The sequence below is a fragment of the Nitrospira sp. Kam-Ns4a genome, assembly GCF_965152595.1.
Map to the genome: position 1 here is coordinate 3,093,156 of NZ_OZ224218.1, position 112,784 is coordinate 3,205,939.

Annotated in this window: 115 protein-coding genes, 4 tRNA genes and 3 pseudogenes (2 of these 122 cut by a window edge); 18 read left to right on the forward strand and 104 right to left on the reverse strand. The window is 66.5% G+C overall.

All coding sequences use genetic code 11. The features are described from left to right. Positions 1–1,540, forward strand: partial view of a chaperonin GroEL gene (groL, locus tag ACWHYQ_RS15395; protein ID WP_447973002.1) — the 3' portion only. It extends 92 nt beyond the left edge of the window; only the last 1,540 of its 1,632 coding nucleotides appear in the window; the start codon falls outside the window, past its left edge; the stop codon is at positions 1,538–1,540. A gap of 98 nt (positions 1,541–1,638) precedes the next feature. Here the strand turns inward: groL and ACWHYQ_RS15400 are convergent, their stop codons facing one another. After that, positions 1,639–3,357 (reverse strand): [protein-PII] uridylyltransferase family protein, encoded by a 1,719-nt coding sequence (locus tag ACWHYQ_RS15400; RefSeq protein WP_447973003.1) that lies wholly within the window; start codon positions 3,355–3,357, stop codon positions 1,639–1,641. Positions 3,358–3,437: 80 nt separating this feature from the next. On the opposite strand from ACWHYQ_RS15400, the gene ACWHYQ_RS15405 reads away from it, so the two are divergent. Beyond that, positions 3,438–5,684 (forward strand): [protein-PII] uridylyltransferase family protein, encoded by a 2,247-nt coding sequence (locus ACWHYQ_RS15405; RefSeq protein WP_447973004.1) that lies wholly within the window; start codon positions 3,438–3,440, stop codon positions 5,682–5,684. On the opposite strand, the gene ACWHYQ_RS15410 is transcribed toward ACWHYQ_RS15405, so the two are convergent. The 91 genes and pseudogenes from ACWHYQ_RS15410 to ACWHYQ_RS15860 form a co-directional block, all read right to left on the reverse strand. Further along, positions 5,679–5,987: a LuxR family transcriptional regulator gene (locus ACWHYQ_RS15410; RefSeq protein ID WP_447973005.1), complete on the reverse strand. Its 309-nt coding sequence runs from the start codon at positions 5,985–5,987 to the stop codon at positions 5,679–5,681. The two genes, ACWHYQ_RS15405 and ACWHYQ_RS15410, sit on opposite strands and share 6 nt — an antisense overlap. 393 nt (positions 5,988–6,380) lie before the next feature. Continuing rightward, positions 6,381–7,811 carry a multiheme c-type cytochrome gene (locus ACWHYQ_RS15415; RefSeq protein WP_447973006.1) on the reverse strand — a complete coding sequence of 477 codons (1,431 nt, stop codon included), beginning with the start codon at positions 7,809–7,811 and terminating at the stop codon, positions 6,381–6,383. 15 nt (positions 7,812–7,826) lie between these two features. Then, complete coding sequence (locus tag ACWHYQ_RS15420; protein WP_447973007.1) at positions 7,827–8,834, reverse strand: cytochrome b; 1,008 nt, start codon at positions 8,832–8,834, stop codon at positions 7,827–7,829. A 76-nt stretch (positions 8,835–8,910) separates the two neighbouring features. Beyond that, entirely contained in the window at positions 8,911–9,360 is a 450-nt protein-coding gene (locus ACWHYQ_RS15425) for a QcrA and Rieske domain-containing protein (RefSeq protein WP_447973008.1), read from the reverse strand. A gap of 54 nt (positions 9,361–9,414) precedes the next feature. Further along, positions 9,415–10,575 (reverse strand): ammonium transporter, encoded by a 1,161-nt coding sequence (locus ACWHYQ_RS15430; RefSeq protein WP_447973009.1) that lies wholly within the window; start codon positions 10,573–10,575, stop codon positions 9,415–9,417. A gap of 23 nt (positions 10,576–10,598) precedes the next feature. Beyond that, a complete protein-coding gene (locus ACWHYQ_RS15435; RefSeq protein ID WP_447973010.1) occupies positions 10,599–10,856 on the reverse strand; it encodes a hypothetical protein in 258 nt (85 codons plus the stop codon). 252 nt (positions 10,857–11,108) lie between these two features. After that, on the reverse strand, positions 11,109–11,549 hold the full coding sequence (gene cynS, locus ACWHYQ_RS15440; protein WP_447973011.1) for a cyanase: 441 nt from the start codon (positions 11,547–11,549) through the stop codon (positions 11,109–11,111). Positions 11,550–11,628: 79 nt separating this feature from the next. Then, positions 11,629–12,477, reverse strand: coding sequence for an ABC transporter ATP-binding protein (locus ACWHYQ_RS15445; protein WP_447973012.1), 849 nt, complete (start codon positions 12,475–12,477; stop codon positions 11,629–11,631). Between the two features lie 3 nt (positions 12,478–12,480). Then, positions 12,481–13,386, reverse strand: a complete 906-nt coding sequence (locus ACWHYQ_RS15450; RefSeq protein WP_447973013.1) for an ABC transporter permease — start codon at positions 13,384–13,386, stop codon at positions 12,481–12,483. Between the two features lie 21 nt (positions 13,387–13,407). Continuing rightward, positions 13,408–14,406 (reverse strand): annotated as a pseudogene (locus ACWHYQ_RS15455) (CmpA/NrtA family ABC transporter substrate-binding protein); the annotation flags it as partial. A 5-nt stretch (positions 14,407–14,411) separates the two neighbouring features. Then, entirely contained in the window at positions 14,412–15,407 is a 996-nt protein-coding gene (locus ACWHYQ_RS15460; RefSeq protein WP_447973014.1) for an ISL3 family transposase, read from the reverse strand. Positions 15,408–15,690: 283 nt separating this feature from the next. Continuing rightward, positions 15,691–16,050: an ABC transporter substrate-binding protein gene (locus ACWHYQ_RS15465; protein ID WP_447973015.1), complete on the reverse strand. Its 360-nt coding sequence runs from the start codon at positions 16,048–16,050 to the stop codon at positions 15,691–15,693. A 110-nt stretch (positions 16,051–16,160) separates the two neighbouring features. Then, the gene (locus ACWHYQ_RS15470; RefSeq protein WP_447973016.1) at positions 16,161–17,381 is read right to left on the reverse strand and encodes a sigma-54 interaction domain-containing protein; all 1,221 of its coding nucleotides are present in this window, start codon (positions 17,379–17,381) and stop codon (positions 16,161–16,163) included. Between the two features lie 335 nt (positions 17,382–17,716). Beyond that, positions 17,717–19,126 carry a type I glutamate--ammonia ligase gene (gene glnA, locus ACWHYQ_RS15475; protein ID WP_447973017.1) on the reverse strand — a complete coding sequence of 470 codons (1,410 nt, stop codon included), beginning with the start codon at positions 19,124–19,126 and terminating at the stop codon, positions 17,717–17,719. A 129-nt stretch (positions 19,127–19,255) separates the two neighbouring features. Next, positions 19,256–20,686 (reverse strand): IS1182 family transposase, encoded by a 1,431-nt coding sequence (locus ACWHYQ_RS15480; RefSeq protein ID WP_447973018.1) that lies wholly within the window; start codon positions 20,684–20,686, stop codon positions 19,256–19,258. A 98-nt stretch (positions 20,687–20,784) separates the two neighbouring features. Continuing rightward, complete coding sequence (gene glnD, locus ACWHYQ_RS15485; protein WP_447973019.1) at positions 20,785–23,508, reverse strand: [protein-PII] uridylyltransferase; 2,724 nt, start codon at positions 23,506–23,508, stop codon at positions 20,785–20,787. Next, positions 23,505–23,843: a P-II family nitrogen regulator gene (locus ACWHYQ_RS15490; protein WP_447973020.1), complete on the reverse strand. Its 339-nt coding sequence runs from the start codon at positions 23,841–23,843 to the stop codon at positions 23,505–23,507. The genes glnD and ACWHYQ_RS15490 overlap by 4 nt, the downstream gene beginning before the upstream one ends. A gap of 96 nt (positions 23,844–23,939) precedes the next feature. Next, positions 23,940–25,259, reverse strand: coding sequence for an ammonium transporter (locus ACWHYQ_RS15495; RefSeq protein ID WP_447975574.1), 1,320 nt, complete (start codon positions 25,257–25,259; stop codon positions 23,940–23,942). A gap of 83 nt (positions 25,260–25,342) precedes the next feature. After that, positions 25,343–27,121 carry an NAD+ synthase gene (locus ACWHYQ_RS15500; RefSeq protein WP_447973021.1) on the reverse strand — a complete coding sequence of 593 codons (1,779 nt, stop codon included), beginning with the start codon at positions 27,119–27,121 and terminating at the stop codon, positions 25,343–25,345. A 282-nt stretch (positions 27,122–27,403) separates the two neighbouring features. Beyond that, positions 27,404–28,669 (reverse strand): GAF domain-containing protein, encoded by a 1,266-nt coding sequence (locus ACWHYQ_RS15505; protein WP_447973022.1) that lies wholly within the window; start codon positions 28,667–28,669, stop codon positions 27,404–27,406. A 29-nt stretch (positions 28,670–28,698) separates the two neighbouring features. Further along, positions 28,699–29,850, reverse strand: a complete 1,152-nt coding sequence (gene aroB, locus ACWHYQ_RS15510; protein ID WP_447973023.1) for a 3-dehydroquinate synthase — start codon at positions 29,848–29,850, stop codon at positions 28,699–28,701. Between the two features lie 153 nt (positions 29,851–30,003). Further along, a complete protein-coding gene (aroC, locus tag ACWHYQ_RS15515) occupies positions 30,004–31,161 on the reverse strand; it encodes a chorismate synthase (protein ID WP_447973024.1) in 1,158 nt (385 codons plus the stop codon). An 11-nt stretch (positions 31,162–31,172) separates the two neighbouring features. After that, positions 31,173–33,491 (reverse strand): type IV pilus secretin PilQ, encoded by a 2,319-nt coding sequence (locus ACWHYQ_RS15520; RefSeq protein WP_447973025.1) that lies wholly within the window; start codon positions 33,489–33,491, stop codon positions 31,173–31,175. Next, positions 33,488–34,105: a pilus assembly protein PilP gene (locus tag ACWHYQ_RS15525; protein ID WP_447973026.1), complete on the reverse strand. Its 618-nt coding sequence runs from the start codon at positions 34,103–34,105 to the stop codon at positions 33,488–33,490. The genes ACWHYQ_RS15520 and ACWHYQ_RS15525 overlap by 4 nt, the downstream gene beginning before the upstream one ends. Before the next feature lie 47 nt (positions 34,106–34,152). Further along, a complete protein-coding gene (locus ACWHYQ_RS15530) occupies positions 34,153–34,764 on the reverse strand; it encodes a type 4a pilus biogenesis protein PilO (protein ID WP_447973027.1) in 612 nt (203 codons plus the stop codon). Positions 34,765–34,768: 4 nt separating this feature from the next. Beyond that, positions 34,769–35,320, reverse strand: a complete 552-nt coding sequence (locus tag ACWHYQ_RS15535) for a PilN domain-containing protein (RefSeq protein WP_447973028.1) — start codon at positions 35,318–35,320, stop codon at positions 34,769–34,771. Beyond that, entirely contained in the window at positions 35,317–36,426 is a 1,110-nt protein-coding gene (gene pilM, locus ACWHYQ_RS15540) for a type IV pilus assembly protein PilM (protein ID WP_447973029.1), read from the reverse strand. The genes ACWHYQ_RS15535 and pilM overlap by 4 nt, the downstream gene beginning before the upstream one ends. A gap of 13 nt (positions 36,427–36,439) precedes the next feature. Then, complete coding sequence (locus ACWHYQ_RS15545) at positions 36,440–36,640, reverse strand: MerR family DNA-binding transcriptional regulator (RefSeq protein ID WP_447973030.1); 201 nt, start codon at positions 36,638–36,640, stop codon at positions 36,440–36,442. A 177-nt stretch (positions 36,641–36,817) separates the two neighbouring features. Next, entirely contained in the window at positions 36,818–37,684 is an 867-nt protein-coding gene (rapZ, locus tag ACWHYQ_RS15550; protein WP_447975575.1) for an RNase adapter RapZ, read from the reverse strand. Positions 37,685–37,695: 11 nt separating this feature from the next. Beyond that, positions 37,696–38,217 (reverse strand): ribosome hibernation-promoting factor, HPF/YfiA family, encoded by a 522-nt coding sequence (hpf, locus tag ACWHYQ_RS15555; RefSeq protein ID WP_447973031.1) that lies wholly within the window; start codon positions 38,215–38,217, stop codon positions 37,696–37,698. 44 nt (positions 38,218–38,261) lie between these two features. Further along, positions 38,262–39,764 carry an RNA polymerase factor sigma-54 gene (gene rpoN, locus ACWHYQ_RS15560; protein WP_447973032.1) on the reverse strand — a complete coding sequence of 501 codons (1,503 nt, stop codon included), beginning with the start codon at positions 39,762–39,764 and terminating at the stop codon, positions 38,262–38,264. 30 nt (positions 39,765–39,794) lie between these two features. Next, positions 39,795–40,586, reverse strand: coding sequence for an LPS export ABC transporter ATP-binding protein (lptB, locus tag ACWHYQ_RS15565; protein WP_447975576.1), 792 nt, complete (start codon positions 40,584–40,586; stop codon positions 39,795–39,797). Beyond that, the gene (locus ACWHYQ_RS15570) at positions 40,583–41,182 is read right to left on the reverse strand and encodes an LptA/OstA family protein (protein WP_447973033.1); all 600 of its coding nucleotides are present in this window, start codon (positions 41,180–41,182) and stop codon (positions 40,583–40,585) included. Before ACWHYQ_RS15570 ends, lptB begins: the two co-directional genes overlap by 4 nt. After that, positions 41,157–41,723: an LPS export ABC transporter periplasmic protein LptC gene (lptC, locus tag ACWHYQ_RS15575; RefSeq protein ID WP_447973034.1), complete on the reverse strand. Its 567-nt coding sequence runs from the start codon at positions 41,721–41,723 to the stop codon at positions 41,157–41,159. Before lptC ends, ACWHYQ_RS15570 begins: the two co-directional genes overlap by 26 nt. A 212-nt stretch (positions 41,724–41,935) precedes the next feature. Beyond that, positions 41,936–42,379 (reverse strand): 50S ribosomal protein L17, encoded by a 444-nt coding sequence (gene rplQ, locus ACWHYQ_RS15580; protein ID WP_447973035.1) that lies wholly within the window; start codon positions 42,377–42,379, stop codon positions 41,936–41,938. Positions 42,380–42,392: 13 nt separating this feature from the next. Beyond that, the gene (locus ACWHYQ_RS15585; RefSeq protein ID WP_447973036.1) at positions 42,393–43,394 is read right to left on the reverse strand and encodes a DNA-directed RNA polymerase subunit alpha; all 1,002 of its coding nucleotides are present in this window, start codon (positions 43,392–43,394) and stop codon (positions 42,393–42,395) included. 52 nt (positions 43,395–43,446) lie between these two features. After that, the gene (gene rpsD / locus ACWHYQ_RS15590; protein WP_447973037.1) at positions 43,447–44,073 is read right to left on the reverse strand and encodes a 30S ribosomal protein S4; all 627 of its coding nucleotides are present in this window, start codon (positions 44,071–44,073) and stop codon (positions 43,447–43,449) included. 92 nt (positions 44,074–44,165) lie between these two features. Then, positions 44,166–44,549 carry a 30S ribosomal protein S11 gene (rpsK, locus tag ACWHYQ_RS15595; RefSeq protein ID WP_447973038.1) on the reverse strand — a complete coding sequence of 128 codons (384 nt, stop codon included), beginning with the start codon at positions 44,547–44,549 and terminating at the stop codon, positions 44,166–44,168. Between the two features lie 50 nt (positions 44,550–44,599). Then, positions 44,600–44,992 carry a 30S ribosomal protein S13 gene (gene rpsM / locus ACWHYQ_RS15600; RefSeq protein WP_447973039.1) on the reverse strand — a complete coding sequence of 131 codons (393 nt, stop codon included), beginning with the start codon at positions 44,990–44,992 and terminating at the stop codon, positions 44,600–44,602. Positions 44,993–45,138: 146 nt separating this feature from the next. Further along, positions 45,139–45,252, reverse strand: coding sequence for a 50S ribosomal protein L36 (gene rpmJ / locus ACWHYQ_RS15605; protein ID WP_447973040.1), 114 nt, complete (start codon positions 45,250–45,252; stop codon positions 45,139–45,141). Positions 45,253–45,336: 84 nt separating this feature from the next. Further along, complete coding sequence (infA, locus tag ACWHYQ_RS15610) at positions 45,337–45,555, reverse strand: translation initiation factor IF-1 (RefSeq protein ID WP_447973041.1); 219 nt, start codon at positions 45,553–45,555, stop codon at positions 45,337–45,339. A gap of 36 nt (positions 45,556–45,591) precedes the next feature. After that, complete coding sequence (gene map, locus ACWHYQ_RS15615; protein WP_447973042.1) at positions 45,592–46,341, reverse strand: type I methionyl aminopeptidase; 750 nt, start codon at positions 46,339–46,341, stop codon at positions 45,592–45,594. Beyond that, positions 46,338–46,994: an adenylate kinase gene (locus tag ACWHYQ_RS15620; RefSeq protein WP_447973043.1), complete on the reverse strand. Its 657-nt coding sequence runs from the start codon at positions 46,992–46,994 to the stop codon at positions 46,338–46,340. The genes map and ACWHYQ_RS15620 overlap by 4 nt, the downstream gene beginning before the upstream one ends. 9 nt (positions 46,995–47,003) lie before the next feature. After that, the gene (gene secY / locus ACWHYQ_RS15625) at positions 47,004–48,317 is read right to left on the reverse strand and encodes a preprotein translocase subunit SecY (RefSeq protein ID WP_447973044.1); all 1,314 of its coding nucleotides are present in this window, start codon (positions 48,315–48,317) and stop codon (positions 47,004–47,006) included. Beyond that, the gene (gene rplO / locus ACWHYQ_RS15630) at positions 48,310–48,759 is read right to left on the reverse strand and encodes a 50S ribosomal protein L15 (RefSeq protein WP_447973045.1); all 450 of its coding nucleotides are present in this window, start codon (positions 48,757–48,759) and stop codon (positions 48,310–48,312) included. Before rplO ends, secY begins: the two co-directional genes overlap by 8 nt. Beyond that, positions 48,756–48,923: a 50S ribosomal protein L30 gene (gene rpmD / locus ACWHYQ_RS15635; RefSeq protein WP_447973046.1), complete on the reverse strand. Its 168-nt coding sequence runs from the start codon at positions 48,921–48,923 to the stop codon at positions 48,756–48,758. The genes rplO and rpmD overlap by 4 nt, the downstream gene beginning before the upstream one ends. Positions 48,924–48,960: 37 nt before the next feature. Continuing rightward, positions 48,961–49,455, reverse strand: coding sequence for a 30S ribosomal protein S5 (rpsE, locus tag ACWHYQ_RS15640; protein ID WP_447973047.1), 495 nt, complete (start codon positions 49,453–49,455; stop codon positions 48,961–48,963). 56 nt (positions 49,456–49,511) lie between these two features. Continuing rightward, a complete protein-coding gene (gene rplR / locus ACWHYQ_RS15645; protein WP_447973048.1) occupies positions 49,512–49,877 on the reverse strand; it encodes a 50S ribosomal protein L18 in 366 nt (121 codons plus the stop codon). An 8-nt stretch (positions 49,878–49,885) separates the two neighbouring features. Continuing rightward, the gene (rplF, locus tag ACWHYQ_RS15650; protein WP_447973049.1) at positions 49,886–50,422 is read right to left on the reverse strand and encodes a 50S ribosomal protein L6; all 537 of its coding nucleotides are present in this window, start codon (positions 50,420–50,422) and stop codon (positions 49,886–49,888) included. A gap of 103 nt (positions 50,423–50,525) precedes the next feature. Then, complete coding sequence (gene rpsH, locus ACWHYQ_RS15655) at positions 50,526–50,921, reverse strand: 30S ribosomal protein S8 (RefSeq protein ID WP_447973050.1); 396 nt, start codon at positions 50,919–50,921, stop codon at positions 50,526–50,528. A gap of 101 nt (positions 50,922–51,022) precedes the next feature. Beyond that, entirely contained in the window at positions 51,023–51,208 is a 186-nt protein-coding gene (locus ACWHYQ_RS15660; RefSeq protein WP_447973051.1) for a type Z 30S ribosomal protein S14, read from the reverse strand. 85 nt (positions 51,209–51,293) lie between these two features. Beyond that, the gene (gene rplE / locus ACWHYQ_RS15665; protein ID WP_447975577.1) at positions 51,294–51,836 is read right to left on the reverse strand and encodes a 50S ribosomal protein L5; all 543 of its coding nucleotides are present in this window, start codon (positions 51,834–51,836) and stop codon (positions 51,294–51,296) included. A 126-nt stretch (positions 51,837–51,962) separates the two neighbouring features. Continuing rightward, positions 51,963–52,301 carry a 50S ribosomal protein L24 gene (rplX, locus tag ACWHYQ_RS15670; protein ID WP_447973052.1) on the reverse strand — a complete coding sequence of 113 codons (339 nt, stop codon included), beginning with the start codon at positions 52,299–52,301 and terminating at the stop codon, positions 51,963–51,965. 98 nt (positions 52,302–52,399) lie between these two features. Further along, positions 52,400–52,768, reverse strand: coding sequence for a 50S ribosomal protein L14 (rplN, locus tag ACWHYQ_RS15675; protein ID WP_447973053.1), 369 nt, complete (start codon positions 52,766–52,768; stop codon positions 52,400–52,402). 53 nt (positions 52,769–52,821) lie between these two features. Further along, positions 52,822–53,091, reverse strand: a complete 270-nt coding sequence (rpsQ, locus tag ACWHYQ_RS15680) for a 30S ribosomal protein S17 (protein ID WP_447973054.1) — start codon at positions 53,089–53,091, stop codon at positions 52,822–52,824. Between the two features lie 18 nt (positions 53,092–53,109). Further along, positions 53,110–53,319 (reverse strand): 50S ribosomal protein L29, encoded by a 210-nt coding sequence (rpmC, locus tag ACWHYQ_RS15685; RefSeq protein WP_447973055.1) that lies wholly within the window; start codon positions 53,317–53,319, stop codon positions 53,110–53,112. A 21-nt stretch (positions 53,320–53,340) separates the two neighbouring features. Further along, complete coding sequence (gene rplP / locus ACWHYQ_RS15690; protein WP_447973056.1) at positions 53,341–53,754, reverse strand: 50S ribosomal protein L16; 414 nt, start codon at positions 53,752–53,754, stop codon at positions 53,341–53,343. A gap of 40 nt (positions 53,755–53,794) precedes the next feature. Beyond that, positions 53,795–54,460: a 30S ribosomal protein S3 gene (gene rpsC, locus ACWHYQ_RS15695; protein WP_447973057.1), complete on the reverse strand. Its 666-nt coding sequence runs from the start codon at positions 54,458–54,460 to the stop codon at positions 53,795–53,797. Between the two features lie 44 nt (positions 54,461–54,504). Continuing rightward, complete coding sequence (gene rplV, locus ACWHYQ_RS15700) at positions 54,505–54,858, reverse strand: 50S ribosomal protein L22 (RefSeq protein ID WP_447973058.1); 354 nt, start codon at positions 54,856–54,858, stop codon at positions 54,505–54,507. Between the two features lie 80 nt (positions 54,859–54,938). Beyond that, positions 54,939–55,226, reverse strand: coding sequence for a 30S ribosomal protein S19 (gene rpsS / locus ACWHYQ_RS15705; RefSeq protein ID WP_447973059.1), 288 nt, complete (start codon positions 55,224–55,226; stop codon positions 54,939–54,941). 31 nt (positions 55,227–55,257) lie between these two features. Next, positions 55,258–56,094, reverse strand: a complete 837-nt coding sequence (rplB, locus tag ACWHYQ_RS15710) for a 50S ribosomal protein L2 (RefSeq protein ID WP_447973060.1) — start codon at positions 56,092–56,094, stop codon at positions 55,258–55,260. Between the two features lie 14 nt (positions 56,095–56,108). Next, positions 56,109–56,402 carry a 50S ribosomal protein L23 gene (locus ACWHYQ_RS15715; RefSeq protein WP_447973061.1) on the reverse strand — a complete coding sequence of 98 codons (294 nt, stop codon included), beginning with the start codon at positions 56,400–56,402 and terminating at the stop codon, positions 56,109–56,111. After that, entirely contained in the window at positions 56,399–57,022 is a 624-nt protein-coding gene (rplD, locus tag ACWHYQ_RS15720; RefSeq protein WP_447973062.1) for a 50S ribosomal protein L4, read from the reverse strand. Before rplD ends, ACWHYQ_RS15715 begins: the two co-directional genes overlap by 4 nt. Positions 57,023–57,025: 3 nt before the next feature. Beyond that, complete coding sequence (gene rplC, locus ACWHYQ_RS15725; RefSeq protein ID WP_447973063.1) at positions 57,026–57,649, reverse strand: 50S ribosomal protein L3; 624 nt, start codon at positions 57,647–57,649, stop codon at positions 57,026–57,028. Between the two features lie 109 nt (positions 57,650–57,758). Beyond that, entirely contained in the window at positions 57,759–58,070 is a 312-nt protein-coding gene (gene rpsJ, locus ACWHYQ_RS15730) for a 30S ribosomal protein S10 (RefSeq protein WP_447975578.1), read from the reverse strand. 100 nt (positions 58,071–58,170) lie between these two features. Then, positions 58,171–58,287, reverse strand: a complete 117-nt coding sequence (locus ACWHYQ_RS15735; protein WP_447973064.1) for an EF-Tu C-terminal domain-related protein — start codon at positions 58,285–58,287, stop codon at positions 58,171–58,173. Further along, positions 58,284–58,481: an EF-Tu C-terminal domain-related protein gene (locus ACWHYQ_RS15740; protein WP_447973065.1), complete on the reverse strand. Its 198-nt coding sequence runs from the start codon at positions 58,479–58,481 to the stop codon at positions 58,284–58,286. The genes ACWHYQ_RS15735 and ACWHYQ_RS15740 overlap by 4 nt, the downstream gene beginning before the upstream one ends. Next, positions 58,415–58,615 (reverse strand): hypothetical protein, encoded by a 201-nt coding sequence (locus tag ACWHYQ_RS15745; protein ID WP_447975579.1) that lies wholly within the window; start codon positions 58,613–58,615, stop codon positions 58,415–58,417. The genes ACWHYQ_RS15740 and ACWHYQ_RS15745 overlap by 67 nt, the downstream gene beginning before the upstream one ends. A 47-nt stretch (positions 58,616–58,662) precedes the next feature. Continuing rightward, entirely contained in the window at positions 58,663–59,367 is a 705-nt protein-coding gene (locus ACWHYQ_RS15750) for a GTP-binding protein (protein WP_447973066.1), read from the reverse strand. Positions 59,368–59,379: 12 nt separating this feature from the next. Continuing rightward, entirely contained in the window at positions 59,380–61,464 is a 2,085-nt protein-coding gene (gene fusA, locus ACWHYQ_RS15755) for an elongation factor G (protein ID WP_447973067.1), read from the reverse strand. Between the two features lie 114 nt (positions 61,465–61,578). Further along, entirely contained in the window at positions 61,579–62,049 is a 471-nt protein-coding gene (rpsG, locus tag ACWHYQ_RS15760) for a 30S ribosomal protein S7 (protein WP_447973068.1), read from the reverse strand. Positions 62,050–62,109: 60 nt separating this feature from the next. Next, entirely contained in the window at positions 62,110–62,481 is a 372-nt protein-coding gene (gene rpsL, locus ACWHYQ_RS15765; RefSeq protein ID WP_447973069.1) for a 30S ribosomal protein S12, read from the reverse strand. A gap of 106 nt (positions 62,482–62,587) precedes the next feature. Beyond that, positions 62,588–66,772 (reverse strand): DNA-directed RNA polymerase subunit beta', encoded by a 4,185-nt coding sequence (gene rpoC, locus ACWHYQ_RS15770; RefSeq protein ID WP_447973070.1) that lies wholly within the window; start codon positions 66,770–66,772, stop codon positions 62,588–62,590. A 141-nt stretch (positions 66,773–66,913) separates the two neighbouring features. Next, entirely contained in the window at positions 66,914–70,879 is a 3,966-nt protein-coding gene (gene rpoB / locus ACWHYQ_RS15775) for a DNA-directed RNA polymerase subunit beta (protein ID WP_447973071.1), read from the reverse strand. 89 nt (positions 70,880–70,968) lie between these two features. Then, complete coding sequence (rplL, locus tag ACWHYQ_RS15780; protein WP_447975580.1) at positions 70,969–71,349, reverse strand: 50S ribosomal protein L7/L12; 381 nt, start codon at positions 71,347–71,349, stop codon at positions 70,969–70,971. Between the two features lie 45 nt (positions 71,350–71,394). Further along, a pseudogene (gene rplJ / locus ACWHYQ_RS15785) lies at positions 71,395–71,928 on the reverse strand (50S ribosomal protein L10); the annotation flags it as partial. Between the two features lie 59 nt (positions 71,929–71,987). After that, complete coding sequence (gene rplA / locus ACWHYQ_RS15790; protein WP_447973072.1) at positions 71,988–72,689, reverse strand: 50S ribosomal protein L1; 702 nt, start codon at positions 72,687–72,689, stop codon at positions 71,988–71,990. Positions 72,690–72,727: 38 nt separating this feature from the next. Beyond that, positions 72,728–73,153, reverse strand: a complete 426-nt coding sequence (gene rplK / locus ACWHYQ_RS15795; protein ID WP_447973073.1) for a 50S ribosomal protein L11 — start codon at positions 73,151–73,153, stop codon at positions 72,728–72,730. A 106-nt stretch (positions 73,154–73,259) separates the two neighbouring features. After that, the gene (gene nusG / locus ACWHYQ_RS15800; protein WP_447975581.1) at positions 73,260–73,796 is read right to left on the reverse strand and encodes a transcription termination/antitermination protein NusG; all 537 of its coding nucleotides are present in this window, start codon (positions 73,794–73,796) and stop codon (positions 73,260–73,262) included. 96 nt (positions 73,797–73,892) lie between these two features. Next, on the reverse strand, positions 73,893–74,087 hold the full coding sequence (gene secE / locus ACWHYQ_RS15805) for a preprotein translocase subunit SecE (protein ID WP_447973074.1): 195 nt from the start codon (positions 74,085–74,087) through the stop codon (positions 73,893–73,895). A gap of 104 nt (positions 74,088–74,191) precedes the next feature. Then, a tRNA-Trp gene (locus ACWHYQ_RS15810) sits at positions 74,192–74,268 on the reverse strand. Between the two features lie 98 nt (positions 74,269–74,366). Beyond that, a complete protein-coding gene (gene rpmG / locus ACWHYQ_RS15815; protein ID WP_447973075.1) occupies positions 74,367–74,516 on the reverse strand; it encodes a 50S ribosomal protein L33 in 150 nt (49 codons plus the stop codon). Positions 74,517–74,617: 101 nt separating this feature from the next. Further along, on the reverse strand, positions 74,618–74,734 hold the full coding sequence (locus ACWHYQ_RS15820; RefSeq protein ID WP_447973064.1) for an EF-Tu C-terminal domain-related protein: 117 nt from the start codon (positions 74,732–74,734) through the stop codon (positions 74,618–74,620). Next, the gene (locus tag ACWHYQ_RS15825; protein WP_447973076.1) at positions 74,731–75,117 is read right to left on the reverse strand and encodes an EF-Tu/IF-2/RF-3 family GTPase; all 387 of its coding nucleotides are present in this window, start codon (positions 75,115–75,117) and stop codon (positions 74,731–74,733) included. Before ACWHYQ_RS15825 ends, ACWHYQ_RS15820 begins: the two co-directional genes overlap by 4 nt. Next, the gene (locus tag ACWHYQ_RS15830; RefSeq protein WP_447973077.1) at positions 75,111–75,287 is read right to left on the reverse strand and encodes a hypothetical protein; all 177 of its coding nucleotides are present in this window, start codon (positions 75,285–75,287) and stop codon (positions 75,111–75,113) included. Before ACWHYQ_RS15830 ends, ACWHYQ_RS15825 begins: the two co-directional genes overlap by 7 nt. Positions 75,288–75,390: 103 nt before the next feature. Further along, positions 75,391–75,810 carry a GTP-binding protein gene (locus ACWHYQ_RS15835; RefSeq protein WP_447973078.1) on the reverse strand — a complete coding sequence of 140 codons (420 nt, stop codon included), beginning with the start codon at positions 75,808–75,810 and terminating at the stop codon, positions 75,391–75,393. 63 nt (positions 75,811–75,873) lie between these two features. Beyond that, a tRNA-Thr gene (locus tag ACWHYQ_RS15840) sits at positions 75,874–75,949 on the reverse strand. 238 nt (positions 75,950–76,187) lie between these two features. Beyond that, positions 76,188–76,262 (reverse strand) — tRNA-Gly (locus tag ACWHYQ_RS15845). 200 nt (positions 76,263–76,462) lie between these two features. Then, a tRNA-Tyr gene (locus ACWHYQ_RS15850) sits at positions 76,463–76,547 on the reverse strand. Positions 76,548–76,820: 273 nt separating this feature from the next. Then, positions 76,821–77,765 (reverse strand): hypothetical protein, encoded by a 945-nt coding sequence (locus ACWHYQ_RS15855; protein ID WP_447973079.1) that lies wholly within the window; start codon positions 77,763–77,765, stop codon positions 76,821–76,823. Next, positions 77,752–79,758, reverse strand: a complete 2,007-nt coding sequence (locus ACWHYQ_RS15860) for an ATP-dependent helicase (RefSeq protein WP_447973080.1) — start codon at positions 79,756–79,758, stop codon at positions 77,752–77,754. The genes ACWHYQ_RS15855 and ACWHYQ_RS15860 overlap by 14 nt, the downstream gene beginning before the upstream one ends. Positions 79,759–80,268: 510 nt before the next feature. On the opposite strand from ACWHYQ_RS15860, the gene ACWHYQ_RS15865 reads away from it, so the two are divergent. The 5 genes from ACWHYQ_RS15865 (at position 80,269) to ACWHYQ_RS15885 (ending at position 86,849) form a co-directional block, all read left to right on the forward strand. Then, positions 80,269–81,108, forward strand: a complete 840-nt coding sequence (locus ACWHYQ_RS15865; RefSeq protein ID WP_447973081.1) for a hypothetical protein — start codon at positions 80,269–80,271, stop codon at positions 81,106–81,108. 98 nt (positions 81,109–81,206) lie between these two features. Then, positions 81,207–83,363, forward strand: coding sequence for an alpha-glucan family phosphorylase (gene glgP, locus ACWHYQ_RS15870; RefSeq protein ID WP_447973082.1), 2,157 nt, complete (start codon positions 81,207–81,209; stop codon positions 83,361–83,363). A gap of 9 nt (positions 83,364–83,372) precedes the next feature. Further along, the gene (locus ACWHYQ_RS15875) at positions 83,373–84,995 is read left to right on the forward strand and encodes an ABC1 kinase family protein (protein WP_447973083.1); all 1,623 of its coding nucleotides are present in this window, start codon (positions 83,373–83,375) and stop codon (positions 84,993–84,995) included. Beyond that, the gene (locus tag ACWHYQ_RS15880; RefSeq protein ID WP_447973084.1) at positions 84,992–86,377 is read left to right on the forward strand and encodes a HEAT repeat domain-containing protein; all 1,386 of its coding nucleotides are present in this window, start codon (positions 84,992–84,994) and stop codon (positions 86,375–86,377) included. Before ACWHYQ_RS15875 ends, ACWHYQ_RS15880 begins: the two co-directional genes overlap by 4 nt. 34 nt (positions 86,378–86,411) lie before the next feature. Beyond that, on the forward strand, positions 86,412–86,849 hold the full coding sequence (locus ACWHYQ_RS15885; RefSeq protein WP_447973085.1) for a hypothetical protein: 438 nt from the start codon (positions 86,412–86,414) through the stop codon (positions 86,847–86,849). Positions 86,850–86,853: 4 nt separating this feature from the next. On the opposite strand, the gene ACWHYQ_RS15890 is transcribed toward ACWHYQ_RS15885, so the two are convergent. Beyond that, positions 86,854–87,687 (reverse strand): HEAT repeat domain-containing protein, encoded by an 834-nt coding sequence (locus tag ACWHYQ_RS15890; RefSeq protein ID WP_447973086.1) that lies wholly within the window; start codon positions 87,685–87,687, stop codon positions 86,854–86,856. A gap of 48 nt (positions 87,688–87,735) precedes the next feature. Next, positions 87,736–87,948: a hypothetical protein gene (locus ACWHYQ_RS15895; RefSeq protein ID WP_447973087.1), complete on the reverse strand. Its 213-nt coding sequence runs from the start codon at positions 87,946–87,948 to the stop codon at positions 87,736–87,738. A 204-nt stretch (positions 87,949–88,152) separates the two neighbouring features. Here ACWHYQ_RS15895 and ACWHYQ_RS15900 point away from each other — a divergent pair, with 204 nt between their 5' ends. Both ACWHYQ_RS15900 and ACWHYQ_RS15905 read left to right on the forward strand, forming a co-directional pair. Then, positions 88,153–88,278, forward strand: coding sequence for a hypothetical protein (locus ACWHYQ_RS15900; protein ID WP_447973088.1), 126 nt, complete (start codon positions 88,153–88,155; stop codon positions 88,276–88,278). A 12-nt stretch (positions 88,279–88,290) separates the two neighbouring features. Continuing rightward, entirely contained in the window at positions 88,291–89,535 is a 1,245-nt protein-coding gene (locus ACWHYQ_RS15905; protein ID WP_447973089.1) for an integrase, read from the forward strand. A 62-nt stretch (positions 89,536–89,597) separates the two neighbouring features. Here ACWHYQ_RS15905 and ACWHYQ_RS15910 read toward each other — a convergent pair whose 3' ends face one another. The 3 genes and pseudogenes from ACWHYQ_RS15910 to ACWHYQ_RS15920 form a co-directional block, all read right to left on the reverse strand. Further along, entirely contained in the window at positions 89,598–90,593 is a 996-nt protein-coding gene (locus tag ACWHYQ_RS15910; RefSeq protein WP_447973014.1) for an ISL3 family transposase, read from the reverse strand. 660 nt (positions 90,594–91,253) lie between these two features. Beyond that, a pseudogene (locus tag ACWHYQ_RS15915) lies at positions 91,254–91,538 on the reverse strand (septal ring lytic transglycosylase RlpA family protein); the annotation flags it as partial. A 428-nt stretch (positions 91,539–91,966) separates the two neighbouring features. After that, positions 91,967–92,590, reverse strand: a complete 624-nt coding sequence (locus tag ACWHYQ_RS15920) for an OmpA family protein (RefSeq protein WP_447973090.1) — start codon at positions 92,588–92,590, stop codon at positions 91,967–91,969. Positions 92,591–92,941: 351 nt separating this feature from the next. Between ACWHYQ_RS15920 and ACWHYQ_RS15925 the strand changes: the two genes are divergently transcribed. After that, complete coding sequence (locus tag ACWHYQ_RS15925; protein ID WP_447973091.1) at positions 92,942–93,250, forward strand: hypothetical protein; 309 nt, start codon at positions 92,942–92,944, stop codon at positions 93,248–93,250. A 41-nt stretch (positions 93,251–93,291) separates the two neighbouring features. Here ACWHYQ_RS15925 and ACWHYQ_RS15930 read toward each other — a convergent pair whose 3' ends face one another. Next, a complete protein-coding gene (locus ACWHYQ_RS15930) occupies positions 93,292–93,678 on the reverse strand; it encodes a hypothetical protein (protein ID WP_447973092.1) in 387 nt (128 codons plus the stop codon). Positions 93,679–93,920: 242 nt separating this feature from the next. Then, the gene (gene glgX, locus ACWHYQ_RS15935) at positions 93,921–96,053 is read right to left on the reverse strand and encodes a glycogen debranching protein GlgX (protein WP_447973093.1); all 2,133 of its coding nucleotides are present in this window, start codon (positions 96,051–96,053) and stop codon (positions 93,921–93,923) included. Positions 96,054–96,170: 117 nt separating this feature from the next. Between glgX and treZ the strand changes: the two genes are divergently transcribed. Continuing rightward, entirely contained in the window at positions 96,171–98,069 is a 1,899-nt protein-coding gene (gene treZ / locus ACWHYQ_RS15940; protein WP_447973094.1) for a malto-oligosyltrehalose trehalohydrolase, read from the forward strand. A gap of 61 nt (positions 98,070–98,130) precedes the next feature. After that, positions 98,131–99,936, forward strand: a complete 1,806-nt coding sequence (locus ACWHYQ_RS15945) for a glycoside hydrolase family 15 protein (protein ID WP_447973095.1) — start codon at positions 98,131–98,133, stop codon at positions 99,934–99,936. A 64-nt stretch (positions 99,937–100,000) separates the two neighbouring features. Here ACWHYQ_RS15945 and ACWHYQ_RS15950 read toward each other — a convergent pair whose 3' ends face one another. The 3 genes from ACWHYQ_RS15950 to ACWHYQ_RS15960 are packed head-to-tail and all read right to left on the reverse strand — an operon-like array spanning position 100,001 to position 101,803. Further along, positions 100,001–100,609, reverse strand: a complete 609-nt coding sequence (locus ACWHYQ_RS15950) for a hypothetical protein (RefSeq protein WP_447973096.1) — start codon at positions 100,607–100,609, stop codon at positions 100,001–100,003. A 34-nt stretch (positions 100,610–100,643) separates the two neighbouring features. Further along, positions 100,644–101,456, reverse strand: coding sequence for an OmpA family protein (locus ACWHYQ_RS15955; protein ID WP_447973097.1), 813 nt, complete (start codon positions 101,454–101,456; stop codon positions 100,644–100,646). Then, positions 101,453–101,803 carry a hypothetical protein gene (locus ACWHYQ_RS15960; protein ID WP_447973098.1) on the reverse strand — a complete coding sequence of 117 codons (351 nt, stop codon included), beginning with the start codon at positions 101,801–101,803 and terminating at the stop codon, positions 101,453–101,455. Before ACWHYQ_RS15960 ends, ACWHYQ_RS15955 begins: the two co-directional genes overlap by 4 nt. Positions 101,804–102,090: 287 nt before the next feature. On the opposite strand from ACWHYQ_RS15960, the gene ACWHYQ_RS15965 reads away from it, so the two are divergent. The 5 genes from ACWHYQ_RS15965 (at position 102,091) to ACWHYQ_RS15985 (ending at position 107,261) form a co-directional block, all read left to right on the forward strand. Then, positions 102,091–103,083 carry an ABC transporter ATP-binding protein gene (locus tag ACWHYQ_RS15965; RefSeq protein ID WP_447973099.1) on the forward strand — a complete coding sequence of 331 codons (993 nt, stop codon included), beginning with the start codon at positions 102,091–102,093 and terminating at the stop codon, positions 103,081–103,083. Beyond that, complete coding sequence (locus ACWHYQ_RS15970; protein ID WP_447973100.1) at positions 103,080–103,850, forward strand: ABC transporter permease; 771 nt, start codon at positions 103,080–103,082, stop codon at positions 103,848–103,850. The genes ACWHYQ_RS15965 and ACWHYQ_RS15970 overlap by 4 nt, the downstream gene beginning before the upstream one ends. Next, entirely contained in the window at positions 103,847–105,370 is a 1,524-nt protein-coding gene (locus ACWHYQ_RS15975; protein ID WP_447973101.1) for a GldG family protein, read from the forward strand. Before ACWHYQ_RS15970 ends, ACWHYQ_RS15975 begins: the two co-directional genes overlap by 4 nt. Before the next feature lie 2 nt (positions 105,371–105,372). Then, positions 105,373–106,758: a DUF4340 domain-containing protein gene (locus ACWHYQ_RS15980; protein ID WP_447973102.1), complete on the forward strand. Its 1,386-nt coding sequence runs from the start codon at positions 105,373–105,375 to the stop codon at positions 106,756–106,758. A 77-nt stretch (positions 106,759–106,835) separates the two neighbouring features. Continuing rightward, positions 106,836–107,261 carry a hypothetical protein gene (locus ACWHYQ_RS15985; RefSeq protein ID WP_447973103.1) on the forward strand — a complete coding sequence of 142 codons (426 nt, stop codon included), beginning with the start codon at positions 106,836–106,838 and terminating at the stop codon, positions 107,259–107,261. A gap of 77 nt (positions 107,262–107,338) precedes the next feature. On the opposite strand, the gene ACWHYQ_RS15990 is transcribed toward ACWHYQ_RS15985, so the two are convergent. After that, positions 107,339–109,486, reverse strand: a complete 2,148-nt coding sequence (locus tag ACWHYQ_RS15990) for a DUF4384 domain-containing protein (RefSeq protein ID WP_447973104.1) — start codon at positions 109,484–109,486, stop codon at positions 107,339–107,341. Between the two features lie 367 nt (positions 109,487–109,853). On the opposite strand from ACWHYQ_RS15990, the gene ACWHYQ_RS15995 reads away from it, so the two are divergent. Beyond that, positions 109,854–110,492, forward strand: coding sequence for a response regulator transcription factor (locus ACWHYQ_RS15995; RefSeq protein WP_447973105.1), 639 nt, complete (start codon positions 109,854–109,856; stop codon positions 110,490–110,492). 20 nt (positions 110,493–110,512) lie between these two features. On the opposite strand, the gene ACWHYQ_RS16000 is transcribed toward ACWHYQ_RS15995, so the two are convergent. Continuing rightward, positions 110,513–112,784, reverse strand: partial view of a caspase family protein gene (locus tag ACWHYQ_RS16000; RefSeq protein WP_447973106.1) — the 3' portion only. The gene runs 674 nt beyond the window's last position; only the last 2,272 of its 2,946 coding nucleotides appear in the window; its start codon lies beyond the right edge, outside the window; its stop codon occupies positions 110,513–110,515.

The window sequence follows — 112,784 nt, forward strand, 5'->3', positions numbered from 1 at the left end:
CCCCAAGGGTCGCAACGCCATCCTCGACAAGAAATTCGGCGCGCCGACGATCACGAAGGACGGAGTCACCGTCGCCAAGGAAATCGAGCTCAAGAACCCCTACGAGAACATGGGCGCCCAGCTCGTGCGCGAGGTCGCGAGCAAGACCAGCGACACGGCCGGCGACGGGACCACGACGGCCACGGTGTTGGCGCAGGCCATCTTCCGGGAAGGGGCCAAGAACATCACGGCCGGGGGCAACCCGATGGAGATCAAGCGCGGGATCGACCGCGCGGTGGACGTGGTCGTCCAGGAGCTGAAGAAGCTCAGCAAGCCCTGCCAGACCAAGAAGGAGATCTCCCAGATCGGCACGATCTCCGCGAACAACGACACGACGATCGGCGAGCTGATCGCCGAGGCCATGGAGAAGGTCGGAAAGGACGGGGTGATCACGGTCGAGGAGGCCAAGTCCATGTCCACCTCGCTCGACGTGGTGGAAGGCATGCAGTTCGACCGCGGCTACATCTCCCCCTATTTCGTCACCAACGCCGAGCGCATGGAAGCCTCTCTCGAAGAGCCGTTCTTGCTCATCCACGAGAAGAAGATCAGCGGCATGAAGGACCTCCTGCCCCTGCTGGAGCAGGTAGCCAAGATGGGCCGGCCTCTCGTCATCATCGCCGAGGACGTGGAGGGCGAGGCGCTGGCCACGCTGGTTGTGAACAAGCTCCGCGGGACGCTCAACGTCGCGGCGGTGAAGGCGCCGGGCTTCGGCGACCGCCGGAAAGCCATGCTGGAGGATATCGCGATCCTCACTGGCGGCCAGGTGATCTCTGAGGAGCTCGGCCTCAAGCTCGAGAACGTCAAGCTCACGGATCTGGGCCGCGCCAAGCGCGTCACGATTGACAAGGACAACACCACGATCGTCGAGGGTTACGGCGATCCGAAGAAGATCGAGGGGCGGGTCAAGCAGATCAAGGCCCAGATCGAGGAGACCACGTCCGACTACGATCGGGAGAAGCTCCAGGAGCGGCTGGCCAAGATCGTCGGCGGCGTGGCGGTCATCAACGTGGGCGCCGCGACCGAGACCGAGATGAAGGAGAAGAAGGCGCGGGTCGAGGACGCCCTGCACGCCACGAAGGCGGCGGTCGAGGAGGGCATCGTGCCTGGCGGCGGCGTGGCGCTGTTGCGCTGCGTCGGGGCCTTGGACTCGCTGAAGCTGCCGCCCGAGCAGCAGGTGGGTGTCAACATCGTCAAGCGCGCGCTCGAGGAGCCGATCCGCCAGATCGCCGAGAACGCCGGCGTGGAAGGGTCGGTCGTGGTGGACAAGGTGCGCCAGAGTTCGAAGACCTCCTTCGGGTTCGACGCGGCGACGGAACAGTATGTGGACTTGCTGGAAGCGGGCATCATTGACCCGACCAAGGTCACTCGGTGCGCGCTCCAGAACGCGGCCAGCGTCGCCGGCCTCATGCTCACGACGGAGGTGATGATCACCGAGCTGCCGGAGGAGAAGAAGGAGCCGGCCATGCCGGGCGGCCACAGCCATATGCACGACATGTACTAAGCCGGAGCAGCGCTAACCAGCGTAGAGCCAATAGCTCGGAGCGGGAAGCAGGGCCGGGTGGCGCCAGCCATCCGGCCCTGCTTGCTTGATCAAGCGGGTCATCGCCGGCGGAGCTTCGCGGCTTTGGCGAGCGCGGCCTTCAGCAGCGGGCACCGGCCTGGGGTATAGAACAGGCTGCGGAACGCCCGGTGAACCCATGCGGTGTGCCGGCGGTAATCCGCCATCAAGCGGGCCGCCGCCCGCTGCCGGTTTCGGGCCGGATATCCCAGACGCACGGCGCAGGCGGCCAGTTCCCCGGCCGACTCGGGGAGCGCGTGCGTCTGCAGGTCGTGCACCATCTGCAGCTTGTGCTCGACGTCCCGGAGAAACAGGTAGGCCCGCTCCAGGCGCGCGTGGGCGGCGGGCGACAGCAGCCCGAGCCGGGCGAAGCGGGCCAGCGCCCGGAGCGTGTTGCGGCTCCGGATGCCGGGCAGCTCGCCGCCGCAGAGCACCTGGACGGTCTGCACGAGGAACTCGATCTCGCGGATCCCACCGGTTCCCAGCTTGACGTTCCGGCCGTCCTGGCCCCGGCTGAGCATCTTGCCGTGGATCATCTCCTTGATGGTCCTGACCTGCTCCAGGACCTCCTGTCTGGCCGAGGCGCCGGGCCTGCCCGCGCCTCTCCCGAAGACGAAGGCGCGCCCCTGCTGGAGGAACGCGCGCCCGACGACAGGATCGCCCGCGATGGGCCAGGCCTTGAGCAGGGCCAGCCGCTCCCAAACTTGGCCACGCGTGCGGTAGTACTGCTCGTAGGAGGCCAACGGGCGTGCCAGCCGCCCGACCGATCCTTCCGCCCGGAGCCGCAGGTCCACGCGGAAGACATAGCCCTCCTGCGTCACCTCGCCGAGCGCCCGCGTCAGCTCGCGGCCGAGGTATTCGAAGTATTCCTCGTTGGAGATGGCTGAGGACGCCTTCGAGGCTGGATAGGTCCGGCCGTCATCCGAGGCGTACACGTAGATCAGGTCCACGTCCGAGCTGTAGTTCAGCTCGCCCCCCCCTAGCTTGCCCATGGCGATGACCGCAAAGCCGGTCTGGATCAGCCGGCCGGACCGGTCGCGATGCATCGGCATACCGTAGCGCCGGCGCAGCTCCGCGTCCACGCACCGGTAGGCGGCTTCAATGAGCACCTGGGCGAGGTCCGAGAGGGCTGCGGTGGTCTCTCTGACCCCGGCGAGGCGCAATAGGTCGCGGACGGCGATGCGGAGCATCTCGCGTCGCTTGTAGCGCCGCAGCGCCTCCAGCTTGAGATCCAGCGCCCGGACGTTGGCGAGCTGCGCCTCCAGCGCCCGCGCCATCTCTGCGCGCGAGGGCCGCCTCGTCAGCACCGGCTCCTCGGTGAGCCAATAGATCAGGTAGGGGTCGCGGATCAGCGTCTGTGCCAGGGCCGGGCTGTTGCCCAGGATCGTGCACAGCAGATGCAGCAGGCGCGGGGTTTCGCGGAGATAGTCGAAGAGCTGGCTGCGATTGACGCCGGCCTGCAGCAATCGCTCCCAGTAATCGAGCGCCTGGTCTGGATCGGCGGTGCCCGCGACCGCCCCGAGGAGATCCGCGAGAATGCGGGCGAGGCGCTCCCGCGAGTGGGGCTCCCCTGCCATCGCCTGAAGGTTGGCGTCGGCCCGCTTCAGGTCAGAGAACCCGTAGGGCTCGAGCAGCCGGGCGGCCGCCTCCGGGGTCAGGCCTGGCGCAAGCAGCAACTGAGCCGGATCAGAAGCCTGATCGCGGCGAGGCCTGGCGCGACCGGGCGCGGTTCCGTGGCGGCCTTCAATCCGCTGCGGCATGGCACGGCATTATACTGGCCACGCCCCGATACAGACAATGCGGGCCCGTTCCGCTATACTCCGACCGACCGGTGCCTCTCATGACCGTCCAGAGCCAGATCGAAATTCTCCGTCCCCTCTGCCGCGAGATTCCCGACGACCTGCTCCAGGACTTCGTCTCGCGGATGGACGACGACTATTTCGCCCAGTTCGCACCGGAGGAAATCGCCCGCCATCTCACCCTCGTCGCCCGGCTGGAGGTGGACCGGCCCTGCCAGGTGGACATCACGGAGAGACCCGACGGGCTGTTTGACGTGGTCGTGGTGGCGTTCGATTACTTTTCCGAGTTCGCGACGATCTGCGGGGTCCTTTCGGCGCACAGGCTCGACATCCGGGAAGGCAGCATCCACACGTTGGCCGAGGCGGCCCCGCCGCCGCGCGGACCGACGGCCCGGCCCGTCCGGCCCGCGGGCCGCGCGAGGCTCACGCGCAAGAAAATCGTGGACGTCTTCCGAGTCCAGCCCCTGCCGGGCAGCCCCTTCGGCCCGGCCGAGCGCCGGAACCTCGCCGAGGAGCTCGCGGCGATCATTCACCTGCTGGATGAGCAGCGCTTCCGGGAGGCCCGAAGCCGGGTGAACCGTCGGCTCGTCGAGACACTGGGGCAGGCCCGCGCGGCGTTTACCGGGTTGCTGCATCCGGTTCATCTGCGTTTCGACAACGACCTCTCGCCGACCGACACGGTGGTGGACATTCGCTCCACGGACACCCCGATGTTTCTCTACGCGTTCGCCAACGCGCTGGCCATGCGTGGCATCTACATCCGCAAGGCCCGGTTCGAGAACGCGGGCACCGAAGTTCGCGACCGCTTTTACGTGCGGGGCCGACACGGCCGGAAGCTCGACGACCCGGCCGAGCAGCAGGTGCTCCGGGTGACCGCCGCGCTCATCAAGCAGTTCACCCACTCTCTGACCTGGGCGCCCGACCCGGCCCAAGCACTCGAATCCTTCGACGGGCTCCTCGACCAGATCCTCGAGGGACGCGGCCGTGCGCCGGGCCGCGCGCTGCGGTTCCTCACGGACCCGAAGAGCCAGCCGCTGCTCGCCCGGCTGCTCGGCACGAGCGAGTTTCTCTGGGAGGACTTCCTCCGGCGGCAGCACGAGAACCTTCTGCCGGTCCTGGAGAACTACCAACGTCTGCCCCTCATTCGCCCGCGGGCCGTGCTCGGCCGCGAGCTGCGGCGGCGGCTGGCGGTCGCCCGGGGCGAGGCGCAACGCCGGCAGGTCTTGAACCAGTACAAGGACCGGGAGCTGTTCCGGATTGACATGAAGCACCTGCTGGATCCCGCCACGACGCTCCCGGACTTCTCGCGGGCGCTGACGGAGCTTGCCGAAGCCGTCGTGGCCCAGGCCTGCCAGGATTGCGGGGCGCGACTCGCGCGCACGCACGGGACGCCGCGGCTGGCCGATCGGCGCCCTTGCGGCTTCGCCCTGTTCGGCCTTGGCAAGTTCGGTGGGCGGGAGCTGGGGTACGCCTCCGATATCGAGGTGCTGTTCGTCTACGAGGGACCGGGCCGCACCGCGGGGCGCCGCGCCCTGGACAACGGCGAATATTTCGAGCGCCTGGCCCAGGAGTTCCTGCAATGGATCGAGGCCAGACAGGAGGGCATCTTCCACGTGGATGTCCGCCTCCGCCCGCACGGGGGAAAGGGCCTGCTGGCAAACCGGGTGGACGAGCTGCAGTCCTACTACAGCCCGTCCGGGCTCTGCGCCCCGTTTGAGCGTCAGGCGCTGATCAAGCTGCGGTTCGTGGCCGGCGACCGCGCCCTGGGCCAGCAGGTGGAGGCCTTGCGCGACGCCTTCGTCTACAGCGGCGAGCCCTGGGACCTGCCCGCCGCCCTGGCCCTCCGCCGCCAGCAGATCAAGGAGCTGGTCGAGCCCGGGCACGTCAACGTCAAGTACAGCCCCGGCGGGCTGATTGATATCGAGTACCTGGTCCAGTATCTCCAGATCATGCACGGACACCGGCTCCCAGCCGTCCGGACCCCCAACACCCTCGACGCGCTCCGCGCGCTGACCGAGACCGGCGTGCTGGCCCCAGACGAGACCGCCGCGCTGGGCGAGGCCTATCTGTTTCTGCGTGGGCTGATTGACGCCCTCCGCATCGTCCGCGGCAACGCCAAGGATCTCGTCCTCCCCGCCCCCGAGTCCGACGCGTTTATTTTCCTCGCGCGCCGCCTCGGCTATGCGGCGAGCCGCTGGGAAGAGGGCGCCGCCCGCCTCGCTGCCGACATCGCCCGCCACATGGAGCGCACGCAGGCGCTCTTCGCCGCGCGTTTCGGCGCGCTATGACGGCGCGTGCGATCCGGTTTCCCTCGCCTGCCGACGAAGCGGGTAGCTAGCGCAGAGGATATTGCCGACATGGAACCGGACCGTCCGTTCGCTGATGCCAAGAATCCGGCCGATCTCCCAGTTCGTCTTGCCCTCCTTCATCCATTCCAGCACTTCCCGCTCACGCTTCGTGAGGACCGGAGCCTGGCGCACCGACGGCGCTGAAGGCTGAGGAGGGCCGGCAAGCACAGCCCCTTCCGGGCCGTCCCCGCTGCTGCCGCTCCCCGCCGGCAGCCTCCGAGACAAGTCCGCGTGTCCAGCCATGGCGCCCTGCTGTGGTTACCTCCAGGCCCGACCGGACATCGGGCCAGCCCAGCGATGGTCTAGCCGCTTGTCGCGTCCTCCCCGCCCGTCACTCGTCGCCGCGAAGCCGCGCACGGTGCCTTTACTTTGGCAGCCAGGTACGTAGGAGCACAATCCCCCCTTTTTGGCTAAACGAGAGGCTGGTCTTGTGGCGCGTCGAGACCCGACCGCCCTGCGGCTGCAAACCGGCCGTGATGGACGCGGCGCGGTCTCGGGCAGGACCATGCCCGACAAGGCTGTCGCTCAAACGATGACAGGATGTGGGCTAGGCCTGGGGGCCTCTGCAGGCGGTTGCCCAGGCCTGTTTGGGGGGAGGCTGGAGACTGGGGAAGTCCTCGCGCGCCTGCCTCGGCGCTACGACGGGCCGCCGCGTTTCCCCTGCATCTCCTTTTCGTAGAACTCGATCATCTGGGCGATTTCCTCCTTGCTCATGCCATGCTTCACCCACTCGTGGCCTTCCTTGGAGAGCAGCTCGTCCGCCACCTCCGGCGAAAGCTCCCGCACCAGCGGCAGGAACTTGGTGTAGAAGCTCTTGGCCACTTCGTAGAAGCCCTGCCAGTGGACAAAGTCGGCCGCCACCTTGGAGAGCCCGTGCCGCGCACGCCGTCCCTCGTGGTGCCAGAGCTCATAGAACACCCACTCGATCTTTTCGTCGTACGGGGTCGGCGTGATCTTCTTCATCGCGAGCAGTTTGTCCATCGCCGCCTTAGCCGGCTTGCCAAACTTTTCGTTGTAGAGCGTGATCCCCTGGTCCATCTGCGTGAAGAATCGTTCCACGATCTGGTCGCTGTGGCAGGCCGAGCAGACCTGCCGCATGGCTTTCCGGCGAGTCTCGTAGTTCTCCAGCCGCGTCGAGATGACCGGGCGCAGCGTCCACGTGATCCGGTCCCCCACGTCGTGGGTTACCTCCTGGGTATCGGTGGCGCTCATGTGGCAGGTGGCGCAGGTCGGATACAGGTAGTCCCGGCCGGGGTGCCACTTCTCCGCCGGCTGGGCGAGCTTCATCTTCTCCCGGTTCGCGCTGAACATGACCCCATGCTTGCTTTCATAATAGGCTTCGATCTGCGGATGGTCCGGCCCCATGTGGCAGCGCCCGCAGTTCTCCGGCTGGCGTGCCTGGGCGATGGAGAAGCTGTGCCGCGCGTGACAGGCAGCGCAGGTGCCCTTCGAGCCGTCAGGATTCACCCGCCCGATCCCGGAGTTGGGCCAGGTGGCCGGATGGAGCTTGCCGTTCTCCATCACCTTGATCACGCTCCCATGGCAACCAGCGCAGCCGGTCGTGACGATCTCCGGTCCTTCGACGACGTTGCCCAGGAAGTTGTCGAGCGAGCCCGTAAACTGCGCGCCCTTGGCATGGTGGGACCGGAGAAACTCCTTGGCCTCCCGGTCATGACATTGCATACAGTCCTTCGGCGTGACGAGCGTGGAGACCAGCCACCCGTAGTGCTCGTACGCGTCCGGATCGCCCTTCTCGGCCCGGTGGCACTCGATGCAGCCGATGCCCTTCGGGGCATGGCGGCTGTATTTCCAGTCGTTGATGCCGCCGACCGACACGTCCTTGGCCATGTGGCAGTCAATGCATTTCTTGTTGTCGGCCGAGATGATCGGCCGCAAGCCCCCCTCGCGCCGCTCTTCGACCTGAATGTAGCCGACCCCCGTGAGCGCGAGGAACAACACCAGACAGAGCCCGCCGATCACGTAGCGGGTGAAGTTGAGCTTGCTCTGCGTGTCGGCGAAAGGCTCGGCCGGCTCACCGTCCACCGGGTCATGCTCGTGCGGGTCCATCGCGTCCTCCAGTTGTCACATCCGCTGGTCGAGGATGATCAGCGCCGCGACGGTGAGTACGGCCACCGTCGCGACCAGGGTATTGATCACCGTCATGGGCCAGCCCCGCTCCGAAAGGAACCGGTCCACGAAGGGATAGGCGAGAAACAACCCGGCCATGCCCACGAGGCTCCACAAGGCCCCTGGAGCGGGCAAGAGCGTAATCCACATGTACGGCGCCGAGAAATACCAAGGCGGCGACACGTCGGAGGCCACCTCCTGGGTGTTCGCAGGCGGCCCCAGCGTCGGCGGGAAGATCATCACCAGATCCACGATCAGGACCAGCAGCCCGACGGCGATCGCCCCCATCAGGAGCGTGTGCTCGGGGTAGAAGGAATGATACCGGCGGCTCCCCTGCACCTCCGCGAACCCTAGAAGCCGGACCGCGAGCACGTGGCCGAGCACCAAGCCCCCCAACAGAGCCGGCAGGAGCTTGGTGTGGAGATCGTAGAGCCGCAGGAGCGTCCCGCCCGACACCTCCTCGCCCCCGCGCAACAGGTGCATCAGCGGCGTGCCCACCACGGGGAGCGTGCCGATCATGCTAGTCACCACCGTCATCCCCCAATAGGACACGTTGTCATAGACCAGCGAATACCCCGTGAAACCCATCGCCAACGTGAGGAACAGCACCACCGAGCCGGTGAGCCACTTCAGCTCGCCCGGGGTCCGGTAGGCGCGCGTGACGAACACCCGGATCACATGAAACAGGAGAAACAGGATCATGAGGTCCACGGACAGCTTGTGCACGCCGCGGATGAACCAGCCGAGGTACACTTCGTCCGTGATCTGAGCCACGCTGTCGTAGGCCTTGTCCGGCGCGGGCACGTAGTAGAACGTCAACATCAATCCGGTCACGACCAGAAGGCCGAACAGCGTGAGCGGGATCGCCCCGAGCGTATAGGGCCACCAGTCGAGGTGCTCGGGCAGGTCCTTTTGAATGTAGTCCACCCAGGTCTTCGAAGCCGGCGTGCCGTCGGCGGTCACCCTGCCACTTGATGCCACCGGTGTGTCTGTCGCGGCCGAGGCCATCCTGCGGTCTCCCAAAGCGGCTGCCTTTCGGTTACGCGCTCTGCACGTTCACATAGAGCTGCTCGCCGCGCTTGACGACCTCGAAGCGGTCCAGCGGCCGCGGCGGCGGCCCAGCGATGTTCTTGCCGGTCTTGTCAAACACTCCCCGATGGCAGGGACAGACGAACTGCTCCCGCTCTCGGTTCCAGGACACCAGGCATCCCAGATCGGTGCAGCGTCTCGAAAAGGCGACCACGCCCTCGTTCGTCCTCAGCACCACGACCTTCTGGCCGCCGAGATCCATCGGCACCGCCTCGTTCATCGGGACCTGGGACTCGGTGCCGATGAGCACGGCCGTGTATCGCCGGGCCTTCGGGGCGGGGACGATGAACTGAAGGAAGCGGAGAGCGAGCGTGCCCAACCCGAACAGCAGCCCGAACGCCATCACGGCCTGGCTGAGAAACCGTCGGCGTCCGATGTCGTCATGGATGATCGCCATCATTACCCCCAGGCTGCTCAAACAGCTCCCTCAACCCGTCACGCGCACCGGTCACGTTTACGTGTACCCCTTCTCGCCATGCTGCGCGAGGTCCAGCCCCATCAGCTCGGCTTCGTCGTCCACGCGCGGCGGGACCACGGTCCGGCAGAGCAGGAAGAGCAGCCCCGTCATGAGCCCAGCGTAGGCCCAGACCGCCAACGTCGCAACGAGCTGCGCGAAGAACTGATAGGGATAGCCGAAGAACAGCCCGTCATTGCCGTCGGGATTCACCGCGGCCGAGGCGAACAGCCCGGTCGCGATCATGCCCCAGGTGCCTCCCACCCCGTGCACGCCGAAGACGTCCAGAGCATCGTCATAGCCGAGGATGGGCTTGAGGAAGTTCACCGCCATGTAGCCCAGGCCGCCCGCGCCGACCCCGATCACGAGGGCCGAGAAATGCCCCACGTAGCCGGCGGCTGGCGCGATCGCGACCAGCCCCGCCACCGCCCCGCTCACCGTTCCCAGCGCCGTGGGCTTGTCCCGCTGCAGCCACTCGGCCACCGTCCAGGTCAGCGCGGACCCGGCCGCCGCTGCCTGGATAGCCACAAAGGCGCCGGTCGCGGTCGTCACGGCCACCGCTTCCGGCAGCGTGCCCGTCCCGCTCGAGAAGCCGTACCAGCCGACCCACATGAGGCAGGCACCGCAGAGGGACAACGGGAGATTGTTCGGCATCATCTCCGTCCGCCCGTAGCCGCGGCGGGGGCCGGTGAGAAACGCCGCAACCAAGGCGGTCACGCCGGCTGTGATATGGACGACGGCGCCGCCCGCGAAATCCAGGCTGCCCAGGCCGGCCAGCCACCCGCCTCCCCAGAGCCACTGGGCCACGGGCCCGTAGACTAGGGCCAGCCAGGTGCCACCGAAGAGGAGAAAGAACGAGAATCGAATCCGCTCGACCACGGCGCCGGACACCAGCGCGAGTGCCAGCGCGCCGGCCAGCGCCTTGTAGATGCCAGGCAGCGACAGCCACGCGCCTGACGCGGATCCGCCGCCCGCCCGCCCTAGACCGAAGGAGACGACCGCCGCCCATATCGGCCACATAACGGACGCGAGGACCAGGGCCGCCAGCGGAAGCCCCATCGCGTGGATCACGTTCTTCTTCCGCACCATCCCGCCGTAGAACAGCGCCACGCCCGGAATCGTGAGCAGCGTCAGCGTCGCGCCGCTCAACAGCCACACCATGTGGCCCTCTGTGGGTCCCTCCGTCACAGGTTGGCCGACACCCGATAGTGCCGATCGCCGGCAGGGTGGAGTGACACGCGTCCTGTCCGGCTCATCCGGTCAACGGCTAGGAACAGCGGACTCCACGTCACGTCCTGCAGCGCCGCCAGCAGTTGCTCGATCGTCTGCGGTCCGGATCTCCTCAGGTGCCGCAACACGGCCTCCTCGACAGCCCGCGCACCAGCGTCCTGCCCCGCCATCCCCGCGCCACGATTAGGCTCGCCCACCCATTCCATCTCCATACCTCCGCACGCTCCTGCACGCTCGCAAAGAGTCCCCAGAAGATCGGAGCAAGCCTCATGCCATCCACAATCGTCCAGTTTTTGAGGAAACGCGCGGAGCACGTGCCTCGCCCGACCCTCGGCGCCGACAAAATTGTCGGCCGGCCGACAATTTTGTCGGCGTCAACGCGGGGCTCCACTCGTTTGTTGGGGGACAAACAGAGGGCTCGCGGGCCGGCTGGTCAGACCAGCCGGCCCGCGTCTCGACGAGGATCAGAACGTCTTGTACTCGAGCCATTTGCCGTTCAGCGTGATCTTGCAACGCGCTTCGCCCTGGCTCCCCGTGACCTTCTCCATCTCGATCGTGAAATCAATCGCGCTCATGATGCCGTCGCCGAACAGCTCGTTGGCCATCTCGCGGAGCGCATCGCCGTACACTCCGATGACCTCCAGTAGGCGGTACTTGAACGGATCCGTCGTGTTGGGAAAATCCGTGCGGACCGGAAAGCGCGTGAGCGCGCTCGTCGTCTGCTTGTCGAGGCCCAGGAGCTCGCCGACCTTCGCAGCTTCCGCCTCCGTCAAACGGTGGTTCCCGTTGAGCGCCGCCGCCACGAACGTCGGGGCTTTGCCGACCGCCTTGGCGATCTGGGCGATCGTGACCCCCTTCTCCAACCGCTTGGCCTTAATGACATCCCGAACGTCCTTTGCGTCCATTGCCCCCTCCCTCTGTGAGTGTCGTGCGTGCCCCGGCCGATGCGCTCGGTCCTGTCCTCGTGACGCGCCGGCCCGGATGTCAAAACCGGACCACAAGGGGGGCGCCGGCGTCGGCCGTCTCCCCCGCTGCATCCTGTCCATCGGCGCCGGCCTTGGCGTGCCGGACCAGAAAATGAATAATGTGGTTGCGGATCTTGTAGTAATGGGGATGCTCGATGATCGTATCGCGCGAGCGGGGCCTGGGGATGGTCACGTCCACGATCTCGGCGATCCGGGCAGCCGGCCCGTTGGTCATGAGCATGATCCGGTCGGAGAGGAGGATGGCCTCATCGACATCATGGGTCACCATAAAGACCGTATTGCGGGCCGTATTCCACATCTGGATGAGTTCCTCCTGAATCACGCCCCTGGTCAACGCGTCAATCTGCGCGAAGGGCTCGTCTAGCAGCAGGACCTTCGGCTCGATCGAGAACGCGCGGGCCTGCCCGACCCGCTGCTTCATGCCCCCGGACAGGGCCGATGGCCGCTTGTCCTCCGCGCCCTTCAGCCCGACCAACTCGATATATTTTCGGACATGGGCAGCAACCTTCTCGCGGTCCCAGTCTGGATAGGCCGCTTGGACCGCCAGCCGGATGTTCTGAAAGACCGTCATCCAGGGCATCAGCGAGAAGGTCTGGAACACGACCATGCGGTCCAACCCCGGGCCAGACACTTCCTTCCCTCCCAGGATGATGGCGCCTTCCGTCATGGTTTCGAGCCCGGCAATGATATTCAGGAGCGTGGTCTTGCCGCACCCCGAGTGCCCGACCGTCGTGACAAATTCGCCCTTCTCTATTTTCAGGGTCACATCCTTGAAGACGCAGAATCGCCCCGCCCCCGACGGATTCGGGAAGTACTTGGTCACATGATCGATCTCGAGGAATGCCATCGTCTACTCCTGATAGGTAACCAGGCCGGCCAGTTTGTTGAATCCGGTGTCCAGAAGCACCCCTACCACCCCGACGACCAGAATCGCGAAAATGACACCGGAGATGTCCAGGTTGTTCCACTCGATCCAACTCAGATACCCGACGCCCAGTTCGCCGAGCAGCATCTCGGCCGGGACGACTGCCACCAAGGCACTCCCGAACGAGATACGCAGTCCGGCCACGATCGCGGGAGCCGCCCCGGGCAGAATGACCCTGTAGAGGCGCTGGAACCAGGACAACTGGAGGATCGCGGCCACATGAAGATAATCCTTGCGCAAGGAGGTCACCCCGAAGGCGGTCGTCGCCAGCGTGGGCCAGAGCGAGGCCATGAACACCACCAGGATCGCCGTCCACTTCGGGTCCTTGACTGTGTAGAGGAGCAGCGGCATCCACGCGAGCGGCGAGATTGGTTTGAGGATCTGAATATAGGGATTGACCGCCCGGAACAACACCTTGTTCAACCCCAGCACCACCCCCAGCAGGATGGCCACGACCGAGGCGGCCAGGAACCCGGCTCCAAACCGCGAGACCGTATAGACCACCAGATACGCGATCCCGTGGTCGTTGGTCCCCTTCTTCACGAAGGCCTCGCCGAGCTCCTCCCAGGCCTTCGCCGCCACCTTCAGGGGCCCCGGGAACCCCTTGACCTTTTCCTTTTCCGGATTCCAAGCGTAGCCCCCGTCGGGCATCCGCACGATGTCCCCGTTGAACTCCATGGTCTGGAGTTGCGTCTCGCTGAGGCCACGAGGATCGAAGGCCTTGGGCAGCGTCCAGAGATGCCAGACTACTAGGAACACCACGAGCAGCGTGCCCGAAATGATCCACGTATCGTTCCGGCTTCGTATCTGATCCAGAAGCGCGAGCGCCATGCTGCCTCCTGCTTCACTAGGTCACGCCATGCTGTGAATCTTGAAACTCTTGGCGTAGGCCTCCGCCTGCTCCGGATCGAAGACCTTCCCCATCAGCGTATGCTTCATCATGGTGCCTTTGTGGGTCGGGTAGCCGAGTTCCTTCGCGACCCGGTCGCATTCCGCAGCCAGATACACCTGCTCGGCCACGGTCTTGTAGTTGATGTTACCCTTGATGTGCCCCCAGCGCTTCATTTGGGTGAGGATCCAGATCGCCATCGAATGCCAGGGATAGGGGTCGAAATCAATGCGGTCGGGGACTTTCTTGATGTTCCCCAGCCCGTCGGCGTAGGTCCCGGTGAGCACCTGCTCGAGCACCGTCACCGGCTGGTTCAGGTAGTTGGCTGGAGCGATCGCGGCCGCGATCTCCTTACGGTGCGCCGGATTCGAGGCGTAGTGCGTCGCATCCACGATAGCCCGGAAGAGCGCGCCGAACGTGTTAGGGTACTGCGTCGCGAACTCCTTCGAGATCGTGAAGGCGCAGCAGGGATGCCGGTCCCAGATCTCCTTCGACAGCAGGTAGATGAAGCCGACGTTCTCGTACACGGCCCGCTGATTGAAGGGATCCGGCGCCAGATAGCCATTCACGTTCCCGGCCTTCAGGTTCGCCACCATCTCCGGCGGCGGCACCACGCGGATCTGGACGTCCTTGTCGGGATGCACGCCCCCCTCCGCCAGGAAATAACGGAGCAGGTAGTTGTGCATCGAGAAGTCGAACGGCACGCAGAACCGGAATCCTTTCATGTCGGCCGCGCTCTTGACGTCCTTGTGCTTGATGTGCAGGGTGATGGCCTGCCCGTTGATGTTTTCCACCGCCGGCATGTAGAACGGGACCGGCAGCGATCCGGCGCCCAGCGTGATGGCCAGCGGCATTGGCGTCAGCATGTGCGCCGCATCCACCTCCTTGTTGATGGCCCAGTCGCGAATCATCGCCCAGCCGGCCGCCCGCTTCACCGTGGCGTTCAGCCCGTACTTTTTATGGCTCTTCAGGCTTTCGTGTGGGTTGGATAGAGATCCAATCCTCCACAATGGAAGTAGATCGCGGTCTTGAAGTGCTCGACGTTGCGGAAGCCGCGGGCGGTCTTCTTGACCCACTGGATCGTGGCATTGACCGCTTCCAGCCCCGCGTTGGTGAGCCGATGCCTCAGATACGTCAACACATTCGGAAGATGGCGCCGGATCAGGTGGGCGACGGCGGCCATTGGGCGCAGCCGACTGTGCGTGGCGCGCCAGAACCAGCGGGCAAAGAAGTTCTGCGCGGCACCGGGGGAGGCATCGTCCCAGAACGGGCGGAAGCGCTCCTTGAGGGTCCAGGCCCGGGCCACCGTCCGCTCACTGCGCTGCAGCGTCCGGAAGGTGGCCTGCTGCTCGGCGGTCATGTCCTTGGGGCGCATGAGCCAGAGGTACTTGGTGCCGGTCAGGCGCGCATCCCCGTCCTGCTTGAGCGTCCGATGCTCGACCCGGCGCACGCGGTCCACGGCGTCATGGAGGTGCTTGGCGATATGGAACTTGTCGAAGACGCTCGTCGTCTCGGCCTCGGGGAGATGGGCGTGGGTGGACTGGACGTAGGGCTCCCACCTGTCCATCGCGATGGCCTCAATCCCCGCGCGCTGCTCGGGCGTCAGCGTCGCCCAGAAGCCATCGAGGCTCTCTTGCTTCCGGTCCTCCGCCAGATCGAGCACGCGGCTGCGGTCCAGATCGGCCACCACCGTCAGGTCGCGATGCCCCTTCGCGATGGCCTTCTCCTCGACACCGAGGTGCGCGACGACGTCCCGGGTGCGACGGCTGAGCCCCCGCGCGACGGCCCGCTCCTTGATCCCCCAGGCCTCATCCCAGGTGATGCGCAGCAGCCCGGCCGCACCTGTGACCGAGCACTCGCGGAGCAGGTCGATGGCCAGGCGTTCGAACCAGGCGGTGAATTGGCTCCCCGGCTCGGCCCAGGGCACCGCGATCTGCTTGACCCCATGGGTCGGACCGCTCACGCGGGGCAGGTCCGCCTGGATCCATGTGGTGAACTGGCAAGGACTCCAGATGCCGCCACCGCCGGCGCTTGCGATCAGAGCCTGGGACCGGCGCCTGGCACTCAGGACAGGGATACGGCCCCGGTCCGGCCTCCACGGTGACGGTCACCTGCTGTCCCTTCACGTCCAGTTCCACGTTGGCCACGGTCCACGGGGCCTGCAGCCCCAGCACAGCTTGATAGAGTTCAAAGTCGCGCATCGCTCGGGTCCTCCTTTCGAGGAACCGAGCATAGCGCAAGAGGGATCAGTTACCCACACAATTTCCTGAAGAGCCTTTATAGAACCCCATCGGCTCCGCCATGATAATCGGGGTGGCGCAGGTGATCGGAATGAAGCCGATACTCAGGTCTTTCTTCTCGGGCTTGCCGGCCGGATCCGCCGCAAAGGCGATCATCCTGGGCATGGGCAAGACCTCGGAGATGAGGGCGGTCAGGACGGTTCTGCCTAGCCCGGCCAGGAACTGGCGGCGTGTCGGCCCGGCGGCGCGGAGCACGGCAGCCACCACGGACTGCTCGACCGTGCGAGTGAAATAGGCCTCAGCCGGCTCTCCCGTCCGACTGGCTTGGGCTTCGCGGGTGTCGGATGTCTTGGGTGTCTCCGTCATCGTTGCCTCCATTCCTTGCTTGCCTAGGCCGCTCGCCTCTCTATTGGGGCGAGCGGGCCGTACCTCTAGGTTTTCTCCTCTGCTGGCCCTACGCCATGGCCAGCTCGGCTTCAGCTATCTTCGCTCCTCCTCAGACCGTACTTGCGGATCTTGTAGGCCACCTGTCGCGGCGTCAGCCCCAAAGCCCGAGCGGCCCGGCTCTGGACCCAGCCGACCCGCTGCAAGGCCTGGAGCAGCCGGCGCCGATCAATCTCGTCGAGCGAATCCGGAAATTCCTCCGCCCCGGTCTCGCCGAGCCGACGCCGCCGCTCCTCCCCCTGGGTGACGTGCTGCATGTCGGCGAAATAGGCTCGCAGCGCCGGCGGGATCGTCGCGAAGGTCACCGTCTCGTGATCCGCCAGCACCACCAGCCGCTCGACGCAGTTCTGCAGCTCCCGCACGTTGCCCGGCCAGTGATAGCGCTCCATCAGGGCCCGCAGCTCCGTGCTGATCACGACGCTTCGCCGGTTCTCCCGGTTGGACTGGGCCAGAAAATGGTCAATCAGCAAGGGGATGTCTCCCGCCCGTTCCCGCAGCGGCGGCAGGGTGATTGGCACCACGTTCAGCCGGTAGTACAGGTCCTCGCGGAACGTCCCGGCCCGGACCATGCTCTCCAGATCCCGATGCGTCGCGGAGATCACCCGGACATCCACCGCGATCCGTCTAGTGCTGCCGACCCGCTCGAAGCACTTGTCCTGGAGCACGCGGAGCAGCTTGACCTGGGTGGCGGGGGGAATGTCGCCGATTTCGTCCAGGAAGAGGGTCCCGCCGTCGGCTACCTCGAACCGCCCCTTCCGCAGTTCCACCGCGCCCGTGAACGCGCCGCGCTCGTGCCCGAACAACTCGCTTTCCAGCAGCGTCTCCGCGATCGCGGCGCAGTGGAACCGCACGAATGGCCCGGCGGCCCGCGGGCCCGCTAGGTGGATGGCCTCGGCGACGAGCTCCTTGCCGGTGCCGCTCTCTCCGCGCAACAGCACCGACGCCTGACTGTGGCTCACGCGCCGGATCGCTTGGTACACCTGCACCATGGCCTCGCTGCGCCCCACGAGGTTGGGATGCGGGCTGAAGTCGCCGGCCGGCCGGACCCCCTGGCCGGCCCCCGATGCTGCGTCGGGCTGGCCCGTCCCAGCCAGCCGCGCAGGCTCGGGTTCCAGCCGAGCCCGGACGACCCGGAGCCGGTCCTCCAGGAGCTGGAGGGCGCGGCTCACTCGCGGGGGGAGCGGCCCGGAGCCCTGCAGCACCGATAGGACGGCCTCAAGCACCACCGACTCCTCCTTTAGCAGGCCCTCCATGCGATCCTTCGAGTCTTGCACCGAATCCCTCCGCCATCGCCATGCCCCCAAAAGCGCAAAGGCACCAGTGCCCGCCTGGGGACCCACGGGTCCCTCATCGGCGAACCTGGCGCCTTTGCCAGTTTGGCCCGTTGCCACTCCCCGTTGCTCGGTCCCGGCGCCGTCGAACGGCGCCCGGTTCATGCAACGGGCCGTGCGCCCGACCCCATCGTCGGGCTCTGCTGCGCGCGAACAACGGGGAGCCAACAGCCAGCAGGAACAATTCCCAGCGGCTTTTCGTCCGTCAGCCGCTTCCCGCGCTTCGCGGCTCGCTGTTCGCTACTCGCTCCTGACGCTCACACGTCGTAATACATGAAAAACTCGAAGGGATGCGGACGCAGCCGGAGCGGGTCCACCTCCCGGCCCCGCTTGTACGCAATCCACGTCTCAATCAGGTCCTCCGAGAAGACGCCGCCCTTCAGGAGGAACTGGTGGTCCTTCTCCAGATTCCGCAGCGCCTCGTCCAGGCTGCCCGGCATCGTGGGAATCCGCGCCGCCTCCTTGGGCTCCAAGTCATAAAGGTCCTTGTCCATCGGCTCGCCTGGATCCAGCTTGTTCTCGATCCCGTCCAGCCCCGCCATCAGCATCGCGGAAAAGGCCAGGTAGGGGTTGCAGGCCGGATCCGGGAACCGGACCTCGATCCGCTTCGCCTTGGGGCTCGGCGAATACATCGGAATCCGGATGCCGGCCGACCGGTTGCGGCTGGAATAGGCTAGGAGCACCGGCGCCTCGAAGCCCGGCGTGAGCCGCTTGTACGAGTTGGTGGTCGGGTTCGTGAAGGCCGCCAGCGCCGGCGCGTGCCTGAGGATCCCCCCGATATAGTAGAGGCAGAGCTGGGAGACGCCCGCGTACTCCTTGCCGGCGAACAGCGGCTTGCCTTCTTTCCAGATGCTCTGGTGCGTGTGCATGCCCGAGCCATTGTCCCCGAAAATCGGCTTGGGCATGAACGTCACGGTCTTCCCATGCCGGCGGGCCACGTTCTTGACGACGTACTTGTACATCATCATCTTGTCCGCCATCGCCACCAGCGAATCGAACCGCAGGTCAATCTCCGCCTGACCAGCCGTGGCCACCTCATGGTGATGCTTCTCCACGGGGATGCCGGCCTTCTGCATCTCGAGGACCATCTCGCTGCGGAGGTCCTGCTGGGTGTCGATCGGCGCCACGGGGAAGTAGCCTTCCTTGTGCCGGATCTTGTTCCCCAGGTTCGTCCCGTCCTTGCCCGCGTTCCAGACCCCCTCGTCGGAGTCAATGAAATAGTACCCGCTGTGGCTGTTCTGGTCGTAGCGGGCCTGGTCAAAGATGAAGAACTCCGCCTCCGGCCCCCAGTAGGAGACGTCCCCAATCTTCGTGCTCTTGAGGTACCGCTCCGCCCGCTGCGCGATGTTGCGGGGGTCGCGGTCGTAGGGCTCTCGGGTGATCGGGTCCATGACCGTGCACACCAGGCTGAGCGTCGGCACAGCGGCGAACGGATCCATGCAGGCGGTGGCCGGATCGGGCACGGCAAGCATGTCGCTGTTGTGGATCGCCTTCCAGCCCCGGATCGAGGAGCCGTCGAACCCAGAGCCGTCTTTGAACACGCCCTCGTTCAGCTCCTCGATCGGGATCGAGAAATGCTGCCAGGTGCCGAGCAGGTCTACGAATTTGAGGTCCACGACCTGGGCCTTGTTCTTCTTCGCAAACTCGATGACTTCCCGCGGATTCATTACGGCCCTCCTTTGAGCCTGTTGCTCAAACTCATGATCGAGCCCTCTGGTCACCAGACATTGATTCGCTTCGCTCCCATGTGGGCTTCTCGCTGCCGAGACCGCGAGGGAGCGTGGCCTTTGAGAGAGTCATCCCCTTGTCTTCTTTCCGCTTCCCCGGCCAAGCCGTCGCGGTTCGCTGCCCCTGCGCCGACCGGTCCAGGCCGCCTTCCCACTCCGCCAGAGCTTCAACAAGTTATGCGTGGCGCAGAGCAGCTTCCACTCGCCGTCACAGGCTTGGCGGCCACGGCGCATGAAGCGATCACAGCCACGGGTGCTCTTGATCTGGCCGAATACCGGCTCCACCGTCTGGCCGCGCTGCGTGTACAGACGACGTCCGCGCTGCGTCAGCAGCGTGCGCTCCATGCGGTCGCGGGCCGTCAGCCCCTTCGGACAGCGGCCTCGTGGCGGTGGCTGCTCCCGCAGCGCCTTGCGCTGTTTCCAATCTTGGTTCGGCGCGATCAGCAACTCAGGTCCGGCGGGATCGGCCTCCGTCAGGTTGGCCTCGCTGCAATAGCCGGCATCTGCCAGGGCGGTCTTGATGGCCTGCGGGTGCTCGATGGCCTGCAGATTCTCCTGCGCCTGCGTCAGCATCGGATGCAGTTGCCGGACATCGTTCGCCTCCTGCGTGACGGCGGCCGCCACGATGATCTGCGCCTCCGTCACGACCGCTTGGGCATTGTAGCCTTGCACGTACCCGGCCTGGGTCTTCATGATGCGACTGTCCGGGTCTGTCACGTTCGCCTTGGCCGTGGCATCCGCTGCCGCTTCGGCCGCCTTCGGCTTGCGGCCCCGCTTCTTCTGCCCGGTGGCGGCTTCCTCGGCCTGGCGGGCCTCAAGCTTGGCCTGCTGCTGCGCGGTCGCCTCGGCCGCCGCCTGCGTCAACCGTGCCTGGCACGCCTTCAACCGGGCCAGTCGGCTCCGCCGATCCCGCAACGCCTCCGGCAGTTCGTCGCCCCGCTGCTCCGGTCCGTACAGCCGATCCTCGGCGGCATCGGTGGCCTGAGCCTCGGTCAGCATCCGCGTCACCTCCGCCGCAATCGTCTCGGCGGTCCGATTCGCTGCCAGCGCCGCGTCGGCCTTGATCTTCGTGCCATCCAGGGCCACCACCCCGACCTTCACCAACCCCGCCGCCGCACACAGCGTCAGCACCTGCGTAAACAGGGCGGCCAACGCGGCCTCATGGGTCTGCCGGAATCGGGCGATCGTGGTGTGATCGGGCCGCTGATTGGCCGCGAGCACCCGAAAGGCCACATCCCGCTCGCACAGCCGTTCGATCCGGCGGCTGGAGCGCTCCCCCAGGCAGTACGCATACAGCAGCAGCGCCACCATCATGGCCGGCTCGTAGGCCGCTTGGCCCCAGCCATCGGCTCGGTACGTCCGCTCGATCTTCGTCAGATCCATCTGGGCCACCGCATCCAGGATGAACCAGGCCAGATCGCCCTCCGGCAGCCAATCCTGCAACGCCGGCGGCATCAGATACAGTTGCTCGCGCTCACACGGCAGAAAGTTGTAGCCCATCGCATCCTCCCTTCGGTCATGACTCGGGAAGACAGTATACATATAATTGCCTAGGTGTCAAGGGGTTTGTGCAACAGGCTCCTTTCATCCGAGCAACGTTATGATGGGACAGTCGACGATCCCTGTTCTGCTTCGCTTCCCCGCTCGGCCAGAAACCGGTCAATCGCGGCCGCGAGGGTGGCCCGGATCGTCTCGAGCCGGGCCGGATCCTGCACCTTCTCGCCGCTCAGGTCGGTGACGTAGAACACGTCCGCGACCTGATCCAGCCGCGTGGAAATCCGCGCGGCGTGCACGGAGAGCCCGAGCGCGAAGATCGCGTGGGTGATCACGTAGAGGAGCCCCTGCCGGTCGTCCGCGAACACGTCAATGATCGTGAACTGGTCCGAGGTCTCGTTGTCCACCTGGACCTCCGTGGACTGGCGGCTCGCCGGCATCCGCCGCACCGCCGGGAGCCGACGGCTCCGGTCCAGGAGGTGCTCGACCGTGTCCTCGCCCTTGAGGATGCGGACGATCGTCCGCCTGATGCTCGCCCGGCGCTCGGCCGGCGGCGCCCCGGCGTAGTCCAGGTCCACCACCTGGAACGTATCCACGACGACCCCGTCGTGGCGCGTCACGATCTGCGCGTCCAGAATCTGGAGCCCCTTGCAGGCCATGACGCCGGCGATCTTGGAGAAAATGCCGGGCGTCAGGTCGTTGAACGTCAGGACCGTGTATTCGCAGATCCCCAGCGCCTCGTTGAAGCTGTCCTCGACCAGCACGTCTCCCGCACCCAGACGGGCGATGGCCGTCAGGTGCCGGGCGATGCGGGCCGGCACGGTGCCGAAGAGGTACCGCAGCGGAAACTGCTCGAGCTGGGCGGCCACCCATTCGACCCCGCCAACATCAGACCGGATGCCGGCCAGCTCCCGCGCCACTTCGCCCGCCAGCTCTTGAACCCGCGCGGGGCCGCTGGCCGCCTCGCGGTCCCCCGAGACTTCCGGAAGCGTCCGCAGGTAGAGCTCGATCAGCAGCGACTCTTTCCACTTGGTCAACATCCCGGGCCCGACGGCCGCGATGTCGGCGGCCGTGAGGACCAAGAGCTTGCGGAGCACCTCGGGCGTTCCCACCGCACGGGCGAAGGTCAACAGGACCTTGTCGTCGTAGGGGTCCCGGCGGAACGCCGTATGGGCCATCAACAAATGCCGGTGCACGAGGAAGACCAGCGTCCGGGTCTCCTGCTCATCGTAGCCCAGGCGAGCCGCCGCCTCCTCCGCAATCGCCTTGCCGACTTCGCTGTGATCCTCCTCCCGGCCCTTGCCGAGATCATGAAGCAACACGGCCAGATGCAGGAGATCCTTGCGGCGGATTTCCCGGTAGACCTCCCCGAGGATGCCCGGGTCGTGGGCGAAGGCCTCGGCACGCGCGACGGCGAGCAGGCTGTGCTCGTCCACCGTGTACTTATGATACTGGTTGAACTGCATGAGCCCCCGCACGGTCGCGAACACCGGGATCAGCTTCTCAAGCAGGTGCGCGCGGTGCATGGCCTCCAGCGTCCGCGCGACGGAGCCGGGCCCCGCGAGGATCTGCCGGAAGATCCGGCTGACCTCCGCCGTCTTGAAGGTCTCTACGGGGATCGCATCCACATACCGGTGGATCTCCTCCAGGAAATGCGTGTCAATCGTGAGCGTCCGCTCCCGGGCCAGGTCGAAGAGCCGCAGGAGCAGCGCCGGGCTGTTGAGCACCTGCGGGCGCAGCGCCTCGGGCACGGTCAGGTACTGCCCCTCTATTGCGAAACAGCCGTCCACGCGCGGCCGCGGCAGCAACCGGACCAGCCGCCGCCAGGCCGGCACGGGCCGGCACCGGTTCAGGAACCGCTCGCAGATCTCGTGCAGCCCCATCGTGTGCCGGTAGTACTGCTGCATGAACTGCTCGACCGCCAGGAGGTGGGGCCGGTCCTCGAACCCGAACTGGCGGGCCAGCCACACCTGCTCGTCAAAGGAGAGGATTTCCTGGGCCATGCCGGCATGCAGGTGGAGGAGCGCGCGGACCTTCCACAGAAACTCGCGCGCCTCAATCAAGGCCCGGTAGTCCTGCCGGGACAGGATGCCGCGGTCGGCCAGGTCCTGGATCGTGGCGGCCTGGTACCGGGCTGTGCCCGCCCACTGCATCACATGGAGGTCCCGCAGGCCCCCCTTACTCTTCTTGACGTTGGGCTCCAGCAGGTACACGGTCTCGCCGAACTTCTCGTACTCACGCCGCCGCTCGAGAATCTTCTGTTCGATGAACCGATCCGTCCCCTTCAGCACGACGCGGCGGAGGTACTGCCGGTGAAACTCCTGAAAAAGCTGCGGGCTGCCGGCCAGAAAGCGGGCTTCCATCATGGAGGTCCGCGCGGTCAGGTCCGAGGCACCCAGCTCGATGCAATCCTGGATGGTCCGGAGGCTGTGCCCCACCTGGAACCCCAGGTCCCAGAGATGGTGGAGCACCTGGCTCGACAGGGCCGATGCGATCCGGCCCGCTTCCGGCTTGAACAGGAACATCAGGTCAATGTCCGAATAGGGCGCGAGCTCGCGCCGCCCGTACCCCCCCAGCGCCACCAGGCAGCAGGTGGGAAACCCGGCGCCGGCCTCGTCCTCCAGGTGGCGCATCGCGTTCCGGTACCGGCCGATGATGAGCCCGTCCACCAGCTCCGCAAAAGCCGCCAGCACCTCGCTGCCCGAGGCGCCGCCCATCAGCCGCTGGGCGATCGTCTGCCGGTGCTCGGCCAGCGAGGCGCTGGCCGACTCGATCTCGGTATCCCGCAACACCCCGACACCCGGGCCGTGCTCGAGGAACCAGGTCACAGCGCGCTCTCTCCCGTCTCGCCCGTCCGGATCCGGACCGCTGTCGCGAGATCGCGGACGAAGATCTTGCCGTCCCCGATGCTTCCGGTCTTGGCCGTCCTCGCGATGGTCTCGATCACTCGCTGCACCTGCCCGTCCGTGACCGCGACCTCGATCTTCACCTTAGGCACGAACTCGATCGTGTACTCCGTGCCGCGATAGGTTTCCTTGTGCCCTTTCTGCCGCCCGAACCCCTTGACCTCGGTCACGGTCATGCCCTGGATGCCGATTTCCAGCAGGGCGTCCTTGACCTCGTCGAGCTTGAAGGGCTTGATGATCGCCTCGATCAGCTTCATAGTTTAGGCTCCAAGCGAATCGCCAACAGCGAATAGCACTTGCCCAGAGAGGCTCCCCCCATGCTGTCCGCTGCTTGCTGTAAGCAACCTGCTTCCCTAGGAGTACGCCCGTTCGTTGTGCTGGCTCAGATCCAGCCCCACCGCCTCCTCGTCCGGCGAGACGCGCAACCCTGCCACCCCGTCCACGAGCTTCAGGATCAGATAGGTTCCCACCACGGAAAAGAGCGCTGTCGCGATGACCGTGAGCACCTGCATGCCGAACTGGGCGGGGTTGCCGAAGAAGAGCCCGTCAGCCCCCGAGGGGTTGACCGCCTTCGAGGCGAACAGGCCGGTGGCCAGCATGCCGACGGTTCCCCCGACTCCGTGGATGCCGACCACATCGAGCGAGTCATCATAGCGGAGTTTGCCCTTCCAGACAATGGCGAAATAGCACAACGTGCCGCCGCTCAGCCCGATCAGGAGCGCCGGCAGCGGTCCGACGAAGCCCGCGGCGGGCGTCACGGTCGCCAGGCCGGCCACCGCCCCGCTAGCGATCCCCAGCACGGTCGGCTTGCCGCGGTGGAGCCACTCCACGACCATCCAGGCCAGCCCGCCGGCGGCCGCCGCGACGTGGGTGGCGACCAGGGCACCCGCCGCGATCGCGTTGGCGCCCAGGGCGCTCCCCCCGTTGAACCCGAACCAGCCGAACCACAACAGCCCGGTTCCCAGCAACGTGAGCGGCAGGTTGTGCGGAGCCATGTACTCGGTCCCGTAGCCGCGCCGCTGCCCAAGGACCAAGGCGCAGATGAGCGCGCTCAGACCAGAACTGACGTGGACGACCGCCCCCCCGGCAAAATCCAGGGCCCCCAGGCGGCCCAGCCAGCCGCCTCCCCAAATCCAGTGGGCGACGGGGCAGTAGACCAGGACGGACCAGAAGGCGGCGAACAGAATCAGTGCGCCGAACCGCATCCGTTCCGCGAAGGCGCCGGTGATCAGCGCAGGCGTAATGGCCGCGAACATGAGCTGGAACACCATAAAGGCCTCGTGGGGAATCGTCCGGCCATACGTCGGGTACGGCTCCCCCCCGACGCCAGAAAGCCCTGCCCAGTCCAGGCTGCCGATGACGCCGCCCTTGTCCGGGCCGAAGGCCAGGCTGTAGCCGAAGAGGATCCACAGGACCGTGACGATGCAGAGGATGATGAAGCTCTGCATGATCGTCCCGAGCACGTTCTTGCTCCGGACGAGGCCGCCATAGAACAGGGCGAGGCCGGGCACGACCATCGCCAGCACCAAGGCCGAGGAGGCCAGCACCCAGGCGGTGTCCCCACTGTCCACGGCTTTGGCGGCTTGCACCGGCGGGGCCTCCTGGGCCAAGGCCGCTGCGGCCGACAGCCAGCCGAGCAGCCCGGCCCCGAGGCCCCCGATCCGACGTCGCATCCTGTGCGCCACAACGTCCTCCTTTTGCGTCGTCTCATCTTTCCTCGGCTCGCGCCCCGCCGCAGGCGGAGCGCCCCCTGTCCCTACCCGTTCCGATAGCCGTTGGTGATCGGCATCCGCCGATCCTTGCCGAACGCGCGATGCGTGATCTTGATCCCGATCGGGGCCTGCCGTCGCTTGTACTCGCTGCGGTCCACCAATGCGATCACGCGCGCGACCGTCTCCCGCGGGAACCCCAACTCCACGATCTCCTCCAGCGACCGGTCCTCCTCCACGTAGGCCTTCAGGATCGGATCCAGGATCGCGTAAGGTGGCAAGGAGTCCTCGTCCTTCTGGTTCGGCTTCAGCTCTGCTGTCGGCGGGCGCGCCAGGATGCGCTTCGGGATGACCGGGGCCGTCCCGAGGCGGTTCCGCAGGCGGGCCAGCTCATACACCATCGTCTTGGGGACATCCTTGATCACGGCAAAGCCCCCCGCCATGTCGCCGTAGAGCGTGGCGTACCCCACGCTCAGCTCGCTCTTGTTGCCAGTGGTCAGCACCAGGTGCCCGAACTTGTTCGAGAACGCCATCAGCAGGTTGCCCCGGATCCGGGCCTGGAGGTTCTCCTCCGTCGTGTCGCTGGGCCGGTTCCGGAACGAAAGCGCCAGGGCGCGCAGATAGGCCCTGAACAGGCCCGTGATGGACACCGTCCGGACCTCGATGCCCAACCGACGAGCCAGCTCCGCGACGTCCTCACGGCTTTCCCGTGAGGTGTAAGGGGACGGCATGAAGAGACCCAGGACGTTCGCGGGGGCGAGCGCGTCGGCCGCAATCACCGCCGTGAGCGCCGAGTCCACGCCGCCGCTGAGCCCGACGACGACCTGCCGGAACCCGTTCTTGCGCACGTAGTCGCGCACCCCCAAGACGAGCGCCCGGTAGACCTCCTCCAGCGAATCCAACGGCGGGGCCGTGGCTGGCACGAGCCGGGGCCGCCTGGGAGCCGGCGACGGCAGGGCCAGCTCGACCCGCTCGACCGCGACCGCCGACCGCCGGGACGGCCACCGCTTCCGGCCTTGCCCGAGCCGGCCGCGGGCCACGGCATCCAGGTTCAGATCCGCCACCAGCAGGTCCTCCTCAAACGCCTTGCCGCGCAGGATGACCTCGCCGGTCTGATCCACCACGCGGCTGTTGCCGTCGAAGACCAGCTCGTCCTGGCCGCCGACGGTGTTCGTGTAGGTGACGACCACCCCGTTCTCGCGCGCCCGCGTCGCGAGCAGTTCCTCGCGCAGGCGGCTCTTGCCGATGTGGAAGGGCGAGGCGTTGATATTGACGATGACCTCGGCCCCCGCCGCGGCCTGGAGCCGGGTCGGCCCTTCCGGGACCCAGATGTCCTCGCAAATGTTGACCGCCACCGCCGTGCCGCGCAGCGTGAGAATCGCGAGCCGCCGGCCCGGGTGGAAGTACCGGCTCTCGTCGAACACGCCGTAGTTGGGGAGATACCATTTCCAGTAGGTGGCGACGAGCCGTCGGTCGCAGATGACCGCAGCCGCATTGTAGAGGGCATGCCGCCCCGCCGGCACCACGGCCGGATGGCCAGGCTCCGGCTCAGCTACCCCCCCCTCGCCCACGTAGCCGACCACCGCGACGAGGTCACGACAGTGCCGGGTCACCTCGGCGAGCGCGCGCCGGTTCTCCTCGATGAACCGAGGCTTCAACAGGAGATCTTCCGGGGGATACCCGGTGATGGCGAGCTCCGGAAAGGCTACCAGCTCGGCCCCGGCCAGACGGGCCTCCCGGAGCCAGCGGGTGATCGCCCGGACGTTTCCCACCAAGTCCCCGACCGTCGGATTCATCTGGACCAACGCGACCCGCAGCCGGCGCATCACCGTTCCTTGCTCGCCCCCGCCCCCGCTCGGGCGCGGCGACAGCCCCGCGCCAAAAAAAAACGCCCTCCATCCCGCCGGGGGGAAAGAGGACGTCATTGTCCTACCAGCGATTCAATGGAGCCCTGTACCGCGAGGGAAACATCGTTGTCTCCCGGCGACAGGGTGAGCCGCTTATATCACCACGCCGGCGCGGGTGTCAAGCGGATTTTTAGGGCGGTTCATCTAGGGGGTTGGCTAGCGATGGGATCGGGTCGCGACCGCGCGGCTCCGCGCTCGAACTCATGGTTTCTTCTCGGACGCCCGTTGCTCGATATCGCCCGCCAGGAGGATGGCCTCCGCGATCTCGCGCACGGACTTCCGCAGGTCCATGCTTTGCCGCTGGATCAGGCGGAACGCCTCCTCCTCCGTCAGCGACCGCGAGCGCATCAGATAGCCCTTGGCCCGCTCGACCAGTTTGCGGACCTGCAGCGCCTCCTGCATCTCGAAGGACTTCTCCATCAACGTCGTGTGCTCGATCGCGATCGCGGCCTGGTTGGCAATCGCCTGGAGAACCTTGATCTCCTCCGCCGTGAAGGTGTGGGGCACGGAAGTGTAGCTGTTGATGACCCCGATCACCCGGTCCCGGACCAGCATGGGCACCGACAGCAGCGAGCAGAGGCCCTCCTTGCGGGCGATCTCGGGATACATGTACTCGCGCTCCTGCTTCACGTCCGGAACGACGATGGGGCGCCGCTCCTGGACCGCCCGGCCGCTGATGCTCTGGCCGACCTTGAGGTTCGGCTTGCGGCGGTACTGCTCGCTCAGGCTCTGGGTCGCGGCGATCCGCAGCTCGCCGCTCGTCTGCTCCAGCAGCATGAGCGAGCAGATCTTCGAGTTCATCATCTCCGCCGTCATGGTCACGATGAGTTGGAGCACGTCCTCGAGCAGGCGATTCGAGGCCACGGTCTCGGAGACCTGGGAGAGGGTGTCGAGCTGGAGGGCCTTGCGCTTCATCTCCGCGTAAAGGCGCGCATTCTCGATCGCACCGCCCACCTGGTTGGCGATCGTCGAGAGCAGCGCCAGCTCGTCCGCGCGGTACCGCCTCGGCCGCTTGTGCTGGACGTTGATCACGCCCACGACCTCGTTCTTCGCCATGATCGGGACCGAGACGAAGGCCTGGTACCGGTCTTCCGGCAGGTTGTGGAAGAACTTGAACCGGGGGTCGTCGTTCGCGTTGCTGGGGATCACCACGCGGGTCCGCTCGCGGGCTACCCAGCCCGTGATCCCCTCCCCCAGCCCGATGGTGATCCGGCCGATCAGCTTGGGGTGCGGGTTTTTGGACGCCCGGAGGATCAGCTCCTCCCGGCTCGGCGAGAGGAGGTACAGGAGGCAGGCATCCGCCTTCGTGACCTCCACGACGACGTCCACGATGTGCTTGAGGACCGCCTCCAGGTCAAGCGTCGCGTTGATGGTCTCACTGATCCGGTGCAGGACCTCGACCTCGCGCGTCTTCTCGCGGAGCGCCCGCTCGAGTTGCTCGACGGATTGGGTCCGTTTGCCCGCCATCGCTGTCGCCGTTTCCGTGCCGCGGCGCCTCAGGCCGCCGGGTGGCCCGCCCGCGGCCGGCGCGCCCTCGGCCCGCGGCCCGTCACCCGCGCACACGTCGCGAACCACCGCCGCATCGCCGCACGCTCCAGCGGGGCCACGGCGACGCGGCCGATCCGTTCGGGGAGGACGCAGTGGATCCGCCCTCGCACCACCTTCTTGTCGTGCTGCATCGCTGACCAGAGCTGCTCGAACGTGACCGGCGGCAAAGCGTCCGGAAGCCCGGCCGCGCGCACCAGCGCTCGCTGCCGGAGGACGACCTCCTCGGCGCACAGCCCGAGGTGGCGGGCCACGTCCGCTTCTTGGACCATCCCGACGGCCACCGCCTCGCCGTGGAGCAGGGACCGGTACCGGCCCAGCGATTCGAGCACGTGCCCGATCGTGTGGCCGTAGTTCAGAATGCGTCGCCGGTCCGCCTCGCGCTCATCCTCGCCCACCACCGCAGCCTTGATCTCGCAGGAACGCGCGATCACATGGATGACCGGCTCCCGCTCCATTTTTAGGAGGGCGTCCATGTGCCCCTCCAAATAGGCGAAGAACGTCTCATCCGCGATCATCCCGTACTTGATGACTTCGGCCAGCCCGGCGATCCACTCCCGCGGCGGGAGTGTCCGGAGCGTCTCGGGGTCAATCAGCACCGCCCGGGGCTGGTGAAAGGCGCCGATCAGGTTCTTCCCCAGCGCGTGATTGACCCCGGTCTTGCCCCCGACGCTCGAGTCCACCTGGGCAACCAGCGTGGTCGGGACCTGGACGAAAGGGATGCCGCGCACGTAGACGGCCGCGGCGAACCCGGCGACATCCCCCACGACCCCGCCGCCCAACGCGACCAGCAGCGAGCCGCGTTCGAAGCGCGCCCGCGCCAGCTCATCCAGGATGTGCGCGACCGCCCGCAGGGTCTTCCCTCGCTCCCCACCCGTGATCACCACCTGCCGGGGCTCGTAGCCGACGCTCCGCAACGACCGGGCGACCCGCGCCCCGTATAAGCGGGCCACGGGCGGATCCGTCACGACCGCAACCTTGCCCGAGAGGCCGAGCGCGCGCAAGCGCGGACCGATCTCCGCCAGCAGCCCGGGACGGACGACGATGTCGTACGCCCGCTCCCCAAGCCTCACAGGGACCCGGTGTTCTCCGTCTGCATCCATCGCGTCGTGTCCAGCCACAGACCACAGCCGACCCCGGTCCGGGCGTCGCCGGATACCGGCTTCGGTCCACGCAAGGGGGCTCGCTGTGGTGGCGCCCGAGAGAGAGGCCAGCGCGGTCAAGCCAGAGGGGATAGTAGCATACGTGAGCAAAAACTAAAAGGTTTTGACGTAGGCCAGGTAGGCGTCGAAGTTCCGCTTCATCTCGTCCAGGCTGTCGCCGCCGAATTTCTCGACCATGGCGCAGGCCATCTCGAAGGCGACCACGGCCTCCCCCACCACGCCGGCCGCCGGGACGGTGCAGATGTCGGAGCGCTCCACCGTCGCGTCAAAGGGCTCCTTGGTCTGGATGTCCACGCTTTTCTTGGGGTTGTACAGCGTGGAGATAGGCTTCATGGCGACCCGGAGCACGATCGGCTCCCCGTTGGTGATGCCTCCCTCCAAGCCGCCGGCGTGATTGGTGGTCCGGACGAAGCCACGACCCGGCTCGTAGAAAATCTCGTCGTGCACCTCCGAGCCGAAGCGGCGCGCCGCCTCGAAGCCCATCCCGATCTCCACGCCCTTCATGGCCTGGATGCTCATCAGCGCCATGGCCAAGCGAGCGCTCAACCGCCGGTCCCACTGCGCGTAGCTCCCCAGGCCCACCGGCGGATTCGTGACGACGACCTCGAAGACGCCGCCCAGCGTGTCCCCCCGGTGCTTCGCGGTCCGGATCAACTCCACCATCTTGACGCCGGCGTCGGGGTCCGGCGAGCGCACCTCCGACGCCTCCGCCAGCTCGTAGGACCGCAACGGGTCTTCGGCCCGGTTGGCCACCACGCCTCCGATCTCGACCGTGTAGCTCACCACCCGGATCCCGAACTCGGCCAGCAGGGCCTTGGCCACGCCGCCGACCGCGACCCGGATCGCGGTCTCGCGGGCGCTGGCCTTCTCGAGCACGTTCCGGATATCGCGATGGCCGTACTTGATGGCGCCGACCAGGTCGGCGTGCCCTGGCCGCGGGCGCGTCACGACCTTCTCCTGCGGCACCGGCCCCGGCTCGGCCGCCATGACCTCCTTCCAGTTCTCCCAATCCTTGTTGGCGACCAGCAATCCGATCGGGCTCCCCAGCGTCCGGCCCTTGCGGACGCCGCAGGTGAACTCCACCCGGTCTTCCTCGACCCGCATCCGGCCACCGCGGCCGTAGCCCTTCTGACGACGAGCCAGGTCCTGGTTGATGAACTCGGCGGTCAAGGGTAGGCCGGCCGGGACGCCTTCCACGATCGCCAGGAGACACTTGCCGTGCGATTCGCCCGCGTTCAGGTACCGTAGCATGCTCCGAAGCCTCAGCTCTTGACGATCGTGGGGGTCAGGAAAATCAGGAGCTCGTTCTTGGTGGTGGTTTCCTGCTTGGACTTGAACAGCCAGCCCAGCACGGGAATCCGGGAGAGCCAGGGGATCCCGATGACGGTGTTCTGGACCTGGTCCTGGAAAATGCCGCCGACGACCGCTGTCTCCCCGTCGCGGACCAGGATCTGCGTCAGCGCCTCCTTCTTGTCAATGGCCGGGCCGGCCGGGGTGCTCTGCGCGCCGATCGAGTTCCGGGTCGCCTTGATCTTCAGGAGGATCTGCTTGCCGACCTCCTTCGGATCCCGAGAGGTGATCTGGGGCGTGACCTGCAGCGAGAGCACCGCGTCCACGAAGGTGGTCTGGGTCCCCTGCAGCGAGGTGGTCTGATAGGGCACCGACTGGCCCTGCTCGATCTTCGCTTCCCGCTTGTCGAGCGTCAGGATCTTCGGCGCCGCGACCACCTTGGCCAGCCCTAGCTGCTCGGCGGCGGTCAGCCGGAGGTCCAGCAACGCGCCGTCCCCGGTCAGCTTGCCGTACGTGAAGCCCAGCCCCGGCACCGCGCTCAGCCCCGAGATCTGGGCGGGCAGGTTCACCAGGAACTGGGAAGCCTGCTCGCCGAAGGGATTGGTTGTGGTCGTCCCCTGCCCGCGGATGTTGGCCACCACGCCAGCCTTCGTGGTGTTGAGGTTCGAGAGGCCCCACTGGATGCCGAGGCTACGGGCGTAGGTGGTGTCCGCCTGCACGATGCGGGCCTCAATCTGGACCTGGGGCACTTCCAGGTCCAGGCTGCGCGCCAGATTGAACAGGTCCTCGAGCTGGGACCTCGTGTCCTTGATGATGAGCGCATTGCTCGCCGTGTTGAACGTGATCTGGCCGCGCGGGCTCAGGTACTGCTGGAGCGATCGGTGGATCTCCTGGACCGGCACGTTCTGCACGTACAGGACCCGCGTCTCGAGGTCTTCGGCCTTGATCTTGGATTCCTTCGCCTTGGCCTCCTCCTCCTGCTGCCTCGCGATGTTGGCGAGCGAATCAATCCAGATGATGTTGCCTTCCTTGATCTTGCCGAGGTTGTTCATCTTGAGCAACATGTCGAGGGCCTGGTCCCACGGCACGTTGATCAGTTTCATCGTGACCTTCTTGTCCTTGACGCCTTCGCCCATGACGAAGTTATCACCACTGACCTCGGCGATGCTCCGGACCACGTTGGTGATATCGGCTCCCTGGAAGTCGAGCGAGATCTTGCGCCCGGTGTAGCGCGGCCGCTCGGCCTCCTCCCCCTCCACGGCTCCCTTGGCCTCCGGCGCCATCTGGGCCCGCGGGACTTTCCCTTCGATCCGCGCCAGCCGGTCGGGGAACGGCACGGCCCGCGGCGCCCGCTTCTCCCTCGTCCCGGTCTCGTCGGCCTGGGACCCGTCCGCTTCATCGGGCTCCAGCTTCCCGCGCTTCCCGGCCTCGGCCACCGCCCGGTCGGAGGAAGCGGCCAGCCGAACCGTCAGCGACCCGTCGCCTCGCTCGACCGTGTAGTCGCTCGGCCTCAGCAGATCCAAGACCAGCCGGACCCTGCGGCTGTGCTGGCCGATGCGGATCTGCTTGAGCAACGGATGGTCCACGGGGAGGGTCTGGAACCGCAGGGGAGTTTCCACATTGGGGAGGTCAATCACCAGGCGGTCCCGGCCCAGCGGGCGGACCTCGTATCGGAAGGAGCCGTCGCCCAGGATGATGACCCGGATCCCCCCATCGCCGCGCTGGACGTCGACGTGGGTCATCGTCTTGGCCGCGCCAGTGCCGCCCTCGGCCGTGACACCGCCCCCTGTCGCCGTTGGCGGGTTCGCCTGGGAGCCCTTCGCGGCAGACTCCTCGGCTGCAGCCTGCCCCGCCTGCGGCTCGGGCGGTTTGGGGAATTCGACGAGCAGGTCCGGGCCTTCGGTTCGAACCTCAGGCTCCACGGGGGACGCCAGGTGAAAGACGAGCCGGAGTCCCGGTCGCGGCTGCGTCACCTCTACCGGCTCGATCTGCAGGAGCGGCGGCTTGTTGATGTCTCGCAGGCCCAGGCCCATCCCCTTCGACAGTCCTGGCAGCTCCAGGGTCGCGCTGGGCGGCTCCAGGCTCGTGGACATCGAGTAGGTGCTCGGCGCAGCCCCCTCCACGGCCACGCGGACGCCCTGCGGGCGCTCGGTCACGGAGATCCGGTCGAGCGCCCTGTCCTTCGGGATGGGATCCTTGGTCTCAGTGGCCAGTCGGGTGCAGGCGGCCGGGCTTTGCAACGCCAACACCACCGCGAACCCCATCAGCAGAGGCAGCAAAGGACGATTCATGGTGGGCTCTGCCTCGGGTGGAGATGCTTGACGTGTTCGCGCACCTGTTTGTTGCCGTAGACGTCGGAGTATTCTTCGCGCACGACGATCGAGCTCTCGGTGATCGCGCTCACGACCCCGTCATTCAAGCCGATGCGGGTCCCTGGCTTAATCAGGTGGCCCTTCCCGTCGGGGGTCTGAACCATCGCGGTGTAGCCGAAGGCCCCCCAGATGATACCGATCAGATTGATCTCACTCACGCTCACCCGTTGGAGTGGCGGGAGGCTCGGATTTTCTGGCCCTTTGGGTCGCCCCACCTGGATCACGGCCGCGAACGGATCACGCCGCCCCGCATGGTCATAGAAATAGGCGGCCCCGGCCTGCGGGACCGCCGCGGCGGGGGGGGCGGCCCCACCAGGCTCCATCGGCGGAGCGGGTGGGGCGGGTACCGCCGCCGCGCCGTTGGAGCCTACTGGTCCGGCAGGTGCCGACGGCGCGGGAGCCGGCTGCGCCGGGCCGCCCGGCACCTGGGCGCAAGCGACCCACGCCGGCCCGCCCCAGGGACCGCAGGCCGCCGCGACGACGGCCGCGGCCGCCAGCCGACGCCCCCGTCCCTGTCCGCCCAGCCACGCCACCCTGTCCCTCCCAACCGACGTCCCTGGACGTTCCCGCCATTACGCCCCTATTTCGCTGGCGGCGCCCCGGGCTTCGGCTCTGGCGGCGCCGCGAACGCGGTCAACTCGAAGACGGTCTGAATCACGACGTGGTCGCCCTCCATCTTCGCCCCGCCCATCTTCAGGTCCGAGACATTCACGATCCGCTGCATCTTGTTGATCCGGTCAAAGAACAGCGCCGCCGTGTGATAGCCACCCGCCACCTCCACGCTGACCGGCATGCGGACGAAGAGCTTGGAAGGATCCTCCGCCTGCGGGCCGGGTTTCCAGAGCCGGATCTCGAGCCCCAACCGCGCGCCCATATCCGACAACTGCTTCAACAGCATCACCGCCTCGCCCTCCGGCGGCAGCTTCTCCTTTTTCTTTTCAAGCTCCAGCTCGAGCTGTTTGTTCGCAGCGATCAGCTCGTCGAGGTGCTTGACCTTCAGGAGCAGCTCGTCAATCGTCTTGTCCAGGTTCGCGACCGCCTGTTTCAGTTCCTGGATCCGTGCCCGCTTGCTCTCCCAGTCGAGATAATAAAACCCCGTGATGAGGCCCGCGAGGATCAGGCCAAGCAGGGTCACCTTCTGGCCCGTCGGCACCGTCCAGAGCACCTCCAGATCGGGCTTCGGCAGCTCCACCGTATCACCCTCGAATGGTGAGGTCCACTCGAAACTGGTAGAGGCCGACCTGGCCCTCGAAGCCGGCGCGAGACTCGATGAGTCGCACCGAGCTGAAGTAGTCGGTCCGGCGGAGGTTGTTGACGAATTCAACGATGTCGTTCGTGGTCAGGGCCTTGCCCTCCAACTCGACGTCCTTCCCTTTGACCGAGAGCCGGACCAGCCAGAGCTTGAGGGGCTCCAGGCTCCGGCTGACGTGGTCGAGCACCAGGACTGGTCCGCCCCGCTCTTTCTCCAGTCGTTCGATGATCTTGTTCTTTTCTTCAAGCTGCTGCCGCTTCCGCTCGTAGTCCTGGACCTGCTTGACCTTCCTCTGGAGGACCTTGACCTGCTCCTTCTTGTCGGCTTCTTCTTTCTCCAGAACGTCCCTTTCGCTGCCGAGTGCCCAAGAATAGACCAGGCACCCGCCCAGCACGAGGACGACCAGCCCCGCGGCGCTAGCCGCCTGGATCCGGACATCCTGTTGCGCCCGGACGGCTTTCGCGCGGGGCCCGGGAAGCAGATTGATCCGGATCATCGGTCGCCGATGGTTCTCAGGGCGAGTCCCACCCCGACCCCAGCCATAGGGGCCAGGGCCGCGAGGCTCTCGGGGTCCAGCTCCGCCGCCGAGGTATCAACCTGCCTGAACGGGTTCGCGACCTCGACCGCCACACCCATCCGCTCGCTCAATTGGGTGGCCAAGCCCTCCACCTGGGCACTGCCGCCGCACAGGGCGATCCGTGCGACCTCGCCGTCCGGACTGGTGGTCCTGAAATAATCCACCGAGCGCGCGATTTCCGAGGACACTTCGGCATTGATATTCTGCAGCACACCGGCGAGGGCGTCCCGATCCAGACCGGCCGGCCCTTCCCCTCTCTTCGCCGCTTCGGCCTCCTCGTACGACACCCCCAGGTCCCGCTGAATCGCCTCGGTGTAGCGATTCCCGCCCACGGCGATGTCGCGGGTAAAGAGCGAGAGCCCGCCCTTGAGGATATTCACGTTCATCACGCTGGCCCCGATGTTGACTAGGGCAACGATCTCGTCGGAGACCGAGGGATAATTGATCTCGTACATGTTTTCGATCGCGAACGCGTCCACATCCAGGACGACCGGGACCAGCCCGGCCCCCTTGACGAGCTCGGCCAGCTCGTTGACCTTCTCCTTCTTGGCCGCCACGAGCAGGACCGACATCTGCGCCTGGCCTTCCTCAGACAGCTCGTTCGCGTTCAAGACGTGGAAGTCCAGGTTGACTTCGTTGATGTCGAAGGGAATGTACTGCTCCGCCGCCAGACGCACCTGGCCCTCCAGCTCGTCTTCGGCCATCGGCGGGAGTGTAATCTTCTTCACAATGACCGCGTGGCCCGAAATGGACATCGCGACGTGCTTGAGCTTGACGCCGGTCTCCTGGAACAGCTCCTTGATGGCCATGACGACCCGGCCGGCGTCCATGACCGTCCCGTCTACGATGACCTCCGGGTCCAGGGTCTTCACGCCGAACTTTTGAAGCTGATAGCGGCCTCGCTTCTCCCTCATCTGGACCAGCTTGATCGCGCTGGACCCGATGTCCAGGCCCACGAGCGGCTTCCGCGAACCCAGCAGCGCGCTCAGGTCCCGTTGCAGCACGTCCTTCAGCGCGGCCAACATCCCTGCCTCCGTGTCAAAACACCGAGTTGCGCCTCTGGATGAGGTGCTGGATCTCTTTGATGTTCTGCGCCGTATAGATGCGCCAGTTTCGCCAGTCCCGGGCCGGGCCGGAAATCAGGCCCTCCCGTTCCCAGCGGAACAGCGTGGCACGGGACACGTCAAAGAGTCGGCAGACCTCGATGGTCTTGTAGCGCTTCTTCGAGTCCGTCGGCATGCGCCTCATAGCATACGCGCCCGTCCTTAAGCGGGGAAACATCCCCGGATGTACAGCGTGAGTATAGTCAATATATTTTTTGTGTCAACTCAACCGGCAGTTTCATGCGCCGCAGCGGGCGACGCCCCGGACGGTCCTTTCCCGCCGGCGGGACGGGCGACGGTGCGCCGTCGGAGCTCACGCCTTCTCGATGTCGCGATGGCGGAGGTTCACCGCGTACCCCCAGTTCGCGAAGCTGTCTTTCAGGCGGCAGGCGATCGAGACTGACCGGTGCCGGCCGCCGGTGCAGCCGAACGCAACGGTAAGGTAGCTCCGACGCTCGCGCTCGAACAGAGGCAGCAGGAACTTCAAGAGGGATTCGAGGTGGCAGAGGAAGGCTGTAGCCTCGGGGGTCTCCAGCACGTAGGCCTGCACGCGGGGATGCTCGCCGGTCAACGGTTTGAGGTCCTCGGCGAAGTTGGGATTGCGGAGGAACCGCACGTCGAACAGCAGGTCCGCGTCGTAGGGCACGCCGTACTTGAAGCCGAACGTCAGCAGCGAGATCGTCATGCCCTGCCGTTGGTCCTGCTGCAGGTATTGCCGGGCGATCAGATCCTTGAGGTCATGGACCGTGAGGTCCGAGGTGTCAATAATCCGGGCGGCGCGATCTCGCAGCTCCCGGAGCCGCTCCCGCTCGACCTGGACCCCTTCCAGCACAGAGGCCTGCGGGAGGAGCGGATGCGGCCGTCGGGACTCCGAGAAGCGCCGGACCAGGACGTCGTCCCGCGCCTCCAGGAACAGCAGCTCGACGGAGTAGCCCATGGACTTGACGCGGTCAAGGTTGCTGAAGAAATCCGCGAGGAAGCCCCGCTCGCGAATGTCAATCCCCAGCGCCACGTGGCGCACCTCGCCTTCGCGTTGCAGGCACAGCTCGGCGAACTTCGGCAACAGCGCCGGGGGCAGGTTGTCCACGCAGAAGAACCCCAGGTCCTCGAAGCACTTGATCGCGTGGGTCTTGCCGGATCCCGAGAGGCCGCTGATGATGACGAGGTGGTGGGGCAGCATCACGAGGGACGCTACGCCGGTTGCGGGTCTATGAGCTCCACCGCCCCGGAGTCCAGCCGCCGGAGCACCTGCACGCGCGCGCTCAGCGCGTCTTTGAACACCAAGAGCCCGGCATCCGGGCCGAGGCGTCCCAAGGCCTCGGTCAACGTCAACGTGGGGAGGGGGAGCCGGACCGTCTTGACCGGCGGTAGCACTGGGACTGAGGCGCCACCGTGGCTGGGTATCCGGGCTGCGGCGCTTCGCGCCTTCCGGTTGATCAGCTTCTCCTTGCGCTTCTGGATCTGGCGGGCGACCTTGTCCAGCAGCCGGTCCACGGAGGCGTACATCTCCGTGGTCGAGGCCTTGCTCTGCAATACGGCTCCGTTCAGGGTGACGATGAGTTCCGCCGTGTGCCGATACTTCTCCACGCCCAGCACGACTTCGACCCTGCCCAGCTTGACCCCGTACCGTTCTAGCCGCTTGACCCGGGCCTCGATGTGTCGCCGCAAGGCGGGGGTGATCTCGACGTGCCGGCCGGTGATTGCCAGGCGCATGTGCGACCCTTTCTTCCTGTCAGCCGGAGACGGGGGGCAGCCAGCTAAAAGAAGCGCTTCCGCTGGCTCGCGGATGGAATGTTCTCCTCGGAGCGATACTTTGCGACGGTCCGCCGGGCAATCATGATGTTATGCTGCCGCAGACGCGCCGCGATCTCCTGGTCCTTGAGCGGGTGCTGGGCATCCTCTTCGGCCACCATCTTCCGGATCATCTCCCGCACGGTTAACGAGGACAGCATCTCCCCGTTCGAGTCCGACCGCTGGAGGCCCGTGTTGAAGAAGAACTTTAGCTCCAGCATGCCCTGCGGGCAGTACAGGTACTTGTTGGCCGTCACCCGGCTGATCGTGGACTCGTGCATGCCGACGTCCTCGGCCACCTGCTTGAGGACGAGCGGCTTCAGGTGCGCGATCCCCTTCTCGAAGAAGGCTTCCTGGAACTTGACGATGCTCTTGACGACCTTGACGATGGTCTTGTTGCGCTGCTCGATGCTCCGGATGATCCACTGCGCCCCGCGGAACTTCTCCTCCAGATAGGCCTTCGTCTGGTCGGTGCCCGCCCGCTGGCTGGCCATCATCTGGCGGTAGAACGAGCTGATCCGCAGCCTCGGCAGTCCCTCCTCGTTGAGCAGCACCACCCATTCCCCCTCGTCCTTGACCACGAAGACATCGGGGACGATCACATAGTTGTTCGAGGAGAAGTAGGGGCGGCCCGGCTTGGGCTCGAGTTCCTCGATCACCCGGACCGCCCGCGCCACGTCTTCCACCGAGACGCCGAGCGCTTTGGCGATGCGCGCGTACTGCTTCTTTTCGAGGTCCGGGAGGTGGTTCGCGACGATCGTCTCCACCAGCGAGGCCTTCACTCCGCCCGCCCGGCCCTGGGTCGCGCCCGCCGGATCTTCCGCGAGGCGATGCAACTGAATGAGCAGGCATTCCCGGAGATCGCGCGCGCCGACGCCCGGCGGATCGAAGGTCTGGATCTGGCTCAGCACGACCTCGACTTCCTCGGGGCTGATCTTGGCGTCCGCAGCGATCTCCGCGATGGGTATTCGCAGGTAGCCGTCCTCGTCGAGGTTCCCGATGATGATCCGCCCGATGGCTTTTTGGGCGTCGGTCAGGCTCGACAGCCCCAACTGCCACAGGAGATGCTCCTCCAGCGACGTCGGCTTCGCCAGCGTCTGTTCGTACGACGGGAACTCGTCCTGGGCTCCGGAGGGATACTCGACATCCCCGCCGCGCGGGCTCTCGAAGTAGTCCTCCCAACTCCCTGCCGACAGCTCGTCGGCCTCCTCGGCGCCCTCGGACGAGGGCGCCTCCGCGGAGCTGCCCGACGGTGCCGGCCCGTCGCTCAGCGCCCAGTCCTCGGCCGCCTCGGGCTCACTCTCGTCCGAGTCGGTCTGGACTTCCTCCAGCAGCGGGTTTTCCATCAGGTGCTGGGTCAAGGTCTGCTGCAGCTCCAGACGGGACAGTTGCAACAGCTTGATCGCCTGCTGCAGCTGCGGGGTCATGATCAGCTTCTGAGTCAGACGGAGGTCCAACCGCAGTTTCATCGCCTTCCTCGTTCAGACGATCCTCTGGGTCTACAGCCGGAACCGCTCTCCAAGGTAAATCGCCCGCGCCTGCGCGCTGTTGACGATGACGTCAGGCGTCCCCGCCTCCAGGATGCGCCCCTCGTTAATGATGTAGGCGCGATCGGTGATGGAGAGCGTTTCCTGGACGTTGTGGTCCGTGATCAGAATGCCGATGCGTTTCTCCCTCAAGCGCGTGATGATCCGCTGGATGTCGCCGACGGCGATCGGGTCAATCCCGGCGAACGGCTCGTCCAGCAGCAGAAACTTGGGTGCGATGACGAGCGCCCGGGTGATCTCCAGGCGCCGCCGCTCGCCCCCCGACAGCGCGTACGCCTTGCTGTGCCGGAGCGCGGTCAGGTCCAGTTCCTGGAGCAGGGCCTCCAGCCGCATGGCCCGCTCCTCCGACGGCAGATCCAGCGTCTCCAGGATCGCCAGGATGTTCTCCTCGACGGACAGGCGCCGGAACACCGACGATTCCTGCGGCAGGTAGCCGATGCCCCGCCGCGCCCGCTTGAACATGGGCAGATCGGTGATCGCCTCGCCGTCGAGCAGAATCCGGCCGGCGTCCGGCCGGCACAGCCCGACCATCATGTCGAAAATCGTCGTCTTGCCCGCGCCGTTCGGGCCCAGGAGCCCGACCACTTCCCCCGCGCCCACATCCAGGCTGACGCCCTTGACGACTTGCCGGCCCTTGAAGCTCTTCTCCAGGCCGACAGCCTGGAGCCGCGGCCCCTTGCGGGTGGCTCCGCCAGCCGCGTCGCGCACCGCTGCCGGAGTGACTGCCTCACCGGCGCGCATCAGCGACGCTGCGCCTCCTCCGGCTCGATCATGACGCGCGATCCCCCTTCGACCACGCTCCGGTCCTCAGCCAAGTACAGGGTGATCTTCTGGCCGGTCACACGCGTGCCTTTCTGCCAGGCCACCGGCTCGCCGGTCAACACGATCTTTTCCTCGTCCCCGTAGTAGACGGCCTTCTGGCAGGTGGCCGTCCCGTCGTCCTTCTCGATCCGCACGCGGCCGGTAGCTTCGATCATGCTGATCGAGCGGTTCCCCATGACCGGCAGGTCCCCGCCACCCCGCTCGCCCGGACTGGAACCCATGGATCCGGCCGGCCGACGAGTCCCCTGACCGGCCGCCTTCGCCGGAGCGTTCGCATCGTGGGACTTCGAAAAGGAGACGACCATCGTGTCCGAATGGACGACGAGGCTGCCTTTAGTCAACACCACGGATCCTTCGAAGATCGCCTTATTCTCATGGTTGCGGACCGTCATCTTCTCGGCCGTGATCGTCGTGCCGGTGGCCTCCGCCTCCCCGGCCTTGCCGAGGACCTCGCTCGCCGACGCGGCGAGCCACAGACCCGCCGCGGCCAGCCTAGCGAGCGAATTCCACGCGGACATTCTTCAGCACCGTGAACTCTTCGGCATCCAGACGTCCCACGAACCCGCGGCCCGCGACCTCCAGGCCCTGACCGACGATTCGCACCGGATCCTCGGTGCTAATTTCGTGGCGCTCATCGGCCCAGGCCAGGTGGTTGGTATAGATGGTGTACCCGCCCTCAAGCTGAACCGCGATCGGGTCTGCACGATTGACCAACACGAAATCCTTCCGCGCGGTGTCAATCGTGCCCTGGTCCCCCTGCACCTTCAGCTCCCAGCCCTTCGCCCCGTACAACGTCACCTGCACCGCTTCCAGCACGGCCCTGTGCTCGGCCTCGACGACGTGCCCGTGTTGCGCCTGGACCTCCCACTGGATGGCTCCGTTCCTGGACTGGTGGAAGGTGAACCCGTGGATGCCGGCATCGGCTGTTTCCAGCGGTCCCAGGCTGGCCGTGGCGGGCGGGGCCGTAGACTCCGCGCGAGTCACAAGGAGGTAGCCGAGGTAGGCAGCCAGCAACACACTGACGATCAGCAGGCCGCCTCTAACCCAGCTATGCCACATGAGGCGATCCAAATCCAGCAGTTAAGCGCGGAACGAGTCACCGGGCACGATAATAGCAGAAGGGCGCCGCCAAGTAAACCCGATGGTCCAGCGCGTCTGCACCGTCCTGACGCCTGAAATGCAGGAATCGCCGAAGAGTCCTGGGAGGATCGCGCGGCGCCGGCTCGTTGCAGGTCGAGCCGGCGCCGCGCACACGAGGAGGAACGGACGGGTTACGTGGCCACGGCTTCCTTGGCCCCGCTCTGAGGCTTGGCGCTCTGGACCGCTCCAGCCTGCCCGGGCTTCGGCTGCGGCGGGGTTCCCTTGGCGACCAGTTCGATCGCCACCATCGCGGCGGCATCGCCCACACGCCGCCGGGTCTTGATGATCCGCGTGTACCCGCCATTCCGATCGCGGAACCGCTCCGCTACGTCCGAGAACAGCTTGGAGACGACCGCCTTGCTCCGCAGGTATCCGAGGGCCCGCCGCCTGGCGTGCAGATCCCCCTGCTTGCCGAGCGTGATCATCCGGTCCGCGATTCCCCGCAGCTCCTTCGCCTTGGCCTCGGTGGTCTCGATCCGTTCATGCTCGAGCAGCGACGTGACGAGGCTGCGGAACAGCGCCCGGCGGTGGTTGGTGTTGCGACCAAGCTGGCGACCCTTTTTCCGATGACGCACGGCGCCCCCTCATTCACGAGTCCTGGGACGTAGTGCCGTCGCCCGGGGGCAGGTCGAGCTTCATCCCCAGGCTCAGGCCCATCTCGGCCAGGATTTCCTTAATCTCGTTGAGCGATTTCTTGCCGAAGTTCTTCGTCTTCAGCATTTCCATCTCGGTCTTCTGCACGAGGTCCGCAATCGTCTTGATGTTAGCGTTCTTCAGGCAGTTCGCCGCGCGGACGGACAGCTCCAGCTCGTTGACGCTGCGGAAGAGGTTCTTGTTGATCTCCCGTTTCTCCTCTTCCTTCCGCATCGGCGCGGTCACCTGGCCAAGATCCTCGGGCGAGATGAAGATCTCCAGGTGTTGGTGGAGGATTCCCGCGGCGGCCGAGATCGCCTCCTGCGGCGTGATGCTCCCATCGGTCCAGAGCTCCAGGGTGAGCTTGTCGTAGTCCGTCACCCGGCCGACACGGGCATTCTCCACCTGATAGTTGACTCGTTTGATCGGCGAGAAGATGGAGTCCACCGCGATGACGCCGATGGGCAGCCCCTCCTCCTTGTTCCGCTCGGCCGGCACGTAACCGCGGCCGGGCTTGACGATCATCTCCATATCCAGCGTCGCTTCCTTGTCGAGCGTGGCCAGGTGCAGGTCCGGGTTCAGGATGGTCACGTCCGCATCGTGGATGATGTCCGAGGCCTTCGCTTCGCCCGGTCCCTTCTTCCGCAACCGGATCGTCTTGGGCTTGTCGGTGTGCAGCTTCAGGCGAAGGCTCTTCACGTTGAGCAGGATCGTCGTGACGTCTTCCGTGACGCCCGGGATCGTGGAAAACTCGTGGACCACGCCTTCGATCCGCACCGTCGTGACCGCGGCTCCCGTCAGTGAGGACAGCAGGACGCGGCGTAGGGAGTTGCCGATCGTCGTGCCGAACCCCCGCTCGAACGGCTCGGCCGTGAACTTGCCGTACGTCGGGGACAGCGACTCCTTATCGGCCTCGACCCGCATCGGAATCTGGAAGTCCTTCATCGCCTTCATCATTGGTATCCCCTTGTTGGCGCCATGATCGCGCTGGCTCAGAGCGGCTCGGCCCCTACCGGGAGTACAATTCCACCACGAGCTGCTCGTTCACCGGAAGCTGGATCTCCTCCTTGGTCGGCAGGGCCCGGACTGTGCCCTGGAACGCCGCACGGTCTAGCTCCAGCCAGCCGGGAACGCCCCGGCCGTCCACGGCGTCAAGCGCCGCCTTGATCTGGAGGAGGTCCCGGCTCCGCTGCCGAATCTGGACCACGTCCCCCGGCTTGACCAGGTAACCCGGCACATCGGTCTTCCTCCCGTTGAGGAGGACGTGCCCGTGGCTGACGAGCTGGCGGGCCTCCTTGCGCGACGACGCGAATCCGAGGCGGTACACGATGTTGTCCAGCCGGCACTCGAGCAACCGCAGGAGCTGTTCGCCCGTCACCCCGCGCTTCCGCTCGGCCTTGCCAAACACACCGCGGAATTGCCGCTCCTGGAGCCCGTAGATCCGTTTCAGCTTCTGCTTCTCCCGAAGCTGCGCGCTGTATTCGGAGACGCGCTGGCGCCCCTGCCCGTGCTGGCCGGGCGGATAGCTCCGGCGCTCGATGGCACACTTCTCCGTCATGCATCGCGAGCCCTTCAGGAACAGCTTGACCCCTTCACGCCTGCACAACCGGCAGACCGGACCTCGATACCTCGCCACAGCTTCCTCCCTGACCTCCCGTGATCTGTGATGCGTGACCCGTCAGGCACGTGAGCGATCCGCTCGAGTCACCCGTCACGCGTCACGTCCAGTCACACTCTCCTCCGTTTGGGTGGGCGGCATCCGTTGTGAGGGATCGGCGTCACGTCGCGGATCAGGTTGATCCGCAGGCCCGCGGCCTGCAAGGACCGGATCGCGGACTCGCGGCCTGATCCGGGACCATTCACGTAGACGTCCACCTGCCGCATCCCGTGCTCCATGGCCTTCTTGGCGGCGGCCTCGCCGGCCCGCTGGGCCGCGAACGGGGTGCTCTTCCGCGACCCTTTGAAGCCCTGGTTCCCAGCGCTGGCCCACACCACTGTGTTGCCGCTCATGTCCGTGATCGTCACGATGGTATTGTTGAACGACGCCTGGATGTGCGCGATCCCGCTCTGGACCAGTTTCCGTTCCTTCTTCTTGCCCTTTTTGACGCTCATGCACCGCTCCTCCGCTCGCGCTCTGTCCTTCGACCGTCAGCCTCCGACGCTCAGGCTCCACTCGGCGCGCCTGTCGGCTTGCGCGCCTTGCCGATCGCCGCGCGGCGGCCCTTCCTCGTGCGAGCGTTCGTCCGCGTCCGCTGTCCCCGGACCGGCAACCCCTTGCGGTGCCGGAGCCCCCGGTACGTGCCCGTATCCACCAGCCGTTTGATGCTCATCGAGACCTCCTTTCGGAGGTCCCCCTCGACCTTATAATCCCGCTCGATGATCTCGCGAAGCTTGATGATCTCCTCCTCCGTGAGGTCCTTGACGCGGGTGGCGCCGTTCACGCCGGCCTTGCGAATGATCTGCGCCGCCGTCGCGCGGCCGATCCCGTAAATGTACGTCAGACCCACGTCCACCCGCTTTTCTCTCGGCAAGTCCACCCCGGCAATGCGTGCCATCCTTAAGACACCTCCGTGATCAGTGATGAGTGATCAGTTATGGGACAGCGAGTGAGCTGAGATGAGCACGGTCTTCCTGCTGAACCCGGCCCCCCATTACCGGGCCCCATTGCTCCGAAGAATGCAATGGCTCCCCATCACGGTCTTTAACCCTGGCGCTGTTTGTGCCGGGGATTCTCGCAGAGGACCCGCACCACACCACGGCGCCGGATCACCTTGCACTTCGAGCAGATCGGCTTGACGGACGATTTCACCTTCACGTCGAGAACCTCCGAAGGCACAAGTCCAACGTAAAAAGGCAAAAGCGTAGATGACGTTCGTTCAAACTTTTGCCTTTTACCGTTTTACTTGAACCGGTACGTGATCCGCCCCCTCGTGAGGTCGTAGGGCGACAGTTCCACGGTCACCTTATCGCCGGGGAGAATCCGGATGAAATGCATCCGCATCTTCCCGGAAATGTGCGCGAGGATCATGTGCCCGTTGTCCAGTTTGACCCGGAACATCGCGTTCGGGAGCGTCTCCGCCACCGTGCCCTGCACCTCAATGACGTCTTCTTTCGGCATCGCCCCCTTGACCTCGCCCTCTCCGCGTCCCGCCGGTCACAGTTTCGTCAGGATCCGCGGCGGCCCGCTCGGCTGGATGGCGATGGTGTGCTCGAAGTGCGCCGACCAGCTCCCATCCGTCGTCACCGCGGTCCATTGATCGTCCAGCACGCGCACGGCGCTCCCGCCCATGTTCACCATCGGCTCGAGCGCCAGGACCATGCCGGCTTGCAGACGCGGGCCTTGGCCCGGCTTCCCATAGTTCGGCACCTGGGGTTCTTCATGCAACTGGCGGCCGATCCCGTGCCCCACAAAATCCGTGACCACGGAGAAGCCGGCAGCCTCGACGTGGGACTGGATCGCGTGGCTGATGTCCGACAGCCGGTTTCCCACGACCGCCTGCTCGATGCCCTTGGAGAGCGCCTCCTCGGTCACCCGAAGGAGTTCGGCGACCCGGGGCGGGATCGGCCCGACAGCGACGGTCACGGCCGCATCTCCGTAGAACCCCTCCACGATCGCCCCCAGATCCAGCCCGACGATGTCGCCCTCTTTGAGTACCCGCTTCGACGGAATCCCGTGGACGACCTGGTCGTTGACCGACGCGCAGAGGGTCTTCGGATAATTCCGATAGCCTTTGAAGGCAGGCACGCCGCCGCGCGCCCGGAGGAACTGCTCCGCGAACCGGTCCAGGTCCTCCGTGGTGACCCCCGGCCGCACCTCGCGCTTGAGGGCCTCCAGCGTCTCGGCCACCAGCTTCGACGCGCGAGCCATGATCTCGATTTCCTCGGGCGTCTTGAGGATGATCATGCTAACCCGTGGGCGGCAAACAAGTCGAGCAGGCGCCGCTCCACCTCCTCGACGTGCCCGGCCCCGTCGAGCTCGGACAGCAGCTCCCGCTTCCGGTAATAGTCAATCAGCGGCGCCGTCTCCCGCTCGTAGACGGCAAGCCGGGCTTCCACGGTCTCCTGCCGATCGTCGCTTCGCTGCACGAGCTCGGCGCCGCACCGGTCGCAGACCCCCGCGCGCAGGGGCGGCGAGAACTCGATATGATAGACGGCCTGGCAGGCCGGGCAGCTTCGCCGACCGGTCAACCGATGGACCACCTGCGCGCGGGGGACCAGGACGTTGACCACCCGGTCCAGCCGCTGCCCCTGCGACCGCAGCAGCGCATCGAGCGCCTCGGCCTGCGCGACGGTCCGCGGAAAGCCGTCCAGCAGAAACCCGCGCGCGCAGTCCGGTTGCGCCAGCTTTTCCCGGACAATCCCGACGACGATCTCGTCGGACACCAGCTTCCCCTGGTCCATGCAGGCTTTGGCCTGGAGTCCCAGCGGGGTCTGGTTGCGGACCGCTTCCCGCAGGATGTCGCCGGTCGAAACCTTCGGGTAGCGGAACCGGCCGGCCACGCGATCGGCCTGCGTCCCCTTGCCCGCGCCCGGCGCGCCGAGAAACACGACCCGCATCAGGAGGCCTCAGCCGCTGCGCCCGCGCAGCCGCCCCTTCGCGAGGAACCCCTCGTAGTTCCGCATCAGCATGTGCGACTCGATCTGTTGGGCTGTGTCCAGCCCCACGCCAATCACGATCAGCAGCGACGTGCCCCCGAAGTAGAAGGGCACGTTCAGCTTGTAAATGAGAAACTCCGGAATCACGCAGACCACCGCCAGGTACAGTGCACCGGCGAAGGTGATCCGCGTCAGCACCTTGTAGATGTAGTCCGACGTCCGCTGGCCTGGCCGAATCCCGGGGATGAATCCCCCGTACTTCTTCATGTTGTCGGCCATATCCACCGGGTTCAGCACGACGGCCGTATAGAAGAAACAAAAGAAGATGATCAAGCCGACGTACAACAACGTATAGAGCAGCGAACCGGGCGCCAATTGGCTGCCCAGCGACTGGACCCAGGGAACCTGAATAAACCCCGCAATCGTCGCCGGAAACGCGATGATCGAGGAGGCGAAGATCGGAGGGATGACGCCGGCGGTGTTGATCTTGAGCGGGATGTGCGTGCTTTGCCCGCCGTACACCCGCCGCCCGATCACGCGCTTGGCGTACTGAACCGGAATCTTCCGCCGCCCGCTTTCCAGAAAGACGATGGCCGCCACGACGAACAGCATGACCACCGCCAGTGAGACCAACAGCAGGAAGCTCAACTGCCCCACCTGGTAGAGATCGAAGGTCTGGGCCACAGCGGCGGGAAGGCGCGCGACGATCCCGGCGAAGATGATCAGCGAGATGCCGTTGCCGATCCCCCGCTCGGTGATCTGCTCGCCGAGCCACATCAGGAAGGCGGTCCCGGCCATGAGCGTGATCACGGTCATCAGGCGGAACGGCCAGCCCGGCGAGAGCACGAAGGCCCCCTGATTCATGCCCTCAAGGCCGATCGCGATCCCGAACCCCTGAATCATGGCGATGACGATCGTCCCGTATCGCGTGTACTGGATGATCTTTTTGCGCCCCCGCTCGCCCTCCTTGGCCAGCTTCGAGAGGTGGGGGATCACCACGGTCAGTAGCTGCAGGATGATCGAGGCGCTGATGTAAGGCATGATGCCCAGCGCGAAGATCGTCAGCCGCGACAGCGAGCCGCCGGAAAAGATGTCCAGGAACCCGAGCAGCGAGCCGCCCTGCTTCTGCAGGAACGCGAACAGCTCTTCATTGTTGATCCCCGGCGTCGGAATATGGGCGCCGACGCGGTACACCGCCAGCATCGTCAAGGTGAACAGAATGCGGGTGCGGAGCTCGGGGATCCTGAAGATGTTTTGGAAGCTCGTGAAAAGACGGTCAAACACCGGCAACGACCTCGGCTTTCCCGCCAGCGGCCTGAATCTTCTCCGCGGCTGACTTGCTGAACTTGTGGGCCTGGATGACCAACGGGCGGTTCACTTCGCCTTCGCCCAGGACCTTGATCGGCCGCCGCTTGTTCTTGACCAGCCCGGCCTGCACCAGCGTCTGGGGCGTCACTTCCGTCACATCCCCCAGCGAGGCGAGTGCCTTCAGGTTGACGATCGAGTAGACCGTGCGAAAGGGATTCGCGAAGCCGTACTTGGGCACGCGCCGCACCAGCGGCATCTGGCCGCCCTCGAAGCCCGGCCCCTTGCCGCCGCCCGAGCGCGCGAGCAACCCCTTATGGCCCTTGGTCGCTGTCTTGCCGTGCCCGGACCCCGGTCCCCGGCCGATCCGCTTGGGTTTCTTCTTCGCCCCGGGCGGTGGGGCTAACTCGTGCAGTCTCATCGTGCGTTCACCTCGAGCAGGTACGAGACCTTGTTGATGAGGCCGCGGACCTGCGGCGTATCCGGGCGCGTCACCGTCGCGTTCACTTTGCGCAGGCCGAGGCTCCGCAGCACCAGCCGGTGCCGAACCGGCGTACCGATGGGGCTTCGCTTGAGCGTGATCATCAGATGCGAACCTGTGTGACCGGTGCTGGCCATGCCGCTACCCCGCCTGTTCGAACCCTGCCCGCCGAATCCGCGCCACTTCCGCGGGATCGCGGAGCTGCAAGAGCCCGTCGAGGGTCGCTCGGACGGTGTTGAAGGGATTGCCGCGCCCTAAGGTCTTGGCGATGATATTCCGCGCTCCCGCCAGCTCTACGACGGCGCGCACAGCGCCCCCGGCGATGATCCCCGTGCCGGCGGAGGCGGGCTTCAACAACACGTGCTCGCCCCCGAAGAGCCCGTGCACCTCGTGCGGGATCGTGTCGTCCTTGAGCGGGACGCGGACCAGGTGCTTCTTGGCCTGCTCGACGGCCTTCGAGATGGCGACCGGGACCTCGGCGGCCTTCCCCTTCCCGATACCGACCCAGCCCTGCCCGTCTCCGACGACGACCAGCGCGCAGAAGTTGAATCGCTTGCCGCCCTTGACGACCTTGGCGACGCGATTAATGAATACCACCTTGTCCTTCAGATTCAGCTCCTCGGGATTCACTCGCACGCTTGTCACCTCACCAGGCTGGCCGCGAACCGCATGGGATTCGTTGGCGCCGTTCCCTAGAATTGAAGCCCGCCCTCGCGCGAGGCTTCCGCCAGGGCCTTGACCCGGCCGTGATACTTGCGGCCGCCCCGATCGAAGACCACCGCCGTCACGTTGGCCGCCTTGGCGCGCTCCGCCAGCAGCTTGCCGACAGCGGCAGCCGCGGCGATAGTGCCTCCGCTCTTGAGTGCCCCTTTCAGACTGGCGTCGAGCGTCGAGGCCGATACGAGGGTCCGTCCCGTCGTGTCGTCAATGATCTGAGCATAGATATGGGACTTGCTTCGGAACACGCTGAGGCGGGGCCGAGCCGTCGTGCCGAACACCCGCTGCCGCACACGCCGTCGCCTGCGCTCGAGCTTGACCTTTTTTTCCAGAGTGTGCATGGCGCCGCTTACTTCCCGGTTTTGCCTTCCTTCTTCCGGAGCACCTCGCCCGCATAGCGGATGCCCTTCTGCTTGTACACGTCAGGCACCTTGATCGCGCGTAGGTTCGCCGCGAACTGCCCCACCGCCCGCTTATCCGCCCCCTTCAGGACGATCACGGTTTGCTTGTCCACCTTGGCCTCGATGCCCAGCGGAATCTCCACGACCACGGGATGCGTGTACCCCACATTCAGACTCAGTTGCCTGCCTTGCACCTGTGCCTTGTAGCCAACACCGGTGATCTCCAAGGTCCGCTCGTAGCCCTTGGTCACCCCGAGGATCATGTTGTTCAGCTCGGCCCGTGTCAGCCCATGCAGCGCCCGCATGGCGGCGGTGTCGCCCGACCGGGTGACCTGCACACGCCCGTCCGTCACCGTCACGGCGATGCCGGGGTTGGCCTGCCACTCCAGACACCCCAAGGGCCCCTTGACGGTGACCAGCCGATCGTTCACCTTGACTTCAACCCCTGCAGGAATGGGGATCGGTTTCCGCCCTACCCGAGACATGCGCCACCTTTAGGGCAGCTTTCGGCTTCCAGCCTTCAGCTCCAGCCCCGCGGAGCCCCGTCCAAAGCTGACGCCTGAGAGCTGCACGCTGATGTCGAAGTGCTTACCAGACGTGACAGAGGACTTCCCCACCAAGCCCGGCCCGCCTCGATTCCTGATCGGTCATCACGCCCTTGGAGGTGGACAGGATCGCCACTCCCATTCCACCGCGCACCTGGGGAATCGCCCGGCGGCCGACGTAGACGCGGCGCCCAGGCTTGCTGATGCGCCGCATACCGGTAATGATGGGCTGCCCTTCGCCAACGTACCGCAGCCGCACCAGCAGCGCGGGGTGGCCGCCCGTCTCGGTCCGCTCGTAGTCGGCGATGAACCCCTCGGCCTTCAGAATCCGGAGGACCTCGGCCTTCAGCCGGGACGCCGGGACCACAAGCGACTCGTGCCCCCGCATCGAGGCATTCTGAATCCGGACCAGTAAGTCCGCGATCGGATCGGTCACCATAGTCTCAATCCACGTGTTGAGTTTCGAATTTTGAGTGGCGGCCGCGAGCTTGTCGCAACTCACGCCGCGCAACCAAAACGCTCAAAACTGCCCTCTCGGCCCTACCAGCTCGACTTTGTCACCCCGGGAATCTCGCCGCGAAGGCTCAGAAACCGGAAACAGATGCGGCACATCCGGAACCGCCTGAGGAATCCGCGGACGCGGCCACAGAGCGGGCACCGGTTGTACCGCCGCACCTTGAATTTGGGCTCCCGTGCCGCCTTCAGCTTCAATGCCAGTCGTGCCACCGTTGCTCTCCCAGTGAAGGGCGAAGAGTCAGTAGCCAGCAGCGAATAGCTCGAAGTATTTCGCTATTTGCTTCCAGCCGTTCGCTCACGCTCTGAACGGCATCCCCAGATGCCGCAGCAGCGCCTTGCCCTCGTCGTTGGTCCGCGCCGTCGTGACGATCGTGATGTCCATCCCGTGGATCGCCTGGACGCTGTCGTACTTGATCTCCGGGAAGATCAATTGCTCCTTGAGCCCGAGCGTGTAGTTCCCGCGCCCATCAAAGGACTTGGGAGACACCCCGCGGAAGTCCCGGATTCGCGGCAAAGCCACGCTCACCAACCGGTCCAGGAACTCGTACATCCGGTCGCTCCGCAGCGTCACCTTGGCGCCGATCGGCATGCCCGCCCGCAGTTTGAACCCCGCGATGGCCTTCTTGGCCTTGGTCACCACGGGCTTCTGCCCGGAGATCAACGCCAGCTCCTGGACCGCGCTCTCAAGCACCTTCACGTTCTGGATCGCCTCGCCCATGCCGACGTTGAGCACGATCCGGTCCAGCCGGGGAACCTGCATCGGGTTTGAGTACCCGAACTCCTTCATGAGCGCCGGCACGACCTGATCCCGGTAGAGCTCCTTGAGCCGCGGGGTCACATGGGCCCCGTTGCCAGCCGGAGGCTCCGCGGGCACCTTCGGGGCGCCCTTGGCGGCGGTTCCCGCGTCCCGCTTGGACGCCGGTTTCTTCTCGGCCCCTTTCTCAGCTTTCGCCATCGCCGTTCCTCAGACCTTGTCCAGCACGTCCTGGCACTGTTTGCAGACGCGCAGCCGCCGGCCGTCCTCCGTGAGCTTGGTGCCGACACGCACGGGCTTCTGGCAGTTCGCGCAGTAGAGCATCACGTTCGAGATCGCCAGGGGCGCCTCGCGCTCCAGGATGCCCCCCTGCCGATTCTTCTGGTTGGGCTTCGTGTGCCGCTTGATGATGTTTAGCCTCTCGACGACCAGCTTGCCGTGCGCCCGATCGAGAGCCAGGACTTTCCCGGTCTTGCCCCGCTCCCGGCCGGCAATGACCATGACGGTGTCGCCCTTCTTGATTCTGCTCTTGTGGACTGTCATCTGCATGCCCGGTCTCCGCTAGCTCGTAGCGAGCCGCGAAGAGCGAATGGCATAGGCTCTGTGGCCGTTCGCTCTTCGCTGTCGGCTGTTCGCTTCATGGAGAGTTAGAGCACCTCAGGGGCCAGCGAAATGATCTTCATGAACTTCTTCCAGCGTAGCTCCCGGGCCACAGGCCCGAAAATGCGCGTGCCAATCGGCTCGCCCTGGGCGTTGATCAGCACGCAGGCGTTCCGGTCAAACTTGATGTAGGAGCCGTCCTCGCGCCGGACGCCCTTGGCGGTCCGGACGATCACCGCCTTGCTGACGTCCCCCTTCTTGACCGAGGCTTGCGGGATCGCCTCCTTCACCGCGACGACCACCACGTCGCCCAGCGAGCCGTAGCGCCGCTTCGAGCCGCCCAGCACGTGGAAGCACATGACCTGCTTCGCGCCCGAGTTGTCCGCCACGTCCATATAGGTGTAGTTCTGAATCATCGTCGTCCTGTTCGAGCGACGAGCGAGCAGCTCCTCGCCATAGGCTGCTCGCTCTATTGCTCCGGCTGACCGCGCTCCATGATCTGCACGACGCGCCAGTGTTTCTCCTTGCTGATGGGCCGGGTCTCGATCAATTTGACCCGGTCACCGATCCGGCAGGCGTTCTGCTCGTCGTGCGCCTTGAGCCTGGTCACGCGCCGAATGATCTTTCGGTAGACCGGGTGCGGCACGAACCGCTCGATCGCCACGACCACGGTCTTGTCCATCTTGTCGCTGACGACGTTGCCGAACGAGACACGCCGTCGATTCTCCCCTCCACTCATGCCATCCACCCTTTAGGGTTACCGAGCGGTTCCCGCCGCACCCGCGGCCCGCTCCCGCAGGACCGTCTTCAGGCGTGCCAGCTCGCGCCGCGTCTGGCGGATGCGCATGGGGTTCTCGATCCGCCCCGTCGCGAGCTGGAACCGGAGGTTGAAGAGCTCCTGCTTGAGCTGCCGCTCGCGTTCCTGCAGCTCCGCCGGATCGGCGTTGCGCATGTCCTTGAGTTCCATGGCTGTGTTCCTCGCCGCGCGCTAGAGCGTTCCGCGCGCGACGAACTTCGTCGCGACTGGGAGCTTGTGGGCAGCCAGCCGCAGCGCTTCCTTCGCCACCTCAGGGGTTACCCCGTCCATCTCGTAGAGGATCCGCCCTGGCTTAACGACCGCGACCCAGTACTCGGGGTTCCCCTTCCCCTTCCCCATCCGAGTCTCCGCCGGCTTCTTGGTAACGGGCTTGTCCGGGAAGATGCGCGTCCACACCTGTCCGCCGCGCTTGACGTGGCGCGTGATGGCGATCCGGGCCGCCTCGATCTGCCGGCTGGTGATCCAACCCGGCTCCAGCGCCTTCAGCCCATACTCGCCGAGCGTCACCTGGCCGCCCCGGTAGGCCTTCCCCTTCATGCGGCCCTTCTGCATCTTGCGAAATTTGACCTTCTTGGGTGCTAGCACGGTCTCTCTCCTACTCGACGACCCACGGCAAGTCCGCGTCCTACCGCCGCTCGAAGACGCCTTCGGCCTTCCGCGTCTGTTCCGGCAGGACCTCGCCCTTGTAGATCCAGGTCTTGACCCCGATCTGCCCCATCGTGGTATGGGCCTCCGCAAACCCGAAATCAATGTCGGCCCGCAGCGTGTGCAGCGGCACGCGCCCCTCCCGGTACCACTCGGTCCGCGCGATCTCTGCACCGCCCAGCCGGCCGGCGCAGTTGATTCGGATCCCCTGGGCGCCGAGCCGCAGCGCCGCGGCGACGCTCCGCTTCATCGCGCGCCGGAAGGCGACGCGCTTCTCGAGCTGCATGGCGATGTTCTCGCTCACGAGCTGGGCGTCGAGCTCAGGCTTCTTGATTTCCTTCACCGTGATATAGACCGTGTTGCCGTACTGCTTTTCGAGGGCCGCCTTGAGCTTGTCCACCTCGGCCCCCTTTCGGCCGATGATGATCCCCGGCCGGGCCGTGTGGATGATCACGCGAGTCTGGTCGCCCGACCGCTCGATCTCGACCCGCGAGACGCCGGCGTGGTAGAGCTTGTCCTTGACTGTCCGGCGGATCTTGATGTCCTCGTGGAGCAGCTTGACGAAGTCCTTTCGCGCGTACCACCGCGAGCTCCAGGTGCGGTTGTACCCGAGCCGAAACCCGACCGGATGCGTCTTCTGTCCCATAGGCTCCCTACCGTTGGTCGTCAGGCCTTGGTTGAAGGCCCCGGTTACGGCTTCGGCCGGCCTGCCGGCGCTGCCACGACCACCGTGATGTGGCTCGTGCGCTTGTGCACCGCATTCGCGCGTCCCATCGAACGGGCCCGAAACCGCTTGTAGATCGGCCCCCCATCCACATAGGCCCGTGAGACCACCATTGAGTCCGCGTCGCCCAGTTCCTTCTGCTCGGCGTTCGCGACGGCGGACCGCAACACCTTCTCGACGACCTTGGCGGCCGCCCGCGGGGTGTACCGCAGCACTGCCAAGGCCTGCGGGACCTGCCGCCCCCGAATGAGGTCCACCACGGCCCGCGCCTTCCGGGGCGCGACCCGCACGTAGCGCAGGACTGCCTTCGCCTCTGCCATCTCAACCTCGTGACGCGTGACCCATGGCGCGTGACCTGGCGGGGCTGTCCACGCTCCCCGTCACGCGCCACCCGTCACGGCTATTTCAGCGGCACCGCCTTCTCGGTCTTGGCGGCCCCGTGGCCCTTAAAGAACCGCGTCGGCGCGAACTCGCCAAGCTTGTGACCGACCATGTTCTCGGTCACGAACACGGGGATGAATTTCTTCCCGTTGTGCACCGCGAAGGTGTGGCCGATCATGTCCGGGACCACGGTCGAGCGGCGGGACCAGGTTTTGATGATCTTCCGGTCGTTGACCGCGTTCATCTGCTCGACCTTCTTGAGCAGGTGCGCGTCCACGAACGCGCCCTTGCTGACTGACCTCGGCATACGATGCTCTCGACCTCCTGCTCAACCCGGGTTAGCGCTTGCCCTTCTTGCGCCGGGCGATGATGAACTTGTCGGTGGCCTTGTTCCGTCGGGTCTTATACCCCTTGGTCGGCAGCCCCCAAGGCGAGACCGGATGGGGGTTCCCCTGGCCGGACTTGCCCTCCCCGCCGCCGTGCGGATGGTCCACCGGGTTCATGACCACCCCGCGCACATGGGGGCGCCGGCCCAGCCACCGCGAGCGCCCCGCCTTGCCGGCGGACACGTTCTCATGATCAAGGTTGCCAACCTGGCCGACGGTGGCCATGCACGCTCCAAGAATGCGCCGCATCTCCCCCGACTTCAGCCGGACCTGCACGTAGGCGCCGTCCCGGCCCATGACCTGGGCGAAGCTGCCCGCGCTCCGGATGAGCTGCCCGCCCTTGCCCGGCTTCAGCTCGAGATTGTGGATCGTCGTGCCGAGCGGCATGGTCGCGAGCGGTAGGGCGTTCCCCGGCCGGACTTCGGCGTTCGGCCCCGATTGAACCGTGTCGTTGACCGCCAGCCCCACCGGCGCAAGGATGTAGCGCTTTTCCCCGTCGGCATAGTGCAGGAGCGCAATCCGGGCCGACCGGTTCGGATCGTACTCGATCGCCGCGACCCGGGCTGGCACGCCGATCTTGTCCCGCTTGAAGTCAATCCGCCGGTACAGGCGCTTGTGGCCGCCCCCGCGGAACCGGACCGTCATGCGGCCGTCGTTGTTCCGCCCGCCGGACCGCGGATGAAACTTCGTCAGCCGCTTTTCCGGTGCCTTCTTTACCAGATCGTGGTCCACCAGCACCGTCATGGCCCGGCGTCCCGGGGAGGTGGGTCTGTATTGCTTCAGGGCCATCGTCCCTCTCTCGCCTACACGCTCTCGTAGAGTTCCAACTTCTCGCCAGCCTTCAAGGTTACGATCGCCTTTTTCCAGTCCGGCCGCTTGCCGGCGAAGCGCCCGAGCCGCTTGGTCTTGCCCATGACGTTCAGCACGTTCACGCGCTCGACGCGCACCTTCAGCGCCGCCTCGACGGCCCGCTTGATCTGGATACGGTTCGCGTCCCGCCGCACGAGGAGCCCCACCTTGTTGTGCGCCTCCCGCAAGGCGGTGATCTTCTCGGTGAGCAACGGCTGGATCAACACGTCGTAGGGGTCGGGCTTCATGACCAGATCTCCTGGATTCGGGCCAGCTCCCGCTCGGGAATCAGGATCGTCGGGTAGCGGAGAACATCATACACATTGAGGGATTCGGGATCGACCAGCTTGACGCCAGCGAGGTTCCGCGCCGCGCGCTCGAGGTCCACGCGGCTGGCCGCGGCCACGATCAGCGCGTCTCCCCGGACGCCGAGCTGGGCGAGCGTCTTCGCCAGAATCCGGGTCTTCGGCTCCGGAAGCGCCAAGTCCGAGACCACGAGGATGCCCCCGTCCGCCAACCTCGCCGACAGCGCGCTCTGGAGCGCCGCCCGGTACTTTTTCTTGGGGATGGCGTAGGCATAGCTGCGCGGTTTGGGACCGAACACCGTCCCGCCGTGCCGCCAGATCGGCGACCGGATGGAGCCAGCGCGGGCCCGCCCGGTATGCTTTTGCTTCCAGGGCTTCTTACCCGAGCCGCTGACCTCGCCGCGCGTGCGCGTGGAGGCGGTCCCCTGGCGCTCGCAGGCGCGCTGCATCACCACGGCCTCGTACACCACAGCGGGAGCCGGCGGGGCGCCGAACACGGCGTCCTTCAGCTCCACCGATCCGACCCGTTGCCTGTGCAGGTCAATGACATCCACGGTCGGCATCGCTCAGCCCTTCTTCGATTTCCGCACGACCACGAGCCCGCCGGCCGGGCCCGGCACCGCACCGCTCACGAACAGGAGGTTCTCCTCGGGCCTGGAGTCCACGACGGTCAACCGCTGAATCGTGACCCGCTCGCTCCCCATGTGCCCCGGGAGCGTCTTGTTCTTCCAGACGCGGGACGGAAAGGCGCTGCTACCGATCGAGCCGGGCGCCCGGTGGAACATCGAGCCGTGGGACTCGGGGCCACCGGCGTAATGATGGCGCTTGATGACCCCCTGGAAGCCCTTGCCCTTCGACACCCCCTCCACGTCCACGAAGTCGCCCTTGTGGAACAGGTCCGCCTTGACGACCTGACCGACCTGCGCGTCACCGAGCTTCCTGAACTCCCGCAGATAGCGCCGGGGTGGGACCCCCGCCGCCTTGAAGTGGCCGAGGACCGCCTTCGTGACCTTGCGCTCCTTCACCTCGCCCCAGGCGAGCTGCACGGCCTCGTAGCCATCCCGCTCCCGGGTTTTCACCTGCGCGACCTGGCAAGGGCCCGCCTCGATCACAGTGACGGGGATCAAGCGCCCTTCGGCGTCGTAGATCTGGGTCATCCCCAGCTTCTTGCCCAGCAACCCGTTCGTCATAGAGTCTCCGCGAAGCGTCCGATCGTGAAACGGATCCCATAGGCATACAACCCGTGAAGCGGACCTCCGACCTTGCTTGCGCGCGACGCTTCACGAGCGATGGACGACGTCACAGTTTGATCTCCACGTCCACGCCAGCGGCCAGATTCAGCTTCATCAGCGCATCCATGGTCTCCGGCGTCGGCTCCATGATGTCGAGCAAGCGCTTGTGCGTTCGGATCTCGAACTGCTCGCGGGACTTCTTATCCACGTGCGTCGAACGCTGGACCGTGAACTTCTCGATCCGCGTGGGGAGCGGGATGGGCCCGGCCACCTTCGCCCCGCTGCGCTTCACGGTCTCGACGATCTCGGCCACCGATTGGTCGAGCACCCGGTAGTCGAACCCCTTGAGCCTGATCCTGATGCGCTGGTCAACCTTCACCACGTTCAACTCCTTCAGCCAACAGCGAGCCGCGAATGGCGCGCCGCCAGCCTGCGCCCTTCCGGCGGTTGGCGGTGCGCGGTTCGCCCTGCGCTCCTCGCTACGCCAGAATCTCCGTCACGACCCCAGAGCCCACCGTGCGCCCTCCCTCCCGGATCGCAAACCGCAACCCCTGGTCCATCGCAATCGGCGCAATCAACTCCGCCGTGATGCTCACGTTGTCCCCGGCATCACCATCTCACCCCCGCCGGCAACTGCACCACCCCCGTCACGTCCGTCGTCCGAAAATAGAACTGCGGCCGATCCCCGTTGAAAAACGGCGTGTGCCGCCCCCTCCTCCTTCGTCAACACGTAGACCTCCGCCTTGAACTTCGTGTGCGGCGTGATGCTCTTCGGCTTCGCCAACACCATCCCCGCTCCACCTCGTCCTTCTTCGTCCCCGCAGCAACACCCCAATGTTGTCCCCGCCTGCCCCTCGTCGAGCACCTTGCGGAACATCTCCACCCCGTCACCACCGTGCTCGCCGTCGGCCGCAACCCCACCATCTCCACCTCATCGCCCACCTTCACCACCCCGCGCTCCACCCGGCCCGTCACCACCGTCCCCGCCCGCTGATCGTAAAGACATCCTCGATCGGCATCAAAAACGGCTTGTCAATCGGCCGCGTCGGCGTCGGAATGTAGGTGTCCACCGCCTCCAACAACTTCAAAATGGCCGGCACCCCCAAGGGCCCCTGATCCCCCTCCAGCGCCTTGGTCGCCGACCCCACAATGATCGGAATCTTGTCCCCCGGAAACTCATACTTCGTCAGCAGCTCCCGCACCTCCAGCTCCACCAGGTCCAACAACTCCTTGTCGTCCACCTTGTCCGCCTTGTTCAAAAACACCACGATGTAGGGCACCCCCACCTGCCGCGCCAACAGAATGTGCTCGCGCGTCTGCGGCATCGGCCCGTCCGCCGCCGACACCACCAGAATCGCCCCATCCATCTGCGCCGCCCCCGTGATCATGTTCTTCACATAGTCGGCGTGCCCCGGACAGTCCACGTGCGCATAGTGCCGCGCCTCCGTCTCGTACTCCACGTGGCTGATCGCAATCGTCAGAATCTTCGTCGGATCCCGCCGCCCCTGGCTCTCGGAGGCCTTGGCCACCTCGTCGTAGCTGACAAACTTCGCCAGCCCCCGCTCACTGCAGACCTTCGTCAACGCCGACGTCAGCGTCGTCTTGCCGTGGTCCACGTGCCCGATCGTCCCAATGTTGACGTGGGGCTTGCGCCGCTCAAATTTCGCCTTCGCCATGTCGCGCCTCCTTCACTCTCCTCGATTCTTGGAGATGATCTGGTCAGCAATCTGCTTGGGGACCGGCTCGTATCGCTCAAACTCCATGGTATAGGTCGCACGCCCCTGCGTCCGCGAGCGCAGATCGGTGGCGTAGCCGAACATCTCCGCCAGGGGCACCGCCGCTTCGACAGCCTGGGAGCCCGCGCGGACCTTCATCCCTTGGATCTTGCCGCGCCGGCTGTTCAGGTTGCCGATGACGTCGCCCATGTATTCCTGCGGGACCAGCACCTCGACCTTCATGATCGGCTCGAGCAGCACCGGGTTCGCCTTCTTGCACGCTTCCTGGAACGCCATCGAGCCGGCGATCTTGAACGCCATTTCGTTCGAGTCCACCTCATGGTAGGACCCGTCCACGACCTTGACGCGGACGTCCCGGACTGGATAGCCGGCCAGCACGCCGGTCTCCATGCGCTCCCGCACGCCCTTCTCGATCGCCGGGATGTACTCCTTGGGGATGACGCCGCCCACGATCTTGTTCACGAACTCGAAGCCGGCCTCCGACCCGTCGAGCGGCTCGACCTCCAGCACCACGTGGCCGTACTGCCCGCGCCCGCCGGTCTGTTTGATGTACTTGGCCTCGGCCCGTCCCGTCCCTCGGATCGTCTCCCGGTAGGCCACCTCGGGCTTCCCGACGTTGGCCTCGACCTTGAACTCTCGCAGGAGTCGGTCCACGATGATCTCCAGGTGGAGCTCTCCCATACCGGCGATGATGGTCTGCCCAGTCTCCTCGTCGGTCCGGACCCGAAACGAGGGATCCTCCTGGGCCAGCTTCTGCAGCGAGAACCCCAGCTTCTCCTGGTCCTGCTTGGTCTTGGGTTCGATGGCCATGGCAATAACCGGCTCAGGGAACTTCATGACCTCCAGCAGGACCGGCTTCTTCTCGTCGCACAGGGTGTCGCCGGTGGTCGTCCCCTTGAGCCCGACGGCCGCCGCGATGTCACCCGCATACACGATGTCAATTTCCTCGCGTTTGTTAGCGTGCATCTTGAGCAGCCGGCCGATCCGCTCCTTGGTGCCCTTCGTGGCGTTGAAGACATAGCTGCCGGTCGTGAGCGTGCCGGAGTAGACGCGGAAATACGTGAGCTGGCCGGCGAAGGGGTCCGTCATGATCTTGAACGCGAGGGCCGCGAACGGCTCGTCGTCGCTGGCGAGGCGCTTGACTTCCTTGCCGCTGGCGGGATCCACCCCGACCACCGGCGGAATGTCCACCGGCGACGGGAGGTAGTCCACGACCGCGTCCAGGAGCTGCTGGACGCCCTTGTTTTTGAAGGCCGAGCCGCACAGCACGGGCGTGACCTTCATCGCGATCGTCCCGGCGCGGATCGCCCGCCTGACCTCCTCGTCGGTGAGCGGCTCGCCGTTGAGGTATTTTTCGAGCGCCCGCTCGTCGTGCTCCGCCACTGCCTCGATCATCTTCTCCCGATACTCGCGGGCGAGCTCGACCAAGTCCGCCGGGATCTCCCTGATCTCGTACTTGGCCCCCAGCGTCTCGTCGTCGTAGTAAAAAGCCTTCATCAGGACGAGGTCCACGGAGCCACGGAACTCGGCTTCGCGCCCGATCGGCAACTGGATCGGCACCGGGTTGGCCCCCAGCCGGTCCACGACGGATTGCACGCTGGCGTAGAAGTCCGCCCCGACCCGGTCCATCTTGTTCATGAACGCGATGCGGGGGACGCGGTACTTGTCCGCCTGCCGCCACACCGTCTCGGACTGCGGCTCGACGCCCTGGACGGAATCGAAGACCGCGACGGCCCCGTCCAGCACGCGCAGGGACCGCTCAACCTCGATCGTGAAGTCCACGTGGCCCGGCGTATCAATGATGTTGATCCGGTGGTCCCTCCAAAAGCAGGTGGTCGCCGCGGCCGTGATCGTGATGCCACGCTCGCGCTCCTGCTCCATCCAGTCCATCGTGGCGGCGCCGTCGTGCACCTCGCCCATCCGATGGGACACCCCGGTGTAGTAGAGGATCCGCTCGGTCGTCGTGGTCTTCCCGGCATCAATGTGGGCCATGATGCCGATGTTGCGCGTCCGATCCAGTGGGACTTGCCTGCCCAAAACCGCCCTCCAGAAAAACAAACATGCTGCAGCGCCGCGCTGCAGCCCAGGCTGTGAAACAGGAACCGCCTGTCAGTCCGCAGCGAGGCCCAACTGCAGCACGAGAAAAACAGGCTACCAGCGATAGTGCGCGAAGGCCTTGTTCGCCTCCGCCATCCGGTGTGTGTCCTCCTTCTTCTTGACGGAGGCGCCTGTGTTGTTCGCGGCATCCAGCAGCTCGCCGGCCAACTTCTCCTGCATGCTCTTGCCGCCGCGCGCTTTCGCGTAGAGCTTGATCCAGCGGAAGGCAAGCGCCTGCCGCCGCACCGGCCGAATCTCGACCGGCACCTGGTAGGAGGCGCCGCCCACACGCCGCGACTTGACCTCCACCACCGGCTTCACGTTGTCGACCGCAGCCCGGAACACCTTCAGGGGATCGCTGCCCGTCTTTTGCTGGATGAGATCGAAGGCCCCGTAGCAGATCCGCTCGGCCGTGCTCTTCTTCCCCCGCGACATCAGCACGTTGATGAACTTGCCGACCGTCTTGTCCCGGTACCGCGGATCGGCAGGTGCTTCCCGGTACCCAACCGTTTGTCCTCGTGGCATGGATTTCCTCTGGATCTCAGCGGCCTCTATCCTTTATCACAGCCGCATTCCCCCTGCACCTTACTTAGGCCGCTTCGCCCCGTACTTCGAGCGCCCCTGCTTTCGGTTGGCCACCCCGACCGCGTCCAGCGCACCGCGGATGATGTGGTACCGGACGCCGGGCAAGTCCTTCACGCGACCGCCGCGCACGAGCACGATCGAGTGCTCCTGCAGGTTGTGGCCTTCCCCGGGAATATACGTGGTGACCTCGATCCCGTTCGTGAGCCGCACCCGGGCTACCTTCCGCAAGGCCGAGTTCGGCTTCTTCGGCGTGACCGTATAAACCCGGAGACAGACCCCTCGCTTCTGCGGGCAGCGCTTGAGCGCCGGGCTCTTGGTCTTCCCGACCGCGAGCCGCCGGCCATGCCGCACCAGTTGGTTGATGGTTGGCATACGTCCTTTCCCTCGTGTCGCCGCCCGTCGCGGGGCTCATCGCCCAAAGGCGGCGAATTATAATGAACCCGTTTCGCGCTGTCAAGCGAACCGCAGCCGCCCCACCCTAGCTGCCGAGCGCGTCGGCTCTCTCGCTCGGCTCTGCGGCCTGCGGAAGCCCGAGCGCCCCTTGCTCCAGCGCCGCCACCGGCTCTTCCTTCTTCGCGCTGATGACGAACGTGTCTCGGTATTCGGTGAACCCCGTCCCCGCCGGAATCAGCCGCCCCACGATCACGTTTTCCTTGAGCCCCAGCAACGGGTCCTCCTTGCCGTTGATCGCCGCCTCGGTCAGCACCCGCGTCGTCTCCTGGAAGGAGGCCGCCGAGATGAAGCTGTCCGTCGTGAGCGCCGCCTTCGTGATGCCGAGCAGCACCGGCTTGCCCAGCGCCGGTCGGCCGCCCTTGGCCAGAACCCGTTCGTTCTCTTCCTCGAAGACGAACTTGTTGACCTGGCTGCCGGGCAGGAACTCCGTATCGCCCGGATCTTCGATGCGGACCTTCCGCAGCATCTGCCGGACGATGATCTCGATGTGCTTGTCGTTGATGGACACGCCCTGGAGCCGGTAGACGTCCTGGACCTCGTCCACCAAATACTTCTGCAGCTCCTTGGGGCCGAGCACGTCGAGGATATCGTGGGGATTGGCGGACCCGTCCATCAGGGGCTCGCCAGCCCGGACCCAGTCCCCTTCATGGACGTTCACGTGCTTGCCCTTGGGAATGAAGTACTCCTTCACGTCGCCCATCTTGTTGTCCACGAGGACCTTGCGCATGCCCTTGACGAAGCCCGCGTAGGAGACCTCGCCGTCAATCTCGCTGATGACCGCGTGCTCCTTCGGCTTGCGGGCCTCGAACAGCTCGGCGACGCGCGGCAGACCGCCAGTGATGTCCTTGGTCTTGGTGGTTTCGCGCGGGATCTTGGCCAGCACGTCGCCCGGGTGCACCATCTGGCCCTTCTCGACCAGGATGTGGGCGCCGACCGGCAGCAAGTAGCGCGCCACGGAGGTCGGGCTCGCCACCTTGGCCGTCTTGCCGCCCTCATCCTTGATCGAGATCCGGGGCCGGAGCGTGGCGCCCGAATGCTCGATCACGACCTTGCGGGAGAGCCCGGTGACCTCATCGAGCTCCTCCTTCATCGTCACGCCTTCGATGATGTCGCCGTAGGCCACCTTGCCGCCGACCTCGGTGAGAATGAGCAGCGAGTATGGGTCCCACTCGACCAGCTTCTGGCCGACCTCGACGCGGTCGCCGTCCTTGACCTTGATCTTGGCCCCGTACATCACCGGATACTTCTCGCGCTCGCGACCGGTCTCGTCGTAGATCGCAATCTTCGCGTTACGGTTCATCACGACCCACTCGCCTTCCTTGTTCCGGACGGCGATGCCGGCATTGTGGATGTCCGCGTTCTTCTTCGCGTCGAAGCTCATGAACCGCATGGTGCCCGCGTGCTTGGCCTCCAGCACCGTCTGCTCGACGACCTTGCTCGCCGTGCCGCCGATGTGGAAGGTCCGCATCGTGAGCTGGGTGCCGGGCTCGCCGATAGACTGGGCCGCGATCACGCCGACGGGCTCCCCTTTTTCGACCAGGCGGCCGCGCGCGAGGTCGCGCCCGTAGCACCGGCGGCAGACGCCGCGCCGGGACTGACAGGTCAGCACCGAGCGGATCTTCACGCGGTCCACGCCGGCCTCGACGATACTCTTGGCACGCTCCTCGTCAATCTCCTCGTTCGCCTTGACGATGATCTCGCCCGTGAGCGGGTCGCGGATGTCCTCGCCGGCCAGCCGACCCAGGATGCGCTCCTCCAACGGCTGGATAATCTCGCCCCCCTCGACCAGCGCGGTGACCACGATCCCGTCGGTCGTCCCGCAGTCGTCCTCGCTGACGATCACGTCCTGCGAGATGTCCACGAGCCGACGGGTCAGGTAGCCGGAGTTCGCCGTCTTCAAGGCCGTGTCCGCCAACCCCTTCCGGGCCCCGTGCGTCGAGATGAAGTACTGCAGCACGGTCAAGCCCTCGCGGAAGTTGGCGGTGATCGGGGTCTCGATGATCTCCCCCGACGGCTTGGCCATCAGCCCGCGCATGCCGCCGAGCTGACGGATCTGCTGCGAGCTACCGCGCGCGCCGGAATCGGCCATCATGAAGATCGGGTTGAACGGCCCCTGGTTCCGCGCGTCGCCGCCGCCCGCCGCCAGCTCCTTCATCATCTCGTTGGCGACCTGCTCGGTGACGTGCGCCCAGATGTCGATGACCTTGTTGTACCGCTCGCCGTTCGTGATGAGACCCTCCCCGTACTGCTTCTCGATCTCGTTGACCTCTCGCTGGGCCTTGGCGATCAGCTCCTCCTTCTTAGCGGGGATGTGCATGTTGTCAATGCAGATCGAGACGCCGGCCTTCGTCGCGTAGTGGAAGCCGATGTCCTTGATCTTGTCGAGCAGCAGCACGGTCTCCTTGTGCCCAGCCTGCCGGTAGACCGTGTCAATGAGCTTGGTCATCTCCTTCTTGGTCATGAGCTGGTTCGCGTGCGCGAACGGGATCGAAGGCGGCAGGATCTCCCCGAGCAGCACGCGCCCCACCGTCGTGTTGACGAGGGCGCCCTCGATCCGGACCTTGATCTTCGCGTGCTCCTCGACCTCGCCCGCATCGTAGGCGATGCGCACCTCCTCGGGCGACGCAAAGACCTTGCCCTCTCCCTTGGCGCCAGGCCGCTCCTTCGTCAGCCAGTAGCAGCCGAGCACCATGTCCTGCGAGGGTACGGCGATCGGCTTCCCGTTGGCCGGCGACAGGATGTTGTTGATGGACATCATGAGCACCCGGGCCTCGATCTGCGCCTCGACCGAGAGCGGCACGTGCACCGCCATCTGGTCACCGTCGAAGTCCGCGTTGAACGCGGCGCAGACGAGCGGGTGCAGCCGGATCGCCTTGCCCTCGACGAGCACCGGATCGAAGGCCTGGATGCCCAGCCGGTGCAGGGTGGGCGCGCGGTTCAGCAGCACGGGGTGCTCACGGATGACCTCGTCGAGCACGTCCCAGACTTCCGGCCGTTCCTTTTCCACCAGGCGCTTGGCGCTCTTGATCGTGGTCGCCGCCCCGCGCTCCTCCAGCTTGTGGAAGATGAAGGGCTTGAACAGCTCGAGCGCCATCTTCTTGGGCAGGCCGCATTGGTGCAGCCGCAGCTCGGGACCCACCACGATGACCGACCGGCCCGAGTAGTCCACGCGCTTGCCCAGCAGGTTCTGCCGGAACCGTCCCTGCTTGCCTTTCAACATGTCGCTGAGCGACTTGAGGGGGCGCTTGTTCGGCCCGCGGATCGCGCGCCCGCGCCGCCCGTTGTCGAACAGCGCGTCCACCGCCTCCTGGAGCATACGCATCTCGTTCCGGATGATCACCCCGGGTGCCTTCAGCTCAATGAGGCGCTTGAGACGGTTGTTCCGGTTGATGACGCGGCGGTAAAGGTCGTTCAGGTCGGAAGTCGCGAACCGGCCGCCGTCCAGCGGCACCAGCGGCCGCAGCTCCGGCGGGAGCACCGGGATCACGTCCATGACCATCCATTCGGGCTTGTTGCCGGACTTGCGGAACGCCTCGATCACCTTCAGGCGCTTGGCGTACTTCTTCTTCAACGCCGCGGACGTGGAGACCTTGGCTTTGGCGTGCAGCTCGTCCCAGAGCTGGTTGATGTCCACCTTCCGCAGCAGCTCGCGGATGGCTTCCGCACCGATCCCGGCCTTAAAGGCACTCGCGCCGTACTGCTCCTGGAGGCTCCGGAGCTTCTCCTCCGTGAGCAGCTCCTTCTCCCGGAGCGGCGTGTCGCCCGGATCCACCACGACGTAGCTCTCGAAATAGAGGATTTTCTCCAGATACTTGAGGCTCATGTCCAGGAGGGTGCCGATGCGGCTGGGCACCCCTTTGAGAAACCAGATGTGCGCGACCGGAGCGGCCAGCTCGATGTGGCCCATCCGTTCCCGGCGCACCTTCGACTGGATCACCTCGACGCCGCACTTGTCGCAGACGATGCCGCGGTGCTTCATCCGCTTGTACTTGCCGCAGTTGCATTCCCAGTCCTTGATCGGGCCGAAGATCTTGGCGCAGAACAGGCCGTCCTTCTCCGGTTTGAAGGACCGGTAGTTGATGGTCTCCGGCTTTTTGACCTCGCCGTACGACCAAGACCGGATCTTTTCGGGAGAAGCGATGCGAATCCGCATGGAGTCGAAGGACACGGAATCGCGTGGCTTCTCGAACAGGGTGTAAATGCCTTCCAAGGTTGGTCCCTCCCTTTAGAGACCGTGATGGGTGACGAGTGACGCGTGACGAGAAGGAATGCCCGTGTAGCCCCAGCCCGTCACGCGTCACCCGCGACCCGTTGCATTCTCGGAGCAACGGGTGCCCCACGTCACCGGTGTTCACTCCTTCGCCTTGATCAGCTCCACGTCGAGCCCGAGGCTCTGCAACTCCTTCACCAACACGTTGAAGGACTCCGGCAGGCCCGGCTCCAAGAAGGGCTCGCCCTTGACGATGGCCTCGTACATCCGGGACCGGCCCGGCACGTCGTCGGACTTCACCGTCAGGAACTCCTGGAGCGTGGAGGCCGCGCCGTAGGCCTGCAGGGCCCAGACCTCCATCTCGCCCAGCCGCTGCCCACCAAACTGGGCTTTCCCCCCCAACGGCTGCTGCGTGACCAGCGAGTAGGGCCCGATCGAGCGGGCGTGGATCTTGTCGTCCACCAGATGGTGCAGCTTCAGCATGTACATGTAGCCGACGGTCACCGGGCTGCCGAACGGCTCGCCGGTGCGGCCGTCGTAGAGCGTCGTCTGGCCGCTCGACGGGAGCTTCGCTTTCTTGAGCAGGTCCTTGATCTCCTTTTCCGAGGCGCCGTCGAAGACCGGGCTGGCCACGTGGAGTCCGAGCGCCTTGGCCGCCCAACCCAGGTGCGTCTCCAGGATCTGGCCGACGTTCATCCGCGAGGGCACGCCCAGTGGGTTCAGGACGACCTCGACCGGCGTCCCGTCCGGGAGGTAGGGCATGTCCTCCTCCGGCAGGATCCGGGAGACCACCCCCTTGTTCCCGTGCCGGCCAGCCATCTTGTCCCCGACCGAGATCTTCCGCTTCATCGCGATGTAGACCTTGACGAGCTTGATCACGCCGGGCGGCAGCTCGTAGCCCCGCTTCAGCCGCCCGACCTTCTCGTCGTAGAGGGTCTGAAGGATCTCGATCTGTTCCTTGGCCTGCCGCTCGATCTCGTCGAGCGCCTTCTGCTCGTCAGGATCGCTCAGGATGATGTGCCGGATGTTGTCGTCCGAGAGCTTCTTCAGGATCTCGGCTGTGAGCTTGCCCTTTTTCTTGAGAATGACCTCGCCCGATTCGGGGTCCATGAGGTCGCGGCCCACGACCTTGCCGAGCAGCAGCTTCCGGATCTTCTTGTTCTTCTCCTCCTCGATGATCCGCAGTTCGTCCTGGTGGTCGCGCTGGAGCTTGAGCACGTCCTCGCTCTCGATCGTGCGCGACCGCTCGTCCTTGTCGAGCCCCTTGCGGGAGAAGATCTTCACGTCCACCACAATCCCCTCGACGCCCGGCGGCACGGTCAGGGACGTGTCCTTCACGTCGCCAGCTTTCTCCCCGAAGATTGCGCGGAGCAGCTTCTCCTCGGGCGTGAGCTGCGTCTCGCCCTTGGGCGTCACCTTGCCGACCAAGATGTCGCCGGGCTTGACCTCGGCGCCGATCCGAATGATACCGCTTTCGTCGAGGTTCCGGAGCGCCTCTTCACCCAGGTTGGGAATGTCGCGGGTGATCTCCTCCTTGCCGAGCTTGGTGTCGCGCGCCTCCACCTCAAACTCCTCGATGTGGATCGAGGTGAACACGTCCTCCCGGACCAACTTCTCGCTGATCAGGATCGCATCCTCGAAGTTGTACCCGCCCCAGGGCATGAACGCGACCAGCACGTTCCGGCCCAGCGCGAGCTCGCCCCGGTCAATGGCTGGACCGTCCGCGAGCACCTGGCCTTTCTTGACCGGCTGGCCGACGCGGACGATCGGCGTCTGGTTGATGCAGGTGTTCTGGTTGGATCGCTGGAACTTGACCAGGTCGTAGACGTCCAGCATCGCCTCGCTCCGGCGGGACCCCTCGCTCTTTTTGGGCTCGGCCCGGACAACGATGCGCGTGGCGTCCACGCTCTCAACGACCCCGCCACGCTTCGCGAGCACGACGTACCCGGAGTCCCGCGCGACCACCGCTTCCATGCCGGTACCGACGAGCGGCGCCTCGGTCTTGATCAACGGCACCGCCTGGCGCTGCATGTTCGAGCCCATCAGCGCGCGGTTGGCGTCGTCGTGCTCGAGGAAAGGCACCAACGCCGTCGCGACGCTGACGACCTGCTTGGGCGAGACGTCCATGTACTCGATCTTATCGGGCGTCGTGGTCACGAAGTCCCCGCCGTACCGCGCGGACACGGTCTCCGACACGATGCGCCCCGACGCATCCATCTTGGTATTGGCCTGGGCGATGTAGTGCCGCTCCCCCTCGATCGCCGACAGATACTCGATCTCGTCGGTGACCCGGCCCTTGCGGACCTTCCGGTAGGGCGCCTCGATGAAGCCGAACTCGTTGATCCGCGCGTAGGTGGCGAGCGAGGTGATCAGCCCGATGTTCGGCCCTTCCGGCGTCTCGATCGGGCAGATGCGGCTGTAGTGCGACGGATGGACGTCGCGTACCTCGAACCCGGCCCGTTCGCGCGTGAGGCCACCGGGACCCAAGGCGGAGAGCCGCCGCTTGTGCGTGATCTCCGCCAGCGGGTTGGTCTGGTCCATGAACTGGGAGAGCTGGCTGCTGCTGAAGAACTCCTTGATCGCCGCCACCACCGGCTTGGCGTTGATCAGATCGTGCGGGAGCACCGTCTCCATGTCCAGCAGGTTCATCCGCTCCTTGATGCTCCGCTCCATCCGCACGAGGCCCAGCCGGAACTGGTTCTCCAGCAGCTCGCCCACGGACCGGACCCGCCGGTTGCCCAGGTGGTCAATGTCGTCAATCTCGCCCTTACCCATCTTCAGGTTGACGAGGTACCGGATCACCTCGACGATGTCTTGGGGCGTCAGCGTCCGCTGCTCGAGCGGGAAGTCGAGCCCGAGCTTCGTGTTCAGCTTGAGCCGCCCGACCGGCGAGAGGTCGTAGCGCTTCGCGTTGTGAAACAGGTTGTCGAAGAGCACCTTCGCGGTCTCAATGGAGGGCGTCTCGCCAGGCCGGAGGCGCTTGTAGATCTCGACCATCGCCTCTTCTTTCGAGGCGGTCCGCTCCATCTCGAGGGTGTCGAGGATCACCGGTGTCGCCGTGGTGCTGTCGAGGTAGATGACCTTGAAGCTCTCGACGTCGCTCGCCAGGATCTTTTCGAGGGCGGCTTGCGTCAGCCGCTGGTTCTTGTCGAGGATCTTCTCCTTGGTGGCCGGGTCCACCAGTTCCGTCAGCACCGCCCGGCCGACCAACTCCGCTGGGTTGACCGGAATCTCCTTCACCCCCTCGGCCTTCATCCGGGCGATCACGGTCTTGGTGAGCTTGGCGCCCTCGCGGACGATCGGTTCCCGGCTGCCCTTCTGCGTCACCTCAATGGGGCACTTGAGCCCGTGGTGGATTTCCGGGTCCAGCTTGCGGAGCAGCTTGCCCTTGGAGACCCGGATCTCCTCCACCGGATAATAGAGCTTGAGTAGATCGTCCGAAGAGTAGCCGAACGCCTTCAGCAGGATCGTGGCCGGCATTTTCCGCCGCCGGTCAATCCGGACGTAGAGGATGTCCCGGGCGTCGAACTCGAAGTCGAGCCAGGAACCCCGGTACGGGATGATCCGGGCGGAATAGAGCACCTTGCCGCTCGCGTGGGTCCGGCCCTTGTCGTGCGTGAACGACGCGCCGGGCGAGCGGTGGAGCTGGCTCACGACCACGCGCTCGGTGCCGTTGATGATGAAGGTCCCGCGCTCAGTCATGAGGGGCAGCTCGCCGACGTACACCTCCTGCTCGCGCACGTCGAGCACCGGCTTCTTCTGCCCCTTGTCCTCTTTGTCGAAGACGACCAGCCGGACCCGGATCTTGAGGGGCATCGCATAGGTCATCCCCTGCTCGAGACACTCCCGCACGTCGTACTTGGGCGTCCCGAGTGAGTAGCTGGAGAACTCCAGGATGGCGGTGTTGTTGTAATCTGCGATCGGGAACACGCTGGTCAGCGCAGCCTGTAGTCCCTTGTCCTCCCGACGATCCGGCTCGGCCTCCATCTGCAGGAACTGCTCGTACGACCGCTTCTGGATTTCGATCAGGTCAGGGATGTCAATGTTCGCGCGAATTTTCGAGAAATCTTTCCGCTCGATCGTGCCATTGACAGTCGATTCCGACATGCCGTGCTCCTCCAGGGTGAATCGTCAGGCTCCACCGGCGCGCCCCGCTGATCGCCGGGCACCGCCGCGCGTCGCTCCCCGGTTCCCGCCTATTTGATCTCGATCTTCGCACCACTCTCTTCGAGCTTCTTCTTGATAGCCTCGGCCTCTTCCTTGGTCACGCCCGTCTTGACCGGCTTGGGCGCGCCCTCGACCAAGTCCTTGGCCTCCTTGAGGCCCAGGCTCGTGATCTCGCGGACGACCTTGATGACCTGGATCTTCTTGTCCGCCACCGCGCTGGCCAGGATGACGTCGAAGGCGGTCTTCTCCTCGGCCGGCGCCGCCGCCGGCCCGCCGCCCGCCGGCGCCGCTGCCACGGCCACCGGGGCCGCCGCGGTCACGCCGAAGCGCTCCTCGAGGCCCTTCACCAGCTCGGACAGCTCGAGCACGCTCATGCTCTCGATCGCCTTGATGAACTCCTCCTTCGACAGCTTGCTCTCGGTCGTGGGCATGTCCCCTTCTCCTTTCTTGTCCTTGATGGCCTGAATGACGCCGACCAGTTGTCGCAACAGCCCGCTGAGCGCAAAGACCAGCCCCCGGACCGGCCCCTGCATCGCCGACAGTAGCAGGGCGAGCAGGACGTCCTTTGTCGGCAGTGAGGCCACGGCGGCCACGTCCGGCGCCGCCAGCAGCTTGCCTTCCAGGATGCCACCGATGATCCGGACTTTCTCCTCGCGCTTCTCAGCCTTGATGAAGTCGCGCAGGACCTTCGTCGGCAGGACAGGATCGTCGTAGCCGATCACGACGGCCAGCGGCCCCTTGAAATAGGCCTTGGCGCCAGCCAACGAGGTCCCATCCGCCGCACGCACCGCCAAGGTGTTCTTGACCACCCGGAACTCCGCCTTGGCGCCGCGCAGTTGTTTGCGAAGCTCCGTGATCTGATTCACCGGAAGCCCGGTGCACTCGGTCATCACGGCCAGCTTGGCCCGCGCGAATTTCTCGTGCAGTTCGGCGACCGCCGCCGCCTTCTCTTCCTTTTTCATGCCACTCTCCTCAGACTCACATCCCATCTACCCTGTGCAGCGGGTGGCGTTGGCCGGGGTGGTCAGCGACAGGACCCGCTGCTTCCTCAGCCCCATTGCTTCGCGATCGCGACCGGATCGAGCCGGATGCCGGGCCCCATCGTGCTGGAGATCGTCGCGCTCCTGAGGTACCTGCCTTTGCAGGAGGCCGGCTTCGCCTTCATCACCGACTCCAGGACAGCCTGCGCGTTTTCGAAGAGCTGCGAGACCTGGAACGACGCCTTGCCGACCGGCACGTGCACGATCCCCGCCTTCTCGACCTTATACTCGACCTTGCCCTTGCGGATCTCCGAGACGGCTTTCGCCACGTCGAAAGTCACCGTCCCGGTCTTCGGGTTCGGCATGAGGCCTCGCGGGCCCAGGATCTTGCCGAGCTTGCCGACCGCGCCCATGAGGTCCGGCGTCGCGATCGCCTGATCGAAGTCCATCCAGCCGCCCTTGATTTTCTCGATCAGATCCTCGGCGCCGACGTAGTCCGCGCCGGCCTGACGAGCTTCTTGTTCCTTTTCCCCCTTGGCGAAGACGAGCACGCGGACCTTCTTGCCGGTCCCGTGGGGCAGCACGGTCGTCCCGCGCACCATCTGATCCGCCCGCTTGGGGTCCACGCCCAGACGAAGCGCCAGGTCCACCGACTCATCGAACTTGGCCTTGGCCAGCCGCTTCACCAGCTCGACGGCTTCCTTCAAGCCGTAGACCCGGGGCTCTACCTGGCTCAGCGCCTCCCGCATCCGCTTCCCGATCTTCGCCATAGCTTGCTCCTTCGGAGAACCGCCATCGGTCCGCCTGCTCACCCCTGGATCACGATCCCCATGCTGCGCGCGGTGCCCTCGATGATCTTGACCGCACCCTCCAGATCCGCCGCGTTGAGGTCGGGCATCTTGAGCTTCGCGATCTCCCGCACCTTGGCTTTGGAGATGGTCCCAACCTTGTCCTTGTTCGGAGTCCCGGAGCCTTTGATGATCCCCGCGGCCTTTTTCAGCAGGTCCGAGGCCGGCGGCGTGCGGGTCACGAACGTGAAGGTCCGATCCTTGTAGACCGTGATGATGACCGGGATGATGCTGTCCCCTTCCTTCTGGGTCCGCGCGTTGAATTGTTTGCAGAATTCCATGATGTTCACGCCGTGCTGCCCCAGCGAGGGGCCGACCGGCGGCGCGGGATTGGCTTTCCCAGCGGGAATCTGCAGCTTGATCTGGGTCACGACTTCCTTGGCCATCGCTTCACACCCTGTGAGAGCTAGCAGCGAACAGCTCGTAACAAACAGCCCTCAGAAGCTTCCGGAGGAGCGGTTCGCTACCTGCTGGTTGCTGTTCGCTCCTCTTCTAAATGCGTTCCACTTGCAAGAACCCCAGCTCCACCGGCGTGGAGCGCCCGAAGATGCTCACCAGCACCTTGACGCGATTGTGGTCGGTGTCCACTTCCTCCACGAGCCCATTGAAGCCGAGGAACGGGCCGTCAATGATCCGCACGTTGTCACCCTTGATGAACCGGATCTGCTCGCGCGGGGCCGCAGTCCCGGAGTCCACCTGCTTGAGCAGCGACTCCGCTTCCTCCGGGGTCAGCGGAATCGGCTGAGCACCCCCGCCGACGAAGCCGGTGACTTTCGGCGTCTCCTTGATGAGCTGGACCGTTTCTTCCGTCAGCGGCGATTCGAGCTCCACGAGCACGTAGCCCGGAAAGAACTTCCGCTTCGAGGTGCGGCGCTTGCCGTCCCTGATCTCGACCACGTCCTCGGTGGGCACCAGGACCTGCCCGAGCTTGTCGGCGAGCCCCATCTGGTTGGCCCGCTCGACGATGCTGCTCTTGACCCGGCCCTCGAAGCCCGCGTAGGTATGGATCACATACCAGCTCTTGGCCATCTGCGTCCCTTCAGTCTTCACCAACCCGCCGACTCCTCACTCGTCGCACGGGCATCGAACGGTGCCCGCTCGCCGAGAGCCCGCACGTCTGAACGTCTAGATCACCTTGCTGACCAGCCACACCAGAAACGAATCCACGACCGAGAGGTAGAGCGACATGATGATGCAGAAGATGATCACGACCGTGGTTGACCCGATGGTTTCGGCCTTGGAAGGAAAGGACACCTTCTTTAGTTCGCTTCTGACGTCGCTCAGGAACTCGCTGACGGACGTCCATAGTTTCTTGAACACGGGAAAACCTCGTTAAGAAACCCCACCCAACTAACGCCCTCAGCCGCTGAGGTACTTACCCGGCGGCGTTGTACGAAGAGCCACCGGGTCGAGCTAGCTCGGTGTGGCAGGGGCACCAGGAATCGAACCCGGACCTTCGGTTTTGGAGACCGACGTGCTAGCCGTTGAACACCATGCCCCTGCTCTTGAGCTCATAGCCGGCAGCAAACAGCTACGAGGAGCGGGCCTCTTGCGCGTCCTTGTACCCTCTGCCATCGGCCGTTGGCTATTCGCTGTTCGCTACTTCACTTCTTTGTGCGGCGTGTGCTTCCGGCAGAACTTACAGAACTTGTTCAGCTCCAGACGGTCCGGGTCGTTCTTTTTATTCTTTGTCGTGGAATAATTCCGCCGCTTGCACAGCGTGCAGGCCATGGAAATGATCTCGCGCATCTTCGCTTCGCTCCTCCAGCCAACAGCGAGCCGCGAATGGCGCGCCGCCAGCCTGCGCCCTTCCGGCGGTTGGCGGTGCGCGGTTCGCCCTGCGCTCCTCGCTACGCCAGAATCTCCGTCACGACCCCAGAGCCCACCGTGCGCCCTCCCTCCCGGATCGCAAACCGCAACCCCTGGTCCATCGCAATCGGCGCAATCAACTCCGCCGTGATGCTCACGTTGTCCCCGGCATCACCATCTCCACCCCCGCCGGCAACTGCACCACCCCGTCACGTCCGTCGTCCGAAAATAGAACTGCGGCCGATACCCGTTGAAAAACGGCGTGTGCCGCCCCCTCCTCCTTCGTCAACACGTAGACCTCCGCCTTGAACTTCGTGTGCGGCGTGATGCTCTTCGGCTTCGCCAACACCATCCCCGCTCCACCTCGTCCTTCTTCGTCCCCGCAGCAACACCCCAATGTTGTCCCCGCCTGCCCCTCGTCGAGCACCTTGCGGAACATCTCCACCCCCGTCACCACCGTGCTCGCCGTCGGCCGCAACCCCACCATCTCCACCTCATCGCCCACCTTCACCACCCCGCGCTCCACCCGGCCCGTCACCACCGTCCCCGCCCGCTGATCGTAAAGACATCCTCGATCGGCATCAAAAACGGCTTGTCAATCGGCCGCGTCGGCGTCGGAATGTAGGTGTCCACCGCCTCCAACAACTTCAAAATGGCCGGCACCCCCAAGGGCCCCTGATCCCCCTCCAGCGCCTTGGTCGCCGACCCCACAATGATCGGAATCTTGTCCCCGGAAACTCATACTTCGTCAGTTTCCCGCACCTCCAGCCCACCAGGTCCAACAACTCCTTGTCGTCCACCTTGTCCGCCTTGTTCAAAAACACCACGATGTAGGGCACCCCACCTGCCGCGCCAACAGAATGTGCTCGCGCGTCTGCGGCATCGGCCCGTCCGCCGCCGACACCACCAGAATCGCCCCATCCATCTGCGCCGCCCCCGTGATCATGTTCTTCACATAGTCGGCGTGCCCCGGACAGTCCACGTGCGCATAGTGCCGCGCCTCCGTCTCGTACTCCACGTGGCTGATCGCAATCGTCAGAATCTTCGTCGGATCCCGCCGCCCCTGGCTCTCGGAGGCCTTGGCCACCTCGTCGTAGCTGACAAACTTCGCCAGCCCCCGCTCACTGCAGACCTTCGTCAACGCCGACGTCAGCGTCGTCTTGCCGTGGTCCACGTGCCCGATCGTCCCAATGTTGACGTGGGGCTTGCGCCGCTCAAATTTCGCCTTCGCCATGTGCCAGACTCCGCCAACGCTCCTGAAGCCTCAGAGGTACCTCCCCGCCGTGCTAGCGAGGCGTGGAGCCCACGACGCGGATCGAACGCGTGACCTCGTCCTTACCAAGGACGTGCTCTACCGACTGAGCTACGTGGGCCTCTGCGCAATGACGCCGTTCGTCCTCGTTGAGCGTCGCTCGCCGGCCTTTCAAACGTGTGGTTTGCCTTACGCTTAACGAGCGACGCTCCACGATCCGAGCTTCCCGCTGCGCCCCGATTCACCGGTCAGATCCAACAGCAAAGCAGGACCAACTCGGAAGCACTCCGGCCTCGACGGTACGGCTCCAACAGCGGTCCGATTGGGCACCGCCGCCGGACCTCCGCTACGCTCCGGGATGGAGCGGGCGACGGGATTTGAACCCGCGACGGCCAGCTTGGAAGGCTGGAACTCTACCACTGAGCTACGCCCGCTTCGACGACAGTACAGCCGTGCCAGTACGTATCCTGCAGCATTCCGCACCGCAGGGCCGCGGGACCTCCGCTGCGCCCCCAGTCACCCCACCGGCCAGACCCCTCAGCTCTGCGGACAGCAGGAGGCGACACAGCCGCTGCGATACTTATCCCGCGGCCCTCAAATCGCAGGGCCGCGGGACCTCCGCTGCGCTCCGGGATGGTGGGCAGGCAAGGATTCGAACCTTGGAAGCCGATGGCAACAGATTTACAGTCTGCCCCCTTTGTCCACTTGGGTACCTGCCCCCGTGCCGGTTCAACGTCAGCTCTCAAGACTGGCATCAATAGGTATTCAGCGACCGGTAGGAATCCCGAACAACAAAGCAAACGGGCCCGCCATCAGTCCTCCGCTCCAGAAGCCGGGATGACGAACGGAGCTGGAGCACTGATTCAGGTCTGATCAGAGACTCTCCGGAAATGCTGGATTGTACGAGGCAAGCTGCGAATTGTCAAGCAAGAATTCCTGGCACCTCGCTGCTCCCGGTAGAAAGCCGAGCCGGGAGTTGACCCAGGCCCCGCTCAGTCGGCACAGGCAGCCGCCCCCTTCGGCAGCGGACGGGTCTGCTCCATGACAGACGCGGCGCGCTGGGCGTCCTGAGGCGACTCTCCCAGCACCACTTCCAGCAGGATCGCTACTTCCGCCGGGGTGATGCGATGGATGGGCGCGAGGTGCCGCTTATGCGTCACCGCCCGCTCCTCTGCGGTCTCCGGCTCGTAATAGCCGAGGATCTCCGCATCTCTGTCAGCCTTTTGCAGCCGGGCAAGCCACTGCTCGGCCGCCTGGCGCCGGTCCTTGACCGTAGCCAGCTCGAGCTTGGTCCAGATCGCCCACCCGACGAACACCGCCCAGGTCTCGTTCAACGCCTCCCAGCTCTCGCGTTCCGTCAACAGGCGGGTCTCGGTCGCCGTCTTCCGCTGATGGACCGGCGTGATCTCGACGAACTGATACCGGCACTGTTGCACCTTCTTCTCGAAGGCAAGCAGCCGCGCGGCGCCGGGATCGGCTTCGGCGACATCAGGGTTGGAGTGGATAAAATCTGCGTAGGCGTGGAACAGCTCGTGGTAGAGCGTCTTCAGATCGTTGTGGGTCAGCTTCGCGAGTGGCCAGAGGACTCGTCCCGCCCGGTTGAAGGACAGGCTGCGGTTGAGCAACATCCGGTGCTCGTCGGGATGGTATTCCGCCGCGAAGGTTCGCAGGTCACTGAACTCGAACTTGACGAACCCGGGAGGTATCAGATGTAGGAACCCTGTCGGCAGCCCCAACTCATCCGCCTGGGCGATCAGGGCTGTCCAGGGGCTCCTGCTCGGCGCGGAGGGATCGAAATCCGCCGCTGGCGCGGCAGAGGTCCGCCCCGCCTGGGCCAGAAGGGCGAGCAACGTCAGCACACAGATCACCACCCCCAGGGTCGTCGCGCTCCGGAGGTGGCCTGGGGTGCGGCTGGATTGGCGCTCACCCCCAACCATCGTGCGAATCCTCTTCGACCAGCGCCCAGTTCTCCAGGAGCGAGGGGTCCAGCCCGTCCAGGAACCGTGTGGGTTTGGACAAGATTGCCCCCGTGCTCTTGTCATAGATATTGATGGGATAGGTCAGGTAGAGCTGCTGCTTGGCCCTGGTCACGGCGACATAGAAGAGGCGGCGTTCCTCTTCCAGGTCCTCTTCGGACACGAAGGAGTAGGCCGAGGGGAATCGCCCGTCCACGATCCAGATCACGAAGACGCACTGCCACTCCAACCCCTTGGCCGAATGGATGGTGGAGAGCACCAGCCATTCGTCGTCCCGCTCCGGCGCCACAACGTCCGCGAAGCTCTCGTCGGGCGGCTCCAGGGCGAGATCGGCGAGGAACTCCTCGAGGCGGTGATACCGCTCGGCCATCGCGTACAGGTGATCGAGATCCCTCATCCGCTTCGGGTAGTCGTCATACTGCTGCTTCAAGATGGGCAGGTAATACTCGTAGACCCGGTTCACCTGCTCCGCCGGTCCCAGGTCGGCCGCGCCGGCCGCCTCCTCCAGCATGCGGGCCAGATCCCGCAGCTTGCCGGAGACACGCCCGCCCATCTCGCAGAGCGCGTCCGCTGGCCGCCCGGTCTTCGCCACGGCAGCGATCAGCTCCCTCGCCTTCTTGGGACCGATCCCCTCGACGAGCAGGAGCAGCCGGTTCCAGCTCACGGCGTCCAGGGGGTTCTCGAGGACCCGCAGGTGCGCGAGCAGGTCCTTGACATGGGCGGTCTCGATGAACTTGAAGCCGCCCCGCTTCACGAAGGGGAGGTCCCGCCGGGAGAGCTCGATTTCCAGGTCAAAGGAATGGAAGCTGGACCGGAACAGGACGGCGATCTCCCCCAGCGGCACGCCTTCTTCCCGCAGTTCCAAGATCTTCTGGGCGACGAACCGCGACTGCGCGTGCTCTCCGCCTGCCTGCACGAGAACCGGGAGCGGCCCGTCCACCTTGCGCGTGAAGAGGTGCTTGGTGTACTTCTCGGCCGCGCCCGCGATGATCTCGTTCGCCAGGTTCAGAATCGGCTGCGTACTCCGGTAGTTCTCCTCTAGCTTGTAGATCGCCGCACCAGGAAACAGCGTGGGGAACTCCATAATGTTCCGGAACGTGGCGCCGCGGAAGCGATAGATGGACTGGCTGTCGTCGCCCACGACCATCACGTTGTCGTGAGTCGCGGCCAGCTTCCTGACCAGGTCCGCCTGCAGGCGGTTGGTATCCTGGTACTCGTCCACGAGGATATAGCGGTAGCTGGAGGAGATGGCCGTGCGGGCCGGCTCGTCCTGCTCCAGCAGCACGCGGAGCTTGACGAGCAGATCGTCATAGTCGAGCAGATGCCGCTCCCGCTTGGCCGTCTCGTAAGCGGCCCGGAGCCTCCCCAGGTCATCGAGGTGCTCGGCGAAGTGCGGAAACTCCTCCAGCACGACGTCCTCCAGGCTCTGGAGCGTATTGTCGCTCTTGCTGAAGATCTCAGCGATCGTGCCCTTGCGCGGGAACCGTTTCTCTTTCTCGCCCATCCCGAGCTGACCGCGGAGGAGGTTGATCAAGTCCTCAGCGTCGCCGCGGTCTAGGATCGTAAAGCCCGGCTCTAAGCCAATCGGCCGGCCGTACCGCCGCAGGAGCACGTTCGCGACCGAGTGAAAGGTGCCCCCGAACACCCGTTCGCTCCGCGATCCGATCAGCAATCCGGCGCGCTTCAGCATCTCTTGCGCCGCTTTGCGCGTAAAGGTGAGCAGCAGGATCCGACTCGGATCCACGCCCCGGTCTATCAGATAGGCCACCCGGTAAATCAACGTGCGCGTCTTGCCGCTCCCGGCCCCCGCGATTACGAGCGCCGGCCCGTCGCCGGCAGTCACGGCCGCGAGCTGCTGCCGATTCAGCGCCTGCGCGTAGTCAATGGACAGCCTGGCCGGCGCCGTCTCGTCCACCGGCCGCCGGAGCACGTAGGGTTTGCTCTGCCGCTCCATGCCTCCCCTTTCAACGCGCCCCACGTCCGATCCCCAAGAAGCCGGGCGGAGGGGACGCCAGCACGGTCAGTCACATCGGCTCACCGGTTCTCTTCTTTCCAGCCTCTTGTGGGCCGCAGCCACGTCCTGCACGTGCCCCACCGCTTCCAGGTCGCCACGGCCAGGGTCCTTACGCCCTTGGCCTCGAGATTCACCGTAGCCGGAACCGCCATCGTGAAGTTGAGCGGCTGGGTCGCGCAGGCCGAAAGCAGCGCGGCCAGCACGAGCGGCACAGGACGGGCCGGGCGGGAAGGGCAAGACGTCACTCGGCTCCCTCTGCGGCTCACCAGAGCCGCCGTGAGAGATAGCACAGGGCTTTCCCGGTTGCAATGGCTCCGATGCCCTACCGACACCGTGCCCGGGCCCCATCCCCTCCCCCGTAGACCGATGGGGAGGCCGGAGCTACCCACGAGGAGTAGGTTGGATGGTGGGACGGACTTGTATATAATGTGGCGTTGCGCGAGGGGTTCCATGACCGACACGAACGGCGGCTACGCGACGAGGCTGCGGGAGCTCGCTTCCCTGATGGTGGCTGTGGCGGGCGAGTCCGTCACGATGGTCAAGAAGAGCGCGCCGGAAGCCGCGCTCAAGCTCAAGAAGCGGGCCGAGTGGGAGCTCTACCTGGAGTTCCTCAAGGTCCTGTTCAATTTAGCCGACCGCCTCTCGGCCTTCTACGTACCGGTCCAGGAGCAGCCTGCGTTGATGGACCGCCTCGAGGACGCCGTGACCAATCAGCTCAAGAACGTTCTGGCGCCCGCCCTGGGTCCTGACTCCGATGAGATGGAGTTTCTCCTGACCGTCGGCAAGGCGGTCACGGAGAGTCGGCAGACGTACGACCGCTTCCAGTTCGTCCCCACCGAGGAGAGCAAGGCAAAGGACGAGTTCTTCAAGACGTTCGCGGAGCGCATCGCGCGGCTGATGGGAGCGGCCGGCGACGGCATGGTGCTCTCGGCCGCTACGCTCTGCGCCAGCGCCGCGATCCCCGCCATGAAGGGACTGTTCGAGGAGATCCAAGGGCAGGGCCAGGCCCCGGGCGGGCCGGCCCAGGCCGCGGGCGCGTCCACGGTCCAACCGAGGCCCAGCACCACCGGCAACGAGATTAAGCTGGTCAGCGTCATGGCGACGGTGCACGGCGAAGAGGTTGAGACCCGCTGGGGCCTCCATCCCCGGTTCAAGGAGGACCTCAAGCCGGGCCAGCTCCAGGAGCTGGCCCGGCTGATGAACCGGGTAACGCGCATCCTCGGAGAGCGGTACGCGGCCGTAGCCTTCTCGGCCGACTGGGCGACATGGCAAAAGATCGGCCACGCCTGACCGGGAGGCACGGGGCACACCGGCGCCGGGCGATCGGCGCGGTGGCCCGCCTGGTCTCTCCCCGCACCTGTTGATCCATCCATGTCGAAGGAGGACGCGTGAGCGACGACGTTGGAGTGACCGCCTCAGCCCCGGCCCTGCCGGGTGCTCTCGCCCGCCTGCAGGAGCTCGCCCATAACCTCTGGTGGAGCTGGACCCCACAGGCCCGGCAGCTCTTCGAATCCCTTGATCCAACCCTCTGGCGGCTGACCCATCATAACCCCGTCAAGCTGCTCCAGGAGCTGAAGCCGGAGCGGCTGGCCCTGCTCAGCCAGGATCCGGCCTTTGTGCGCCAGTACTCCGCCGTGTTGAAGGCCTATGACGAATACCGCGACGCCAAGGGCACCTGGTTCGCCAAAACCTACGGCCCTGGCACGGATGGCACGATCGCCTACTTCTCCGCCGAGTTCGGCCTGCACAATTCCATTCCGATTTACAGTGGCGGGCTGGGTATCCTGGCCGGCGACCACTGCAAGGAGGCCAGCGACCTGGGCATCCCGCTCGTCGGCCTGGGCTTCATGTATCCGCAGGGCTATTTCCGCCAGCGGATCTCCCCCGACGGGTGGCAGGAGGCCGAGTATGAGCCGTTCAACCGGCTGGAGTCCCCGATTCACCAGGCCCTGACCCCGTCGGCGTCACCCTGCCAGATCACGGTTGAATTGGGCGACCGGACCGTCTGTGCCGTGGTATGGCGCGTCAACGTGGGCCGCGTGATCCTCTACCTGCTCGACACCGACGTGCCGGAGAACGCGCCGAGCGACCGGGCCTTGTCAGCGCGGCTCTACGGCGGGGACCAGGAAGTCCGCCTCTCGCAGGAAATCCTGCTCGGCATCGGCGGGGTGAGAGCGCTCCGCACGCTCGGGCTCGCCCCGGCGGTATGGCACGCGAACGAAGGCCATTCCGCGTTCCTCATGATCGAGCGAGTCCGCGAGTACGTCCAGGCGGGCCGCTCCTTCGAGGAAGCGGCGGACCTGGTCCGCCGCACCACGGTCTTCACCACCCACACGCCGGTGCCGGCCGGCCACGACGTGTTTGCCCACGAGCTGATGGAGCGGTACTTCCACCGGTACTGGGGCCAGCTCGGCCTTTCGCGCGAGACCTTCCTGGCGTTGGGGCAGTTCCCCGATCGGCCGGACGGCTTCAACATGACGGCCCTGGCCCTGCGCCTGTCCGGCCACGTGAACGGCGTCAGCCGCGAGCACGGCCGCGTGTCGCGCCGGATGTGGCGGAGCCTGTGGCCGGACCGGCCCGAGGAGGAAGTGCCCATCCGGAGCGTGACCAACGGCGTCCACGTGCCGACCTGGATCGCCCCGGAGATGAACCACCTCTACAGCCGGCACCTCGGCCCCGACTGGGCCGAACGCTCCGACGATCCGGCGGTCTGGCACCGGGTCATGGACATCCCGGATCAGGAGCTGTGGGCGATCCGCCAGGCGCTCAAGCGCAAGCTGATGAGCTTCATCCGGGAACGGGCACGCGCCGGATGGATGCAGTGGCGGCTGGAGGCGACGCAGGTGTTGGCCAGCGGGACGCTCCTGGACCCCGAAGCCCTGACGATCGGGTTCGCGCGACGGTTCGCCACGTACAAGCGGGCGACGCTCCTCTTCACCTCGCTGACGCGCCTGCAGCACCTCCTGCAGGACCGCTGGCGCCCGGTGCAGGTCATCTTTGCGGGCAAGGCCCATCCGGCCGACGAGCCCGGTCGACGGTTCATCCACGAGGTCTATAGCTTCTGCAAGGACCACGGCCTGGGCGGCCATGTCGCCTTCCTCGAAGACTACGACATGCACATGGCCAAGTACCTTGTCCAGGGCGTGGACGTGTGGCTGAACACCCCGCGTCCGCCGCTGGAGGCGAGCGGCACCAGCGGGCAGAAGGCGGCGCTCAACGGGGTGCCGAGCCTGAGCGTGCTGGACGGATGGTGGCAGGAGGGCTATGACGGCGGGAACGGGTGGGCGATTCCCTCCTCCGCGCACCTGCAGGACCCGCAGGCCCAGGACCTGCACGACGCCGAGCAGCTCTACCGCCTCCTCGAGCAGGAAATCGTGCCGCTCTACTACACCAGGGACCGGGACGGGATTCCCCGCGGCTGGATGCAGGTCGTCAAGGACGCAATCCGCACGATCGCCCCGCGGTTCTGCACTCGCCGCATGGTCAAGGAATACATGACCCTCTGCTACGCGCCCGCCGCCGGCCTGGAACCCACATCCCGGTAACAGCCGCCGGTGAAACTGCGCGTCCTGGCCATCTTCAGCCTGCTGGCCCTGATGCTGGGCCGGTACCTGCTTTGCCGCGCGCAGGAGCTGGCGCTCCCCGCGCGCATCGGCCAGGCCCGTCGGGCCGGCATGCACCGCAAAAACGCACGAAGCTTCGTCCGAACGGCCACCCGCCTCAAGGGCGTGCTCATCAAGGTCGGCCAGGCGCTGAGCGCCCGCGTGGACATCCTGCCGGACGCCTTCACCGACGAGCTGAGCCAGCTTCAGGACCAGGTGCCGCCGATCGAGTATGCGGCGGTGCGCCAGCGCATCGCCCAGGAGCTCGGTGACGATCCTGACCGGATCTTCGCCTCCTTCACGCCGACCCCCATCGCCGCCGCCTCGCTCGGTCAGGTCCATGCTGCCTGCCTCCTGGATGGCCGCCGGGTTGCTGTCAAGGTCCAGTATCCTGGGATCGCCGAGATCGTCGCGACGGACCTCCGTGCGCTCGAGTGGGCCACGCGCCTCCTCCGGTGGTGGATGCCCAGCGTCCGCTTCGACCTCCTCTACGACGAGTTCCGGACAATCCTCCTCCAGGAGCTGGACTACGAGCAGGAGGCCCGCTACGCGGAGGCCTTCCGGATCCACTTCGCCGACGACGCCCGGATTGTCGTCCCCCGCGTCATCTGGGCATTCACGACCCCGCGGGTGCTGACGCTGGAGTTCGTGGAGGGCATCAAGATCTCCCACGTCGCCGAGTTGGAGGCGAAGGGCGTCCAGTTGCCCGCTCTGGCCCGCCTGGTCGTCGAGGCCTACATGCGGCAGCTCCTCCGGCACCGGTTGTTCCACGCGGACCCGCATCCGGGTAACCTGTTCGTCCAGCCGCATCCGGAGGGCCCGCGGCTGGTCTTCGTGGACTTCGGCATCATGCAGCCTATGGGCCCGCAACTCTACCAGTCGATCAAAGGGGCGATGCGCGCGATCGTCGAGCGTGACATCCCCGGCATCGTGTACTGGATGAAGGAGCTGGGGGTCGTCGTGCGCACCGCCCGCGACCGCGACGTGGAGGCGGTCGCGGCCGCCCTGATGGAGCGCTACCGGGACAAGCCGCCCAAGGAGCTGCGGGCGCTCACGCTCGAGGACATCGCGCGCGACCTCCGCGAGCTGTTCCGGGTCTACCCCTACCTGCAGCTCCCGAACCATTTCGTCGTTCTCGGACGGACGGCGGGCATGCTGTCGGGCCTGAACGCGCAGCTCGACCCGGACCTCAACCTCATCGAGCTGGCGGCACCCTACGTGCGGGAGTTCTTCCTGGCCGAGGAGGGACCGCCGCCGACGCTGCTGGAGCAGGCCCTGGCGGTCGGCAAGCGCCTCGCCGGCCTCCCGCGGCTCGTCGAGTCGCGCCTGGCCGCACTGGAGCAGAGCGAGTCGCGCCGGCGCGTGAGCTCCGAGGCGCTGGCCCCGCTCTTGGATCGGCTCTACGGGCTGCTGTTCCGCGCAGCCGCGGCGCTCGTGGCCGTGGTGGCCTTCGCCCTCTGGGTCTGGCTGCGTCTGCAAGGGGCGTCCTGGGAGGCGCACCTGCTCGCGGCCGTCGCGGGGGTCGCGGCCCTGCTGCTGCTCGGCTCGTGGCTCACCCGTACGGGGCGCGCATGAGCGCGCTGGCCCCATGGGCAGCCGTCTGCTGCACGGCGCTCGGGCTCCTGGTCTGGAGCGGGGCTGCGGCCGACCCGCTGGGGGAGCGCCTCCACCAGCCCGATCGGCGCAGGACGGGACCGGCCGTGACGCGCGAAGCGCAGGAGGCCTTCAAACGGGGCGAGTACGACCGCGTCGTGCGGCTGCTCGAATCGGCCACAGAGCCGTCACCCCCACGCGAGCTGTTGCAGGTGGGATTCCAGAGCTACCTGCGCCTGGGACGGGCCGAGGCGGCCCTCAAGCTCTACCATCAGCTCGTCCCTCCGGGTCGGCCAGACCAACTCCCGTGGCTTCGCCAGCTCGCGCTGGCCTTCATCACCGGTCACGCACGCGACGCCAGCGAATTCGTCCGCGTTGCTGCCTACACGGCGCTCGCAGAGGTGGCCGGTCGCGAGGCCGTGCCGTTGCTGGAAGACGGGCTCCTGGACCCGTCGGTCATGGTGCGCGCGCGGGCGGTCGAGGGGCTCGGCCGGACCGGCCCCGCGGGCGTAGCCGGCGTCAAGCGGGCGCTCAAGGATCCGGCTACGGCCGTCCGCGTCGCCGCGCTGCACGCGTTGGGCGGCGAGGGGCACCGGGCCGGTCAGGACGCCACGCTCGTGGAGGCCCTGACCGAGATCGCCAGGCGGGAGGAGGGGCCGCCGTCCGTGTTCGCCCTGGCGGTATTGGTGCGATGGGGACGCGAGCAGGCGCTCAACGGCCTCCTGAGCGCCGCGACCCTCCCGGACCCGGAGACCCGCATGGCCGCGCTCGGGGTGCTGGGCAAGCTCAAGCGCCCCGCGACCCTGTCCCTGCTCACCCAGGCGGTCTATGATCCAGACCCGTCCGTCCGGGCCTTCGCGGCCGGGGCACTCGGCGAGTTCGGCAGCCCGGAGGGCGCGAGCGCGCTGACGCACTTGCTGAGCGACGAGAGCCCGCGCGTCCGGAGCGTCGCCGCGGCCAGCCTGGGACGTCTCCGGGTCGCCTCCCTGCGGCCGCTCCTGTGGCAGGCGGCCCGCGATCCGGTCGAGCTGGTCCGCACGGGCGCGGTCGAGGGCCTGCTCCGACAGGGTGACCAGGAGATTCTCCTAGTCGCCCAGGAGCTCACGAAGCACCCGGACCCGTCGGTCCGGAGCGCGGTCGGCCAGGCCCTGGGCATCCCCGGGCAGAAGCGGGCGATTGCGCTGTTGGAGGCGCTGCTCCGGGACCAGCAGCCCCAGCCGCGCCTGGCGGCGGCGCGCGCGCTGGGACGGATCGGCAGGCCCGAGGTCGTGCCCGTCCTCAAGCACGCGCTCCAGGACACCGACGTCGTGGTCCGGATCGCGGCGGCCGGCAGCCTGGCGCAGGTGCTGGCCGAAGGCAAGTAACGCCCCTCAACCCATGAAGCGGGGGAAGAACCCTATGGTCAAGCTGGTGGGAATGCTCGTCCTGGCGGCCGCGGCCTTCTTCGCGGGCTACTACGCCGGACAGCGGTCGCTCGCGGATCTGGAGAAGACGGTGGCCGAGCTGTCACGCTCCTTCCTGGACAAGACGCTGGGCCTCCAGCGGAACTTCCGGTTCCGCCAGTCGCTGCTCGATGCAAAGGCCCAGGTGGTGCAGGCCAAGTCGGAATTGCTCGACCGGAACTACGGGAACGCCGCGAAGGAACTCGCGGTCGCCGTCGAGGATCTGCAGAAAGCAGCCGAGGCGGAGCGGGACGCGGGGAAGCCCTCGAAGGTGAAGCCGCTGACCGTCAAGGCGCGGGAGGCGCACCTCGAGCTGACGATGGGGAAATCCATCCCGCGGGCCCGGCTCGACGAGATCCAGCAGGAGCTGGACGATCTGCTCGCGGGGAACTAGCTTCCTACACGCTCGCGGTCTTCTTCTTCCAGGCCGCCAGGATGCGCTCGGCCCGCATCTTCACCACCAGGTCGGGGTCCTGCATCAGGGGCTTGATCGCCTCCCGCCCCCGTTCGTCGCCGATCTTCTCCAGCGCCGCCGCCGCCGTCAGCCGCGTGAACCAGTCCTTGTCTTTCGTCTTCTCGATGAGCGGCTCGACCGCCCGCCGGTCCCCGATCCGCCCCAGCGCGATGATCGCCTGTCGGCGGATCCGCTCGTCCTTGTCCGCGAGCGCCGCGATCAGCCGCTCCACGGCCGGCTCACCCAGTTCCACGAGGGCGTCCGTGGCGTCCTCCCCGAACTCGTCGCTCCGGAGCTGCTGGACGAGCGGTTCCAGGACCCGCTCGTCCTTGATCTTGCCGAGCGCGCGGATCGCGAACTTCCGCACGTCCCAGTCCCGAAGCTGCTTGATCAGGAGGTCCACCGCCGGCGAACCGACCTGACCGAGCGCCTCCACGGCGACCTCCCGGACCTGCCAATCCCCGTCCCGGAGCGCGCGGACGAGAGGCTCGACGCACCGTTCGTCGCCCATCTCGCCCAGCGTGATGACGGCCTCGCGGCGGATCGCCCAGTCGGGATCCTTGAGCAGGTCAATCTGGATCTGAATCTCATCCTTGACCTCCTCTTCCCCAACCGCCTCCGCTTCGGCCGGCTCGGGTTCCTCAGGCCCGGTCGCCTGGGTCTCGGCGGGTCCGGAAGGCATGGCCAGCGCGTCGGCGACGCGATCCGCCAGCTCATCCGTCACGGCCTCGCCTTCGGGCTCGAAGAAATCGTCGGACTTCTTCTCCTCTTCCGTCATGCTCTTCCTCCCTGCCGTTCCGTCCGGTGCGCCCGCGAGCGCGCCGGCTCACGCCTGCGCCGGGGCCGCCGTTTTCTGCTTTTTCATCGCGTGCTGCTTGCGTAGGGCGAGCTTCCGCCGCCGACGTTGCGCCCGCTTCAGGCGCTTGCGCAGGGCCCGGAGCGACGCATCCGCCTCCGGGTTCTCGCTCCCGGCCAGCCGCTCCCGCACCCGCTTCTTCAGCCGTGCCTCGTCCGATTCCTCAACGGTCTTCTTCGCCATGTCCGCCCCCTCTTTCCTCGGCCAACGATACAGCAACGAGTCGAAAGGCTATCAGTCTATGCAAGCCTCCCGAACCCTGTCAACACAACGAATTGAGTCATCTAAAATCTTACCAAGCGACCGATCGTTGCGTCATTTGCAAATCTTACCCTCCAGATTCGCATGGAGCGAGTCGGAAGGAGGGCCAGGATGGAGGCAGGCAGCATGGCGCGACGATCCAAACAGGAGTATCTGCGGGTGATGTGGCAGCGGTATCAACGGGCCGATCGGGCGACGCGGTCGGCCCTGCTGGACGAAGTGACGCGAGTCTGTCGATATCATCGCAAGTAGGCGATCGGGCTGTTGAGCCGGCCGGCTCCGCCCCGGCCGCCGGTGCGCCGGGTGACCCGGCGGCGGCCGACGTATCCGGAGCCGGTGATTCGCCTGCTCGCGGAGAGCTGGGCGGCCTCCGGCTATCTGTGTGGCCAGCGACTGAAGGCGGCGCTCCCGCACTGGCTGCCGTGGCTGAAGCGGCGCGCCCCCCTCACGCCGACGGTGGAAGCGCAGCTCCGGCGGATCAGTCCCCGGCAGATCGACCGGCGCCTGCGGGAGCGCAAGCAGCCCATCACGCGGCGCCTCTACGGCACCACGCGCCCGGGTTCCTTGTTGAAGCATCAGATCCCGATCAAGACCGAGCACTGGGATGTCCGCAAGCCCGGCTCTCTGGAGATCGATCTGGTCTCGCACGCCGGCGCCTCGGCCGCCGGCGAGTTTCTGCACACGGTGGACGGGGTGGACATCCACACGACGTGGGTGGACCGGCAGGCGATCAGGGGCAAGAGTCGCCACGAAGTCGTGCAGGCCATGACGACCATTGAGCAGCAACTGCCCTTCGCCCTGCGGGGCCTGGACTCCGACAACGGGAGCGAATTCATCAATGATCATCTGCTGGCCTGGTGCCAAGACCGGCCGACCGGGCCCCGGGTGCCGGTGACCCGCTCGCGGCCCTCCAAGAAGGAGGACCACGCGCCTGGAGAGCAGAAGAACGGGACCCATGTGCGCAAGCTGGTGGGGTGGGAGCGCTATGACAGCCGGGCGGCGTTGAACGCCCTGTATGCCGACCTCCGGCTCTTTCAGAATCTCTTCCAGCCCTCCATGAAATTGGCGCGCCAGGAGCGGGTGGGCTCGCGGCTGATTCGCCGCTATGACCGGCCACAGGCGCCGTTCGAGCGGTTGCGAGCCTGCGCCGACGGCGATCCGCAGAAGGTCACCGCGCTGGAGCAGGTCCTGACGACGACCGATCCGTTTGCGCTCTCACAGCGGATTGACCGCCACCTGGAGCGACTCTGGGCGCTCGCCACGCGGGCGCCGCGCACGCCGCGCGAGACAGCCCCCCGGCCGCCGCCGCCACGGGCGAGCACGCCCTGGCGCGGGTGGACCTTCAGCCCGAAGGTTCAGCGCCAGAACCAGGCGCTGCGCCGCACAGGACGCTCACAGGGGGGATACGCCAGCATGGACTCCAAGGTGATCGTTGATCCTGGGCCAAATGCGGCGGTCGATTTCTCGACTGACCGCCCCCAAGGCCCTCCTGTGAGCAAGGAGCGATGAGTCGCCCGGTAAGATTCAGAAATGACTCAACGGTCCCCCACTGGGTAAGATTTTTAGGCTCTTCAGGCTTTCGTGTGGGTTGGATAGAGATCCAATCCTCCACAATGGAAGTAGATCGCGGTCTTGAAGTGCTCGACGTTGCGGAAGCCGCGGGCGGTCTTCTTGACCCACTGGATCGTGGCATTGACCGCTTCCAGCCCCGCGTTGGTGAGCCGATGCCTCAGATACGTCAACACATTCGGAAGATGGCGCCGGATCAGGTGGGCGACGGCGGCCATTGGGCGCAGCCGACTGTGCGTGGCGCGCCAGAACCAGCGGGCAAAGAAGTTCTGCGCGGCACCGGGGGAGGCATCGTCCCAGAACGGGCGGAAGCGCTCCTTGAGGGTCCAGGCCCGGGCCACCGTCCGCTCACTGCGCTGCAGCGTCCGGAAGGTGGCCTGCTGCTCGGCGGTCATGTCCTTGGGGCGCATGAGCCAGAGGTACTTGGTGCCGGTCAGGCGCGCATCCCCGTCCTGCTTGAGCGTCCGATGCTCGACCCGGCGCACGCGGTCCACGGCGTCATGGAGGTGCTTGGCGATATGGAACTTGTCGAAGACGCTCGTCGTCTCGGCCTCGGGGAGATGGGCGTGGGTGGACTGGACGTAGGGCTCCCACCTGTCCATCGCGATGGCCTCAATCCCCGCGCGCTGCTCGGGCGTCAGCGTCGCCCAGAAGCCATCGAGGCTCTCTTGCTTCCGGTCCTCCGCCAGATCGAGCACGCGGCTGCGGTCCAGATCGGCCACCACCGTCAGGTCGCGATGCCCCTTCGCGATGGCCTTCTCCTCGACACCGAGGTGCGCGACGACGTCCCGGGTGCGACGGCTGAGCCCCCGCGCGACGGCCCGCTCCTTGATCCCCCAGGCCTCATCCCAGGTGATGCGCAGCAGCCCGGCCGCACCTGTGACCGAGCACTCGCGGAGCAGGTCGATGGCCAGGCGTTCGAACCAGGCGGTGAATTGGCTCCCCGGCTCGGCCCAGGGCACCGCGATCTGCTTGACCCCATGGGTCGGACCGCTCACGCGGGGCAGGTCCGCCTGGATCCATGTGGTGAACTGGCAAGGACTCCAGATGCCGCCACCGCCGGCGCTTGCGATCAGAGCCTGGGACCGGCGCCTGGCACTCAGGACAGGGATACGGCCCCGGGCCGGTCTCCACGGTCACGGTCACCGGCTGCCCCGTCACATCCAGCTCCACGTTGACCACGGTCCAGGGGGCTTGCAGCCCCAGCACAGCTTGAGAGCGTTCAACGTCACGCATCGCTCGGACCCTCCTTTCGAAGGTCCAAGCAGAGCGCAAGAGGGATCAGTGACCCACACAATTTCCTGAAGAGCCGATTTTTAAATGGCTTGATAGGCACAACCATCGCGACACGGACCACAGGGCCAGACGCGAGGGCAGTCTCGAGGAGACGCCGGAAGCGGGGACGCGGAGGGTCAGGACAGAGAGTTGGCGAAGGCCAGGTCGAGGCGCCGCTGGGCCGCCAGAATATCGGCCACGCGGCGGGAGCGCCGCTCCCGGTAGAAATCGCTCGGCAAGAGCGGCAGGCCGCGATCCCGCCGAACCTCGATCGGAGCCAGCCGCCGCCAGGCGAGGCCGCCCGCGGCGTCGAGCGGCACGAGGCTGGAGACCGGACGCACCCCGCCGGCCGCCGGGTCGTCCCAGAGCAACGGACCTGCGTGCCCGACGACCTCCAGTTGCACAGCCGCGACGCCGGAGGCGACCAGGCCGAGTTGGCGGGCCGCTCCGTAGGAGAGGTCAATGATGCGCCCGTTCACGTAGGGGCCCCGGTCGTTGATCCGGACACGCACCTGCCTGCCGTTCTCCGCGTTCGTCACGCGCACCACCGTCCCGAACGGCAGCGTGCGGTGCGCTGCGGTCAAGGCCTGCATGTCGTAGACCTCGCCGCTCGCGGTCAGCCAGCCGTCGAAATCGTCTCCGTACCAGGAGGCGACTCCGCGCTGCTTGATTCCCAGGTCCATGTCCACCGCCCCCTTTGGCAGGAGCGTACACGCCGGCAGGAGCAGGCCGCACAGGGCCGCCAGCACCCAGGCGCAGCGGGCATACGTTCGTGTGCTCACAGACTCCTCCGATCGTTCTCAGACCAAGTCGGTCCCTCGGCGCTGCGCGACAACGGGGATGAATCGTGGATGAGGCCGTGAGGACGAGAACCCGAACGCGCCGGATGTCAAGACCGGCCGAAAGACGATCGAGGTGGCCAGACTCTAACAAAGCACCGCGCGTGAAGTCAACCCCTCGTTCGAAGAATCTCCCGAGAGGAGACAAATTTTGTCGCGGATCCGGAAGGGCTCACGTCATGGGTAGGAACAACTACGTTTGCGTAGAAAAAGCTATAGAGCGGATGCGCACCCGCCGCCAGTCCGCCCGGAGGAGGCTACTGGGCTTGCCGGTAGAAGCGGTCTTCGATCGCAAGGGAGAAGTGCACACTTCGGTTCTTGGCCCAGCAGGCCTCGCTGTGCTCCGTGCAGACCGGCCGGTCCTTGCCATAGCTGATGGTCCGGATGAGCGCGGCGTCGAGGCCGAGCGCTTCCAGGTACGATTTCACGCTCTGCGCCCGCCGCTCTCCCAGCACCAGGTTGTAGTCCGCGGTTCCGCGCTCGTCGCCCCGCCCTTCGAGCAGGAGTTGCCAGCCGTCCTTGCTCTTCAGCCGGCCTGCGTTGACCTCGACGAGATCCCGGGCGTCCTCGCGCAGGTGGTACCGATCGAAGTCAAAGAGGATGTCGAACATGAAGGGAGACAGCGGCTCCACGACCGCGGCTGGCGGCGGCGCGGGCGCCGCTTCGGCCACCTGCTCTTGCGCAGCGGCCACCTCCTGCGGAGGAGGGGGAGGGGCCGGGACCGGGACCTGGGGCTCCTCGATCCGCTCCTCCTTGACCGGGCCCAGCCGGACATTGCCGGGCGTCGCCTCCATCGAGTCCACAACCGCCCCGTGCTCCGCCGCGGCACAGCCAGTCAGCAGCGCGGCGAAACCCAGCGCTCTCAGAACAAGACCCCACATGCAGACCTCCGGCGCGAGCGGCCGACTCGCGGTCTCACCTATGAGTCACCTGGCGTGTGTCCCCCCGCACTGTACCATAGGCAGAGACCTCGATCCAGACCTGTTCGGCCAGGACCCATCCGCCGTGGACGCCCGTGCCTTGACCGCGGCTCGGCTGCCCGCCGCGCACAGTCATCGAGGATTACACCAGGAACGGGGCCGCGCGGGCCGGTCCCCGCAGCAGCTCCCGCGGGCGTACTACAAGACGCTGGGCAGCGAATGCTAAAATGAAAACGCGGATCGGTGTCGCGTTTCAGACCCAAAGGAGGGCACGCCATGCGTACACCTACAATCATCCACTACGGAGCAGCTATGCTGCTGGTGGCCTCGCTTGCGGGCTGCGCCACAGCTTCGGGCAGGAGCGGTCAGGCTCCGGGCGCGGCGGCCACGTCGGATCCGGCCAGCCAAGCGTTCCACTATCGCCAACAGGCAGCCGAGCTCACTGAGCTGGCCAACCGCCTTGAGCTTGAAGCCCAGTGGTACGCGCGCCGCAGCGGGGAGGAATCCGAGCCGGCCAAACGGGCCCGGGAGCTGGCCAAGGAAATGCGCTTAGCTGCCGAGGAGGCCGATCAGCTCGCGCGGGAATACCGGAGTCAGGTTCCGCACAACCAGGTGTATTGACTCGCAGGACCCGTCTGGAAGGGAGCGCGGGGGTCCGGATCCTACGGAGTTCGCGTCGTCTCGTAAGCCAGTGACATCTGGGAACATACGGTCTCACGCCGCACCCGCTCGCACTTGACCGACGACGGCGCAAGCGCGCCGTCCCCTTGCGCGAGGCCGATCGCGGGTGGCCTGTCTGGCACCGGCCCTCGTTCATGAACGCGACGGAGGGCGGCCAGCTCGCCCTGCTTCTCGATGAGGCACTCCTGCTTGGCTTCGGGCAACGCGTACCTCGCCGTGCAATAGGCGGACATTGCGCGAGCCAGCCGAGCATAGGCTTCCTCCCGCTCCTGGAGCGCATCCTGGACGATCTGGTCCGGGCCGCCCGATGTCGCACAACCCCAGAGCAATCCCAAGCCGACCAGCAAACCGCTTGTTCCGCGCCCCATCTCCCAGCTCCTGAACGTCATCGGGCCCCGCCGGGTTCCCCCGCCCGGCTCTCCCGCTCGCTCGCCCCCAAAAAAAAACGCCCTTCCGGCCAGCCGTCACGTGACGCCGGCCAAAAGGACGCCCTTGTCCGCTTGCCGCCACGAACCCCGCGGGCGGACGCCATTGTCCGAGCCTGGGGGCCTTGATCAGGTGCGCTTACTATAGACGGGCAGCCGCCGCCTGTCAAAGGTAAAATTTCAGGTCAACGCCGCAGGCGGAGCAGGGCCAGGGAGCGCCCCTCCAGCTCGTAGCGCTCGCCGCCCTTGAACACCGTGACCCGCTTGCCGTGGTCGGGGGACGCCGTGTCTAGGAGCGGCTCCCAGCGCACGCCCCGCCGGTGGGCTGGGAGCGTGAACGGCAGGGGCTCGTGGTGCGCGTTGAGGAGCACGAGCAGCGTGTCCTCCATGATCGGGCGGCCCTTCGCGTCCGGCTCCTCGATCGCATCTCCGGCCAGCCGCATGCCGAGGCAGCGGACGTAGCCCTGGCTCCATTCGTCGTCGGTCATCTCCTTCCCGTCTGGATTGAACCAGGCGACGTCCTTGACTTCCGACCCGCGGATGAGCCGCCCCTGGAAAAACCGCCGGCGCCGGAGCACGGGATGTTGCTGCCGCAGCGCGATCACGCGCCGGACGAAGGCCAACAGATCGCGCTCCACCCGCGTGAGGTGCCAGTCGTGCCAGCCCAACTCGTTGTCCTGGCAGTAGGCGTTGTTGTTCCCGCGCTGCGTGCGGCCGATCTCGTCCCCCCCGCAGAGCAGGGGCACACCCTGGGAGAGGAACAGGGTCGCGAGCATGTTGCGCTTCTGCCGCTCCCGCAGCTCGCGGATCGCCGGATCGTCTGTCGCGCCCTCCACGCCGCAGTTCCAGCTCAGGTTATCGTCCGTCCCATCACGATTGTCCTCCCCGTTCGCCTCGTTGTGCTTGTGGTTGAACGAGACGAGGTCGTGGAGCGTGAAGCCGTCGTGGCAGGTGACAAAGTTGATGCTCGCGTAGGGCCGCCGCCCGCTCCGCTCGTAGAGGTCGCTGCTGCCCGTCAGGCGGTAGGCCAGCTCCGCCACCTGGCCGCCGTCCCCCCGCCAGTACCGGCGGATCGTGTCTCGATAGCGGCCGTTCCACTCCGCCCAGCCCACGGGGAAATTGCCGACCTGGTAGCCGCCCTCGCCGAGGTCCCAGGGCTCGGCGATCAGCTTCACCTGCGAAAGCACCGGGTCCTGGTGGATGATGTCGAAGAACGCACTCAGCCGGTCCACCTCGTGCAGCTCCCGCGCCAGCGCGGCAGCCAGGTCGAAGCGGAAGCCGTCCACGTGCATCTCGGTGACCCAGTAGCGAAGGCTGTCCATGATGAGCTGGAGCACGCGCGGGTGCCGGGCATTGAGCGTGTTGCCGCAACCGGTGTAGTCCATATAGTAGCGCCGGTTGTCGGCGACGAGCCGGTAGTAGGTGGCGTTGTCAATGCCGCGGCAGGAGAGGGTCGGACCCAGGTGATTGCCCTCGGCCGTGTGGTTGTAGACCACGTCGAGGATCACCTCAATCCCCGCGCTGTGGAGCGTCTTGACCATCGTCTTGAACTCGCGGACATGCCGGGCGCGCACCGGCGAGGCCGCGTACCGGATGTCCGGCGCGAAGTAGCCGATCGTGTTGTAGCCCCAGTAGTTCGTGAGGCCCCGGTCGGCCAGGTGCTTGTCCCGCACGAACTGGTGGACGGGCATCAGCTCGATCGCGGTTACGCCCAAGTCCTGCAGGTGCTCGATCACGGCCGGGGTGGCGATGCCGAGGTAGGTGCCGCGCAGCTCCGGCGGCACCTCCGGATGGCGCATGGTCAGCCCCTTGACGTGCGCTTCGTAGATGACGGTCTTCTCCCACGGCGTCCGCAGGAGCTGGTCTCCGCCCCAGGTGAAGGCCTGGTCTACGACGACGCACTTGGGGATGTTGCCGGCGTTGTCGCGCTCGTCGAAGGACAGGTCGGCCGCAGGGTTGCCGATCCGGTAGCCGAACACGGCATCGGACCACTCGACCGTGCCCGCGATCGCCTTCGCGTAGGGGTCAATGAGCAGCTTGTGAGAGTTGAACCGGTGCCCCGCCTCCGGCTCGTAGGGGCCATGCACCCGGTAGCCGTAATGCTGCCCCGGCCGGACGCCTGGCAGGTACACGTGCCAGACTTGATCGGTACGCTCCTCGATCCGGATGCGCCGCGATTCCTTCTCCGCGTCCGGCCGGTCGTAGAGACACAGCTCGACCGCGGTCGCGTTCTCGGAGAACAGGGCGAAGTTCACCCCTTCGCCGTCCCAGGTCGCGCCTAGGGGATAGGGAGAGCCGGGCCAGATCCGCTCCGTCATGTCGTTGCCTACTGGCTACGCCTTGTCCCGGAGACATCTACCGTGACTGTCCGGCTTATGCAAGGGTGGGCGCACGGTATCTAGCGAAAGGCGGCGGATTCTGGCACAGTGAGGCCGGTGACTGACGCAGAAGCGAAGCCCCCGTGGCAATTAGACCTCGGCGCCCGGCCCGTAGGCCCCGATGCGGTGCGGTTCCGCGTCTGGGCGCCAAAAGCCGGCCGCGTCGCGGTCCGGCTCTTCGGCCCGGACGGCCGGCCCCTTCCGCACGAGCCAGTGCCGCTCGCGCCCGCTGGCGGCGGCTACTATGAAGGGACGGTGTCCGGTGCACGGGCGGGCCTGTGCTACCGTTACAGGCTGGACGACGCGCTGGAACGGCCGGACCCCGCCTCCCGGTTTCAGCCGCAGGGTGTGCACAGCCCCTCGATGATCGTGGACCCGGACGCCTTCGGCTGGACGGACCAGGGGTGGCCCGGGCGGCCGCTGCGCGACCTGATCCTCTATGAGCTGCACGTCGGGACCTTCACGCCCGAGGGAACCTTCGAGGCGATCATCCCTCACCTCGACTACCTGCGCGACGAGCTGGGGGTCACGGCGATCGAGCTGATGCCAGTGGCCCAGTTCCCGGGCGCACGCAACTGGGGCTACGACGGCGTGTACCCCTTCGCCCCGCAGGCCACCTACGGCGGGCCCGAAGGTCTCAAGCGCCTGGTGGATGCCTGCCATGCCCGTGGCCTGGCCGTCTGCCTGGACGTCGTCTACAACCACCTAGGGCCCGAAGGGAATTATCTCGCCTGCTTCGGCCCCTATTTCACCGACCGCTACCGGACGCCCTGGGGCGAGGCGATCAACTACGACGGGCCGGACAGCGACGCGATCCGGCACTTCTTCATCAGCAACGCGCTCTACTGGGTGACCGAATACCACGTGGACGCGCTGCGCCTCGACGCGATCCACGGGATCTTCGACTCCAGCGCGCGCCCCATCCTGCGCGAGCTCGCCGCGGCGGTCCACGCGCAGGCGCGGGCGCTGAGCCGGACCATCCTGGTGATCGCGGAGAGCGATCAGAACGACGTGCGCGTGATCACGCCGGCGGACGAGGGCGGCTACGGGCTCGACGCGCAGTGGAACGACGACTTCCACCACGCGCTCCGCGCCCAGCTGACCAGCGAGCGCGCCGGCTACTACCAGGACTTCGGCCGGCTCGAGCAGGTCGCGACGGCCCTCCAGGAGGGCTTCGTCTACACCGGACAGTATTCGACCTATCGGCGGCGGCGCCACGGCAGCTCGTCCCGGCACCGCCCCGCCGCCCAGCTCGTCGTCTTCGCGCAGAACCATGACCAGGTAGGCAACCGGGCACGGGGCGACCGGCTAACGACCCAGGTGCCGCCCGAGGCCCTGCGCGTTGCGGCAGCCGCGGTGCTGTTTGCCCCGAACGTGCCGCTCCTGTTCATGGGCGAGGAATACGGCGAGCCGGCGCCCTTTCAGTACTTCACGGACCACGGCGACCCCGCGCTCCAGGAGGCGGTCCGCCAGGGGCGGCGACGGGAGTTCGCGGCCTTCGGCTGGCGCGAGGAGCTGCCCGACCCGCAGGATCCGGCGACGTTCGAGCGGTCGCGCCTCCGCCTGGAGTCCCGCACCGAGCCGGAGCGAGCCGCGCTGCTCCGGTGGTACCGGGCCCTGATCGCGCTCCGGCGCGCAGTCCCGGCGCTCGCCGCCAGCGAAGCCGTGCCGCCCACCCACCGCGTCTGGACCTTCGAGCCGGAATCGGTCCTCGCCATGCACCGCTGGCATCCTGAAAGTCCAGCCGCGCTCGTGGTGCTCAGCTTCAGCAAGAACCCCGCGGTGCTGACGCTGCGCGAGCCAGTCGGCGCCTGGAGGCTTCGGCTGGACGCCGCCACCGCGGAGTTCGGCGGCTCGGGGAGCAACGCCGCGCCCGCCGCCCTGATCATCGCCGGGACGGGTGCAAGCCTCCGCCTCCCAGCCTACGCGGCCGCGGTGTACCTGGCTGAGCCCTGACCGGCCAGGCCGGCCCGGGGCCGAGCGGGAGGGGCGAGCGGACACAGAGGAGGGAACCGCCATGGGGTACAAGCGACTCGACGACTACGGCGCTATCGGGGACCTCCACACGGTCGCGCTGGTCGGCCTGGACGGCTCGATTGACTGGTGCTGCCTGCCTCGGTTCGACTCCCCCAGCCTCTTTGCGGCGATCCTAGACGACCGCAAGGGTGGCCGGTTCCAGATCGCGCCGGTCGCGGCGGGCGCCCGCCACCAGCAGATGTACCTGCCCGAGACGAACGTGCTCCTCACGCGGTTCCTGCATCCGGAAGGGATAGGCGAGCTGACGGACTTCATGCCGGTGGAGTCCGACGAGCCCGGGGCTCCTGCGAAGCGCCACCAGATCGTCCGGATCGTCTCCGTCGTGCGCGGGACGATGGGGTTCCGGCTGCACTGCGCCCCCGCCTTCAACTTCGCCCGGGACCCGCACCGGGCGGAGTCGCGCACAGGCGGGGTGATCTTCCGCTCCGCGTCCATGGCAGTTGGGCTCGTGAGCCCGGTCCCCCTTACCATTGTCGAGGGGGCCGCCGTCGGCGTGTTGACGCTCTCGGCGGGCCAGCGCGCCGTCTTCATCCTGCAGCACATGGAGGACGGGAGCCCCGACGCGCTGCTCGACGTGCCGGAGAGCGGCGAGTGCGCCTTGGCGCACACAGTGGCGTTCTGGCGCCGCTGGCTCGCCCAGTGCCGGTACACGGGCCGCTGGCGAGAGATGGTCCACCGCTCGGCGCTGGTCCTCAAGCTGCTCACCTACGCCCCGACCGGCGCGATCGTGGCGGCGCCGACAACCAGCTTGCCCGAAGCGATCGGGGGCGTCCGCAACTGGGATTACCGCTATACCTGGATCCGTGACGCGGCGTTCACGCTGTACGCGCTCATCCGGCTCGGCTTCACGCGCGAGGCGGGACGCTTCATGGACTGGCTGAACGCCCGCTGCCAGGAATTGAACCCCGACGGCTCGCTGCAGGCCGTCTACGGAATTGACGGCCGGCATGACCTGCCCGAAGAAGCACTCGAACACCTGGAGGGCTACGCCGGTTCCAAGCCAGTCCGGATCGGCAACGCCGCGGCGTCACAGCTCCAGTTGGACATCTACGGCGAGCTGATGGACGCGGTATACCTCTTCAACAAGTACGGCTCTCCCATCAGCTACGACCTGTGGGGCAACCTCGCGCGGCTGCTGGACTACGTCTGCGCGAACTGGGAGCGCCCCGACGACGGCATCTGGGAGGTGCGCGGCGGCCGGCGCCACTTCGTCTATTCGAAGGTCATGTGCTGGGTCGCTCTGGACCGCGGGCTGCGGCTCGCGAACAAGCGCTCGTTTCCCGCCGACCGGACCACGTGGCTGGCCGTCAGGGACCGGATCTACCGCGAGGTAATGGACCGCGGCTGGAACCGGGACCTCGGCGCCTTCGTCCAGGAGTACGAGGGCAACGTCCTCGATGCGAGCGCGCTCCTCATGCCGCTCGTCTTCTTTCTCTCCCCCACCGACCCCCGCATGCTCGCGACGCTGGACCGCACGCTCGCGCGCCTGGTCTCAGACAGCTTCGTGTACCGCTACCTGCCTGGTCGCGCGGCGAGCGACGGGCTACCCGGCGAGGAAGGCACCTTCAGCCTGTGCACATTCTGGCTCGTGGAGGCCCTGACCCGGGCGGGACGGCTCACGGAGGCCCGGCTGATCTTCGAAAAGATGCTGAGCTACGCGAACCACCTGGGGCTCTATGCGGAGGAGCTGTCGCTCACAGGGGAGCACCTGGGCAACCTGCCCCAGGCGTTGACGCACATCGGGCTGATCAGCGCGGCGTTCAACCTGGATCGGGCGCTGCGATAGGTGAGAGAGGCAGCGAGCCCCGGCCACGCCGGGGCCCGCCCCTCGGGCTGGGGGTCACGGGCCGCTACTTGAGCCGCAGGAGCCCATTCTCCACCTTGGTGTTCGCGAGGAACTTGCCGAGGCTCTCGGTCAGCACCGTGTTGAGGAGGTCCTGGACGTCCTCGGGCTCGAACCAGAACACCGTCTCCGAGCCGTCGCCGTGCAACGTCATCCGGACAAGGCTGCCGTCCGCAGCGTTCTTCGCCTCCACGACCACCTTGGATGTGACTTTGATCTCCGTGCGCAGGAACCGGCTGGTGGCCTCGACCGACAGGGCGAGGAGCTTGCCGGACAGGGCCACATCCCCCGTCGCGCCGTCCGGGGCCACCTGGGCGTGCCAGCCCTTCCCCTTCAAGTACGCGGCCACCACGCCGGCGACCGCGTCCCCCGCCTTCCCCGCCGGCACGTCAAACGCCGTCTCGCTGCCCCAGAAATGATGGCGCACCCCCAGGCGCCCCTTGTCCGGCCGCGCGTCCTCGAACGCCGTCACGACCACAGCGAGCGAGGTCCCCTTCGCCCCCGCACCACCCGCCTCGGTCGGCTTGAGCTCCAGCGTGATCACCCCCGGACTCCCGCAGCCCCCGAACGCCAGGAGGCCCACGCAGCCCATCACCAGCAGTCTGTGCGCTCTCACAGGCTCCTCCCTTCCCTGTCCGCTTCGCCGATCCTCACTTCTCCATCACAAAATGCGCCCGCCGGTTCTGCTGCCAGCAGGCGTGGCTGTGCTCCGTGCAGAAGGGTTTCTCCTTCCCAAAGCTCGTCACGGTCATGTGCGCCGCCGGCAGGCCCAGGTTCGCCAGATAGTCCCGCACCGTCTGCGCCCGGCGCTCCCCCAGCACCAGGTTGTAGGCCGCCGTGCCGCGTTCGTCGCAATGGCCCTCGATCAGCAGCTTCCACCCGTCCTGCTTCTTGAGCCGCTCGGCGTTCTGCTCCAGCGTCGGCCGCGCGTCATCGCGCAGGACGAACTGGTCGAAATCGAAAAAGACATCGGACAGGCTCAGGGGCTCGACTGTGGGCGGGGGTGCGGCTGGGGCGACCGCGGCGACCTCCGACGGCGGCGCCTTCGGTGACTCCGCGGGCAGCGGCGCGACGGCCGACTCGGTCACCCGCGCCTCTTCAGGCACCGGCGGCGGCACCGGGGCTTCCGCCTGTTTTTCGCGAGGCTGTGCGGGCGGCGGCGGGGGAGCCGGTGGGGCGACGGCAGCAACCTCGGGCGGCTTCTCCGCCGGTGGGGGAGCCGGCTCCTCGGACTTAACCGCCGGTGGCGCAGCAGGGGGCTGTTCGGCTTCCCGGGCGCTCGGCAGCGGCGCTTCCGAAACCGGCGGCGCCGGCGCCGACGCGGCTTTCGGCGGCGGGCCGGGCACCAGCGCCAGGTCCTGCGCGGAGGACGAGACGCTGCGACCCGCGCATCCGGCCACAAGCCACGCGAGAGCGAGCACAACGAACAGACCGGGCAGCCCCCGGCAGATGAACGGCGTCATGGCAGCTCCTTCGCTTCCTTCACCCGGATGGATTGGGCCCGCAGGCCTTGCTCGTGCTTGACGTAGGTCAGCTCGACCGTCTGGCCGACCTTGATGTCGCTCAGAGGGATGCGCTCGGTGCCGCGGGTGATCTGGGCGCCGGACTCCACCGACGCACCGACGATCAGCTCCTCCTGCGTCTTCCCGACCTTCACCGCGACGACGATCACCGGCGGCGTGTCCGAAAGGTTGACCGCCACGACTTCCCCGCGGACGGTCCGCGTCTGGGACCGGGCCTCGGCGGCCCAGACCCCGGCCGACCAGAGGAGACCAGCGAGGACCATCATGACGACCATCACGCGTTTCATCGGCACCTTCCCGACTCCTGGTTTACTGCTGATGCGCGCGGACGCGCATCCCCTTGCGACTTGGTTACGCCAACGGCTGTCACTATAGCCACATTTTCACCAATGATCAAGCCTCAATACGGGATAACGCGGAGGAACGCGCGCGGGCGCGCCCGCGGCCTTCGAGGCGGCGGGCTTGACTGCTCCAAGCGGGAGCCGGTAAGATCGCGAGCGGACCCGCTTCCGGACCCCGGCGAGCGGGTCCTGTCGTATCGGAGCAAGCCCGCTTCCGCTGGAGTCTCCGCCCGATGATCGAAGTCCGGGACGTCACCAAGCGCTACGGCGATCACACCGCCATCGACCGCGTGTCGTTTGTCGTGGAGAAGGGTGAGGTGCTGGCCTTCCTGGGGCCCAACGGGGCCGGGAAGACCACGACGATGCGCATTCTCACCTGCTTCATGCCGGCCTCCGCAGGCACGGCGACGGTCGCAGGATTTGACTGCTTTGAGCAGCCCCTGGAGGTGAAGCGCCGGATCGGCTATCTCCCCGAGACGCCGCCCCTGTACCAGGAGCTGACCGTCACCGAATACCTGACCTTCGTCGGCCGGCTCAAGGGGATGAACGCAGCCGCACTGCGGGCCGGCCTGGAGCGGGTGTGCGAGCGCCTCTCGCTGGGCGACGTGCGCCACCGTCTGATCGGCAACCTGTCGCGGGGCTACCGTCAACGGGTCGGGCTGGCCCAGGCGCTGATCCACGATCCGCCCGTGCTGATCCTGGACGAGCCCACGGTCGGCCTGGACCCGAAACAGATCATCGAGATGCGCCAGCTCATTAAGAGCTTGGCCGGCTCGCACACGGTCATCCTGAGCACACATATCCTGCCGGAGGCCACCGCCGTCTGCCAGCGGGTCGTCATCATCAACGCTGGCCGGATCGTCGCCGAGGACAGCCCCGAGCGCCTGTCCGCGCGCCTCCGGCGGTCGGAGAAGATCAGCGTCACCGTGCGGACCGCGCCGCCCGACCTGGCGGACCGGCTCCGCGCGCTGCCCGGCGTGCTCTCGGTGTTCGAAGCCGGCGAGCCGGGCGCGTTCCTCATTGAGGCCGAGCTGGGCCGCGACCTCCGCGCGGAGGTCGCGCGGTTCGTCGTGGGGCAAGGCCTGGGGCTCCTGGAGCTGAAGACGGTCACCCTGACGCTTGAGGACGTCTTCCTGCGGCTCACCCAGCACGAGGAGGGCGTCGAAGCCGCGGCTCCGGCGCGGGACGGGGAGCCCGCCCCGGCCGCAGAGGAGGCGCGTGGATGACCCCCGTCCAGGCCATCGTCGCCAAGGAGCTACGCTCGGCCTTCGTCTCGCCGATCGTGTACGTCGTGAGCGCGGTCTTCCTGCTCATCTTCGGGGTGCTCGCCTACCTCGCGGTGGTGAACGCAGGCAACCAGGCCATTCGCATGATGCAGCTCCAGGGCCTGGCGGCCCAGCTCAACCTCAACGACCTGGTGTTCCGGCCCACCTTCTACAGCACCGCGATCGTCCTGCTCCTCGTGCTCCCGATCCTGACCATGCGCGTGTTCGCGGAGGAGCGGAAGCTCCGGACCTTCGAGCTGCTGATGACCTCCCCGGTCGGCATCAACGAGATCGTGCTCGGGAAATTCCTCGCCCTAGTCCTGATCTACCTGGGGCTGCTCGGGGTGACGGGCCTCGTGCCGGTGTCGCTCTCGCTCTACAGCAGCTTCGACTGGAACCCGGTCTTCACCGGCTACCTGGGCCTGGCGCTGCTTGGCATGTTGTTCCTGGCGACCGGCGTGTTCGCCTCCGCGCTGACCGAGAACCAGATCGTCGCCGCGTTCGTGAGCTTCGGCCTGCTGATCCTAGTCTGGCTCCTGGGCGGGCTGGGCTCCGCCCTCGGCGACACCCCGCTGGGCAACGTCCTGTCGTACCTCTCATTCATCGAGCACTTCGACCGGATGGTCCGCGGACTCCTGGAGACCAAGGACCTCGTCTACTACGGATGCGGCCTGGTCCTCATGCTCTTCCTGACCCACCGGGTCGTCGAATCCCAACGGTGGAAATGAAGCGGTTCGTCCCCGGCATCGGCGTCCTCGGAGGCGGGCTGGCGGTGGCCGGCCTGGTCGCCTACAGCCTCGCGCCGGACCAACTCTGGCTGGTGACGCTCTGCGAGGGGCTGGCGCTCGTCTGCTTGATCGTGTTCTTCGTCACCCACTTCGAGACCGTCAAGGCCTTCTCGACCCGCCGCTCGACCCGGCTGGGCGTGAACAGCGTGCTGATGGTGCTCCTGTTCGCGGCGATCCTGGTCATCGTGAATTTTCTGGCTGCGCGCCATTCCTGGCGCTGGGACTTCTCGGAGACCCAGCGGTTCACGCTCGCGCCGCAGACGCATCGGGTGCTGCGGAGCCTTCCGCGCGAGGTCAAGATCACCGTCTTCTCCCAGGAGCGCAGCGCCGGCTACAACGCCTACCGCGACCTGCTGGAAAGCTACCAGCAAGCCAACGCCAAGGTGAAGGTCGAGTTTGTGGACCCCGAACGCCAGCCCGGCATCGCGCGCCGCTACGGGATCACCCGGGCCGACACGGCCGTGATTGAGAGCGGGGAGCAATCCACCCGCGTCACCGCACCCTCCGAAGCCGAGCTGACCGGCGCGCTGATCCGGGTCTCGAAGGAAGGAAAAAAAAAGATCCTGTTCCTCGAAGGCCACGGTGAGCGCTCGCTGGAGGACCGGGAGCGCGGCGGGCTCTCGCTCGCGAAGGAGGCGCTCGTCAAGCAGGGCTACGAGGTCGGTACGGTCTCGCTGCTCCAAGAGCAGGCGGTGCCGGCCGGCACTGCCGTGCTCGTGCTCGCGGGCCCGCGCCGGCCGGTGACCGCGGACGAGCAGGAGCGCATCCGGCGCTACGTGCAGGACGGGGGGCGGCTGCTCGTGCTCGTGGACCCCGAGTCGGAGGCCGGGCTGGACGGCCTGCTCGGCCAGTGGGGCGTCGAGCTCGGCCGCGGCGTGCTCGTGGATCTGCAGGACCGGGTGGCCCTCGGGGACCTCTATGCGCTGCTGATCCGGACGTTCACGGAGCATGAGATCACTCAGGACTTCAACTTCGCGGTCCTGTTCCCCCTGTCCCGCCACGTGGCCTTCGATGAGGACAAGGGCAAGGACTGGGACTTCGTCCCGCTGGCGCGGACGTCGCCGCGAAGCTGGGCGGAAACCCACCCGCAGGGACGTGTCGTGCAGTTCGACGAGCGGGAGGACGTGCAGGGCCCGCTCCCCCTGGCCGCCGCGTTGACCCCCAAGCGGCCGCCGGAGGAGGGGAAGCCGCGGCCGGCCATCGTCGTCGTCGGCAACTCCACCTTCGCCAGCAATGCCTACGTCAATTTTCCCGGCAACACGGACTTCCTGCTGCACGCACTCGGCTGGCTGGCGGAGGAGCGGGACCTGATCGCGATCACCCCGAAAGAGCCGGCCTTCCGGCCGTTCATCCCGAACCCGACGCAGGAACGCATCCTGCTGTACGTCCAGGTACTGCTGTTCCCCCTGGCGACCTTCCTGTACGGCATGGTCGTCTGGCGGCGCCGCCGGCGTCTCTGAATATGAAGCGCTACCTCGTCACGCTTCTGCTAGCGATCGTGCTGGCCGCGCTGGCCACCTACGTGTCCTTCGTCGAGTTGCCGATGGAGCGCGCTAAGACCCAGGCGGAGGCGCAGCAGAAACAGCTCCTGCCGTTCAAGGAACGGGAGATCACCGGCCTCACGGTCAAGTCGCTGGCCGACGAGGTGAGGCTTGCCGCGGAAACGGACCACGCCTGGAAGGTCACCGCGCCGATCGAGACGGAGGCGGACGTCCGGGAGGTGGACAGCCTCGTCCGCGCCCTCGTGCTTGGGAAGGTCTCCCGCGTGGTTGGGGAGAAGGGAGCGGACCTGGCACCCTTCGGGCTTGACCGGCCGTCGGTGGTCCTGACCGTGACGGCGGGCGACCGCCAGGAGACCCTGTCCATCGGGGACAGCGGACCGCTCTCCTCCAGCCTCTACGCGTTGCGCGCGTCGGACGGCCAGGTGCTGCTGACCGACCTCGCGCCGAAGGACTTCCTGAACAAGACCCTGTTCACCTTCCGGCGCAAGGAGGTCCTCCGAGTTGATCAGGCCAAGACCGAGCGGCTGCGGCTGACCTTCCCGCAATCCGAGATCGTGCTCTACCGCGTCCCCCAGGGTGCCAAGGAGCGGTGGCAGATCCGGTTCCCGATCGAAGCGCCGGCGGACCAGACCGAAGTGCGGCTGCTGCTCCAGCGGCTCGAGGACCTCAAGGCGCTCGGTTTCGTGGACCCTGGGCCCGAGCGCGACGCGCTCGCCAAGCGGCTCACCACGCCGCAGGTAAAGGTCACCCTGCACGCGGGCGGAGCCGACCAGACGCTCAAGCTCTTCCAGCTCGAGGCGAGTTCCGGGGAGGCCTACGCGGTCACCACGAATGAGGCGCCGATCTACCGGATCAGCCCCGGAGCCATCAAGGACCTGACCAAGGAACTGTTCGCACTCAGGGACAAGCGCCTCCTCGGGGTGGACTACGACGAGGTCGCCATGCTCGGCGTCAAGACCCGGGACGAGCAGTATGTTCTGATCAACCAGAGCGGGACCTGGGTGCTGGAGGATCAGCCGGACCAGAAACTCAACCAGGAGAAGGCGGACCTCTTCGTGAGCCGCGTCGTGGCGCTGCCCGCGGAACTGCGCGTGGTCGAGCGGGCCGGCCCGCTCGCACCCTACGGACTCACGGCCCCGTCGGCCGAGTTCACCGCCACGAGCAAGGACGGTAAGACCAAAGGCCGCCTGGTCCTCGGGAGCAAGGTCGGCGGGCTCGTCTACGCGATGGGGCAGGGGCTCCCCGGCATCCATCAGGCGCGGGCCGACATCCTGACCCAGGTCCCGACCAGAAAGGACCTGCTGGCGTCCTCGGAGACGGGCGCGGCCTCCGCGACGAAGCAGTGAGCGCTTGCCTTTTGGCGGCCGCCTGCGCTACGCTCCCCCCCTGGTTTCTTACGATCCGAAGAAGGAGGGACAAGGCTATGAAGATCGGGCGATCCGGCATCATGGTTTCACTCGCAGCGTCCCTGCTCCTTGCCGCCGCCTGTGCGACGACCGAGGAGGCACGGGCGCCTATGCCCGGGGCCGGCGGCGGGGCAGCCGCCGAGCCGGCGGCCGACAGCCTCGAAGCGTGTCTGGCGCGAATTCCCGCGGACGCGACGCCGGGCCAACGCGCCGTCGCCGAGGACCGCTGCAAGCGCGATCAGGCCGCGCGGAACGCGGTCGTCGGCGCCGGCACCGCCGCGGCCACCTCGGCCGCCGCGTCCGGCACAGCCGGGGACACGTTGGACGCCTGCCTGGCCCGCATCCCCAAGGATGCGAGCGCCGGCCAGCGGATGATCGCGGAGCAGAGCTGCCAGCGCGACGAAGCGGTTCGGAAAGGCCTCCAGGCCCCCGGCGCCCGGTAGGGCGCGTCGGTGGCGCCGGGCTCAGGCGGCGCGCCCGCATGCGGGCGCGCCGTTCCTTCCATTTCCCCCGCCCAGCCTCACTCGCGGCCGGCGTCCAGCCCGCGGCTCTTCAGACTACGCATCCCGCGCGTCTCGGTCTGCCCCGCCTCCAACGTCACGATCTCCGCGTGGGCTTCGCTCCACTCGTCCGGCTGCGGCCGGGCCTTGCTCACCTTGAGGTCCCGATAGCGGGCTTCGTCCTGGCGGGACAGACCGAACAGGCCGCTGCGCAGATCCATGTTCTCGATCAGCGTCACCGGCTTGGTCGTACAGATGGCCTTGAGCCGCTCCGTGCCCACCGGCTTGTCCGGATCTACGCCGAACTCGTAGTCGTCTTCCCTGCCGGGGATCGTCACCCATTCACCGGCCCGAACCAATGTCGGCGCAGGTCGCCAGAGGTTCGGCAGCAGGACCGTCCAGGCGCCGCTTGCGCCGATGCTGACGACGGTCAGGTAACAGTCGCGTGTCGTCCGTAACCGGAACTGGGCGGTTTCGCCCCTGCGGATTTGCGGCCGGTCCGCCGTCAGCTCAGTCTTGAAGCCGTCGGGGTTCCGGAGGTCCCAGAAGGCTTCCACCCACTCGCTGTACGACTGGGTAGGCGCGGGAGGAGCCAAGATCGGGCCAAGTGTCGGCCGGCCGAGACGCAGCTCGCGGAGGTCCCCCTCCGACAGCGCCGCCTTCGGGATGGTGCCTTCTGCCGTTGCTTCGAGGAATTGGTCGGCGACCCGAAACAACTTCGCGGTGATCGAGATGCTGTCGTCCGGATTGGCCTCGTAGACGCCATAGACCAAGGCCAGGGGCTGGGGTCCCTTCTCGCCTTCGCTCTGTCTTGTGGCGGCCGGGGACGGATCCCTGACCGCGGCCGTCGGCGGCTTCTCGATGATCCGGAGGACACCCGTCCGGACCAGCCCGCTCGCCAGCCCAGATTCGATGCGCGCGCTGAGCGGGAGCTTGCGTTTCGTCCGGCTCTCCACGAAGTCCTGGACCACGGCGGGCGCCCCCTCGGACGTGTTGATATGGCTGGCCAGTCGGAGGGCCAGCTCGTGCAGCGCTTTCGCAAGCGGCCCCGCATCGGCGCTGAGCCCCGCGGGCGGCGTGATGGAGAACCGGACCTCCTGGGCGGCAAGCTGGCGCTCCAGCCGCTTGTGTAGGATTGGGGACAGGTTTCCGAGCCGATCAAGGGCGACCTGGGCTCCGACGGAAACCGGCGCGGTTCCCGGCTCCACCCCGTGCACCGTCGCCTCGGCGCGCCCCTCCCCATTCGTATTCACGAGCGGATCAACCTGCCCCTGGCCAGTCTTGAAGGTGAACCGGATCGGCACATTGGCCAGCGCCACCTCGCCGGTCGGCAGCGCCGCAACGAACCGGGTGGCCAGCGGCTGCGGCAGGGGTTTGCCCGGCTTCGCCGCCTGATTGTCCCCGCCCTGCTTGCGAAGTTGGAGCGCCCCGACAAGGTCGTCCACCAGGCGGCGCGTCTGCTCCAGCTTGACCGCGCCCGATTCGGCCGGCCTGGCCTCCGGGGCCAGATACGCCAGCCGGCGCTCCAGCGCCGCCGCCTTGGCGTCAAGCTCCAGGATGCGGACCAGCCCGTCGAGCTGGGCGAGGACACGGCCGTCGCGCTGGTGATCCGCCACCTGCCGGGCCAACTCCTGTCGCTGGTTCGCGAGCGTGCGCAGGTCGTCCTGCCAGGCTTGCACCGCCTTGACCGGGTCCAGCCGTACCAGCGCGTAGTGGAGCCCGCGGCAGTCGTCCCGGTAGCGCTTGAGGGTCTCAAAGCCGGAAATGGTCAGGCTGACCCGCTCCACGACCTTCGAGCGGATCTGGTAGCTGAAGCCCTTGGCACTGGACTCCTCTTGGACGCTGGCGTCCTCGCCCTCCACCTGCACTTCCAGTTGCTTGGCGACCGCCACACGTCCCGCCTGCTCCGCGTCCTCAAAGCTCTGCGTGGATTGACCGACCGCTTGCAGCGTCCCTGTCTGGCTCGCCCAGGCGGGAGCCGCCGCGCCCTCGCACTTCGTAGCCGGCTGGGCAAACGATGGCGGTTGAGCGGTTCCTGGCGTCTGACCTGTCGCCGCTCCGTCGGTCCCCGACGCGGCGGGCGGCGGCGGCGCACAGCCGCCTGCCAACAGCCCGATGACGAGCGCCAGGGCCCACCAGCCGAACGCATTCCCCGCTCGTTGTCGCATCTCCTCCTCCCCTGGCATGAGCTGTGTCCCTCCCCCACCCGGTGCCGCAGAACGGGCCTCCTGAATCCCCCGGGACCCCTTATCCAAAAGGTTCAGGCACCTATCCTTTTCGGCATCTCCCCCGCGTGGCTTCCCGTCCCCCAACCGGCCCCACCGAGTAGCCGAAGGGGAGCTCTCGGGACGGCACGCTCTTTTCACCGCGGTGTTTCCACCGGTTAGGAGAATCCCCGCGGTTCGTCTCCTGGCACCGCATGCTCGGGCATGAAGCCTGCGCAAGCCCCTGGAGGAAGGCGACCCCATGCACCAGTCAACACGTATGCCCCGATCACTCCAGGAGGCGAGAGGCCGCCGCCTCTCGAAGACCGTTATGATTGCATCGGCGACTCCCGTTCCCGTGGTCCATCGGCCAGGACCAGGCCCGGCCCTCTGGACCTCGCAGGTCCGCAAGGAACTGGCCGCGCTGCATCAGGCACTCGACAGTCTAGGGCAGGGCATCATCGAGGTCACCCCGCAAGGCCGCATCCGCTGGGCGACGACCAGAGCCTGGCAGTGGATGACCGCCTACTGGGGGCATCGGGTCCGCCACCAGCGCCAGGTGCCGACCAGCCTGCTGCAGTGGGCGCGCCGCCTCGCGGAGCACCCGACCTCCGCCCAGGGGCCGGAGCAGCAGGAGCCGTACGTCGTCCACGCCGCTGGCCGGCAGCTTGCCGTCCGCCTGGCCGCCCGGGCCACGCGCTGGTGGCTGTTTCTCGAGGAGCTGGTGACCCGCGAGCCGGCCTCCGCGCTCGTCCCAGCCGGCCTGACCAAGCGCGAGGCGGACGTCTTGACCTGGCTGGCCCAGGGCAAGAGCAACGCGGACATCGGCGCGATCCTCGGGATCAGCCCGCGGACCGTGCAGAAACACCTCGAGCGCGTCTTCCAGAAGCTCGGTGTCGAGACTCGCACCGCCGCGGCCGCGTACGTCATCGAGCTGCTGCACAACCGGCAGCGTCTGCCGAGCGCCTGACCGGTCAGGCTCATTGGCCTTCATCGCACGACCGCCACGGGAAAGTCGGGAACCGTCTTCGGCTTGGCCGTCGTCGGCGTCTGCTTGCCCTTCGTCAATGCCTTCACCCGTTCGGCAATGTAGGCCTCGAGGCTCGTGATCGTGATCGTGCCCCGGCCGAACAGGTCGGCCTGGCCGTTCAGCCCCTCGACCAGCGCCTTCGTGAACGCCCCATTCCCCCAGTCGGGATGCTCCAGCGACGCCTGCCGGCCCGTCGCCGCCGTGAACACCACCGCCCCGCTGTCCGCGTTCGCCAGCTCGTGCACGAGCTGATTGATGTCCGCCCCGCCCCGCCGCTTGCCCAGGACGTTGCCCGCCTTGCACGTGTCCACGAACGCGAACACCTTGCCGGCCAACGCTTCCACCGTCTCCTTCAGGTCCGTGTACGGCACCCCCGTCGCCATCAGCCGCTCCGGATCCACATTGACCGGGAGAAAGTAGTACTTGCCCTTCACGTCGGTGTCCCCGTGCCCCGCCAGAAACACCATCGCCACATCCTTGCCCGTCGTCTGCTTGAGCAACCAGTCCAGATGATCCAAAATGTTCTCCTTCGTGGCCTGCCCGTCGGTCAGCACCTTGGTCTCCACCGCCTCGTACAGCCCGCCCTGCTGCCGCGCCATGGCCCGGGCGAAATCCCGCGCATCCTTCGCAGCGAACCCCAGCCGCAACTCCTCCCGCTGATACGCGCTGATCCCGATCGCAAGTACGTAGAGCTTCGGCTTGATGACAGCCTCGTTCCCGGTGGCCCGCCCGCGCCAGCGCACCCGGACCAGGGCGGGCTCGCTCACCGCGAAGCGGTTCTCGGCCAGAATCGCAATCTCCGCATCCCGCTCCGGGATCGGCACCCGCAGTTCCCGCACCCCCTCCCCTTGCTCGGGACCGGCCGAAGCCGGTCCCGAGCCAGCCTGCCCTGAGCCAGGTCGCTGAGTCGCAGGACCCAGCACCGCCACCCCCCGCTCGACCATCACCGGCCGCCCGTCCACCAGCGCCTTGATCACCGTCACCGGCTCGCCCGAGGGCGAGCGGATCGCGATGCGCACCAGCACCTCCGCCCCGGCCACCGCCGCCCCCGCCGCCGGCGCCAGAATCGTCACCACCGGCGGGAGCTGCTGCGTGAGCGGGACGGCGGCCCCCTTGCGCCCGCTCTCGGCATTGGCTGCCCGGATCGCCCCGCCCTCATCCAGCGTCTCCAGCACCTTGGCGACCACGTCCGGCCGGTAGTAGGTGCTCCGGAACTGTCCCACGGGGAAGAAGTCGCCGGCCTGGTCCTTGCCCCGGTTGAGCCGCCAGCCGATCAGCTCCTCCGCGCCCGGCGCCGCGTCGTAGTAGCCGGAGGGCGTCCACAGCACCCAGCGCTTCCGGTCGTTGTGCGGAAAGAAGGCGAGCAGTTCTTTTCCGTCCCGCAGGCGGTACCAGCGAATCGTCCCGTCGCCGAGGGCGACCACCGCCACCTGGCCGTTGCCCGCGATGTTCACGCTCCTGGGGAACCCCGGCGCCGACACCTGCCAGAGCTCCCGGCCCGTCCGATCGAAGAGGCGGATGGACCAGTCGGCCCCTAGAAGAAACGTCTGGTGATCCGGTGCGATCGCCAGGCTGCGCGAGATTTCATACGGCTTGAGCGGCAGCGGGCGACCGTTGAGCTTGGGGGCGCCGGTATGCTGCCAGCCCGTGATCTCCAGTCCGGGCGCGACGGTCACCGCCTCGGTCAGCCCGGCCCTTCCCGAGCCTGCTGCTTCCGGCACGCGGGTGGCCAGGGAGAAGCAGGTCGGCGCCTTGCCGCTTGCCCCATAGTCGAATTGAATGGCATCCCCCTCGTGGGAAACCAGCACGGCTTCGCCGCGATAATCCGCTGTGGTCGGCCCGCGGAAGAGGGTGCGGCGGTCCCGGGCATCAAAGACCACGAATCCGGGATCAGCCGTTCCGAAAACGACCCCGCCGTCGGCAAGGGGCTGGAGATCCATGATCGTGTTCTTCGTAGCCGGCAGGTCCGTGGCCTGGCCCCGCCCTGCCTCAGCCCAGACCCGGATAGGATAAGACCCGTTGAGGTGGTACCTGCCTCCCGCGTACAGCCTTCGGCCATCGGCGGACCAGGCCACACTCGATACGTTCCCGCTCCTTACACCCTCGCTGTCGGGCGCATACAGCAGGCCCAGGTCTTTGGCGGAGAGGACATTGACGTGAGTGGAATCGTCGAATCCCACGGCGATCTTCGTCCCGTCCGGAGAGAAGCGGACCGAAAACGGTTCTGCGCCG

Coding starts and splice junctions, on each gene's coding strand:
- ACWHYQ_RS15400 (WP_447973003.1), bottom strand. CDS start 3,357: ATGCCGCAGCGGATTGAAGGCCGCCACGGAACCGCGCCCGGTCGCGCC.
- ACWHYQ_RS15405 (WP_447973004.1), top strand. CDS start 3,438: ATGACCGTCCAGAGCCAGATCGAAATTCTCCGTCCCCTCTGCCGCGAG.
- ACWHYQ_RS15410 (WP_447973005.1), bottom strand. CDS start 5,987: ATGGCTGGACACGCGGACTTGTCTCGGAGGCTGCCGGCGGGGAGCGGC.
- ACWHYQ_RS15415 (WP_447973006.1), bottom strand. CDS start 7,811: ATGGACCCGCACGAGCATGACCCGGTGGACGGTGAGCCGGCCGAGCCT.
- ACWHYQ_RS15425 (WP_447973008.1), bottom strand. CDS start 9,360: ATGATGGCGATCATCCATGACGACATCGGACGCCGACGGTTTCTCAGC.
- ACWHYQ_RS15430 (WP_447973009.1), bottom strand. CDS start 10,575: ATGGTGTGGCTGTTGAGCGGCGCGACGCTGACGCTGCTCACGATTCCG.
- ACWHYQ_RS15435 (WP_447973010.1), bottom strand. CDS start 10,856: ATGGAGATGGAATGGGTGGGCGAGCCTAATCGTGGCGCGGGGATGGCG.
- cynS (WP_447973011.1), bottom strand. CDS start 11,549: ATGGACGCAAAGGACGTTCGGGATGTCATTAAGGCCAAGCGGTTGGAG.
- ACWHYQ_RS15445 (WP_447973012.1), bottom strand. CDS start 12,477: ATGGCATTCCTCGAGATCGATCATGTGACCAAGTACTTCCCGAATCCG.
- ACWHYQ_RS15450 (WP_447973013.1), bottom strand. CDS start 13,386: ATGGCGCTCGCGCTTCTGGATCAGATACGAAGCCGGAACGATACGTGG.
- ACWHYQ_RS15465 (WP_447973015.1), bottom strand. CDS start 16,050: ATGACGGAGACACCCAAGACATCCGACACCCGCGAAGCCCAAGCCAGT.
- ACWHYQ_RS15470 (WP_447973016.1), bottom strand. CDS start 17,381: ATGGAGGGCCTGCTAAAGGAGGAGTCGGTGGTGCTTGAGGCCGTCCTA.
- glnA (WP_447973017.1), bottom strand. CDS start 19,126: ATGAATCCGCGGGAAGTCATCGAGTTTGCGAAGAAGAACAAGGCCCAG.
- ACWHYQ_RS15480 (WP_447973018.1), bottom strand. CDS start 20,686: ATGGGCTACAACTTTCTGCCGTGTGAGCGCGAGCAACTGTATCTGATG.
- ACWHYQ_RS15490 (WP_447973020.1), bottom strand. CDS start 23,843: ATGAAGCTGATCGAGGCGATCATCAAGCCCTTCAAGCTCGACGAGGTC.
- ACWHYQ_RS15495 (WP_447975574.1), bottom strand. CDS start 25,259: ATGCGACGTCGGATCGGGGGCCTCGGGGCCGGGCTGCTCGGCTGGCTG.
- ACWHYQ_RS15500 (WP_447973021.1), bottom strand. CDS start 27,121: ATGCGCCGGCTGCGGGTCGCGTTGGTCCAGATGAATCCGACGGTCGGG.
- ACWHYQ_RS15505 (WP_447973022.1), bottom strand. CDS start 28,669: ATGGCGGGCAAACGGACCCAATCCGTCGAGCAACTCGAGCGGGCGCTC.
- aroB (WP_447973023.1), bottom strand. CDS start 29,850: ATGGATGCAGACGGAGAACACCGGGTCCCTGTGAGGCTTGGGGAGCGG.
- aroC (WP_447973024.1), bottom strand. CDS start 31,161: ATGCTACGGTACCTGAACGCGGGCGAATCGCACGGCAAGTGTCTCCTG.
- ACWHYQ_RS15520 (WP_447973025.1), bottom strand. CDS start 33,491: ATGAATCGTCCTTTGCTGCCTCTGCTGATGGGGTTCGCGGTGGTGTTG.
- ACWHYQ_RS15535 (WP_447973028.1), bottom strand. CDS start 35,320: ATGATCCGGATCAATCTGCTTCCCGGGCCCCGCGCGAAAGCCGTCCGG.
- pilM (WP_447973029.1), bottom strand. CDS start 36,426: ATGTTGGCCGCGCTGAAGGACGTGCTGCAACGGGACCTGAGCGCGCTG.
- ACWHYQ_RS15545 (WP_447973030.1), bottom strand. CDS start 36,640: ATGCCGACGGACTCGAAGAAGCGCTACAAGACCATCGAGGTCTGCCGA.
- rapZ (WP_447975575.1), bottom strand. CDS start 37,684: ATGCTGCCCCACCACCTCGTCATCATCAGCGGCCTCTCGGGATCCGGC.
- hpf (WP_447973031.1), bottom strand. CDS start 38,217: ATGCGCCTGGCAATCACCGGCCGGCACGTCGAGATCACCCCCGCCTTG.
- rpoN (WP_447973032.1), bottom strand. CDS start 39,764: ATGAAACTGCGGTTGGACCTCCGTCTGACTCAGAAGCTGATCATGACC.
- ACWHYQ_RS15570 (WP_447973033.1), bottom strand. CDS start 41,182: ATGTCCGCGTGGAATTCGCTCGCTAGGCTGGCCGCGGCGGGTCTGTGG.
- lptC (WP_447973034.1), bottom strand. CDS start 41,723: ATGTGGCATAGCTGGGTTAGAGGCGGCCTGCTGATCGTCAGTGTGTTG.
- ACWHYQ_RS15585 (WP_447973036.1), bottom strand. CDS start 43,394: ATGATGAAGGCGATGAAGGACTTCCAGATTCCGATGCGGGTCGAGGCC.
- rpsK (WP_447973038.1), bottom strand. CDS start 44,549: ATGAGCGTCAAAAAGGGCAAGAAGAAGGAACGGAAACTGGTCCAGAGC.
- rpsM (WP_447973039.1), bottom strand. CDS start 44,992: ATGGCACGCATTGCCGGGGTGGACTTGCCGAGAGAAAAGCGGGTGGAC.
- infA (WP_447973041.1), bottom strand. CDS start 45,555: ATGCCGAAAGAAGACGTCATTGAGGTGCAGGGCACGGTGGCGGAGACG.
- map (WP_447973042.1), bottom strand. CDS start 46,341: ATGATCATCCTCAAGACGCCCGAGGAAATCGAGATCATGGCTCGCGCG.
- ACWHYQ_RS15620 (WP_447973043.1), bottom strand. CDS start 46,994: ATGCGGGTCGTGTTTCTCGGCGCGCCGGGCGCGGGCAAGGGGACGCAG.
- rplO (WP_447973045.1), bottom strand. CDS start 48,759: ATGAGACTGCACGAGTTAGCCCCACCGCCCGGGGCGAAGAAGAAACCC.
- rpmD (WP_447973046.1), bottom strand. CDS start 48,923: ATGATCACGCTCAAGCGAAGCCCCATCGGTACGCCGGTTCGGCACCGG.
- rplR (WP_447973048.1), bottom strand. CDS start 49,877: ATGCACACTCTGGAAAAAAAGGTCAAGCTCGAGCGCAGGCGACGGCGT.
- rplF (WP_447973049.1), bottom strand. CDS start 50,422: ATGTCTCGGGTAGGGCGGAAACCGATCCCCATTCCTGCAGGGGTTGAA.
- rpsH (WP_447973050.1), bottom strand. CDS start 50,921: ATGGTGACCGATCCGATCGCGGACTTACTGGTCCGGATTCAGAATGCC.
- rplX (WP_447973052.1), bottom strand. CDS start 52,301: ATGCAGATGACAGTCCACAAGAGCAGAATCAAGAAGGGCGACACCGTC.
- rplN (WP_447973053.1), bottom strand. CDS start 52,768: ATGATTCAGAACTACACCTATATGGACGTGGCGGACAACTCGGGCGCG.
- rpsQ (WP_447973054.1), bottom strand. CDS start 53,091: ATGAGTGGAGGGGAGAATCGACGGCGTGTCTCGTTCGGCAACGTCGTC.
- rpmC (WP_447973055.1), bottom strand. CDS start 53,319: ATGGAACTCAAGGACATGCGCAACGCCGATCCGGCGGAGCTGCAGGAA.
- rpsC (WP_447973057.1), bottom strand. CDS start 54,460: ATGGGACAGAAGACGCATCCGGTCGGGTTTCGGCTCGGGTACAACCGC.
- rplV (WP_447973058.1), bottom strand. CDS start 54,858: ATGGCAGAGGCGAAGGCAGTCCTGCGCTACGTGCGGGTCGCGCCCCGG.
- rpsS (WP_447973059.1), bottom strand. CDS start 55,226: ATGCCGAGGTCAGTCAGCAAGGGCGCGTTCGTGGACGCGCACCTGCTC.
- rplB (WP_447973060.1), bottom strand. CDS start 56,094: ATGGCCCTGAAGCAATACAGACCCACCTCCCCGGGACGCCGGGCCATG.
- ACWHYQ_RS15715 (WP_447973061.1), bottom strand. CDS start 56,402: ATGAAGCCCGACCCCTACGACGTGTTGATCCAGCCGTTGCTCACCGAG.
- rplD (WP_447973062.1), bottom strand. CDS start 57,022: ATGCCGACCGTGGATGTCATTGACCTGCACAGGCAACGGGTCGGATCG.
- rplC (WP_447973063.1), bottom strand. CDS start 57,649: ATGACGAACGGGTTGCTGGGCAAGAAGCTGGGGATGACCCAGATCTAC.
- ACWHYQ_RS15740 (WP_447973065.1), bottom strand. CDS start 58,481: ATGGTGTTGGCGAAGCCGAAGAGCATCACGCCGCACACGAAGTTCAAG.
- ACWHYQ_RS15745 (WP_447975579.1), bottom strand. CDS start 58,615: ATGGTGGGGTTGCGGCCGACGGCGAGCACGGTGGTGACGGGGTGGAGA.
- ACWHYQ_RS15750 (WP_447973066.1), bottom strand. CDS start 59,367: ATGGCGAAGGCGAAATTTGAGCGGCGCAAGCCCCACGTCAACATTGGG.
- rpsG (WP_447973068.1), bottom strand. CDS start 62,049: ATGCCACGAGGACAAACGGTTGGGTACCGGGAAGCACCTGCCGATCCG.
- rpsL (WP_447973069.1), bottom strand. CDS start 62,481: ATGCCAACCATCAACCAACTGGTGCGGCATGGCCGGCGGCTCGCGGTC.
- rpoB (WP_447973071.1), bottom strand. CDS start 70,879: ATGTCGGAATCGACTGTCAATGGCACGATCGAGCGGAAAGATTTCTCG.
- rplA (WP_447973072.1), bottom strand. CDS start 72,689: ATGGCGAAGATCGGGAAGCGGATGCGGGAGGCGCTGAGCCAGGTAGAG.
- rplK (WP_447973073.1), bottom strand. CDS start 73,153: ATGGCCAAGGAAGTCGTGACCCAGATCAAGCTGCAGATTCCCGCTGGG.
- nusG (WP_447975581.1), bottom strand. CDS start 73,796: ATGGCCAAGAGCTGGTATGTGATCCATACCTACGCGGGCTTCGAGGGC.
- rpmG (WP_447973075.1), bottom strand. CDS start 74,516: ATGCGCGAGATCATTTCCATGGCCTGCACGCTGTGCAAGCGGCGGAAT.
- ACWHYQ_RS15835 (WP_447973078.1), bottom strand. CDS start 75,810: ATGGCGAAGGCGAAATTTGAGCGGCGCAAGCCCCACGTCAACATTGGG.
- ACWHYQ_RS15855 (WP_447973079.1), bottom strand. CDS start 77,765: ATGGTTGGGGGTGAGCGCCAATCCAGCCGCACCCCAGGCCACCTCCGG.
- ACWHYQ_RS15860 (WP_447973080.1), bottom strand. CDS start 79,758: ATGGAGCGGCAGAGCAAACCCTACGTGCTCCGGCGGCCGGTGGACGAG.
- ACWHYQ_RS15865 (WP_447973081.1), top strand. CDS start 80,269: ATGACCGACACGAACGGCGGCTACGCGACGAGGCTGCGGGAGCTCGCT.
- ACWHYQ_RS15880 (WP_447973084.1), top strand. CDS start 84,992: ATGAGCGCGCTGGCCCCATGGGCAGCCGTCTGCTGCACGGCGCTCGGG.
- ACWHYQ_RS15885 (WP_447973085.1), top strand. CDS start 86,412: ATGGTCAAGCTGGTGGGAATGCTCGTCCTGGCGGCCGCGGCCTTCTTC.
- ACWHYQ_RS15890 (WP_447973086.1), bottom strand. CDS start 87,687: ATGACGGAAGAGGAGAAGAAGTCCGACGATTTCTTCGAGCCCGAAGGC.
- ACWHYQ_RS15895 (WP_447973087.1), bottom strand. CDS start 87,948: ATGGCGAAGAAGACCGTTGAGGAATCGGACGAGGCACGGCTGAAGAAG.
- ACWHYQ_RS15900 (WP_447973088.1), top strand. CDS start 88,153: ATGGCGCGACGATCCAAACAGGAGTATCTGCGGGTGATGTGGCAGCGG.
- ACWHYQ_RS15920 (WP_447973090.1), bottom strand. CDS start 92,590: ATGTGGGGTCTTGTTCTGAGAGCGCTGGGTTTCGCCGCGCTGCTGACT.
- ACWHYQ_RS15925 (WP_447973091.1), top strand. CDS start 92,942: ATGCTGCTGGTGGCCTCGCTTGCGGGCTGCGCCACAGCTTCGGGCAGG.
- ACWHYQ_RS15930 (WP_447973092.1), bottom strand. CDS start 93,678: ATGGGGCGCGGAACAAGCGGTTTGCTGGTCGGCTTGGGATTGCTCTGG.
- glgX (WP_447973093.1), bottom strand. CDS start 96,053: ATGACGGAGCGGATCTGGCCCGGCTCTCCCTATCCCCTAGGCGCGACC.
- ACWHYQ_RS15945 (WP_447973095.1), top strand. CDS start 98,131: ATGGGGTACAAGCGACTCGACGACTACGGCGCTATCGGGGACCTCCAC.
- ACWHYQ_RS15955 (WP_447973097.1), bottom strand. CDS start 101,456: ATGACGCCGTTCATCTGCCGGGGGCTGCCCGGTCTGTTCGTTGTGCTC.
- ACWHYQ_RS15960 (WP_447973098.1), bottom strand. CDS start 101,803: ATGAAACGCGTGATGGTCGTCATGATGGTCCTCGCTGGTCTCCTCTGG.
- ACWHYQ_RS15965 (WP_447973099.1), top strand. CDS start 102,091: ATGATCGAAGTCCGGGACGTCACCAAGCGCTACGGCGATCACACCGCC.
- ACWHYQ_RS15970 (WP_447973100.1), top strand. CDS start 103,080: ATGACCCCCGTCCAGGCCATCGTCGCCAAGGAGCTACGCTCGGCCTTC.
- ACWHYQ_RS15975 (WP_447973101.1), top strand. CDS start 103,847: ATGAAGCGGTTCGTCCCCGGCATCGGCGTCCTCGGAGGCGGGCTGGCG.
- ACWHYQ_RS15980 (WP_447973102.1), top strand. CDS start 105,373: ATGAAGCGCTACCTCGTCACGCTTCTGCTAGCGATCGTGCTGGCCGCG.
- ACWHYQ_RS15985 (WP_447973103.1), top strand. CDS start 106,836: ATGAAGATCGGGCGATCCGGCATCATGGTTTCACTCGCAGCGTCCCTG.
- ACWHYQ_RS15990 (WP_447973104.1), bottom strand. CDS start 109,486: ATGCGACAACGAGCGGGGAATGCGTTCGGCTGGTGGGCCCTGGCGCTC.
- ACWHYQ_RS15995 (WP_447973105.1), top strand. CDS start 109,854: ATGATTGCATCGGCGACTCCCGTTCCCGTGGTCCATCGGCCAGGACCA.